Annotated in this window: 84 protein-coding genes, 1 tRNA gene and 1 pseudogene (1 of these 86 only partly in view); 46 read left to right on the forward strand and 40 right to left on the reverse strand. The window is 68.4% G+C overall.

All coding sequences use genetic code 11. The features are described from left to right. Both dxs and CEF10_RS05960 read left to right on the forward strand, forming a co-directional pair. Nucleotides 1–376, forward strand: partial view of a 1-deoxy-D-xylulose-5-phosphate synthase gene (gene dxs / locus CEF10_RS05955; RefSeq protein ID WP_101067215.1) — the 3' end only. Its footprint begins 1,556 nt before the window's first position; 376 of the gene's 1,932 nt are visible here — the last part of the coding sequence; its start codon lies beyond the left edge, outside the window; its stop codon occupies nt 374–376. Nucleotides 377–468: 92 nt separating this feature from the next. Further along, nucleotides 469–1,479: a DUF3137 domain-containing protein gene (locus tag CEF10_RS05960; RefSeq protein WP_101067216.1), complete on the forward strand. Its 1,011-nt coding sequence runs from the start codon at nt 469–471 to the stop codon at nt 1,477–1,479. Between the two features lie 9 nt (nt 1,480–1,488). On the opposite strand, the gene CEF10_RS05965 is transcribed toward CEF10_RS05960, so the two are convergent. After that, on the reverse strand, nt 1,489–2,109 hold the full coding sequence (locus tag CEF10_RS05965) for an exopolysaccharide biosynthesis protein (RefSeq protein WP_232796418.1): 621 nt from the start codon (nt 2,107–2,109) through the stop codon (nt 1,489–1,491). A gap of 143 nt (nt 2,110–2,252) precedes the next feature. Here CEF10_RS05965 and CEF10_RS05970 point away from each other — a divergent pair, with 143 nt between their 5' ends. Both CEF10_RS05970 and CEF10_RS05975 read left to right on the forward strand, forming a co-directional pair. Beyond that, on the forward strand, nt 2,253–3,275 hold the full coding sequence (locus tag CEF10_RS05970) for an aspartate-semialdehyde dehydrogenase (RefSeq protein WP_101067217.1): 1,023 nt from the start codon (nt 2,253–2,255) through the stop codon (nt 3,273–3,275). 328 nt (nt 3,276–3,603) lie between these two features. Beyond that, a complete protein-coding gene (locus CEF10_RS05975) occupies nt 3,604–5,229 on the forward strand; it encodes a DUF4139 domain-containing protein (protein WP_101067218.1) in 1,626 nt (541 codons plus the stop codon). A gap of 114 nt (nt 5,230–5,343) precedes the next feature. Here CEF10_RS05975 and CEF10_RS05980 read toward each other — a convergent pair whose 3' ends face one another. Together CEF10_RS05980 and CEF10_RS05985 are read right to left on the reverse strand one after the other, a co-directional pair. Next, nucleotides 5,344–6,021: an OmpA family protein gene (locus CEF10_RS05980; protein ID WP_101067219.1), complete on the reverse strand. Its 678-nt coding sequence runs from the start codon at nt 6,019–6,021 to the stop codon at nt 5,344–5,346. An 88-nt stretch (nt 6,022–6,109) separates the two neighbouring features. Beyond that, nucleotides 6,110–6,976, reverse strand: a complete 867-nt coding sequence (locus tag CEF10_RS05985; protein WP_101067220.1) for a methylated-DNA--[protein]-cysteine S-methyltransferase — start codon at nt 6,974–6,976, stop codon at nt 6,110–6,112. 105 nt (nt 6,977–7,081) lie between these two features. On the opposite strand from CEF10_RS05985, the gene nth reads away from it, so the two are divergent. Then, the gene (gene nth / locus CEF10_RS05990; protein WP_101067221.1) at nt 7,082–7,726 is read left to right on the forward strand and encodes an endonuclease III; all 645 of its coding nucleotides are present in this window, start codon (nt 7,082–7,084) and stop codon (nt 7,724–7,726) included. Between the two features lie 140 nt (nt 7,727–7,866). Here nth and CEF10_RS05995 read toward each other — a convergent pair whose 3' ends face one another. After that, nucleotides 7,867–8,685 (reverse strand): sulfotransferase family protein, encoded by an 819-nt coding sequence (locus tag CEF10_RS05995; RefSeq protein WP_101067222.1) that lies wholly within the window; start codon nt 8,683–8,685, stop codon nt 7,867–7,869. 145 nt (nt 8,686–8,830) lie between these two features. On the opposite strand from CEF10_RS05995, the gene CEF10_RS06000 reads away from it, so the two are divergent. The 3 genes from CEF10_RS06000 (at nt 8,831) to CEF10_RS06010 (ending at nt 11,659) form a co-directional block, all read left to right on the forward strand. Then, the gene (locus CEF10_RS06000) at nt 8,831–10,408 is read left to right on the forward strand and encodes a DUF5928 domain-containing protein (RefSeq protein ID WP_101067223.1); all 1,578 of its coding nucleotides are present in this window, start codon (nt 8,831–8,833) and stop codon (nt 10,406–10,408) included. 9 nt (nt 10,409–10,417) lie between these two features. Beyond that, a complete protein-coding gene (locus CEF10_RS06005) occupies nt 10,418–10,786 on the forward strand; it encodes a histidine triad nucleotide-binding protein (protein ID WP_101067224.1) in 369 nt (122 codons plus the stop codon). Between the two features lie 84 nt (nt 10,787–10,870). After that, on the forward strand, nt 10,871–11,659 hold the full coding sequence (locus CEF10_RS06010) for an ion transporter (RefSeq protein ID WP_101067225.1): 789 nt from the start codon (nt 10,871–10,873) through the stop codon (nt 11,657–11,659). Nucleotides 11,660–11,719: 60 nt separating this feature from the next. On the opposite strand, the gene CEF10_RS06015 is transcribed toward CEF10_RS06010, so the two are convergent. Beyond that, the gene (locus tag CEF10_RS06015) at nt 11,720–12,649 is read right to left on the reverse strand and encodes an ABC transporter ATP-binding protein (RefSeq protein ID WP_101067226.1); all 930 of its coding nucleotides are present in this window, start codon (nt 12,647–12,649) and stop codon (nt 11,720–11,722) included. 74 nt (nt 12,650–12,723) lie between these two features. Between CEF10_RS06015 and CEF10_RS06020 the strand changes: the two genes are divergently transcribed. Both CEF10_RS06020 and polA read left to right on the forward strand, forming a co-directional pair. Beyond that, nucleotides 12,724–12,903: a zinc-finger domain-containing protein gene (locus CEF10_RS06020; RefSeq protein WP_101067227.1), complete on the forward strand. Its 180-nt coding sequence runs from the start codon at nt 12,724–12,726 to the stop codon at nt 12,901–12,903. A gap of 100 nt (nt 12,904–13,003) precedes the next feature. Continuing rightward, the gene (gene polA, locus CEF10_RS06025) at nt 13,004–15,814 is read left to right on the forward strand and encodes a DNA polymerase I (RefSeq protein WP_101067228.1); all 2,811 of its coding nucleotides are present in this window, start codon (nt 13,004–13,006) and stop codon (nt 15,812–15,814) included. 96 nt (nt 15,815–15,910) lie between these two features. Here polA and CEF10_RS06030 read toward each other — a convergent pair whose 3' ends face one another. Next, entirely contained in the window at nt 15,911–17,539 is a 1,629-nt protein-coding gene (locus tag CEF10_RS06030; RefSeq protein ID WP_101067229.1) for a thiamine pyrophosphate-binding protein, read from the reverse strand. 170 nt (nt 17,540–17,709) lie between these two features. Then, nucleotides 17,710–19,344, reverse strand: coding sequence for a Na/Pi cotransporter family protein (locus CEF10_RS06035; RefSeq protein WP_101067230.1), 1,635 nt, complete (start codon nt 19,342–19,344; stop codon nt 17,710–17,712). 390 nt (nt 19,345–19,734) lie between these two features. Between CEF10_RS06035 and CEF10_RS06040 the strand changes: the two genes are divergently transcribed. Continuing rightward, nucleotides 19,735–20,559: a S1 family peptidase gene (locus CEF10_RS06040; protein ID WP_101067231.1), complete on the forward strand. Its 825-nt coding sequence runs from the start codon at nt 19,735–19,737 to the stop codon at nt 20,557–20,559. A 215-nt stretch (nt 20,560–20,774) separates the two neighbouring features. Here the strand turns inward: CEF10_RS06040 and CEF10_RS06045 are convergent, their stop codons facing one another. From CEF10_RS06045 to CEF10_RS06055, 3 genes are all read right to left on the reverse strand, one after another. Further along, nucleotides 20,775–21,287, reverse strand: coding sequence for a hypothetical protein (locus tag CEF10_RS06045; protein WP_101067232.1), 513 nt, complete (start codon nt 21,285–21,287; stop codon nt 20,775–20,777). Nucleotides 21,288–21,581: 294 nt separating this feature from the next. Continuing rightward, nucleotides 21,582–21,914 (reverse strand): BrnA antitoxin family protein, encoded by a 333-nt coding sequence (locus CEF10_RS06050; protein WP_101067233.1) that lies wholly within the window; start codon nt 21,912–21,914, stop codon nt 21,582–21,584. A 164-nt stretch (nt 21,915–22,078) separates the two neighbouring features. Further along, entirely contained in the window at nt 22,079–23,767 is a 1,689-nt protein-coding gene (locus tag CEF10_RS06055; protein WP_101067234.1) for a BCCT family transporter, read from the reverse strand. Between the two features lie 243 nt (nt 23,768–24,010). Between CEF10_RS06055 and CEF10_RS06060 the strand changes: the two genes are divergently transcribed. Continuing rightward, nucleotides 24,011–24,427, forward strand: a complete 417-nt coding sequence (locus CEF10_RS06060; RefSeq protein ID WP_101067235.1) for a universal stress protein — start codon at nt 24,011–24,013, stop codon at nt 24,425–24,427. Nucleotides 24,428–24,448: 21 nt separating this feature from the next. Here the strand turns inward: CEF10_RS06060 and CEF10_RS06065 are convergent, their stop codons facing one another. Next, on the reverse strand, nt 24,449–24,748 hold the full coding sequence (locus CEF10_RS06065; RefSeq protein WP_332870135.1) for a DUF2798 domain-containing protein: 300 nt from the start codon (nt 24,746–24,748) through the stop codon (nt 24,449–24,451). 52 nt (nt 24,749–24,800) lie between these two features. Here CEF10_RS06065 and CEF10_RS06070 point away from each other — a divergent pair, with 52 nt between their 5' ends. Then, the gene (locus tag CEF10_RS06070) at nt 24,801–25,718 is read left to right on the forward strand and encodes a cation diffusion facilitator family transporter (RefSeq protein ID WP_101067236.1); all 918 of its coding nucleotides are present in this window, start codon (nt 24,801–24,803) and stop codon (nt 25,716–25,718) included. A gap of 27 nt (nt 25,719–25,745) precedes the next feature. Here CEF10_RS06070 and CEF10_RS06075 read toward each other — a convergent pair whose 3' ends face one another. Further along, a complete protein-coding gene (locus CEF10_RS06075) occupies nt 25,746–26,495 on the reverse strand; it encodes a hydroxypyruvate isomerase family protein (protein WP_101067237.1) in 750 nt (249 codons plus the stop codon). 161 nt (nt 26,496–26,656) lie between these two features. Between CEF10_RS06075 and CEF10_RS06080 the strand changes: the two genes are divergently transcribed. Further along, the gene (locus CEF10_RS06080; RefSeq protein WP_101067238.1) at nt 26,657–27,577 is read left to right on the forward strand and encodes a DMT family transporter; all 921 of its coding nucleotides are present in this window, start codon (nt 26,657–26,659) and stop codon (nt 27,575–27,577) included. A 15-nt stretch (nt 27,578–27,592) separates the two neighbouring features. On the opposite strand, the gene CEF10_RS06085 is transcribed toward CEF10_RS06080, so the two are convergent. Both CEF10_RS06085 and CEF10_RS06090 read right to left on the reverse strand, forming a co-directional pair. Then, nucleotides 27,593–28,291, reverse strand: a complete 699-nt coding sequence (locus CEF10_RS06085; RefSeq protein WP_101067300.1) for an SDR family NAD(P)-dependent oxidoreductase — start codon at nt 28,289–28,291, stop codon at nt 27,593–27,595. Nucleotides 28,292–28,299: 8 nt separating this feature from the next. Continuing rightward, nucleotides 28,300–28,881 carry a DUF1285 domain-containing protein gene (locus CEF10_RS06090; RefSeq protein WP_101067239.1) on the reverse strand — a complete coding sequence of 194 codons (582 nt, stop codon included), beginning with the start codon at nt 28,879–28,881 and terminating at the stop codon, nt 28,300–28,302. Between the two features lie 68 nt (nt 28,882–28,949). Between CEF10_RS06090 and CEF10_RS06095 the strand changes: the two genes are divergently transcribed. The 4 genes from CEF10_RS06095 to CEF10_RS06110 are packed head-to-tail and all read left to right on the forward strand — an operon-like array spanning nt 28,950 to nt 35,672. Further along, complete coding sequence (locus CEF10_RS06095) at nt 28,950–29,957, forward strand: AAA family ATPase (protein WP_101067240.1); 1,008 nt, start codon at nt 28,950–28,952, stop codon at nt 29,955–29,957. After that, a complete protein-coding gene (locus CEF10_RS06100; protein WP_101067241.1) occupies nt 29,954–30,832 on the forward strand; it encodes a DUF58 domain-containing protein in 879 nt (292 codons plus the stop codon). The genes CEF10_RS06095 and CEF10_RS06100 overlap by 4 nt, the downstream gene beginning before the upstream one ends. Further along, nucleotides 30,829–33,621 carry a DUF4159 domain-containing protein gene (locus CEF10_RS06105; protein ID WP_101067242.1) on the forward strand — a complete coding sequence of 931 codons (2,793 nt, stop codon included), beginning with the start codon at nt 30,829–30,831 and terminating at the stop codon, nt 33,619–33,621. Before CEF10_RS06100 ends, CEF10_RS06105 begins: the two co-directional genes overlap by 4 nt. Further along, nucleotides 33,618–35,672, forward strand: coding sequence for a glutamine amidotransferase (locus tag CEF10_RS06110; RefSeq protein ID WP_101067243.1), 2,055 nt, complete (start codon nt 33,618–33,620; stop codon nt 35,670–35,672). The genes CEF10_RS06105 and CEF10_RS06110 overlap by 4 nt, the downstream gene beginning before the upstream one ends. A gap of 6 nt (nt 35,673–35,678) precedes the next feature. Here the strand turns inward: CEF10_RS06110 and CEF10_RS06115 are convergent, their stop codons facing one another. Both CEF10_RS06115 and CEF10_RS06120 read right to left on the reverse strand, forming a co-directional pair. Next, entirely contained in the window at nt 35,679–36,038 is a 360-nt protein-coding gene (locus CEF10_RS06115) for a hypothetical protein (protein ID WP_101067244.1), read from the reverse strand. Then, nucleotides 36,035–36,796, reverse strand: a complete 762-nt coding sequence (locus tag CEF10_RS06120; protein WP_101067245.1) for a DUF599 domain-containing protein — start codon at nt 36,794–36,796, stop codon at nt 36,035–36,037. The genes CEF10_RS06115 and CEF10_RS06120 overlap by 4 nt, the downstream gene beginning before the upstream one ends. An 82-nt stretch (nt 36,797–36,878) precedes the next feature. Here CEF10_RS06120 and CEF10_RS06125 point away from each other — a divergent pair, with 82 nt between their 5' ends. From CEF10_RS06125 to CEF10_RS06155, 7 genes are all read left to right on the forward strand, one after another. Further along, entirely contained in the window at nt 36,879–38,318 is a 1,440-nt protein-coding gene (locus CEF10_RS06125; protein WP_101067246.1) for an FAD-linked oxidase C-terminal domain-containing protein, read from the forward strand. 64 nt (nt 38,319–38,382) lie between these two features. Further along, nucleotides 38,383–39,540 (forward strand): glycolate oxidase subunit GlcE, encoded by a 1,158-nt coding sequence (gene glcE, locus CEF10_RS06130; RefSeq protein WP_101067301.1) that lies wholly within the window; start codon nt 38,383–38,385, stop codon nt 39,538–39,540. Continuing rightward, nucleotides 39,537–40,868 carry a glycolate oxidase subunit GlcF gene (glcF, locus tag CEF10_RS06135; RefSeq protein ID WP_101067247.1) on the forward strand — a complete coding sequence of 444 codons (1,332 nt, stop codon included), beginning with the start codon at nt 39,537–39,539 and terminating at the stop codon, nt 40,866–40,868. Before glcE ends, glcF begins: the two co-directional genes overlap by 4 nt. A gap of 64 nt (nt 40,869–40,932) precedes the next feature. After that, nucleotides 40,933–41,724: a trypsin-like serine peptidase gene (locus tag CEF10_RS06140; protein WP_101067248.1), complete on the forward strand. Its 792-nt coding sequence runs from the start codon at nt 40,933–40,935 to the stop codon at nt 41,722–41,724. After that, a complete protein-coding gene (locus CEF10_RS06145) occupies nt 41,721–42,527 on the forward strand; it encodes a trypsin-like serine peptidase (protein ID WP_101067249.1) in 807 nt (268 codons plus the stop codon). The genes CEF10_RS06140 and CEF10_RS06145 overlap by 4 nt, the downstream gene beginning before the upstream one ends. 142 nt (nt 42,528–42,669) lie before the next feature. Then, a complete protein-coding gene (locus CEF10_RS06150; protein ID WP_101067250.1) occupies nt 42,670–43,140 on the forward strand; it encodes an Hsp20 family protein in 471 nt (156 codons plus the stop codon). 146 nt (nt 43,141–43,286) lie between these two features. Further along, on the forward strand, nt 43,287–43,793 hold the full coding sequence (locus tag CEF10_RS06155; RefSeq protein ID WP_101067251.1) for a L,D-transpeptidase family protein: 507 nt from the start codon (nt 43,287–43,289) through the stop codon (nt 43,791–43,793). On the opposite strand, the gene CEF10_RS06160 is transcribed toward CEF10_RS06155, so the two are convergent. Further along, nucleotides 43,790–44,443, reverse strand: a complete 654-nt coding sequence (locus CEF10_RS06160; protein WP_101067252.1) for a YggS family pyridoxal phosphate-dependent enzyme — start codon at nt 44,441–44,443, stop codon at nt 43,790–43,792. The genes CEF10_RS06155 and CEF10_RS06160 overlap by 4 nt on opposite strands. Nucleotides 44,444–44,595: 152 nt before the next feature. Here CEF10_RS06160 and CEF10_RS06165 point away from each other — a divergent pair, with 152 nt between their 5' ends. Continuing rightward, a complete protein-coding gene (locus tag CEF10_RS06165; protein ID WP_101067253.1) occupies nt 44,596–45,069 on the forward strand; it encodes a DUF3576 domain-containing protein in 474 nt (157 codons plus the stop codon). A 19-nt stretch (nt 45,070–45,088) separates the two neighbouring features. Here the strand turns inward: CEF10_RS06165 and CEF10_RS06170 are convergent, their stop codons facing one another. Continuing rightward, entirely contained in the window at nt 45,089–46,324 is a 1,236-nt protein-coding gene (locus tag CEF10_RS06170) for a glycosyltransferase (protein WP_101067254.1), read from the reverse strand. A 177-nt stretch (nt 46,325–46,501) separates the two neighbouring features. Here CEF10_RS06170 and leuS point away from each other — a divergent pair, with 177 nt between their 5' ends. The 4 genes from leuS (at nt 46,502) to CEF10_RS06190 (ending at nt 51,260) form a co-directional block, all read left to right on the forward strand. Further along, on the forward strand, nt 46,502–49,081 hold the full coding sequence (leuS, locus tag CEF10_RS06175) for a leucine--tRNA ligase (protein WP_101067255.1): 2,580 nt from the start codon (nt 46,502–46,504) through the stop codon (nt 49,079–49,081). Next, nucleotides 49,068–49,571: an LPS assembly lipoprotein LptE gene (lptE, locus tag CEF10_RS06180; protein ID WP_101067256.1), complete on the forward strand. Its 504-nt coding sequence runs from the start codon at nt 49,068–49,070 to the stop codon at nt 49,569–49,571. The genes leuS and lptE overlap by 14 nt, the downstream gene beginning before the upstream one ends. Then, a complete protein-coding gene (gene holA / locus CEF10_RS06185) occupies nt 49,568–50,602 on the forward strand; it encodes a DNA polymerase III subunit delta (RefSeq protein ID WP_101067257.1) in 1,035 nt (344 codons plus the stop codon). Before lptE ends, holA begins: the two co-directional genes overlap by 4 nt. 70 nt (nt 50,603–50,672) lie before the next feature. Beyond that, nucleotides 50,673–51,260, forward strand: a complete 588-nt coding sequence (locus CEF10_RS06190) for a glutathione S-transferase family protein (RefSeq protein ID WP_101067258.1) — start codon at nt 50,673–50,675, stop codon at nt 51,258–51,260. A gap of 13 nt (nt 51,261–51,273) precedes the next feature. Here CEF10_RS06190 and CEF10_RS06195 read toward each other — a convergent pair whose 3' ends face one another. Then, nucleotides 51,274–52,437: a TIGR03862 family flavoprotein gene (locus CEF10_RS06195; protein ID WP_101067259.1), complete on the reverse strand. Its 1,164-nt coding sequence runs from the start codon at nt 52,435–52,437 to the stop codon at nt 51,274–51,276. A gap of 65 nt (nt 52,438–52,502) precedes the next feature. Between CEF10_RS06195 and CEF10_RS06200 the strand changes: the two genes are divergently transcribed. Further along, nucleotides 52,503–52,823 carry an HNH endonuclease family protein gene (locus CEF10_RS06200; RefSeq protein WP_101067260.1) on the forward strand — a complete coding sequence of 107 codons (321 nt, stop codon included), beginning with the start codon at nt 52,503–52,505 and terminating at the stop codon, nt 52,821–52,823. Between the two features lie 21 nt (nt 52,824–52,844). Here the strand turns inward: CEF10_RS06200 and CEF10_RS06205 are convergent, their stop codons facing one another. Next, complete coding sequence (locus CEF10_RS06205) at nt 52,845–53,483, reverse strand: enoyl-CoA hydratase/isomerase family protein (RefSeq protein WP_101067261.1); 639 nt, start codon at nt 53,481–53,483, stop codon at nt 52,845–52,847. After that, nucleotides 53,480–54,229, reverse strand: coding sequence for an SDR family oxidoreductase (locus CEF10_RS06210; protein WP_101067262.1), 750 nt, complete (start codon nt 54,227–54,229; stop codon nt 53,480–53,482). Before CEF10_RS06210 ends, CEF10_RS06205 begins: the two co-directional genes overlap by 4 nt. Before the next feature lie 137 nt (nt 54,230–54,366). Between CEF10_RS06210 and CEF10_RS06215 the strand changes: the two genes are divergently transcribed. The 3 genes from CEF10_RS06215 (at nt 54,367) to CEF10_RS06225 (ending at nt 58,141) form a co-directional block, all read left to right on the forward strand. Beyond that, a complete protein-coding gene (locus CEF10_RS06215; RefSeq protein WP_101067263.1) occupies nt 54,367–55,887 on the forward strand; it encodes a DUF2125 domain-containing protein in 1,521 nt (506 codons plus the stop codon). Between the two features lie 135 nt (nt 55,888–56,022). Next, nucleotides 56,023–57,369, forward strand: coding sequence for a TldD/PmbA family protein (locus tag CEF10_RS06220; RefSeq protein ID WP_101067264.1), 1,347 nt, complete (start codon nt 56,023–56,025; stop codon nt 57,367–57,369). Continuing rightward, complete coding sequence (locus CEF10_RS06225; protein WP_101067265.1) at nt 57,356–58,141, forward strand: 3'(2'),5'-bisphosphate nucleotidase CysQ; 786 nt, start codon at nt 57,356–57,358, stop codon at nt 58,139–58,141. The genes CEF10_RS06220 and CEF10_RS06225 overlap by 14 nt, the downstream gene beginning before the upstream one ends. A gap of 70 nt (nt 58,142–58,211) precedes the next feature. On the opposite strand, the gene CEF10_RS06230 is transcribed toward CEF10_RS06225, so the two are convergent. The 3 genes from CEF10_RS06230 to petA are packed head-to-tail and all read right to left on the reverse strand — an operon-like array spanning nt 58,212 to nt 60,938. Further along, nucleotides 58,212–59,009: a cytochrome c1 gene (locus CEF10_RS06230; RefSeq protein ID WP_101067266.1), complete on the reverse strand. Its 798-nt coding sequence runs from the start codon at nt 59,007–59,009 to the stop codon at nt 58,212–58,214. A 16-nt stretch (nt 59,010–59,025) separates the two neighbouring features. Then, nucleotides 59,026–60,348 carry a cytochrome b gene (gene petB, locus CEF10_RS06235; protein WP_101067267.1) on the reverse strand — a complete coding sequence of 441 codons (1,323 nt, stop codon included), beginning with the start codon at nt 60,346–60,348 and terminating at the stop codon, nt 59,026–59,028. Between the two features lie 11 nt (nt 60,349–60,359). Continuing rightward, nucleotides 60,360–60,938, reverse strand: coding sequence for a ubiquinol-cytochrome c reductase iron-sulfur subunit (gene petA / locus CEF10_RS06240; protein WP_101067268.1), 579 nt, complete (start codon nt 60,936–60,938; stop codon nt 60,360–60,362). 239 nt (nt 60,939–61,177) lie between these two features. On the opposite strand from petA, the gene CEF10_RS06245 reads away from it, so the two are divergent. Continuing rightward, nucleotides 61,178–61,870 (forward strand): outer membrane protein, encoded by a 693-nt coding sequence (locus CEF10_RS06245; protein WP_101067269.1) that lies wholly within the window; start codon nt 61,178–61,180, stop codon nt 61,868–61,870. Nucleotides 61,871–61,961: 91 nt separating this feature from the next. On the opposite strand, the gene CEF10_RS06250 is transcribed toward CEF10_RS06245, so the two are convergent. The 3 genes from CEF10_RS06250 to dapF all read right to left on the reverse strand — a co-directional run bounded on the left by CEF10_RS06250 (nt 61,962) and on the right by dapF (nt 64,727). Beyond that, nucleotides 61,962–62,564, reverse strand: a complete 603-nt coding sequence (locus CEF10_RS06250) for a glutathione S-transferase (protein WP_101067302.1) — start codon at nt 62,562–62,564, stop codon at nt 61,962–61,964. 100 nt (nt 62,565–62,664) lie between these two features. After that, complete coding sequence (gene mtaB / locus CEF10_RS06255; RefSeq protein ID WP_101067270.1) at nt 62,665–63,924, reverse strand: tRNA (N(6)-L-threonylcarbamoyladenosine(37)-C(2))-methylthiotransferase MtaB; 1,260 nt, start codon at nt 63,922–63,924, stop codon at nt 62,665–62,667. Next, complete coding sequence (dapF, locus tag CEF10_RS06260) at nt 63,921–64,727, reverse strand: diaminopimelate epimerase (protein ID WP_332870136.1); 807 nt, start codon at nt 64,725–64,727, stop codon at nt 63,921–63,923. Before dapF ends, mtaB begins: the two co-directional genes overlap by 4 nt. Before the next feature lie 147 nt (nt 64,728–64,874). Between dapF and CEF10_RS06265 the strand changes: the two genes are divergently transcribed. Then, nucleotides 64,875–64,950 (forward strand) — tRNA-Lys (locus CEF10_RS06265). 4 nt (nt 64,951–64,954) lie between these two features. Here the strand turns inward: CEF10_RS06265 and CEF10_RS06270 are convergent. The 9 genes from CEF10_RS06270 to CEF10_RS16845 all read right to left on the reverse strand — a co-directional run bounded on the left by CEF10_RS06270 (nt 64,955) and on the right by CEF10_RS16845 (nt 71,122). Then, nucleotides 64,955–66,073 (reverse strand): site-specific integrase, encoded by a 1,119-nt coding sequence (locus CEF10_RS06270; protein ID WP_101067272.1) that lies wholly within the window; start codon nt 66,071–66,073, stop codon nt 64,955–64,957. Next, complete coding sequence (locus tag CEF10_RS16840) at nt 66,070–66,243, reverse strand: hypothetical protein (RefSeq protein WP_157932967.1); 174 nt, start codon at nt 66,241–66,243, stop codon at nt 66,070–66,072. Before CEF10_RS16840 ends, CEF10_RS06270 begins: the two co-directional genes overlap by 4 nt. A 2-nt stretch (nt 66,244–66,245) precedes the next feature. Then, entirely contained in the window at nt 66,246–66,566 is a 321-nt protein-coding gene (locus tag CEF10_RS06275) for a DUF2190 family protein (RefSeq protein ID WP_101067273.1), read from the reverse strand. After that, nucleotides 66,566–66,787 carry a phage head-tail joining protein gene (locus CEF10_RS06280; protein WP_101067274.1) on the reverse strand — a complete coding sequence of 74 codons (222 nt, stop codon included), beginning with the start codon at nt 66,785–66,787 and terminating at the stop codon, nt 66,566–66,568. Before CEF10_RS06280 ends, CEF10_RS06275 begins: the two co-directional genes overlap by 1 nt. Before the next feature lies 1 nt (nt 66,788). Further along, nucleotides 66,789–68,549 (reverse strand): prohead protease/major capsid protein fusion protein, encoded by a 1,761-nt coding sequence (locus CEF10_RS06285; protein WP_198586153.1) that lies wholly within the window; start codon nt 68,547–68,549, stop codon nt 66,789–66,791. Next, nucleotides 68,542–69,906, reverse strand: coding sequence for a phage portal protein (locus CEF10_RS06290; protein WP_101067276.1), 1,365 nt, complete (start codon nt 69,904–69,906; stop codon nt 68,542–68,544). Before CEF10_RS06290 ends, CEF10_RS06285 begins: the two co-directional genes overlap by 8 nt. A 128-nt stretch (nt 69,907–70,034) precedes the next feature. After that, complete coding sequence (locus CEF10_RS06295; RefSeq protein WP_101067277.1) at nt 70,035–70,598, reverse strand: hypothetical protein; 564 nt, start codon at nt 70,596–70,598, stop codon at nt 70,035–70,037. 18 nt (nt 70,599–70,616) lie between these two features. Beyond that, nucleotides 70,617–70,964, reverse strand: coding sequence for a hypothetical protein (locus tag CEF10_RS06300; protein WP_101067278.1), 348 nt, complete (start codon nt 70,962–70,964; stop codon nt 70,617–70,619). Next, nucleotides 70,961–71,122 carry a hypothetical protein gene (locus tag CEF10_RS16845; protein ID WP_198586154.1) on the reverse strand — a complete coding sequence of 54 codons (162 nt, stop codon included), beginning with the start codon at nt 71,120–71,122 and terminating at the stop codon, nt 70,961–70,963. The genes CEF10_RS06300 and CEF10_RS16845 overlap by 4 nt, the downstream gene beginning before the upstream one ends. A gap of 83 nt (nt 71,123–71,205) precedes the next feature. Between CEF10_RS16845 and CEF10_RS06305 the strand changes: the two genes are divergently transcribed. Together CEF10_RS06305 and CEF10_RS06310 are read left to right on the forward strand one after the other, a co-directional pair. Next, nucleotides 71,206–71,463, forward strand: a complete 258-nt coding sequence (locus tag CEF10_RS06305; RefSeq protein WP_198586155.1) for a helix-turn-helix domain-containing protein — start codon at nt 71,206–71,208, stop codon at nt 71,461–71,463. A gap of 2 nt (nt 71,464–71,465) precedes the next feature. After that, nucleotides 71,466–71,711, forward strand: a complete 246-nt coding sequence (locus CEF10_RS06310; RefSeq protein ID WP_101067279.1) for a hypothetical protein — start codon at nt 71,466–71,468, stop codon at nt 71,709–71,711. Between the two features lie 4 nt (nt 71,712–71,715). On the opposite strand, the gene CEF10_RS06315 is transcribed toward CEF10_RS06310, so the two are convergent. The 4 genes from CEF10_RS06315 to CEF10_RS06330 all read right to left on the reverse strand — a co-directional run bounded on the left by CEF10_RS06315 (nt 71,716) and on the right by CEF10_RS06330 (nt 76,433). Further along, complete coding sequence (locus CEF10_RS06315; RefSeq protein ID WP_101067280.1) at nt 71,716–73,500, reverse strand: phage terminase large subunit family protein; 1,785 nt, start codon at nt 73,498–73,500, stop codon at nt 71,716–71,718. Then, entirely contained in the window at nt 73,493–73,951 is a 459-nt protein-coding gene (locus CEF10_RS06320) for a hypothetical protein (protein WP_101067281.1), read from the reverse strand. Before CEF10_RS06320 ends, CEF10_RS06315 begins: the two co-directional genes overlap by 8 nt. A 272-nt stretch (nt 73,952–74,223) precedes the next feature. After that, complete coding sequence (locus tag CEF10_RS06325; RefSeq protein ID WP_101067282.1) at nt 74,224–75,603, reverse strand: AAA family ATPase; 1,380 nt, start codon at nt 75,601–75,603, stop codon at nt 74,224–74,226. Continuing rightward, nucleotides 75,600–76,433 carry a hypothetical protein gene (locus CEF10_RS06330; protein WP_232796419.1) on the reverse strand — a complete coding sequence of 278 codons (834 nt, stop codon included), beginning with the start codon at nt 76,431–76,433 and terminating at the stop codon, nt 75,600–75,602. The genes CEF10_RS06325 and CEF10_RS06330 overlap by 4 nt, the downstream gene beginning before the upstream one ends. Nucleotides 76,434–76,723: 290 nt before the next feature. Between CEF10_RS06330 and CEF10_RS06335 the strand changes: the two genes are divergently transcribed. From CEF10_RS06335 to glyA, 8 genes and pseudogenes are all read left to right on the forward strand, one after another. After that, nucleotides 76,724–78,409, forward strand: a complete 1,686-nt coding sequence (locus CEF10_RS06335; protein ID WP_101067284.1) for a glycine/sarcosine N-methyltransferase — start codon at nt 76,724–76,726, stop codon at nt 78,407–78,409. A gap of 76 nt (nt 78,410–78,485) precedes the next feature. Beyond that, nucleotides 78,486–79,364 carry a methylenetetrahydrofolate reductase [NAD(P)H] gene (metF, locus tag CEF10_RS06340; protein ID WP_101067285.1) on the forward strand — a complete coding sequence of 293 codons (879 nt, stop codon included), beginning with the start codon at nt 78,486–78,488 and terminating at the stop codon, nt 79,362–79,364. Between the two features lie 10 nt (nt 79,365–79,374). Beyond that, a complete protein-coding gene (locus CEF10_RS17505) occupies nt 79,375–80,451 on the forward strand; it encodes a homocysteine S-methyltransferase family protein (protein WP_101067286.1) in 1,077 nt (358 codons plus the stop codon). Further along, nucleotides 80,448–83,117, forward strand: a complete 2,670-nt coding sequence (metH, locus tag CEF10_RS06350; RefSeq protein WP_101067287.1) for a methionine synthase — start codon at nt 80,448–80,450, stop codon at nt 83,115–83,117. Before CEF10_RS17505 ends, metH begins: the two co-directional genes overlap by 4 nt. 37 nt (nt 83,118–83,154) lie before the next feature. Then, nucleotides 83,155–84,339 (forward strand): methionine adenosyltransferase, encoded by a 1,185-nt coding sequence (gene metK, locus CEF10_RS06355; protein ID WP_101067288.1) that lies wholly within the window; start codon nt 83,155–83,157, stop codon nt 84,337–84,339. Between the two features lie 40 nt (nt 84,340–84,379). Next, nucleotides 84,380–85,792 carry an adenosylhomocysteinase gene (ahcY, locus tag CEF10_RS06360; RefSeq protein ID WP_101067289.1) on the forward strand — a complete coding sequence of 471 codons (1,413 nt, stop codon included), beginning with the start codon at nt 84,380–84,382 and terminating at the stop codon, nt 85,790–85,792. Nucleotides 85,793–85,801: 9 nt separating this feature from the next. Beyond that, the gene (locus CEF10_RS06365; RefSeq protein WP_101067290.1) at nt 85,802–86,797 is read left to right on the forward strand and encodes an adenosine kinase; all 996 of its coding nucleotides are present in this window, start codon (nt 85,802–85,804) and stop codon (nt 86,795–86,797) included. 78 nt (nt 86,798–86,875) lie between these two features. Beyond that, a pseudogene (glyA, locus tag CEF10_RS06370) lies at nt 86,876–87,031 on the forward strand (serine hydroxymethyltransferase); the annotation flags it as partial.

Below are 87,031 nucleotides of genomic sequence, written 5' to 3' on the forward strand. Positions count from 1 at the left end.
GACGCGGCTGGAAGAGGTGCGAAAGGCGGCCGAATCGCTGGGCCGCCGCGGTATCACCCCGACCGTGGCCGACGCGCGGTTCGCCAAGCCGCTTGACGCGGCGCTGATCCTTGATCTGGCGGCGAACCACGAGGCGCTGATCACGGTCGAAGAGGGCGCAATCGGCGGCTTCGGCAGCCACGTCGCGCAGCTTCTGGCCGAGAACGCGGTGTTCGACGCGGGGCTGAAATACCGCTCCATGGTGCTGCCCGATGTCTTCATCGACCAGGCCACGCCCGAGCAGATGTACGAAACCGCCGGGCTGGACGCGGCGCACATCGAGGCGAGGGTGCTCGATGTCCTCGGTGTCGCGCGCCTGGACGAGAAACGCGCCTGAACGCCGTTTTCCCGCCGACCGACGCTGCGGGTTGAAGCCGGCACCGCCGCCCCTGTAGCCTGCACCTTGCATGCAGCAGGTGGGAGGGGACGATGGACTTCACGGAAAAGGCACCGATCGAGGACGGTTTTGCCCGGGTCTTCAAGGACCGCATCGCCCCCGAGCTCGACCGGCTGGAGAACGAGCGCCTGACGCTTCTGTCGCGCGCCAAGATGCATGCGGGCATCCCCGTCGGCATCGCTTTGCTGGTGGCGGCCTTCGCGGTCTGGCGCAGCGACGGCATGGAGGGCGCCCTTGTCGGCGCGATCGTGCCCGTCGCCATCGGCGGCGTCGTGGCCTTCCTGCTGTGGCGGCGACAGGCGCACCGTTGGGGCGGCGAGGTGGCCGAGGCCGTCATGCCGGTGGTCTGCGATTTCCTCGGTGATCTGGAATACGACCGCGACGCGCGCATGCGCTTTCCGTTGGACCGGATCCAGGGGCTGGGCCTGATCGGCAGCTTCAACCGGTCGGAGCTGTCCGACCGGCTCGAGGGGCGCTACCGCGACACCGAGTTCGAACTGGTCGAGGCCCATCTCAAGCGCCGCACGCAGGACCACGACGACGACGGCGACAACACCTCCAGGACCACGAACGTCTTCGACGGCATCCTGATTCGCGTCGGTGTGCCCGAACCGGTGCCGACGGACATCCTGATCACGCGCGACCTTGGCGGATTCGGCAACAAGCTCAGCGAGATGCTGTCGTTCGGTTCGGGCCGCAGCATGCCCAAGGTCGCGTTCGACCACGCCGATTTCGAGGCCGCCTTCGAGGTCTATGCCGATGACCCCGATGCCGCGCGGAAGACGATGCCGCCGGCGTTTCTCGACAACCTCCTGGCCATCGGCCGCGACGAGGGCGGCGACAAGGGCCTGCGTGGCATGACGGCCGGTTTCCAGCGCGAGAACTTCTATCTCGCGCTCGACCGGTCGGGCGATTTTCTTGCCATGGGCGGGCTGACCCGGCCGGTAACCGATATCGAGCCGGACCTGCACCGCGCCTTCGAGGACCTCGCGCTGGTGCGGCGGATCATCGACCGCTTGCACGGGGATGCGCCCACCGTCTGACCGCCCGCGTCACAGCGCCCAGACAAGGCCCCCCGCGACCGCCGCGAGAAAGGCCCCGGCGGCGAGCACGAAGATGCCGTCTCGGGTCAGCATCCCCGTGGCCAGCAGCGCGATTGCGGCGGCCGCGAGCGATGGCGCGAAGGGGACGACCTGCAGGAACGGCATGATGAAAGCGATCAGCAGGGTCGCCAGTAGGGGCAGGTGATTGAACGGCGGACGCAGCAACCAGCCCAGGCGCCGCCGGGTGCGCCGGTCGACCCAGGCCGCCGGCCGCCGCAGCCACGCAACCGCCGCACGCAGGCGTTGCCCGGAAACCTGCCGGCGCATCAGCATGTCGGGCAGCCACGGCGTGCGCCGGCCCAGCAGCCGCTGACCGGCGATCAGGATCAGGATCGCCGCGCCGAGCACCGGCACCCCGGGAATGCTCGAAAGCGGTGACACCAGCAGCAGCGCCGGCACCAGCAGCAGCGGCGCGAAGGCGCGTTCGCCGGTCTCGGCCAGGACATCGCGCAGCGACACGGCACCACGCTGCGCCGCACGCTCGAGCGCGTCCAGAACCTCGGACAACCGTTCGGGCGCGCGCCGCGCCGCGCGCCGGGCGCCTTCGCCTGTTTTGGACCGGATCGTCACCTCGCGTGGCTCCCTGAGTCTCGCGTGCAATATTTGCAATCCCGGCCCCCGCGGCAAGGGCGCGCCGGTGCCCCTTTCGTCTTTATCCCCGTGCGCCGGTGCGGTATGAGGCGCGGCAACCGCAGACAAGGAGCTTATCCCCGATGGGTTACAGGATCGCCGTCGTCGGTGCCACGGGCAACGTGGGCCGCGAAATGCTCAACATCCTCGCCGAACGCCACTTCCCGGTGGACGAGATCGCCGCGCTGGCCAGCCGGCGCAGCCTGGGCACCGAGGTGAGTTTCGGCGACGAGACGCTCAAGACGCAGGATCTCGACACCTTCGACTTCACCGGCTGGGACATGGCGCTCTTCGCCATCGGCTCCGACGCGACCAAGAAGTATGCGCCCAAGGCCGCGGGCGCGGGTTGTGTCGTGATCGACAACAGCTCGCTCTACCGCTACGACCCCGACGTTCCGTTGGTGGTGCCCGAGTGCAACGCGCAGGCCGTCGAGGGGTATGCCAAGAAGAACATCATCGCCAACCCCAACTGCTCGACCGCGCAGATGGTGGTGGCATTGAAGCCGCTGCATGATCGCGCCACGATCAAGCGCGTGGTCGTCAGCACCTACCAGTCCGTGTCGGGCTCCGGCAAGGAGGCCATCGACGAGTTGTGGGACCAGACCAAGGCCGTTTACAACCCCACCGACGACTACGAGCCCAAGGTCTACCCCAAGCAGATCGCGTTCAACGTCATTCCCCACATCGACGTTTTCCTCGAGGACGGTTCGACCAAGGAGGAATGGAAGATGGTCGCCGAGACCAAGAAGATCGTGGACCCCGCGATCAAGGTCACGGCCACCTGCGTGCGCGTGCCGGTCTTCGTGGGCCACGCCGAAGCGGTCAACATCGAGTTCGAGGATCACCTCGACGAGGCCGAGGCGCGCGACCTGCTGCGCGAGGCGCCGGGGCTGATGGTCGTCGACAAGCGCGAGGACGGCGGTTACGTCACGCCGGTGGAATGCGTGGGCGATTTTGCCACCTTCATCAGCCGCATCCGGCAGGATTCGACGATCGACAACGGCCTGAACCTGTGGTGCGTCTCCGACAACCTGCGCAAGGGTGCCGCCCTGAACGCCGTCCAGATCGCCGAAACGCTCGGCCAGCGCGTCCTGAAGAAGGGGTGAGGGCCGGTCCGGTGCCGTGGGCACCGGCAAATCGTCCGGGGGACGATTTGAGGCCCGAACGGGCGAAGCCCCGGCAAGGCCGGTCCGGTGCCATGGGCACCGGGAAATCGTCCGGGGGACGATTTGAGGCCCGAACGGGCGGAGCCCCGGCCAGGCCGGTCCGGTGCCGTGGGCACCGGCAAATCGTCCGGGGGACGGTTCGAGGCCCGAACGGGCGGAGCCCCGGGACTGTTCCGCAAGCGGCGTGATTCCGCGGATCGCCCAGGGTGGCCTTGCCAGGCTGCCGGGATGGCGGGATAGTCCGGGTGTCCGCGAAAGGAGGCTGCCCATGCGCGCGCTTTCCCCCGTTCTTGCATTCGTCATGCTGCCCGCGGCGGTCACGGCCGAGGATATTCCCGTTCGAAGCGACGTGGCCGATGTCACGCTCTATCCGCGGGGGGCGACCGTCGAACGCAACGCGCGCTTCGAGGTGCCCGCCGGTCGGCATCAGCTCATCCTGACGGACCTGCCCAAGACCACCCCGTTGTCGGGGGTGCGGGTGAACGTGGAGGGCGCGACGATGGGCGCCGTGACCACGCGCCGCAATTACGTTCCCCCGCGCGACCCCGACACCAGCGAGGAGATCGAGGCCGCGCGCGCGGAGGTCGAGCGCCTCGAGGACGAGCTGCGCGAGGGCGAGGCGGCCGTCGAGGAAATCCGCCTGGAACGCGATGCCGCCCGCGCGCGGGTGGAGTTCCTGCGCAAGCTGGGCGACCGCGACGGGCTGGCCGAGATGGACGTGGCCACCCTGCGCGAACTGACCGGCATGATCGGCGAGGAGACGCTGGCCGCCATGGAAACCGCCCATGATGCCCGCCAGCGCGCCGAAGCCGCCGATCGCGCCCTCGAGGACACGCGGGAAGCGCTGGAAGAGGCGCGCGCGGCGCTGGACGCCATGGTGCCGGAGGACGAGGCCCGCGCGATGCTGGCCGTCGCCGTCGAGGCCGAGGAGACGACGCAGGGCAGCGTGCACGTCAGCTACACCACCGACCGCGCCGGCTGGCAGCCGGTCTACGACCTGCGGCTGGCCCGCGACAGCGGGCGGCTGGAGATCGAACAGGCCGCCTTCGTGTCGCAATCCACCGGCGAGAACTGGGAGGACGTCGGCGTGACGCTGACCACCGTGCGCCCCAGCGAACAGACGGCCCCCAGCGAGATCCACCCGCGGCGCCGTCGCATCGAGGACCCCGAGCCGGAGCCGAAGATGCGCTCGGACACGGTGGAGGGGCTTTCGATGTCCCGCGCGCCGGCCGCCGAACCGGCCGTCGTGCGCGAGGAAGCGGCGGCGCGCTTCGACGGGCTGTCGGTGACCTACGACTACCCGTCGCCCGTCGACGTGGCCTCGAAGGCCGACCGGCTGCGCCTGTCGCTCGGCACGCTCGAGGCGCGGGCCGAGACCGTGGCGCGCGCCGTGCCGTTGCGCGACGACAGCGCCTTCCTCATGGCCCGGTTCGAGAACGACACCGGCACGCTGGTCCTGCCGACGCGGGAGGCCCGCTTCTACCTCGACGGCCGGTTCGTTGGCCAGCGGGCAATGGGGATGATCCCGGCGGGCGCCGAGGCGCGGTTGTCCTTCGGCCCGATCCACGGGTTGCGGCTGACGCGCACCGTGCTGGGCCGGGAGGAAGGCGACCGCGGCGTCATCACGCGCTCCAGCGAGCTGACCGAGGAGGTGCGCATCGAGGTCGAGAACCTGACGGGCGAGGCTTGGCCGGTGCGCGTGCTCGACCGCGTGCCCTATTCCGAGCAGGAAGACCTCGAGATCACCTGGCAGGCGCAGCCTCGCCCGGCCGAGACGGACGTGGACGGCAAGCGCGGTATCCTGGCGTGGTCGTTCGAGCTTCCCGCCGGGGAGAGCCGGACCATCGAGCTCGACAAGCGGCTGGAGTGGCCCGACGGCAAGGTCCTGCGCTGAACCGCGCCGCGGGCGCGGAGGTGAGGGGGCGCCGCCCCCTCTTGGCCTTCGGCCAATTCACCCCCGGAGTATTTCCGGCAAGATGAAGGTCCGGGCGCGCGGCCCGCGGCGCCGTCAGCCGGCGCTGCGCTGTTCCGGCAGGATCACGATCTCGACCCGGCGGTTCCGGGCGCGCCCCTCGGGCGTGAGGTTGGATGCCACCGGCTGATCCTCGCCTCGGCCGAAGGCGTCGATCCGTCCGAACGCGACGCCGCCTTCCATCAGCAGGTCGGCCACGGCGTTGGCGCGGCGTTCCGACAGGCGCTGGTTGTAGGCCGCTTCGCCGGTGTTGTCGGTGTGCCCGATTACCTGCACGGTCGAGTCGGGATAGTCGCGCAGGCTCTGTGCCACGACGCGAAGGTCGTCGCGCAGGTCGGGACGGACGGCGAAGCTGTCTGTCGCGAACAGGATGTCCTGCGGCATCGTCACGATCAGCCGGTCGCCGGTGTTGCGGATCTCGACCCGGTCGTCGCCCAGTTCGCGGCGCAGCTGTGCCTCCTGCTTGTCCAGCGCGTTGCCGATCAGCGCGCCGGCGCCGGCACCCACCACCGCGCCGCCCAAGGCGCCCTTGGCCTTGTCGTCGCTGGCCAGAGCACCGCCGATGGCGCCGAACAGCCCGCCGAGAACGGCGCCGCGCTTGGCCCTGCGGTTCGGGTCGTCGGGGTTGTTCACGGCCGCCGGATCGGTGCAGGCGCCCGCCAGAATGAGCGACGCGCCCGCGAGGACGGTCAGGGATCTTTTCGCGCGTGTCATGGTGAATGCCTCGTTGCCTTGCCTGTCGGATTTGTGCCGCGACTATATTCGAGGCGCCGCGCCGTCCCAACAGGAAATGCGGGGCAGCTCAGCGGGAACCCGCGCAGCCGGTGCCCAAGCCTGCATCGGCCCGGGCGCTTTCGCGGGCAAGCATCGCGCGCTTGACCGGCAGCCCCCAGTGATAGCCGCCCAGCGCGCCGGAGGCGCGCAGTGCCCGGTGACACGGGATCACGTAGGCGACCGGGTTGCGGGCCACCGCGCTGCCGACGGCGCGCGCGGCACGGGGGTGGCCGACGGCGCGCGCGATCTCCGAATAGCTGGTGACGCGCCCCGGGGGGATGGCCAGAAGGGCCTCCCAGACCTTGATCTGGAACGGCCCGCCGATCAGGTGAAGCGCCGCCTCGCCGCGGCCGCCGAAGGCCGCCTCCACCCACGGGGCCAGCGCCGCGCGGTCCTCGACGAACAGCGCCTCGGGCCAGCGCGCGGCCAGGTCGGCGCGTGCCGCCGCCGCGCCGCATTCGGCGGCGAAGGCGAGCCCGCACAGGCCCCGCTGCGTGCCCATGGCCACCGCCGGTCCGAACGGCGTGTCGAAAACCCCTTCGCGGATCGTGAGCCCCTCGCCACGCCGCGCGTAGGCGCCGGGGCTCATCGCTTCCCACCTCAGGAACAGGTCGTGCAGGCGCCCGGTGCCAGACAGCCCCGCCTCCTGTGCGGCGTCGAGCGTCGTGAAGCGTTCGGCCAGAAGCCGTTTGGCGTGGCCCAGCGCAAGGTACTGCTGGTAGCGCTTGGGCGACACGCCGACCCATGACGAGAACAGGCGCTGGAAGTGCGCGGGGCTCATCCCCACCCCGGCGGCAATCTCGCCAAGCGACAGGTCGCGGCCGCCCGCGTCGATCAGCGCGATCGCCCGGCGCATGACCTCGTAGTGATAGCTTTGCCCCGTCTCGGCGGTCATGACGTCCCGTCCTTGTCCCGAGTCACCGGCCGGAGAATAGGCGCTTCGCCCGCCCCGGGCGACCCGGATATTGCGCAATCGCCGGAAACCGGGCATAGCGCGGGCATGGCACGGCAACTGGACTACAATACTTTGCGCGAGGTCTTCGGGCGGTTCCAGGCCGCCGAGCCCGAACCGAAGGGCGAGCTGGCGCATGTCAACGCCTTCACGCTTCTGGTGGCCGTGGTCCTGTCGGCGCAGGCCACCGATGCGGGCGTGAACCGCGCGACGGGCCCCTTGTTCCAGGTGGCCGACACGCCCGAGAAGATGCTCGCCCTCGGCGAGGAGGGGCTGACCGGATACATCAAGACAATCGGCCTTTACCGAAACAAGGCGAAGAACGTCATCAAGCTCAGCCGGATCCTGATCGAGAACTATGGCGGCGAGGTGCCCAATTCGCGCGCGGCGCTCCAGTCGCTGCCGGGCGTGGGGCGCAAGACGGCCAACGTCGTGCTCAACATGTGGTGGGGGATGCCGACACAGGCCGTCGACACCCACATCTTCCGCGTGGCCAACCGCACCGGTATCGCGCCGGGCAAGGATACCCTCGCCGTCGAGCGCGCGATCGAGGACCAGGTGCCGGCCGACTACGCCCGCCACGCCCACCATTGGCTGATCCTGCACGGGCGCTATCACTGCAAGGCGCGCAAGCCGATGTGCCCCACCTGCCTGATCCGCGACCTTTGCGAATACGAGGACAAGACGGTCTGAGCCGCGTTTCGATCCCGGCCCCGCCGCGCGAACGGCCCGTGCCCGGAATCTTCATCTTGCCCGGAAATACTCCGGGGTGAATTGGCGCGAAGCGCCAAGAGGGGCAGCGCCCCTTTTCCGAGTCCCCGGCCGCCGGCGCGTCAGTCGCCCAGCTTCGCGTGCACCTCGTCGAGGTCGATCTCGCCCACCGGCATCTTGTTCGACGGGTCGGCGGCGTCGTACTTGAACAGCTCGAAATCGCGCTTGTAGATCTCGTAGACAAGGTGCATCGACAGGTCGTCGAAGTAGTCCTCGACCGGGTGCGCGCGCTTGGGGCCGTGACCTTCGGATTCGTTGAAGCGCGGGATGTTGCCGAGGTCCACCGCGTGCGGCGTGTCGATGGCGTCGAGGACGGATTGCATGCCGTCGTTGAAACGTTCGGTCCAGAATATGCGGTCGAAGCGTCCACCGTTGACGATGAACGTCGACAGGTGACCGGCCTGCGCCGACCAGTGGATGTCGGGTTCCATCGGGCGGCGCCAGCGGATCGTGTCGCGGGCGAACAGCAGGAACCGGCGGAAGCTCCGGACCTGGTCGAATTCCTGCTTGCCGTCCTCGCCGCCGACCTCGATGCCGTATTTCTGGATCAGCATCGGCACCAGCTTGCCCCGGTAGCGTTTGCCGTTGCGCTGGATGCCGCAGATCTTGTCGAAGAAGGAACTCAGGATCCGGGTGTAGGGGTTGCGCACGCAGGTGAAGGCGGGCGCACGATGGCCGGTGACGGTGTCGCTGATCGGGGCCTGGCTTTCGGCCAGGGCCCATTTGTGAAGCCCCGACTTCGCGTCGTGAATGTCGCCGTCGAAAAATTCGCCGTGATCGGAAAAATACAGGATCTGTCCGATGGTCGAGCACGCGCACTTGGGCACCACGCGGTAGACCACGCTTTCGCTTTCGGTCATCCATGTGCCGGGAAATCCCACGGCTTCCGCCTCCCTTGTTTCCTGGCCCGGCCGGGCAGGCGGTGTTCTACCGTTCCGCGTGCCCGGAAGAAAGCCTGTTTATTCAGGCCGCGTTCACGGCTATCACTGTAAACAGCCGAGAGACCGGGGTTAAACTGTTCGCCGCATGGCAAAAATCGCCTATATCCTGCTCAGCCACAAGAACCCGGATGCGGTCATCCGCCAGGCCGAGACACTGACCGCGGCGGGCGACTGCATGTCGATCCATTTCGACGCCCGCGCCAAGCCCGAGCATTACCAGCGTATCCGCCGGGCGCTCGACGGCAACCCCGGGGTGACCTTCGCGCGGCGGCGGATCAAGTGCGGCTGGGGCGAATGGTCGCTCGTGCAGGCCTCGCTGAATGCACTCGAGGCTGCAGTCGACGCCTTCCCGCGCGCCACCCATTTCTACATGCTCTCGGGGGATTGCGTACCGATCAAGTCGGCCGCCTATGCGCATGCCTTTCTCGATGACAACGACGCCGATTTCATCGAATCCTTCGACTTCTTCGAAAGCGACTGGATCAAGACCGGCATCAAGGCCGAGCGGTTGACGTACCGGCATTTCTTCAACGAACGTCGGCAGAAGCGGCTTTTCTACGCGTCTCTCAACCTCCAACGGCGCCTGGGGCTGGAACGGGCGGTCCCTGCCGACATCGACGTGCAGATCGGCAGCCAGTGGTGGTGCCTGCGCCGCAGGACGGTCGAGTGGATCCTGGATTTCACCCGTCAGCGGCGCGACGTGATGCGCTTTTTCCGCACCACCTGGATCCCGGACGAGACATTCTTCCAGACGCTCGTGCGCCACCTGGTGCCCCAGGAAGAGATCGAGACGCGCACGCTGACCTTCCTGATGTTCACCGACTACGGCGTGCCCGTCACCTTCTACAACGATCACTATGACCTGCTGCTCAACCAGGATTTCCTTTTCGCGCGCAAGATCAGCCCGGAGGCGCATCAGCTCAAGGAACGGCTGGGCGCGCTCTACAACGACGACACGGTCCGTTTCACGCTTTCCAACGAAGGTGCCAACCTGTTCCGGTTCCTCACCGGCCGCGGCCGGGTCGGGCGCCGCTTCGCGCCGCGGTTCTGGGAAAACGACAGCACCATCGGGCGCCACCGCGAACTGATGATCGTGATCGCCAAGAAATGGCACGTGGCCAAGCGGTTCGTCGGGGTCGCGCGATGGTTCCTGAACGCGCCGATGCTGGAATACGTCTTCAACGAGGCCGACGCCGGGCTGCCGGACCTCGGCGGCATCGAGCGGACACTGGAAAAGCGCACGCGCCACCGCCGCGCGCTGGTGCGGATGCTGTTCGATTACCACGAGAGCGACCGGCTGGTCCTGTGCATGGACCCCGCCAACATCGACCTGCTTCACGACTTCTGCGGCGACCGCTCCACCACCCGGCTGCTGGAGATCAAGTGCCAGTTCTCCGACGACTACCTGATCGGCCACGCCAGGCGCGTCGGGCTGGCCGGCGACGACACCTCGCCCGACACGATGAAACGGCTGCTGCCGACGATCCGCGGCGACATCGTGTTCGAAAGCGATCGCATCCGCGATGCTGGCTTCGAGAACCACGAGGTGATCCGCGAAACCGACAGCCCGGCCGACAACGCCGTGCCGATCGCGCGGTTTCTTGATATCCCGGTCGAAAAGGCGCAGGAAATCGCCGAATTCGACCACCTGTTCGCTGATTGAGGAACGCCCATGTCCTATTCCTATGACGACGAGAACATCTTCGCGAAGATCCTGCGCGGAGAGATCCCCAACGACACGGTTCTGGAAACCGAGCACAGCCTGGCGTTCAACGACATCCAGCCGCAGGCCCCGGTGCACGTGCTGGTGATCCCCAAGGGGCCCTACGTCAGCTATGACCATTTCGCGCAGGAGGCCAGCGAGGCCGAGATCACCGACTTCACCCGCGCCATCGGCGAGGTGTGCCGCATGAAAGGGGTGCAAGAGGGCGGTTTCCGGCTGATCTCCAACGCGGGCGAACACGGCGTGCAGGAGGTGCCGCACATGCATGTGCACGTCCTGGCCGGCCGGCCGCTCGGGCGGATGCTGCAGAAGGCCTGAACGCGCGGCCGCACGGCTTGCAGGCGCTTGTGCGCCGCCGCCCGCGCCCCCATATCACGCCGGAAGTTTCAACGGGGGACATCCATGTCATTGCGCAGCCGTGTCGGCGCCTTCTTCGACCGCGCCGGCGTGAGGAATTTCATACTCGGCGTCATCCTGTTCAACGCCGCCATTCTCGGGCTGGAGACCTCCGAGGCGACCATGCGCCGCGCGGGGCCCCTCATCACCCTGCTCGACAAGGTGTGCCTTTCGATCTTCGTGGCCGAGATCGCCGGGAAACTGTTCGCGCGCCGCGCGGCCTTCTTCCGCGACGGGTGGAACGTTTTCGACTTCCTGATCGTCGGCATCTCGCTGGTGCCGGCGGCGCAGGGGCTGTCGGTGCTGCGCGCGCTGCGGATCCTGCGCCTGCTGCGCGTGCTGTCGGTCACGCCGTCCCTGCGCCGGGTGGTCGAGGGGCTGATGAGCGCGCTGCCCGGCATGGGCTCGGTCTTCCTGCTGATGGGGCTGATCTTCTACATCGGCGCCGTCATGTCGACGAAGCTTTTCGGCGCGGCCTTCCCCGAGTGGTTCGGAACACTGGGGCGGTCGGCCTACACGCTGTTCCAGATCATGACGCTGGAATCGTGGTCGATGGGGATCGTGCGCCCGGTGATGGAGGCCTATCCCCACGCCTGGGCCTTTTTCGTGCCCTTCATCCTGGTCACGACCTTCGCGGTCGTGAACCTCGTGGTCGGTCTGATCGTCAACTCGATGCAGGACGCCCACGGCGCCGAGGCCGAGGAAAAGACCGACACCTACCGCGACGAGGTGCTCAGCCGGCTGGCCGCGATCGAGGCGCGCCTCGACGATCGCCGGGGTCCGCGCGACGGCTGAGCCGGCGCCGGACCGGATCGTCGCGCCACGGGATCTGCCGAGGGCGTCCCGGCCCGGGCGTCACGTGTCGCGCGTGAGTTCAAGGAACACGTCCTCGAGGTCGGCCTGTTCCGTCTTGACGTCGCGGATGCGGATCCCGGCATCGCGGACGGCCTCCAGCACCTTCTCGGCCGGCGTCTGCCCGGACTGGTAGGTGATCGCGATCGTGCCGTCGGCCCGCGTGACCACGTCGAGGCCCGCACCCTGCGGCAGGCGCGCCGCGCCGTCGTCGGGATGGATCACCATGGTGCGCGCGTCCAGCCGGTCGAGCAGGTTGGCCGTGCTGTCGCGGGCGACCAGCTGCCCGTGGTTGATGATCCCGATCTCGTCGCACATCTCCTCGGCCTCCTGGAGGTAGTGCGTGGTCAGGATGATTGTCATGCCCTCGGCATTCAGGCGGCGCACGTTCTCCCACAGCATCTGGCGCAGCTCGATGTCCACGCCGGCGGTGGGTTCGTCCAGCACCAGCACATGCGGGTCGTGCACCAGCGCCTTGCCCAGCAGCAGCCGCCGGCGCATGCCGCCCGACAGCGTGCGGGCATAGGCCTCGGCCTTGTCCTCCAGCCCCACCAGCCGCAGGATCTCGTTGCTGCGCCGCTGCGACCTGGGCACGCCGTAGAGGCCCGCCTGCACTTCGAGCAGGCCGCGCGGGCTGAAGAACGGGTCGAGGTTGAGTTCCTGCGGCATCACCCCGATGGAAGCGCGCGACTGGCGCGGGTTCACGTCCTGGTCGAAGCCCCAGATCGTGACCTGCCCGGCCGTCTTGATCACCAGCCCGGCAAGTATGTTGATAAGCGTCGACTTGCCCGCGCCGTTGGGCCCGAGAAGCCCGAAGACCGACCCGGCGGGAATGTCGAGGTCGACGCCCGCGAGCGCGCGCTTGGGCGGCTCGCCCTTGACGGCGCGGTAGGTCTTTTCCAGTCCCCGGATCTCGATTGCGTTTGCGCCCATGGTCCCCTTGCCCCGGCCTTGCGGATCGCTCATAAACGCACCTAGTGGATTTGCTGGCGAAAGGAAACGCCCCCATGACGACACAGGCGCCCGAGACCCGGATCGTGGACAGCTACCGCGTGGCCTGCGACGGCGGCGAAGGGGCGCTGGGCCACCCGCGGGTCTGGTTGCAGATCCCGCCCGAGCAGGGCTGGATCGAGTGCCCCTACTGCGATGCCAAGCTGATTCACCGCGATTTCGAGGGCAAGGTCTGAGCGCCGATCCGCCGGCGGCGCGGGTGGAGCCGGCGGATGCCTCCGGCGGGAGTATTTCCGGCAAGATGAAACCCCGGGGCCGTGATCGGGAGGATCGTGCATGACATTCGGCAAGGGGTGCCACCTGCACCTGATCGACGGGTCGTCCTTCGTGTTCCGGGCCTACCACGCGTTGCCGCCGCTGACCCGCAAGTCGGACGGCGCGCCCATCGGCGCCGTGCACGGCTTCTGCAACATGCTGCAGCGATACATCGACGGCAACTCGGGCCGCGATGCGCCCACGCATATCGCGGTGATCTTCGACAAGGGCAGCCACACCTTCCGCAACGATCTTTACGACGCCTACAAGGCCAACCGCGAGGAAATGCCCGAGGACCTGTCGCCACAGATCCCCCTCACGCGCGAGGCCACCCGCGCCTTCAACATCGCCTGCGAGGAGATGGAAGGCTTCGAGGCGGACGACATCATCGCGACCTTGTGCCGGCAGGCGCGCGAGGCGGGCGGGCAGGTGACCATCGTGAGTTCCGACAAGGACCTGATGCAGCTCGTCGGCGGCGGGGTCGAGATGCTCGACGCCATGAAGGACCGCCGCATCGACGCCGAGGGCGTGGAGGAGAAGTTCGGCGTGCGCCCCGAGCGGGTGGTGGACGTGCAGGCGCTGGCCGGCGACAGCGTTGACAACGTGCCCGGCGCGCCGGGGATCGGCGTCAAGACGGCGGCGCTGCTGATCAACGAATACGGCGACATCGACACGCTGCTGGCGCAGGCCGGGTCGATCAAGCAGCCCAAGCGGCGCCAGACGCTGATCGAGCATGCCGACCAGATCCGGCTTTCGCGCGACCTGGTGAAGCTGGACGAGGACGTGCCGCTGGATTTCACGCTGGACGACCTCGAGCTGCAGGAGCCCGACCCGGACAAGCTTCTGGCGTTCCTCGCGAAGATGGAGTTCCGCACCCTGTCGCGGCGCGTGGCAGAGGCCTTCGGCGTGGAGCCGCCGGTGATCCCCGACACCGACCCGTCCGGCGCCGGACCGGCAGCGGAGGAGGACGCCGCCCCCGAATGGCCCGCGATCGACCCGGAGGCCTATGAGCGGGTCGGCGACATGGCGGCGCTGAACGCCTGGGCCGACGCCATTCGCGCGCAGGGTTACGTGGCGGTCGACACCGAGACGACGGGGCTTGACGAGATGTGCGCGGATCTCGTGGGCATATCCCTGTGCTTGGCACCGGGCACCGCGTGCTACATCCCGCTGGCCCACCGCACCGGGCAGGCGGACGACCTGTTCGGCGCCGACGCGCTGGCCGGGGGGCAACTCGACATGCAGGCGGTGCTGGAGGTTCTCAAGCCCCTGCTCGAGGATGACGCCATTCTCAAGATCGGCCAGAACATGAAGTACGACGCCAAGATCCTTGCCCGGCACGGGATCACGGTGGCGCCCGTGGACGACACGATGCTGTTGTCCTACGCGCTCAATGCCGGGCTGCACGGGCACGGGATGGACGTGCTCTCGGAACGCTACCTGTCGCACCAGCCGATCCCGATCAAGGAGTTGCTGGGCAGCGGCAAGCAGGCCATCACGTTCGACCGGGTGGAGATAGACAAGGCGGTCGGCTACGCCGCCGAGGACGCCGACATCACGCTGCGGCTGTGGCACCTGTTCAAGCCGCAGCTGCACCGCCGGCGGGTCACCACCGTCTACGAGACGCTGGAACGCCCCCTCGTGCCGGTTCTGGCCGACATGGAACGCGCGGGCATCACCGTGGACCGCGACACGCTCAACGCCATGTCCACGGCCTTCGCCCGGAAGATGGCCGGGCTCGAGGCGGAGATCCACGAACTGGCCGGGCGCGCGTTCAACGTCGGCAGCCCCAAGCAGTTGGGCGAGGTGTTGTTCGACGAACTGGGCTACGAGGGCGGCAAGAAGGGCAAGACCGGCGCCTATGCCACCGGCGCGGACGTGCTCGAGGATCTGGCAATGACGCACGAGCTGCCCGCGCGGGTGCTGGACTGGCGCGCGCTGTCCAAGCTCAAGAGCACCTACACCGACGCCCTGCAGGAACACATCAACCCCGAGACGGGGCGCGTGCACACCTCCTATGTGCAGACAGGCGCCACCACCGGGCGGCTGGCCTCGGCCGACCCGAACCTGCAGAACATCCCCGTGCGCACGGAAGAAGGCCGGCGCATCCGCGAGGCCTTCGTCGCGGGGCCGGGCAAGCAGCTGGTCAGCCTCGACTATTCCCAGATCGAGCTGCGCATCCTCGCCCACATGGCCGGGATCGACGCGCTCAGGACAGCCTTCCGCGAGGGCCAGGACATCCACGCCATGACCGCGAGCGAGATGTTCGACGTCGACCTGGAGGACATGACGCCGGAAATCCGCCGGCAGGCCAAGGCGATCAACTTCGGGGTGATCTACGGCATCTCCGGCTTCGGGCTGGCGCGCAACCTGCGCATCCCCCGGTCGGAGGCGCAGGGTTTCATCGACCGCTATTTCGAACGCTTCCCCGGCATCAAGGTCTACATGGACGAGACCGTGGCCTTCGCCAGGGAACACGGGCACGTGCAGACGCTGTTCGGCCGGCGCATCCACACGCCCGAGATCTCGGCCAAGGGGCCGCGGGCAGGCTTCGCCCGGCGCGCGGCGATCAACGCGCCGATCCAGGGCACGGCCGCCGACGTGATCCGCCGCGCCATGATCCGCATGCCCGCCGCGATCGAGGGAATCCCTGCCCGGATGCTGTTGCAAGTCCACGACGAACTGATCTTCGAGGTCGACGAGGCGGCGGCCGATGCGCTGATCGGCACCGCGACCGAGGTGATGGAAAGCGCCGCGCGCCCCGCCGTGCACCTCGACGTCCCGCTGACGGTGGACGCGGGCCGGGGGCGGAACTGGGCCGAGGCGCACTGAGAGAGGCGTCTCCGGGCCTGCTTCAGTGCACGGCCGCCGCCGGCGCTGCCGCGCGCGTGGCACGCGTTCCGTCGCCGCCGGCACATGCAGCGGGGGTCAGATCCGCATCCGCGGCACGTCGTTCGGATCGAGGCGCAACTCGATCAGCAGCGGGCGGTCGCGCGTGCCGATGCCTTCAAGGGCGCGGTCGAGATCCGCCGCGGAAGTGACGCAGATGCCGTGCCCGCCAAGGGCGGTGGCCACCGCGGCGAAGGAGGGCCAGTCGAACTGGGACAGGCCGGGATCCATGCTGCGGTCGAGGAACTGGATGTGCTCGGCGCCGTAGGCGGAGTCGTTCGCGACGATCACGATCATGTCCTGGCCCAGACGCACTGCCGTGTTGAACTCGTTCACGCCGCCCATCATGAAACCGCCATCGCCGGTGAAATGCACCACCGGCCTGTCGGGCGCGGCGAGGCCGGCCCCGATTGCCTCCTGCAGGCCAAGCCCGATGGAACCGAAGTTCGCGGTGACGATGAAACTCTTCGGGTCCGGTGCGGAAATGCGGCACCACACCTCGGTCATGAACCGGCCGCCGTCCGTGGTGAGGATCCGGTCCTTCGGCAGGGCCTCTTCCAGCCGGTCGAGCGCCCAGACATAATTGACGGTGTCCGGCTTGGCCTTGTCCGGGTCCCCTGCCGGATGCCGGGTCAGCGCCGCGGTGTCGAGTTCCGGCGTGAACCCGGACGGCGGGATTTCCGCCTCGTCGAGCCACCAGGCGATGTTGTCGGCCGTCAATCCGGCATCGGCCACGAGCGCCGCGTCGGGATGGTAATTGCGCCCGATGGCATAGCTGTCATCGTTCACCTGGACCACGCGCTTGCCCTGCATGAGCTTGCCGCGGTCGGTGGTGAAGGTGTGCAGGCTGGCCCCGAAGGCGACCACGCAATCGGCCTTGGCGATCACGTCATAGGCCGCCTCCGTGCTGAGCGTGCCGAAGATGTCCATGTTGTAGGGGTGATCGTTGAACAGCCCCTTGGCCTTCAGGGTGGTGGCCAGCGGCGCCTCCAGCCGGTCGGCGAGGCGAATGATCCGGTCGCGTGCGCCAACGGCCCCACCCCCGGCGAGGATCACGGGGCGCCGGGCGGACGCGATCATGCCCACCGCCTCGTCGAGGCCCTCGCCCTCGGGGACATAGGCCGGCGTGTCGAAGACGGGAAAGACCGTCTTGCGGTGCGTTGCGTCCTGCCACATGAAATCGGCCGGCATGTTCAGCACGATCGGGCGCCGCTCGACGCGGGCGCGGTAAAACGCGTTGGCCACGTCGTGCGAGGCCGTCTCGGGCGCGCGCAGCTGCTCGAACCCCGCGCCGGTGACGTTCACCGTCCCGCGCTGGTCGATGCCCTGAAGGTGCTGGGGGTTCATGACCGGCGTGTCGCCGGCAAGCAGCACCATGGGGACGTTGCCCCGCGCCCCTTCGGCGAGGGCCGTGACGCAGTTCGTCAGCGCGGGGCCATGGGTGACGGTCGCCACGCCGACCTGCCCCGAGACATGCGACCAGGCCAGCGCCATGAGAACGGAACTGCCCTCGTAGGCGGCAGGCACGAAGGTCCCGCCGCACCCGCGCACGTAATGGTCCACCATGAAAAGATTCGCGTCGCCCATGAGGCCGAACATGGTCTCGATCCCGTTGTCGAGCACGGCCTGCGCGATGGATTGGTAGGTGTAGATCGTCTGGTCCGCCATGGTCGGTCCTCTTGGTCGCCGTGTCGTCGAAGGGGTGAATGCGCCGGCGCGACAAGCTTTCCCGACGCCGGAGCCACCAGCATGGCCCTGCGCGCAGCGAGGTCAATGGGCCCCGTTGAATGCGGGCCGTGCGTGGCCCGGCATCGCCATCAGGCCGGCCGACACGGTCGTCAGGAATACCCGCCGGACGATGCGCCGCCGGCTTGCGACGGCCATGCGTCCGGGGCGGGGAGAGCCCCGTGGCCCAGAGTGTTCTGCACTTCCCGGTCGTATTCGCCGACGCGCTGGACATTGTGCATGATCCGCGTGAGCCATCGCATCGCGTCGGTTGCCTGGAAGGTGTCCTGCACCGAGTAGATCCCCGCATGCTCGCCCAGAAGAAGGCCGCGCCGGTGCCGCATGAACCGGTGCGCGAGCGGATCGGTCATGCGTGCCATGCGCCTGCCGATCTCGGGAAGCTCAAGCCCGCGATCGGACGACAGGCAGGCGGCGAACCACCGCGCCGGACGCCGGGTGACCGCGACGCGATCGAGCACCGGGATGAAGTCGCGATGCTCCGCCTGGTCCAGCAGGCGCACGAGGTGGTCGGCCTGGTGCATCAGCGCGGCAAAGGCGGCGGCCTCGTCCGGCTTGTCGCGCGGCACCGAGATCCGGGCCATGTAGTCCTTCAGGTCCTCCAGCATCACGGTCACCCGCGGGTCCAGCGCCGCCAGCCGCCGCACGTCGCCGCCCGGCCCCAGCGCCAGCGAATAGGCCGAAAAGATCTCGCGCGCGGCCCAGGTCACCGCCCCGTGCGCGGCCTGCATCGCGGCGCCCTCGTCGCTGAGCAGGCGGTGGTCCAGTTCCGGGGCCAGGCGTTTGCTCAGGTCGGGCCGCAGCCGGGCCACCAGCGCGGCGAAGCGATGGGTGACCGGCAGGAAGGCCAGCGTGCCCAGCAGGTTGAACCCGGTGTGAAACAGCACGAGCGCGGTATCCGCCCCCGTCCGCGCGGCCAGCCCTTCCAGCGGGCCCGCGATCACCAGCAGCGCGGGGAAGGCGATCACCATCGTCCCGAGATTGAACAGAAGGTTCGCGATCGAGGTCTGCTGCATCGGCCTTGACCCCCCAATCGCGGCGATCAGCGCGGTGAAGGTGGTGCCCAGGTTCATCCCGATCACCGCCGCCGCCGCCTGGATCAGCGGCAGGGCGCCGCTGCTCAGCAGGACCAGGACCACCGCGAGGGCCGCCGACGAGGATTGCATCACCACCGTGATCGCCAGCCCCAGCGCCGCCATCGCCAGCATCCCGGTCAGCCCGGTTCCGGGGGTCCGCTCCGGCGTGATCCAGCCCGCCGCGCCCGACATGCCCTCCTGCATCATGTCCAGCCCGATGAACAGCAGGCAGAACCCCGCGGCGATCCGCCCGATCCGCGCCGCGCGCCCCTGCGACAGGAGCAGCGCGAGGCTCGCCACGAACAGCAGGCCCATCGCCACGGTGCCCAGCTTCAGCTTGAACCCCACCAGCGACACGATCCAGCCGGTGACCGTCGTGCCGATGTTGGCGCCGTAGATCACGCCGAGCGCCTGCGGGAAACCGAGCAGCCCCGCGCCCACGAAGCCCACGGTCATCACCGTGGTCGCCGAGGACGACTGGACGACCGCCGTCGTCACCGCGCCGCTCGCCACGCCCCGCAGCGGCGTGGTGGTGAACCGCGCGAGCATATGGCGCAGGTTCGCCCCCGCCGCCTCGCGCAGCGCCTCGGTCATGATCTTCATGCCCAGCAGGAACAGGCCGATCCCGCCAAGGGCCGTCAGCGTCTCCGACATGGTCAGCCACCCCCCGGCGCCCGATCATGCGGGCGCCACCGGCGGCATACAACCGCCCGCCCGCGGCCTTTGCAAGGCCCGCGATTCGCGGGCAAACCCCGGTCGCGCCGCCCCGGCGCCATCGAGATCGAGGGGTGGGGCGGTTGGCCGGTCACGGCCCCGGAGACACGGCGCAGCATGGGTCGGAACATCGACAAGGAGGGCGGGCAGCGGTCCTTCGCTGCAACTGCGGACCAGACCCGTCGCAACGAAGGAAGCCGACCTTGCCTGAGGGCGTAATCGTCCGTTTCTCCGCATTGCAACAGTGTTACGATAATCTGTTAGAGCTATTCAATATTGAAACAACGAAGGGCGTCTGATAATCAGCTTAGGCTTCAGCTGGGAGGCTTCATGGCAGTTTCTGACTCACTTGTGCGAACTACCGTTCGCTTGGAGTGTACCGACGGCCAGCGGTCGGGTGTTGGAACCAGCTTTCTGTATCGCATAGATGCCGAGGGAGATAATTGGACGCCAATTTTGGTGACAAATCGGCACGTAGTAGAAGGATACACTAATGCACGCCTCGTTCTTTCACAAGCGCCGGATTTTCGAACTGCGACTCCGGCGGATGCGAAGACGCTAACTATTACAGATCTTCAGAGATTGGTCGTATATCACCCAAGTGACGCAGTAGACTTGGCTGCGATAGTTATTGGACCCGTACTAAATCAAACAACATTAGGCCCGAACCCAATAAACTTAGCTGCTATTCGAGAGGCGGACATAATTGATGATGCTTCCGCCAGTCAGCTTCGGTATGTCGAGGATATTCTCACCGTCGGCTATCCGCAGGGTCTTTGGGATAGTTATAGAAACCTTCCGCTTTTCAGGGGAGGCCTTACGGCGACTTCCCCAATGCTCGACTATGACAATGAGCCAAAGTTCTTAATTGACTGTGCTATATATCCTGGCTCAAGCGGATCTCCAGTGTTTCTTTATAACAGCGGTGTGGTATTTGATGCGTTGAATAATTCTGCTTCGTTAGGGGAAAGAACAAAGCTTCTGGGTGTAGTTTTCGCAGTTCAGTTGTATCAGGCCGATGGAAAAGTCACAGAAGTGACTCCAACGGCTGCACAAGCGATGGCGCGGGTAGGCGTACCAAGTAGTCTTGGTGTCGTTGTGAGAGCGAAAGAAATACTTGTACTGATTGATCGTGTGCGCGCACTTACTCGCTGAGGATCATCCGGCTTGAGTCGCTTTGATCTCGCGCTATCCAGCTTGTGATTTCGAACAAGTAGTGCGATGCGCGGGGCGATGTCTGCTGAGGGCACGCTGCCGTGCAGCAATGATCCTCGTTGCGGATTACAGCTATGGGTCGTCAGCGTGGCTGCCGGCATCGCCAGCGAAGGGTCAAATACCGCAGCACCGCACGGTAGCTTCAAGCCCAATGGTCAACCTGTGTTCGGGAGGAAGCCAATACGTGAACGCCCCTGCGCTCGATCCAGCTCGATTGAAAAGGCCTGATGAACATCTTGGAAAATTGCTTCGCAAATTCCGTCCATAACCGTTTCCAAAACATTGCTAATATGGAATTGCTTCGATTGAACTCCCACGTGGATTAGCAATCCGGCATCCAAGGGGTGGAATTCAATGACGGTGCGAACAAAAGCTTCACCATCGTCCGACTGGTTCCCGATTTTGGTGCAGACACCCATGCAGATCGGCTCCAAGTAGATTACGCTGCGTCCATAGAAATCAAAAGCCGCATCACGGTAGAGCTCCTGCGGCTCAAACTCACCGTGCGGTGGGACCGCGCCTACAGCAGTGTTCGGCCCGCCTAAGTAGGCAGCGTAGGCTCCCACGATTTTGCTGCCGCTGGCCTTGACGTCCTTCAGGAACCTTCTCGTCTTTTCCCCGTAGTCTCTCGTCAGTGATTGAAGCTCTTCGTATTTTCTGGTTGTCATGCTCTACTCTTCCACAATTTAGCAAACTTGCCGCCGGCTTGATCTCGCCCAGTTTACGGGAGTCAATTCGCGTCGAGGGAGGCCAACGGCTGCGATGTCTCGCACGGCCGAGCTTGGGCCGGGCCTCAATGCTGCACAAGACCCGAATGGCTGGTTCGGTGAAGCCGCCGCACGGCATCGAGAAGTGTCGCGAGCGGCAGCTCTGGGCCGGTCACGTCTCGATGGGCGGCCAAGGTTCCCAACTTTGCAGCCCCCGCCCCATGCGCATCCCGGCCGGCGCGGCGCGTGCGCGGCCTATTCCTCCCTTTCCGCCATCCGCTTGGCCAGCATCTCGTCCATCCGCACCTCGTGGGCGATCTTCATCCGGGCGTAGGTGCCCAGCAGGCGGTTGATCCGCGCCTGGTAGCCGCGGCCCATCGCGCGGTAGAACTTCGCGACCGAGGCATCGAGGTAGAGCGTGACCTTCACCTTCGGTTCCGCCACGTCGAGGTCGTGTTCCAGCGTGTGCCAGGCGTCGGGGATCTCTTCCGCCACGGTGCGCGGGATCCAGTCCTCGCGCATCAGGTAGATCAGGTCGTGCATCAGCCGCTCCCGGGCGATGCGTTGGCTCTTGGACATGGCGGCCATGGCGGGTCTCCTGTTTTCCGGGGCAGGATCGCGCGGGCCGGTGGCCGGACGGTAAGCGCGGCGCACTGTCGGCGCGCCGACGCGATACCGACGTTGCACCGACGTGGAAAACCAAGGAAAACCAACGGGTTGGCGCGTTTCCGGGCGGGTGCGCCGGGGCCGGCTCAGCGCGGGGGATCGTCGGTGTCGCCGGTGCCGTTCGGGTCGAGGGGCTCGTCATGGGCTTCCGGCGCGGTGGGGTGCGATTCCTCCTCGAACTTCTGGGCCTCCTCGCGCTCGGCCGCGCGCATCAGCAGCCGTTCGATCCGCTCGTCCAGCAGCCTGGCCCTCTCCTCGCGCAGGGCGACCTCCCGGGCCACGTCGCGGTATAGCGACACCGCGATCAGCACCATCAGCAGCATGAAGGGAAAGGCCGCGATGATCGACACCGTCCGCAGGCTTTCCAGCCCGCCGGTCAGCAGCAGCACGACCACCACCAGAAGCTGCAGGCACCCCCACAGGATGCGCACGGCCCGGCCGGGGTTGAGCACGCCCTTCGAGGTGAACATGCCCAGCACGAAGGTCGCCGAGTCCGCCGAGGTGACGAGGAACATGCACACCAGAAGGATCGCCGCGACCGTCAGCAGCCCGCCCAGCGGCAGCTGGTCGAGCAGCACGTAGAGCCCGGCGGGCACCTCCTGCGCGACCGCCTCGGCGATGCCGGCGTTCTCGAAGATCTCGAAGTGGATCGCGGCGCCGCCGAAGGCGGAAAACCACAGCATCGACAGCGCCACCGGCACGACCATCACGCCCAGGACGAATTCGCGGATCGTCCGCCCGCGCGAGATCCGGGCTATGAAGCTGCCCACGAAGGGCGCCCAGCTCAGCCCCCAGGCCCAGTAGAACAGCGTCCACTGTTCGACCCACCGCCCGCCGGAATAGGGCGAGGTGACCAGGCTCATCTGCAGCAGGTTGCCCAGGTATTCGCCCAGCGTCTGGGTCATCACGCCGAAGATGAAGGAGGTCGGCCCGAACAGCAGGACGACCGCCAGAAGGAATGCCGCCAGCCCCATGTTGGCGTTGCTCAGAAGGCGCACGCCGCGGTCCAGCGGGGTCATCGCCGACAGCATGAACAGCCCGCCGATCACCGCGACGATCACGAGCTGCGCGCCGAAGCCGTAGGGCAGCCCCGTCAGCCGCGCCAGGCCGCTGTTGATCTGCAGCGCCCCCAGCCCCAGCGTGGTCGCCACGCCGAAAACGGTGGAGACCACGGTGAGGATGTCGATCGCCTTGCCCCAGCCGGCATCGACGCGGTCGCCCAGCAGGGGGCGGAAGGCTTCGCTGATCAGCCCGTGGCTCTGGTGGCGGAAGCGGACATAGGCGATCGCCAGCCCGACCAGCGCGAAGTTGGCCCACTGGTGCAGCCCCCAGTGAAAGAAGGCGTAGCGCATCCCCGTCTGCGCCGCCATGGCCGTGCGCGGCAGGCCGGTGCCCAGGGGGGGCTCGTTGAAATGCATCATCGGTTCGGCGACGCCCCAGAACACGAGGCCCACCCCCATGCCGCCGGAAAAGATCATCGCCAGCCAGCTGGAATAGGAAAATTCCGGCGCCTCGTCCTCCGGCCCGAGGCGGATCCGGCCGGTCTTGGACAGCCCCAGGAACAGCACGAAGCCAACGAACCCGGTGGTGACCAGAAGATACATCCAGCCCACGTTGGTCGCGGTGGCGTGCAGCACGGCCTGCGCCGCGGTCTGGACCCATCCGGGCGCGATGGCCGCCGCCAGCACGAAGACGCCCACGATGGCGAAGGAGACGCGGAAGACCGTTCCGACGTCGCCCAGCCGGTCCGTCACGCTGTCCGGAAGCTTTCGCATTCGGTCTCCCAACGCGGATCGCCCGCCGGCGCACCGGCGCGACACACGCGACGTGTATGCGCCGCCGCGGGCAAGATCAAACCGCGTTTTCTTTCCGGGCCGGGGTGTGCCGGGCGGCAGAGAATCGCGCGTGCGCGGAGACATGTCGTTTGCACGCGCGCGGGTGGCGCTTGTGCGCCGTGTCCGTTACGCGAATCGGATACAAGATGCGTCTTCGCCCCTCAGCCCGGAAGGCCCTTCAGAATGCCCCGCGACACCAAGCTCATCCTCTGTCCCGTGAACCTCCGCCACGTGCGGGTCGAATACAACGCCTACCAGGAGGCCGTCGAGATGGCGCAGCGGCGCGACGCGAAGCTGATCGTCGCCACCGTCGTGCCCGAATTCGAACGCAACATGAATATCTACGACAGCGAAGCCTACTGGAGCGAGGAGCTGCGCAAGTTCCTCGCCGCCCACCCCGCGCCGGAGGGGGTGGAGATCACGCCGATCGTGCGCAAGGGCGCGGTGCATCGCCAGATCGTCAAGCTGGCCGACGAGAAGAACGTTGATCTCATCGTGATGGAGGCCGCCAACCCCCGCGTGCAGGATTACCTTCTTGGCACGACGGCCAGCCATGTCGTCACCCACGCGGAATGTTCCGTCTACGTCGTGCGCAACTGACAGGCCGGTCGCGCCGCCCCGTCACTCCGAGTCGCGCACCAGCAGCGCGACCAGCCGGCGTGCCAGCGGTGCGACCACCATCACCGTGGGGAAGGCGACCGCCCAGCCCGACAGCCAGGAGGTCAGCCAGAGGCCGAGGAACCCTTGGGCGGGCCCCGATGACATCAGCGTCGCGATCGCGGACACGATGCAGGACATCAGCCCCGACAGGATGAAGCTGAACAGTATGTTGGCGTAACGCGCCGGGATCATCGCGCGGCCCACGCCCTTGCGGGGCACGCTTTCGCAGCGGCCGGACCCATTCACGTTCCCCTTGACCATCCCGTCGACGTGCACGCTAGTTGCCTGCGCCGGCCGGGAAAAGGGGGGCACCATGCCGCACGACCACACCCACCACAGCCATCATGCCGCCGAGGCGGGCGACCGCCGCGTCGGCGTGGCGGTCGCCGTGAATCTCGGCCTGACGGTCGTGCAGATCGTGGCCGGTGTGATCGCCGGCAGCCTCGCGCTGATCGCGGACGCGATTCACAACCTCTCGGACGCGCTGTCACTGGTGATCGCGCTGGTCGCGCGCCGCATCGGGCGGCGCCCGGCGGATGCGGCGATGACCTTCGGGTACGGGCGGGCCGAGGTCGTGGCCGCGCTCATCAACTACACCACGCTGGTCGTGATCGCGCTCTACCTCGTGGCCGAGGCGGTGCAGCGCCTGATCGACCCTGCGGGCGTGGACGGCTGGCTGGTGGTCGTCGTGGCGGGTGTGGCGCTGGTCATCGACACGGTGACGGCCCTGCTGATCCATTCGATGTCGAAAAGCAGCATGAACATCCGCGCGGCGTTCCTGCACAACGTGGCCGACGCGCTGGGCTCGGTCGCGGTGATCGTGGGCGGCACGCTGATCCTGTTGTACGACTGGCGGCTGGTGGATCCTCTGGTGACGCTTTTGATCGCGGGCTACATCCTGTGGCACGCGGGTAACGGCATTCGCCCTGCCATCGCCGTTCTCATGCTGGGCAGCCCCGGCGACCCCTCGCTTGACCGCGTTGTCGCGAGGCTGCGCAGCCTGCCCGGCGTGGCCGACGTGCATGCCCTTCACCTCTGGCGCATGCAGGAGGACACGGTCGCCTTCCAGGGCCACGTGGTGATGGAGGAGGGCGCCGACGCGCTCGCGCTGCGCGCCGGGATCAAGCGCTGCCTGTCCGAGGAGTTCGGCATCGATCACGCCACCATCGAGATGGAACCCGAAGGCGCCCACTGCGAAACGCCCGCGCTGATCGGCGGAACGGGACAGTGACGCGGCACTTGCCGTGGCGCGGGGCGCCTAGGTGATCCAGCCCAGCCCGGCCTCCGTCCGTCCCGACGGGTGGTATTCGCCGCTGACGTAGCCTGCGTAACCCCAATCGTCGAGCGCGGCGAAGAAGGCGGGATAGTCGATCGCGCCCTTTACCGGCTCGTGCCGGCCCTCGGCCCCCGCCACCTGGACGTGGCGGGCGCGGTGGCCATGGCGCGCCCAGGTGCCCATGACGTCGCCGGTGATCCTATGGGCGTGGTAGGCGTCGAACTGCAGCCCGAGGTTGGTCGCCCCGACCGTGTCGAGCACGTCCGCGGCCAGTTCGAAATCATCGAGGAAATAGCCGGGGATGTCGTGGCGGTTGATCGGCTCGATCGTGAGCGCGCGGTGCGGCGCGGTCGCCGCGGCCCAGGCGAGGTTATCGATGAAGGTGCGCCGCGCCTGCGGCCCCTCGGCCACGCCGGCCATGACGTGGATCTTCTCGGCGCCCAGCACCTCGGCGTAGCGCAGGGCGCGCATGAAGTCATGCCGGAACCGTTCTGCCCCGCCGGGGATCGCGGCGAACCCGCGGTCACCGCCCGTCCAGTTGGGCGGCGGGGTGTTGATCAGCACGAGCGTCTGCGCGGCGGCCGTCAGGGCGCGGCGGATCGCGCTGCCGGCCTCGTCGTAGGGGAACAGGATCTCGACCGCCTCGAAGCCGGCATCGCGCGCGGCGGCGAACCGTTCGAGCAGCGGCACCTCGGTGAACAGCATCGACAGGTTGGCGGCGAAACGCGGCATGGCCGGACGATACAACCCTGGCGGATGCCGGTCACCGTCCGTTTCCGACACCTGGTCGGAAACGGCATAGATCGGCCGAGCGACTCACGCTAGACGATGCCCGTGGCCGTCTGGTCCACGCTTCTTGCGACAGTACCGCGACGACGACGGGAGGTGACGGGATGACCCGAAGCCCCGATCCCGCCCGGCTGGCCGCGCCGGCCGCCGGGCGGCAGCAGGCCCTGTCGGGCAACGCCGTGTGCGTGGGGTCCATGATGCTCTGGGCCGCGGGCTTTCCGGCGGCCGAGATGCTGCTCCGGACATGGTCGACGCTCGCGCTGATCTCGGCGCGCCTGCTGGTCGCGGTGCTGTTTCTTGTCGCGGTGTGGGCGGTGCTGGACGGACCGCGCGTGCTGGCCCGCGCCCGGTGGGGGCGCGGCCTGATGGTCGGCAGCCTCGGCTTCGGGCTGGGCACATGGCTCTTGCTGGTGGGCCAGAAGCTGACCGACCCTGTGACCGTGGCGATCATCGCGTCCTCCAGCCCCATCGCCGCGGCGCTGATCGAGGTATGGCGCGACGGCCGGCGCCTGACCACGCATTTCGCCGTGGGCGTGGCCGCTGCCGTCGCCGGCGGCGTGGTGGCCACCGGCGGCGGCGTGCCGGCCGAGTTCGGTCTCGGCGCGCTGGCGGCGGTCGCCTCGTGCTTCCTGTTCGCCTGGGGCAGCCACGCGGCGGCCCGCGATTTCCCCGAGCTTTCGGTCACGGGCCGGGCCACCGTCACGCTGGCGGGCGGGCTTGTCTTTGCCGGCGCGCTCTACCTCGGGGCCGTGCAGCTGGGGTTCGACAGCGCGCCCGCCGCACCGGTGGACGCGGGGCAACTCGGGCTTCTGGGCATTTACGCCGTCTGCGCCATGGGGCTGTCACAGCTTCTCTGGATCGCCTCCGTCGGGCGGCTGGGCATCGGGTTGGCGTCCTTCCACATCAACGTGGCGCCCTTCTACGTGATGGTGATCATGCTGGTTCTCGGCGCGGCGTGGAGTTGGCCGCAGGCCATCGGCGCGGCGATCGTCGGCGCGGGCGTGGTGCTGGCGCAGCGCGGTTGAGGCGCCGCTTGCCGGCTAGAAGCGTTCCACCCAGGGGCGCAGCGTCAGTTCGTCGGACCACGCCGACCGGTCCTGCCGGATGAGTTGAAGGTAGCTTTCGGCGATGGCGTCCGGGTTGAGCATGCTGTCGGGATTTCCGGGCGGCTCGGTCCGGCCGGGGTTTCGGATCGCGCCGTCTATGTTGATCCAGGCGACGTGAATGCCCTGCGGGTGCAGTTCGCGCGCCATGCTCTGCGCGAGACCGCGTTGCGCGAACTTGCCCATCGCGAAGCTGGCCGAGTTCGGGAACCCCTTCACGCCCGCCGAGGCGCCGGTGAACAGGATCGTGCCGCGCACGCCATCGCGGGGGTCGGCCGCCAGCATGCGCCGTGCCGCCGCCTGGCCCATCAGGAAAGCACCGTGCGCGGTGACGTCAAGCGCGGCGCGCACCGCGTCGGGGTCGAGATCGGTGATCGGGCCGCGCACCCGGGCCGACGGGTTGTAGACGGCCACACGCGGTGCCTCGGGCAGCGAATCGAACAGCGCAGCCACCGCGGCGGGGTCGGTGGCGTCCAGCGGCACGACGCGCGCCCCGGTCTCATCCGCCAGATCGCCCAGCTTGTCGGCATCGCGCGCGCCGAGCACGAGCCTGTGTCCCGCGCGCGCCAGCCGCCGCGCCAGCGCCGCCGAAAGCCCGTGCCCGGCCCCGACAATCACGGCGGTGTCTTGTGGCATGCCGTCGGTCATTCGCGCGGCATCTCCTCGGAGGGGATCATGCGGAAGAACATGCCGCCCGCCCAGAGGCCGAACCATCCGTCCTCGTGGCAGCCGAGATCGACCAGCCGGTAGAAACTCTTGCGGTCGATCAGCGCTTCGAGGCCGTCGCGCACAAGCACATATGGGGCCGGTTCGCCCGTCTCGGCGTCGCGCTCGACGCGAATCGGGTGTTCGGGGCCGGCGGCGACCCGGTCGCCGACGTTGGTTTCGAACACCAGCTCCTGCGTGCGCCCTTCGCCCTCGGCCTCGACATCCACCGCGACGAAGGGCGCGTCGTCGACGGTGATGCGGTACTTCTCGACCGGCGTGACCAGGAAGTAGTCATCACCCTCGCGCCGCAGGATCGTGGAAAACAGGCGCACCAGTCCGGGCCGCTCGATCCGCTGGCCCTCGTGGAGCCAGCGTCCGTCGCGGGCGATGCGCATGTCCATGTCGCCGGTAAATTCCGGGTCCCAGTCATGCACCGGCGGCAGGCCCTCGCCCTGTGCCGCGCGCACCCTGTCGGCAAGGCTTTCTGCTGACGGGGTCGTGAGGGATTCCTTGCTCATTGCTTTTGCCATTTCTGCGCTGCGCGATACATTCACCCCGAGGATATAGAGCGCAGGGGAGATTTGCCATGACCGACGACACCGACCTGGTGGCCGAGATCGAGGCACTGGAAGGCCGGCTCGCGACGGCGCGCGAATCGGTCACGAGGCGCTTCATCGGCCAGGAGCGGGTCGTGGACCTCGCGCTCTCGGCTCTGCTTTGCGGCGGGCACGGGTTGCTGGTCGGCTTGCCCGGGCTGGGCAAGACCCGGCTGGTCGAGACGCTGTCGACGGTGATGGGGCTGTCGGCCAATCGCATCCAGTTCACGCCCGACCTGATGCCGGCCGATATCCTCGGCTCGGAGGTTCTGGAAACCGGCGCAGACGGCAGCCGGGCGTTCAAGTTCATTCCCGGGCCGATCTTCTGCCAGCTTCTAATGGCCGACGAGATCAACCGCGCCAGCCCGCGCACGCAGTCCGCGCTTCTGCAGGCGATGCAGGAACGCCAGGTCACCGTGGCCGGCGAGGACCGCGCGCTCGACGCGCCGTTCCATGTGCTCGCCACGCAGAACCCGATCGAGCAGGAGGGGACATACCCGCTGCCCGAGGCGCAACTCGACCGCTTCCTGGTGCAGATCGACGTGCCCTACCCGGATCGCGGCACCGAGCGTGACATCCTGCTGGCCACCACCGGGGCCGAGGAAGAGGAGGCGCATGGCGTCTTCACCGCCGACGAACTGATCGCCGCGCAACGCCTGCTGCGCCGCATGCCCGTGGGCGAGGCCATCGTCGAGCTGATCCTGGATCTCGTGCGCGCGTTCAGGCCCGAGGACGGATCGGCCAGCGAGGCGGTGCGCGATGCGGTGGCCTGGGGGCCGGGGCCTCGGGCCGCGCAGGCGCTGATGCTGACGGTGCGCGCGCGCGCCATGCTTCAGGGGAGGCTGGCGCCCAATGTCGATGACGTGGCCGTGATGGCGCAGCCGGTGCTGGTGCACCGCATGGCCCTGAACTTCGCCGCGCGGGCCCGCGGCGAGAACCTCGATTCGCTTATCGCCGAGACCGTGTCGCAGATCACCCGCAGCGAGGCCGCCGCTTGACCGGCGCCGCGTCCCTCCGCGCCCGAGCGGAGGCGGATTCGGCCCGCCTGCCGCCGTTGCTGGCCCGCGCCGAGCACCTGGCCGGCACGGTGCTGTTGGGCGAGCACGGTCGGCGCCGGGCCGGCACGGGCGACGATTTCTGGCAGTACCGCCCGGTGCAGCCGGGGGACGCCTATCGAGACATCGACTGGCGCCGCTCGGCGCGCAGTGACACCGAGTTCGTGCGCCAGCGCGAGTGGCAGGTCGCGCAGAGCGTGATGATGTGGGTGGATGATTCGGCCTCGATGCGGTTCACGTCCGGGGACGCGATCCCGGAAAAGGCCGACCGCGCAAGGCTGCTGGCGATGGCCGCCGCGGTGCTGCTGCTGCGCGCCGGCGAACGCGTCGGGCTGTCGGGCGGCCGGTTGCCGCCGCGCCGCGGCGAGGCGCAGAAGCACCGGCTGGCCGCGGCGCTGTCGCAGACGGGCGCGGCCGAGTACGGCAGCCCGGACATCCGCGGGCTTCTGCCCCACGGCAAGGCGCTGTTCGTGTCCGATTTCCTGGGCGACCTCGACCGGGTGCGCGACGGCCTGACCGCCGCGGCGGATCGTGGCGTGCGCGGCATCGTTCTTCAGGTGCTGGACCCGGCCGAGGAGGCCTTCCCCTACCGCGGGCGCACGATCTTCGAATCCATGGGCGGGTCGCTTGCGCACGAGACGCTGAAGGCCGACGAACTGCGCGCGCGTTACCTTGAACGGCTGGCGGCGCGCAAGGACGAGCTGCGCCGCCTCTGCGACGCCACCGGCTGGCAGTACGGGATCCACCACACCGGCACCAGCGCGCAGGCGGAACTGCTCTGGCTCTACAGCGCGTTCGAGGCGGAGGGGCGGGCATGACGCTGGGCCCTATCGGATTCGCCGCGCCGTGGCTTCTGGTGGCGCTGGTGGCCCTGCCGCTGCTGTGGCTGATCCTGCGCGCCGTGCCGCCGGCGCCGATCCGGCGGCGGTTTCCGGGCGTGGCGCTGCTGCTGGGCCTGCGCGACGAGGACAGCGTGTCCGACCGCACGCCTTGGTGGCTTCTTCTCCTGCGGATGCTGGCCGTGGCCGCTCTGATCGTGGGGCTGGCCGGCCCCGTGCTGAACCCCGAGCCGGAGAACGCCGCGGCGGATCGCGACATGCCGTTGCTGTTCGTTCTCGACGGCAGCTGGGCCAGCGCGCGCGACTGGCCCGCGCGCCGCGCGTTGCTCGACGGGATGATGGCCGAGGCCGGGCGGCAGGGCCGCCGCGTGGCGGTGCTTCGGCTTACCGAGCCGGAAGCGCCCGTTTTCCGCGCCGCCGCGGACTGGCGCAGCCGTCTTTCGGGCCTCGCGCCCCACGCCTGGGCCCCGACCCGGCAGATGATCGAGACGGCGACCGGCATGCTCGGGGCCGGCCCGTTCGAGACGCGCTGGCTGTCGGACGGGCTGGACCATGCCGGCCGCACCGGGCTGCTGGCGGCGCTGCGCGATCGCGGTCCGGTCACCGTGCGCGAAAGCCCGCGGTCCGTGCTGGCGCTGGCCCCGCCGCAGACGAACGAGGGCGTGCTGACCCTGTCGGTGCAGCGCCCCCGCGCCGGCGCGGCGCGCGAGGTGACGGTGGAGGCGCACGGGCGTGATCCTGCCGGCGCGCCACGCGTTCTGGCGCGGCTGCCCGTTCGAATGCCGGCGGGCGAGACCCGGGCCACGGGCGAGCTGGCCCTGCCGTCCGAATTGCGCGCGCGCATCGACCGGTTCGAGATCGCCGCGCAGCGGCACGCCGGCGCCGTGAGCCTGGGCGACGACAGCCTGCGCCGGCGCGAGGTCGCGCTGATCGCCGGGCGCGAGGACCGTGAGGGGCTCGAGCTGCTGTCGCCGCTGCATTACCTGGAAAAGGCACTGGCGCCCACGGCGGACCTGCTTGACGGCGCGCTGATGGAGGTGCTGCCCGCCAACCCCGACGCGGTCGTGCTGGCCGACGTGGCGCGGCTGTCGGGGGCCGAGCAGGAGGCGCTGCTCGACTGGGCCGAAGACGGCGGCCTGCTGGTGCGCTTCGCCGGGCCGCAACTGGCCGCCAGCGACGTGTCGCGCGACGAGGAGGCACCTTTGATGCCCGTACGGCTGCGCGCGGGCGGGCGCACCGTGGGCGGCGCCATGAGCTGGGGGGAGCCCAAGGCGCTGGCGCCCTTCGGCGAGGACAGCCCGTTCCACGGCCTCGACATTCCCGGCGACGTGACGGTGAACGCGCAGGTCGTCGCGCAACCCGATCCCACGCTGTCGGACCGTGTCATCGCGCGGCTGTCGGACGGCACGCCGCTGGTGACGCGCAAGGCGATCGGCGCGGGACAGGTGGTGCTGTTCCATGTCACCGCCAACGCCGAATGGTCCAGCCTGCCGCTGTCGGGGCTGTTCGTGCAGATGCTCGAACGTCTGGCCGTGTCCTCGGCCGTCGCGCAGCCGGAGGCCGGGCAGCTCGAGGGCACGACGTGGCAGCCCGTGCAGGTGCTCGACGCCTTCGGGCAGCTCGACGACGGCGGCACTCTGCCCGGCGTGCCCGGCGAGACGCTTGTCGCGGCGCCGCTGGGGCCGGACCTGCGGCCCGGCGTCTACGAGGGCGCGGACCGGCAACTGGCGCGCAACGTGATCGGCGCCGACACGCGGCTCGCGCCCGTCGAATGGCCCGCCGACGTGCCCGTCACGGGGCTGGCCCGGCCCGACGAGACCCCGCTGGGCGGCTGGCTTCTGGCGCTGGCGCTGCTGCTGCTGACGGCAGACATCCTGGCCGCGCTGGCGCTTTCGGGGCGGCTTCGCCCGGCCCGTGCAACCGCTGCCCTGCTGGCCGCCGCGCTGCTCGTGCCCGCGGGCGATGCCGCCGTCGCGCAGGGACAAGGCGGCGGGCGGGCCGAGGGCAGCGCCGAGGCCCGCGCGATCAAGGCGACCTCGGAGGTCGTGCTGGCGCATGTGCTGACGGGCAACCGGAAGGTGGACAACACCGCCCGCGCCGGCCTGCGCGGGTTGAGCGAGACCTTGTTCTTCCGCACCTCGGTCGAACCGGCCGACCCGATGGGCGTGGACCTCGAGACCGACGAGCTGGCGTTCTTCCCGCTGCTTTACTGGCCGGTCACCCCCGACCAGCCGCGCCCCTCGGACGCGGCCTATGCCAAGCTCAACGCCTACCTGCGGACGGGGGGCATGATCCTGTTCGACACCCGCGACGCCGACGTCGCCGGGTTCGGTGCCTCCTCGCCCAACGGGAAGAAGCTGCAAAGCCTGGCCCGGCCGCTCGACATTCCCCCGCTGGAGCCGGTGCCGGACGACCACGTGCTCACGCGCACCTTCTACCTGCTGCAGAATTTTCCCGGCCGGTACAGTGGCCGCGATGTCTGGGTCGAGGCCGCGCCGCCGGACGCCGAGAAGATCGAGGGCATGCCGTTCCGTGACTTAAACGACGGGGTGACGCCGGTGGTGATCGGCGGCAATGACTGGGCCGCGGCCTGGGCGATGGACGAGGACGGCAACGCGCTGTTCCCGGTGGGCCGCGGCTATGCCGGGGAACGCCAGCGCGAACTGTCCTACCGGTTCGGTGTGAACCTCGTGATGCATGTGCTCACGGGCAACTACAAGTCCGACCAGGTGCACGTGCCCGCGCTTCTCGACAGGTTGGGACAATGACGGCGAGCGTGATCTTCGACCCCCTGCTGCCCTGGTGGCTGATCGCCGCGCTGGCGGGGATGACGGCCTGCGGCATCGCGCTGGCGCTCTGGCGCGGGCTGACGGGCTGGGCGCTGCGGGGGCTGGCGGCCCTGGTGGTGCTGGGCGCGCTGGCCGGCCCCGTCTACCAGCAGGAGGACCGCGAGGCGCTGTCCGACATCGTCCTTCTGGTCGAGGACGAAACCGCCAGCCAGCGGCTGGCCGACCGGGCGGCCATGACGGGGCAGGCCGCCGAGACCCTGACCGCCCGTCTGGAGGCGCGCGAGAACACCGAGGTGCGCCGCATCACGGTGCCCGACGCCCCCGACAACGGCGGCACGCAACTGATGACCGCCCTGTCCGAGGCGATGGCCGAGGAACCCCGTGGCCGCGTCGCCGGGGCGTTCCTGCTGTCGGACGGGCGGTTGCACGACATCGACCGCGCGCCCGACATGCCCGCGCCGGTTCACCTGCTGCACACCGGGCGCGACGGCGACTGGGACCGGCGGCTGATCGTGGAAAACGCCCCGGCCTACGCGATCCTGGGCGAGGAGATCACGCTGTCCCTGCGGATCACCGACGAGGGCGCGGCGCCCGACGGCGTGGAACAGGTGCCGCTGGAGATCGCCGTGGACGGTGAAGAGCCGCAGACCTTCCAGGTGCCCGTCGGGCGCGAGATCGAGCTGCCCGTGACCCTGCCGCACGGCGGGCGCAACGTGTTGCAGTTCACGACGCCCGAGGCCGAGGGCGAGCTGACCGACCGCAACAACACCGCGCTGGTCCAGATCAACGGTGTGCGTGACCGGCTGCGCGTTCTGCTGGTATCGGGCGAGCCGCACGCCGGCGGGCGCACCTGGCGCAACCTGCTGAAATCCGACAGTTCCGTGGACCTCGTGCATTTCACGATCCTGCGCCCGCCGAACAAGCAGGACGGCGTGCCGGTGCGCGAGCTGTCGCTGATCGCCTTCCCCACGCGCGAGCTGTTCCTCGAGAAGATCGACGATTTCGACCTGATCATCTTCGACCGCTACAAGCGGCGCGGCATCCTGCCCGGCATCTACCTGGACAACGTGCGCGATTACGTCGAGAAAGGCGGCGCCGTGCTGGTGGCGGCCGGCCCCGATTTCGCCAGCGCCGACAGCATCTACCGATCCGCGCTTGAGCAGGTCGTGCCGGCGCGTCCCACCGCGCGGGTGATCGAGGAGGGCTACCGCCCCGACATCACGGAACTGGGCCGCCGGCACCCGGTGACCTCCGGGCTGAAGGAACTGCACGACGGCGACTGGGGCCGCTGGCTGCGCCAGATCGAGGTGACGGACACCGGCGCGGGCGACGTCGTGATGACCGGCAAGGACGCGAAACCCCTGCTGGTGCTTGATCGCGTGGGCGAGGGGCGCGTGTCGTTGCTGGCCTCGGACCATGCGTGGCTTTGGAACCGGGGCTACCAGGGTGGCGGCCCGCAGCTGGAACTGCTGCGGCGCCTCGCGCACTGGATGATGAAGGAACCCGAACTGGAGGAGGAGGCGCTGCGCGCCGAGGCCGCCGGGCAGGAAATGCGCATCATCCGCCGCACGCTCGACGAGGAGGTGCCGCCGGTGACCATCACCACGCCCTCGGGCGAGACGGTCACGCGCGACCTCGAACAGGTGGCGCCGGGGCGGTTCGAGACGGGCTATGCCGGCCCCGAGATCGGGCTGTACCGGCTGGAGAACGGCGACAAGACGGCCGTGATCGGCCTCGGCCCCGCGGCGCCGGTCGAATTCGAACGCACCATCGCCAGCGGCGTCCCCCTGCAGCCGGTGATCGAGCCGACGCAGGGCGGCGTGACGGCGCTGGCCGACGGGCTGCCGCGCATCCGCGAGGTGCGCCCGGGCCGGCCCGCCGCCGGGCGCGGCTGGATCGGGATCACCCCGCGGGATGCCTACCGCACGCAAAGCGTCACGCAGGTGCCGCTGCTGCCGGAATGGGCGGTCCTGGCGCTGGCCGCCGGGTTGCTTCTGGCCGGGTGGCTGCGCGAGGGGCGGCGCAGCTGACGCCGTTCACTCCGCCAGCTCGACCCGCGTTTTGCTTTCCGACCAGCCGTCGACCGAACAGCGTGCGCGCACGAAGACGGCCTTCGTGCCCTCTGGCACCGTCACGCCGCCCAGGCTGCGCGTGAAGGGTTGTTCGTTCATATGGGGGTGGTGCAGCTTGCGCAGTCCAAGGCGGTCGCCGTTGGCGTCCAGCACCTCCCATCCATCGGCGTAATGGTCCCAGCCCGTGTCGGGGTGGGCGAGGGTCACGGAGATCCGCCAGCTTCCCGCCGTCGATTCGGCGGTGACGCCGCGGATCTCGGGCGGATCGGCCAGCGCGGGCGCCGCGGGGATGGCAAGGGCGACGAAAAGGGCGATGTGTTTCATGACCCCAGGTTACGCGATTCGCCATGCGCCGCGGTGTCACCTCCGCGTGAGTGGCTCGTACCGTCTTCGGGCTGCATCAGGACGCGCCGGGAATGCGAGGCGAATTCGCGGCGCAAGAGAACGAGGCAGGCCAGCACCACGGCACCGGCGAGGACGGCAGCCCCCAGCATCCAGGCGGCTGCCGCCAGCGCGAAGTAGAGCGACCGAAGCCCGCGGTTGAACCCGCGCGCCGCGGTGATGTTGATCTCGCCCGCCTTGCCGGCCCGCGGCAGGGCCAGAGGATCCTCGGGGTCATTGGGCACCGCGGCCATCAGAACCGCGCAATAGCCGAACAGCCTGTGCGACCAGACGAACTTGAGAAAGGCGTTGGACAGGAAAACGAGAACGACGAGGATCTTGATTTCCCACACGATCTCGGGGTCGCTTTCCAGCGTCAGGTCGCGCGCGATGCCGATGAAGCGTTCCATGTTGCCCAGAAGCGCGAGGCAGCCACCGATGGCGATCATCGTGGCCGAGGCGAAGAACGCCGTGCCCTGCCGCAGGGTCGACAGCGTCTGCGCGTCGAAGATGCGCGGCTGGCGGGTGATCATCTGCACCATCCAGTCGCGCCGGTAGCGGGCCATCAGCCCCGAGACGGAGGGCCGCCGGCGCGGCGGGTGCTCGACGGCATAGCCGATCGCGATCCAGCTTGCGAAAAGCAGGGCGAGCGCCGCGTAATCCGCCGTGGTAAATTGGGCAAGGCGCGTCATCCAGTCCATGCCGGCGACGATACTGCCGTCAGGTTTGACTTGCCACAGTGCAAAATTGGTTATATTTTTTTACCAATACAGGAGGCGCGCCATGGAATTGCCCAGCCCGAACCCGGAAATCCTGACCCGCAAGGCCGAGCTCGTGGCGCGGCTGGGCGAGGTGCTGCCGCCCGCGGCGGTGATTTCCGACCCCGCCGAGACGCGCGCCTACGAATGCGACGCGCTTACCGCCTACAAGTGCCCACCGCTCGCGGTGATCCTGCCCGGATCAACGCGGGAAGTCTCCGACGCCCTGGCGATCTGTCACGACATGGGCGTGCCGGTGGTCCCGCGCGGTGCGGGCACCTCGCTGGCCGGGGGCGCGCTGCCCACCGAGGACAGCGTGATCCTGGGCGTGGCGCGGCTGACCGAGGTGCTGGAAACCGATTATGACAACCGGTTCATCCGGGTGCAATCGGGGCGCACGAACCTTTCGGTGACCGGCGCGGTCGAGGACGACGGTTTTTTCTATGCCCCCGACCCCTCGAGCCAACTGGCCTGCGCCATCGCGGGCAACATCGCGATGAACTCGGGCGGGGCGCACTGCCTGAAATACGGGGTGACCACCAACAACCTGCTGGGCGTCACGCTGGTGCAGATGGATGGCACCGTGAGCGAGATCGGCGGTGCGCATCTCGACGCCGCCGGCTATGACCTGCTTGGGCTGATCTGCGGCTCGGAAGGCCAGCTCGGCGTGGTGACCGAGGCCACGCTGCGCATCCTGCACGCGCCCGAGGGCGCGCGCCCGGTGCTCATGGGATTCAACAGCAACGAGGTGGCGGGCGCCTGCGTTTCCGACATCATCAAGGCCGGCGTGCTGCCGGTGGCGATCGAGTTCATGGACCGCCCCTGCATCCGCGCGACCGAGGATTTCGCGCACGCGGGCTATCCCGATTGCGAGGCCCTGCTGATCGTCGAGGTCGAGGGCAGCGATGCCGAGATCGATGCCCAGCTCGAGGTCATCACCGGGATCGCCCGCGCCCATGATCCCGTGGAGTTGCGCCAGAGCACCTCTGACGAGGAAAGCGCGCGCATCTGGCTCGGCCGCAAGTCGGCCTTCGGCGCAATGGGACAGATCAACGATTACATGTGCCTCGACGGCACGATCCCGGTCAGCGCGCTGCCGCACGTCCTGGGCCGCATCCGCCAGATGAGCGCGGAATACGGCCTTGACGTCGCCAACGTCTTTCACGCCGGGGACGGCAACATGCACCCGCTGATCCTTTTCGACGCCAACAGGCCGGGCGACCTGGAAACCTGCGAGGCGCTGGGGGCCGAGATCCTGAAGCTCTGCGTGGAAGTGGGCGGCTGCCTGACCGGAGAACACGGTGTGGGCGTCGAAAAGCGCGACCTGATGACCCACCAGTACGGGCCGGATGACCTCGACGCGCAGATGGCCGTGAAGGACGTGTTCGACCCCCGGTGGCTGCTCAATCCGGCGAAGGTGTTTCCCCTCGCTGCCAGTGACGCGCGCCGGATCGCCGCCGAGTGAGTGGGCTCTGCCCCCGTCGCCCCAAGGGCGACTCCCCGGGATATTTCAAGGCAGGAAGAAGATGCTGACACCCGAGACCGAGCCCGAGCTTGCAGAAACCGTTGCGGGCGCCCAGAGGCCGCTGCGCATCCTCGGCGGTGGCACGCGGCCCGTCGGTGGCGTGCCCGGGGGCGCGCCGCTGAGCACGCGGGCGCTGTCGGGGGTGGAGTTGTACGAACCCGGCGCGCTGACGCTTGTTGTCCGGGCGGGCACCCCGCTCGCGGAAGTCGAGGCCGTGCTTGCCGGCGAAGGGCAGCGCCTGCCGTTCGAACCGATGGACCATCGCGGCCTGCTGGACACGCAAGGCGAGCCCACGATCGGCGGCGTGGTGGCCGCGAATGTCTCCGGTCCGCGGCGGATCCAGGCGGGCGCCTGCCGCGATTTCCTGCTGGGCGTGCGCTTCGTGGACGGGCAGGGCCGGGTGATCCGCAACGGCGGGCGGGTGATGAAGAATGTCACCGGCTACGATCTCGTTCGCCTCATGGCGGGAAGCCATGGCACGCTTGGCGTGATCACCGAGGTGGCGCTCAAGGTGTTGCCGGTGCCGAAGGCGACGGGGCTGCTGACGATTCCGGGGTTGTCTGACGACAGGGGCGTACAGGCGCTGTGCCGTGCGCTGGGCTCGCCCTACGAGGTCACCGGCGCGGCCCACCTGCAACACGGCCCCGAGGGAACGCCGATGACCATGATACGGCTTGAAGGCTTCGAGGCGTCGGTCGCCTATCGGGCCGGGGAACTCAAGGCGCGGCTGGCGGAGTACGGCCCGGCGCGGCTTGAAACCGACCCCGAGGCGGTCCATGCCGCATGGGCGGCGGTGCGCGATGTCGCGCCTTTCCATGGCCGGCCCGGCGACGTCTGGCGGCTTTCGGTCAAGCCAACGGACGCGCCCGGCATCGTTGCCGGGCTGGAGGGCGTCGAGGCGATCTATGACTGGGGTGGCGGCCTGGTCTGGCTTCTTCTGCCAGAGGCCGCGGGCGCCGATGCCACCGCGATCCGGCAGGCGGTCGCCGAGGCCGGCGGGCACGCCACGCGGGTCCGCGGTGCGGGCGCCGCGCCGGCGTTCCAGCCGCTGCCCGCGCCCGTCGCCGCGCTGCAAGCCGGGCTCAAGCAGCGTTTCGACCCGAAGGGGCTGTTCAACCCGGGCCTGATGGAGCAGCAAGCAAGGGACACGTCGGCGGCATGAAGACCGAATTCACCCAAGACCAGCTTGCGGACCCGGATTTCGCGCGCAGCAACCAGATCCTGCGCGCCTGTGTGCACTGCGGTTTCTGCACGGCGACCTGCCCGACGTACCAGGTGCTGGGCGACGAGCTCGATTCCCCGCGCGGGCGCATCTACCTCATGAAGGACATGCTGGAGAACGAGCGGGTTCCGGACGACAAGACGGTCACCCACATCGACCGCTGCCTTTCGTGCCTCGCCTGCATGACGACCTGCCCATCGGGCGTGCATTACATGCATCTCGTCGATCACGCCCGCACCTACATCGAGGAGAACTACCGCCGCCCGCTGCGCGACCGCGCGCTGCGCTGGGTGCTGGCCAGGATCCTGCCCTATCCGGGGCGGTTCCGCCTGGCGCTGCTGGGGGCCAAGATCGGGCGGCCCTTCGCGCGGCTGATGCCGGACCCGCGGCTGCGCGCCATGCTCGAGATGGCGCCCAAGCGTATCCCGCCCGTCAGCCGCAACGACGACCCCCAGGTCTTCCCGGCGCAGGGCGAGCGGGTCAGGCGCGTGGCGCTTATGACCGGCTGCGCCCAACGCGCGCTGAACACCGACATCAACGATGCCACCATCCGGCTGCTCACCCGGCTGGGCTGCGAGGTGGTCGTCGCGCGCGGCGCCGGCTGCTGCGGGGCGCTCACGCACCACATGGGCAAGACGGATGAAAGCCACGCCACGGCCGCGAAGAACATCCGCGCCTGGACGGCCGAGATGGACGGCGAAGGGCTGGACGCGATCGTCGTCAACACGTCGGGCTGCGGCACGACGGTGAAGGATTACGGCCACATGTTCCGCACCGACGCGCTGGCAGAGGACGCCGCGCGCGTGTCCGGGATCGCGGTGGATGTCTCGGAGCTTCTGGCGCGGCTCGACCTGCCCGAAGGTCCGGACAAGGGGCTCAGGGTGGCCTACCACGCGGCCTGCTCGCTCCAGCACGGCCAGCAGATCAAGAAACATCCCAAGGACCTGCTCAAGCGCGCCGGCTTCTCGGTGGTGGAGCCCGCCGACAGCCACCTGTGCTGCGGTTCTGCCGGAACCTACAACCTGATGCAGCCCGCGATCTCCAAGCAGCTCAAGGACCGCAAGATTCGCACCATCGAGGCAAGGCAACCGGACGTGATCGCCGCCGGCAACATCGGTTGCATGATGCAGATCGGGCAGGGCACCGACGTGCCAATGGTGCATACCGTCGAACTGCTGGACTGGGCGACCGGCGGGCCTGTGCCGCCCGCGCTGCAGGACCCCGACAAGCGCACCCCGCCGATCCCCGCGCTGCACGATCACGCGTGACCCGCGCCGCAATTTCGCCCACAATGGCTGATAGTGGACGCGAAAGGCCATTCGAGGAGGGGTCATGCGGCGCAGGTTTGTCCTTGCCTTCGCGGTTCTGGCGGCAATGGCGGTGCCGGCGAGCGGTGACAGCCGGTTGCAGCGCCTTGACACCGGGGACGACAGCCGCGGCTGGGAAGCCGTGGGCCGGCTCGATATCGACGGGCGCGGTTTCTGCACCGGCGCGCTGATCGCGCCGAAGCTCGTGCTGACGGCCGCGCATTGCCTGTACGACCGCGCCACGGGCCAGCGGATCGAGGGCGGGCGAATCGAGTTCCTGGCCGGCTGGCGCAACGGGCGCGCCGCGGCCTATCGCGTGGTGCGACGGGCGGTGGTGCACCCCGGCTACGCGTTCGACACCGAGGCGTCGGCCGACCGCGTGCGCAACGACGTCGCCCTGCTTGAACTTCACCACCCCATTCGAAACACCCGCGTGACACCCTTCGCCACGGACACGCGGCCGCGCCGCGGCCAGCGGATCGGCGTCGTCAGCTATGCCCATGACCGGGCCGAGGCGCCGTCGCTGCAACAGGTCTGCGACGTGATGGCCCGCCAGGAGGGCGTGCTGGTCACCTCATGCGACGTGGATTTCGGGGCCTCGGGCGCGCCGATCTTCAGTTTCGAGAACGGCCGCCCGCGCGTGATTTCGGTGGTGTCGGCCAAGGCCCGGATGGACGGTCGGCGGGTGTCGCTTGGCACGCAGCTCGAAGCGCCGCTCGCCGTGCTGAGGCGGAAACTGGCGGACGAGGCGGACGGATTCGCGAAACCGGGCGAACCTGGCCGCCGCGACACCGGTGCGAAGTTCGAACGACCATGATCCGCGCGGTGCTGCTGACCGCGGCCCTGATCGCTGGGGTCGGCCCGGCGACGGCGGGCAGCGAACTCATGCGTCTGACGCAGCGCGACGACCTGTTCGGGTGGGAGGCCGTTGGCCGCCTCGACATCGCCGGCGCCGGGTATTGCACCGGTGTCCTCATTGCCCCCGACGAGGTGCTCACGGCGGCACATTGCGTCCACGGTGACCCGTCCGGGCCGGTGGAGGCGGGTGACGTGACCTTCAAGGCGGGGCTGCGCGACGGCGAAAGCATCGCCCGCCGCGGCATTGCCAGAGTCGCGGTGCACCCGGCCCACGATCCGTCCCGGCCGGCGAGCCTCGAGACCATCCGCCATGACGTGGCGCTGCTCAAGCTCGACAACGCGATCCCGGCCGCCACGGCCGCGCCGTTCGCCCTGCATGATGGTGCCACCGGCGCCGGCCGCGTCAGCGTCGTCTCATACGGGCGAGGGCGGGACGCGGCCCTGTCGTGGCAACGCGATTGCGGTATCGTGGCGCGCGGCGAGGGGGTGATCGCCTTCGATTGCGACGTCACCTTCGGGTCGTCGGGTGCGCCGGTCTTCGTGCGCACCCGGACCCGGGCCCGCATCCTGTCGCTGGTCAGCGGCGGTGTCGACTCCGAGGGGCGGCCGCTGGCCTATGGCATGGAATTGCCGGGGGCGGTGGCCGCGCTTCGGCACGCCCTGCGGACGACGCCGGGCCCGGCCGCGCAATCCGGCGGCTTCAGGCGCGAACGCGTGGGCAGCGGCGCGCGGGCCTCCGGGGCGAAATTCGCCAAGCCCTGAGGGCACCCGCCCGGATCTTGAAACGGGAATCGGTCCTTCCCAAATTGCAGAGGCCCCGGCGCCGCCCGCGCGGGCCGGGGACTTGGCCTGTCCCGACCGGGAAGGCACATGAACCGTTATCGCTCATGAAGGAGGATGACTCATGCGTAACTTCGATCTTGCCCCGCTGTACCGGGCAACCGTGGGCTTTGACCAGATCGCCGACATGATGGACCGTGTCCTGGCAAACGATGTCGGCCAGCCCGGCTATCCCCCCTACAACATCGAGAAGACCGCCGATGATGCCTACCGCATCTCGATCGCGGTGGCCGGGTTCGCCGCGTCCGACCTGTCGGTCGAGGTGAAGGAGGGGCAACTCGTCGTCTCGGCACGCAAGGCCGGCGAGGACGAAAACAAGACCTACCTGCATCGCGGCATCGCCACGCGCGCCTTCGAGCGCAAGTTCCAGTTGGCCGACTACGTGCGCGTGACCGGCGCGACGCACGCCGACGGCATGCTGCACATCGACCTGGTGCGCGAGGTGCCCGAGGCGCTCAAGCCTCGCCGGATCGAGATCGCCAAGGGCGACGAGGCGAGCGAGACCGACGTGGTCGACGCCAAGGCGGTGAACTGATCCCGCCAAGCGCGCGGCCGGGCCGCCCGGGCGCTCCGGCCGCATGACACACTGGAAAGCGATCGGCGGCCGGCCCGCGCGGGCCGGCCTTTTACGTTGCCTTTCGGGCTTTCGGCCGGCGCCCGGATGGGGCAATCTGCCCGGGCATGACCCCGCGCGATCTTGTCCTCACGCCCAGTGGCCTGCGGTTTCGCGGGCGGACCTATCCCTGTGCGATCGGCAGGGGCGGTATCTCGCGGGCCAAACGCGAAGGGGACGGGGCCACGCCGGCGGGTGTCCACCGCATCGTGGGCCTGCTCTACCGGCCCGACCGCATGGCGCGGCCCACCAACTGGGCCGTGCCGCTGCGGCCGGGCGATCTGTGGTCGGACGACCCGCGCGACCCGGACTACAACCTGATGGTGCGCGCGCCGCACGGGTTCGGGCACGAGCGGATGCGCCGGGCCGACCCGCTTTACGACCTCGTGCTGGTGACCGACTGGAACTGGCCCCGCGCCGTGGCCGGGCGCGGTTCATGCATCTTCATCCACCAGTGGCGGCGTCCGGGATGCCCCACAGAAGGCTGCATCGCCCTGCGCCGCGACCACCTGGGCGCCATCGCGCGCGGGCTGGACCATGAAAGCCGGCTGATCGTGCCGTGCCTCGGGCGCTAGCCCTCGTCGCGTTCGCCGAAGATCGCGCTGCCCACGCGCACATGGGTGGCACCCTGCGCGATGGCGCGTTCGAAATCGCCGCTCATGCCCATCGACAGCCCCTCCAGCCCGTTGCGCGCGGCCAGCTTGGCCAGCAGCGCGAAGTGCAGCGCGGGTTCCTCGTCCACCGGCGGGATGCACATCAAGCCGCGCACCGGCAGATCGAGCTGCCGGCACTCCGCGACGAAGGCATCGGTATCCGTCGGCGCGATACCGGCCTTCTGCGGTTCCTCGCCGGTGTTCACCTGGATGAACAGGTCGGGGCAGTGCCCTTCCTCCTGTGCCAGCCGCGCGAGCGTGCGCGCCAGCTTGGGCCGGTCGAGCGAATGGATGGCCTGGAAAAGCCCCAGCGCCGTGCGGGCCTTGTTCGTCTGCAAGGGGCCGACGAGGTGCAGCTCGATGCCGCCGAACCGGTCGCGAAAGCCCGGCCACTTGGCTTCGGCCTCCTGCACGCGGTTTTCGCCGAAGCAGCGGTGGCCTTGCTCCAGAACGGCCTCGACGCGGGCATCGGGCTGCTTCTTCGAGACGGCGATCAGCGTCACGCTGCCCGCCGCACGGCCGGCTTCCGCCTCGGCCGCGGCGATGCGTTGCGTGATCTCGGCAAGCCCCATTTTCGTCTCCTCTCACGGGTTTCCGCGGGCGCGGCACGTTTTGGCAGGATTCCACGCATGCCGCAACGCGACGGGGCGCGGCCCGCAAATTCCTTGCTCCACCCAGCCGCGTTGGATAGTAGGAAGGAAAGCCAACGTCCCAAGGTATCAAGATGCACCTTTCCGCGAAGAAGGCAATTTCCACCATCGCACTTCTGGGGGTGCTCGCGGCCTGCGGCGGCCAGCGCGACAATCTCGAACCCAGCGACGGTGGCCAGAACGATCCCAGCCAGGCCGGCCGGCCCGAGGGCAGCCTGCTCGATGCGCTGGGGTTCGGTGACAAGAATCCCGGCGTGAAGGTCAACCGGTTCCTGTGGCAGGCGTCGCTGGACGTTCTCGATTTCCTGCCGGTCGAGGCGGCCGATCCCTTCACCGGCGTCATCTCTACCGGATACGGCACGCCGCCGGGCGGCGGCCGGGCCTATCGCGCGACGGTGTTGATCAAGGATCCGGCGCTGGACGCCCGGTCGTTGAACGTGGCGCTTCAGACGCGCCGTGGCCCGGTGGCCGAAAGCACGCGTCGCGAGATCGAGGACGCGATCCTTGGCCGCGCGCGGCAGTTGCGTATCGAGGCCGGCCGTTTCTGACCCTCGGGCGCGGCCCGTCCTAGTCCATGACGTCGCTTACCCAATCCAGTTGACGCGGCAGGCAGACGGTGCGCAGGTCGTAGTCGCGGATCATCAGGTCGCGCGCGGCCGCGCCAAGGGCCGCGCGTGCCCCGGCGTCGTCGAGCAGGGCGCAGACCTCGCCCACCAGCGCGTCGCCGTCGAAGAAACCCACCAGCCGGCCCGTGTGGTCGTGGTCGATGACCTCGCGCACCGGGGCGGTGTCGCTGGCCACGACGGCCGCGCCGCAGCTCATCGCCTCCAGCAGGCTCCAGCTCAGGACGAAGGGGTAGGTCAGGTAGACGTGCACCCGGGCGACCTGAAGCAGCGACAGGAAATCGTCATAGGCGATACGGCCGACGAAATGCACGCGCGCCCAGTCGTCATCGGGAATCCGGTCGCGCACCTCGTCGATGAAGATCTGCTTCCACGTCCGGCCCTTCGGCGGGCGTGCGCCGTAGCTGACCTCGTCGCCACCGACGATCACGATCTGCGCGCCCGGACGGTCCTGCAGAAGCCTGGGCAGGGCGCGCATGAACACGTGGTACCCGCGGTAGGGCTCAAGGTTGCGGTTGACGAAGGTGATGACCTCGTCGTCGCGTGTCAGCACGGTATCCTCCGACAGGGCGAAGCGCGCCTGCCGCTCGGGTCTTGCCCGTCGCGTGTCGATGCCATCGTGGATGACCGTGATCTTGTCGCGAATCTCGGGCGGGAAGGTGTCGGCCTGGAACCGGGTCGGGCTGAGCCCGGCGTGCGCGTGCGGGAAATGCAGGTGGTTGTTGAGGTTCTTCATGCGGATGCGCAGCGCCTCGGCCAGCCCGGGCGGGTCGTCGAACTCCGGATCGAAACCCAGGTGCGGGTAATCGGCGTGGTGGTAGAGTTCGCAGTAGAGCGCCATGCGCGCCTGCGGCCAGAGATCGCGCAGGAACATCGCCTCGCCCCAGCCCGGGTGCGCCACGATCAGGTCGGGGGCATAGCCATCATCCTTGAGCCGCTGCGCGGCGCGGAAACAGGCCTCGGCCCGCGTGACCTTGGTGTCGAGGTCGATGAGCCACGGGTGCACGTTCTGCCCCGACCGCTCCGGCAGGCGATAGGGAAAAACCTGCACCCCCTTCCATGTCGCGGGCTTGTCGACGCGCAGCGTGAGCGACCGGCAATCGTGCCCGGCCTGCGCCAGCGCCGGCGCGAGGTGCTTGAACTGCCCCGGGAAGTTCTGGTGGATGAAAAGGATCTTCATGCGCCGTTCCGCCGTTCCGCGCCGCTGTCCGCCAGCTGATATGGCGTGTCGCGTTTATAGGCGCTTACCCGCGTCCCGCAACAGATGGCATTTTTGCCCGCCGCCTCTGGATTCCGCGCGGCACCCGGCCTATCACCGGCGCTGAGACGAGAAACCACCACGAAGGGGTTGCCGCCCATGTCGCGCTATTCCGCCGCCGCGATCGAAACGAAATGGCAGGAGGCCTGGACCGACGCCGGGATCTTCCGCGCCAGTCGCAGCGAGGACCGGCCCAAGTACTACGTGCTGGAAATGTTCCCCTATCCCTCGGGGCGCATCCACATGGGGCACGTGCGCAACTACACGATGGGCGACCTGATCGCGCGCTACAAGCTGGCCACCGGCCACAACGTGCTGCACCCGATGGGCTGGGACGCCTTCGGCATGCCCGCCGAGAACGCGGCGATGGAAAAGGGCGGCCATCCCAGGGAATGGACCTATTCCAACATCGCGGACATGCGCGAGCAGATGAAGCCGTTGGGCCTGTCCATCGACTGGAGCCGCGAATTCGCGACCTGCGACCCGGAGTATTACGGCCAGCAGCAGGCGCTGTTCATCGACTTCCTGGAAAAGGGCCTCGTCTATCGCAAGAACGCGGTGGTCAACTGGGACCCGGTCGACATGACCGTGCTGGCCAACGAGCAGGTCGAGAACGGCCGCGGCTGGCGGTCCGGCGCGCTGGTGGAGCGGCGCGAGCTGACACAGTGGTTCTTCCGCATCTCCGATTTCGCCGAGGACCTGCTCGACGCGCTTGAGGGCCTCGACGACTGGCCGGCGAAGGTCAAGACGATGCAGGCCAACTGGATCGGCCGGTCGCGCGGGCTGCAGTTCGCCTTCGACGTGATCGACGGCCCCGAGGGCCACGGCGAGATCGAGGTCTACACCACCCGGCCCGACACGCTGATGGGCGCGAGCTTCATCGGCGTCTCGCCCGATCACCCGCTGGCGCGGCAGCTCGAGCAGGACGACGCCGGGCTGGCCGCCTTCAACGCCGAATGCCGCCGGATGGGCACCAGCGAGGAGGAGCTGGAGAAGGCCGAGAAGAAGGGCCATGACACCGGACTGCGGGTGCGTCACCCCTTCGACGACAGCTGGGAGCTGCCGGTCTACGTCGCCAACTTCATCCTGATGGACTATGGCACCGGGGCGATTTTCGGCTGCCCCGCGCACGACCAGCGCGACCTCGATTTCGCGCGCAAGTATGGCCTGCCGGTGATGGACACCTTCGTGCCCGCCGACCCGCCGGAGGGCTTCACCCGCCCCGAGGCCGGCGGCCCCGCCTACGTGCCGCCCAAGTCCGAAACGGTGCGCTACGTCCGCCCCGTCACGGGCGGGGAGATGCAGACCGGCGACGACGCGGTCGACGCCGCGATCGCGCACTGCGAATCCCGCGGCGTGGGCCGCGGCGTGACGAACTACCGCCTGCGCGACTGGGGGCTCTCGCGCCAGCGCTACTGGGGTTGCCCGATCCCCGTGGTGCACTGCGACAGCTGCGGCGTGGTGCCCGAGCGCAAGGAGAACCTGCCCATCACCCTGCCTGACGACGTGGCCTTCGACCAGCCGGGCAACCCGCTCGACCGTCACCCGACGTGGCGCGACGTGCCCTGCCCGAACTGCGGGGCGCCCGCGCGGCGCGAAACCGACACGATGGATACCTTCGTGGACAGCTCGTGGTATTTCGTGCGCTTCACCGCGCCGCGCGCCGTGACGCCCACCGATCTGGATGACGCGACATACTGGATGAACGTCGACCAGTACATCGGCGGGATCGAGCACGCGATCCTGCACCTCTTGTATTCCCGCTTCTTCGCCCGGGCGATGCAGATCTGCGGCCACCTGCCCGAGAAATGCCGCGAGCCCTTCGACGCGCTGTTCACGCAGGGGATGGTGACGCACGCGATCTACGTCAGCCGCGACGAGAACGACCGGCCTGTCTATCATTTCCCCGACGACGTGGAGGTGCACGAAAGCGGGGCGCGGCTGGGCGCGACGGGAGAGCCGGTGGAAATCGTCCCGTCCGCCAAGATGTCGAAATCAAAGAAGAACGTCGTCGACCCGGTCAGCATCATCGAACGCTTCGGCGCCGACACCGCGCGCTGGTTCGTGCTGTCCGACAGCCCGCCGGAGCGCGACGTGGAGTGGACCGACGCCGGCGCCGAGGCCGCGCACAAGCACCTGAGCCGCGTCTACCGCCTTGTTTCCGAGATCGCGCGGATGCCCGCCGGCGCGGGCACGGCTGAGGCAGACGACACCCTGCTGCGCGAGATGCACCGCGCCATCCACGACGTCACCGGCGGGGTCGACTCCTTCGGGTTCAACGCCGCGATCGCGCGGCTCTATGCCTTCACCAACGCGCTGGCCAAGTCCGAGGCGGGCGGCGACGCCAAGCGGCAGGCCGCGCGCACGCTGGCGCAGCTGATGGCGCCGATGACGCCGCACCTGTCCGAGGAGCTTTGGACGATGCTGGGCGGCGAGGGTCTCGTCGCCACCGCCGCCTGGCCGCGGGCTGACGAGGCGATGCTGGTCGACGAAAGCGTCACCCTTCCGGTGCAGATCAACGGCAAGCGGCGCACCGAGATCCGCGTGCCGCGCGACATGGACAAGGCGGAGGTTGAAAAATCGGCGCTGGCCACCGATGCTGTGACCAAGGCGCTGGACGGGGCCCAGCCCAGGAAGGTCATCGTCGTCCCCGGTCGGATCGTCAATGTCGTCATTTGATCGCCGCAGGTTCCTTCTTGCCGCCGTGCCGGCCGGGGCGCTGGCGCTGGCGGGCTGCGGCTTCACCCCGGTCTATGGCCCGCAGGGCGGCGGCCGGGCCATCCAGGGCGCGGTACGCGTCGACGCCCCCGAGGGGCGCGAGGGCTATCTTCTGACCCGCACGCTCGAGGAGCGCCTGGGCCGCGGCGGCAAGTCCCGCTATGGCCTGTCGCACGCGGTCGAGACGCGCGAACGGGGCGCGGCGATCGCGACCGGCAACGTAACCACCCGCTACACCCTTCTGGGCGAGGCGACCTACGCGCTGCGCGATCTGGACGACGGGCGCGTTCTTTTGTCGGGCAAGGTGGACAGCTTCACCAGCTACTCGGCCTCGGGCTCCACCGTGGCCACGACCGCGGCGCGCGAGGACGCGCGCGAACGCCTGATGACCATCCTGGCCGACCAGATCGTCGACCGTCTTCTGCTCGCGGCGCCGGACCTGCCGGAATGAAGCTGTCGGGCCGCGACGCGGCCGGCTATTTCGCCCGGCCGGATCCCGGCCGCGCCGGGCTGCTGATCTTCGGCAACGACCCGATGCGCGTCGCCCTGCGCCGGCAGGAGGTCATCGCCGCGCTGATCGGGCCGCAGGGCGAGGACGAGATGCGTCTCGCCCGCATCGCCGCCGCCGACTTGCGCAAGGATCCCGCGCAGCTGCTGGACGCGGTCAAGGCGCAGGGGTTCTTCCCCGGCCAGCGCGCGGCCTTCGTCGAGGAGGCGACCGACGGGCTGGCACCCACCATCGCGGCGGCGCTGGAGGAATGGCGCGACGGCGACGCGCAGATCGTCGTCACCGCCGGCCCCTTGGCCAAGGGATCGAAGCTGCGCAAGCTGTTCGAGGATCACCCCAACGCCTATGCCGTGGCGATCTACGATGATCCGCCGTCGTCCGAGGAGGTGCGCGGCATCATCGAGGGCGCCGGGCTGCGCGACCTGTCGGGTGACGCGCGGGGCGCGCTCACGGCACTGTCGCGCACGCTGCCCCCGGGCGACTTCCGGCAGACGGTCGAGAAACTGGCGCTCTACAAGCTGGACGATGACACGCCCGTCACGGTCGAGGACATCACTGCGTGCGCGCCGACCTCGACCGAGGCCGAGGTCGACGAGGTGCTCGACATCGTGGCAGAGGGACGCCCCGCCGAGATCGGCCCCGTTATCCGTCGGCTTCAGGCACAGGGCGTGCAACCGGTGCGGCTGTGCATCGGGGCGACGGGACATTTCCGAAGGCTCTACGCGGTGGCGGTCGACCCCGGCGGGCCGGCCAAGGGCGTGGCGGCGCTGCGCCCGCCGGTGTTCGGGCCGCGGCGCGACCGGGTGTTGCGGCAGGCACGGAACTGGCCCGCGGCGAACACGGAAAAGGCCCTGTCGCTGCTCACCGACACCGATCTGAAGCTGCGGTCGGCCGGACAGCACGCCCCCGAGATGGCCCTGGTGGAGCGCACGCTGATCCGCCTCGCGATGATGGCCGCGCGCGCCCGCGGGTGACGGATCCGGCTTGCCGCCACCGCGCCGCCCCGCGTATTGTCCTTCCCGGGCGGTGAACAGGAGGCACGGCATGTATCAGGTCATCGGCACGCGGGGCAGCCGCGCGTTCCGCGTTCTATGGATGCTCGAGGAACTCGGCCAGCCCTACGAACACAGCCCGGCGAAACCGCAAAGCGAGGCGGTGCGCACCGTCAGCCCCGCCGGCAAGGTGCCGGTCCTGGTGGCCGACGGCACGGTGCTGACCGACTCGGTGGCGATCATGACCTATCTCGGCGACAAGCACGGCGCGCTGAGTTACACCGCCGGAACACTGGACCGGGCGCGTCAGGACGCGCTGACCCAACAGGTCACGGCCGACATCGACGCCCTGCTGTGGATGGCCGCGCGGCACAGCTTCGTCCTGCCCGAGGAACGGCGCGTGCCCGCGATCAAGGACTCGTTGAAATGGGAATACACCCGAAACCTCGACAGGCTGGCCGAGGCGCTGCAGGGGCCCTTCCTGATGGGCGAGATGATGACGGTGCCCGACATCGTGCTGGCCCATTGCCTGACCTGGGCCGAGGCGGCGAAATTTCCCGCCCCCGGCGACGCACTGGCCGGCTTCCGCGCCCGCATGCAGGCGCGGAAGGCGTTCGAAACGGTTGCCGCGCTGCCTTGAGGCGCGCGGGCGCTCAGCGGGCGCGCGTCGCCGCGGCACGGCCCGCCCAGCGGCCCGTCGCGAGACATGCGGTCAGCAGGTAGCCACCCGTCGGCGCGTCCCAGTCCAGCATTTCGCCGGCGGCGAACACGCCGGGGCGCGCGCGCAGCATCAGCGCCGAATCGACGGCATCGAATCGCAAACCGCCGGCGGTCGAGATCGCCTCGTCCAGGGGGCGGGGGCCCTGGTGGGCCACCGGCAGCGCCTTGAGCAGCGGCGCAAGGTCGTCGGGCAGGGGCCGGCCGAATTCCATGAGAAGGGCACGCTTCTCGGGTGACAGCCGCAGGACCTTGCGCAGGTGGTTGGACAGGCTGGCCTTGCCACGCGGGCGTGCCAGCCGCCGGCGCAGCTCGTCGGGCGCAAGATCCGGCAGCAGATCAAGCGTGAGCGGCGCGCCACTGCGCAGGGCCCGGCCGATTGCGTAGATTCCGCCGCCCTCGAGCCCGCCGGCCGAGATCACGAACTCGCCGCGTGCCCGCGTCCCGCCCGCGTGCAGCGCCACGCCCTTGACGGCGTGGCCGAACAGCGGCGCCATGTGCGGCGACCACGCGACCGACAGCCCGACGTTCGAGGGGACGAAAGGGGTGACCTCCGCGGCCGGCAGGTGCGCCGTCCACGCGCCGTCCGAGCCCAGCCGCCCCCAGCTCGCCCCGCCGCAGGCCAGCACCGTGACCGCAGGTGCAACCGTCTGCTGCCCGTCCGGGGTGTCGAACACCGCGTCGCCGTCGGCGGACCAGCCCAGCCAGCGCCAGCGCGTGCGCAGCGTGACACCCAGGTCGGCCAGGCGCCCGAGCCAGGCGCGCAACAGCGGCGAGGCCTTCATCCCGGTGGGAAACACGCGTCCCGAGCTGCCGGTGAACAGCGGCTGGCCGAGCCCCTCGGCCCAGCGGCGCACCTGCGTGGGGCCGAATGCCTCCAGCATGGGCCGCAGGTCGCGCGCCGATGGCCCGTAAGCCGCGAGGAAGGCCGCGAACGCTTCGTCCTTCGTCAGGTTCAGCCCGGACTTTCCCGCCATCAGGAACTTGCGCGCGGCCGATGGCTTGGCCTCGGCCACGGTCACGCGCAGGCCGGCGCGCGCCATCTCCTCGGCGGCCATCAGGCCCGCCGGCCCGGCCCCGATGACCAGCGCATCGCTCATGCCAACCGCCTTTCGCGCATCCCTTCCCCCTTGCCTTCCGTGTCGGCCGCGGCATCCTCTTGCCCATGACCGCGCGCAAGGATCAAGAGCGAACGGAGGCCCCCCTTTGCCCGCTGTGCGGCCGGCCCATCCCCGAAGGCGTCAAGGCCAGCGCGCATCACCTCGTGCCGAAACTGATAGGCGGCAAGGGCGGCCCGACCGTCCTGCTGCACCAGATCTGCCACGACCAGATCCACGCCACGCTCACCGAGGCGGAACTGGCGCGCGACTACAATACCGTCGCCGCGTTGCGCGCGCATCCACGCCTGGCGAAATTCATCCGCTGGGTGTCGCGGCGCCCGCCGGAATTCAATTCGAAAACGCCGGGGCCGCGGCGCAGGCGGTGAGGTCTGCGCCCACGGGCGCCATCACGGGGTCGAGGGTGTCGGCGGAGAGGCCGGCCGGCACATGGCCTTGATTCCCGCCGCGATCCCGGGGTCGGCGCCCAGGGTGTCGGCGGCCAGCGCCCGCGCCTCCGCCGCGAGGGTGTCGGCAGGGACGATCCTGTCGAACAACCCCCATGAAAGCGCCGTCTCCGCATCGATCTTCTGCCCGGCCATCAGGATCATCTTGGCCCGCGCCGGCCCCACGAGGGCCGCGAGACGACCGGGATCGGAGGGTTGCGGCAGGAAACCCAGTTTCATCACGGGGTAGAACGCCTTGGCCGACGGCACGGCGAGGCGCAGGTCGCAGGCCAGCACCATGCCCATCGCGCCCCCGGCCACCGTGCCGTTGAGCGCGGCGATCGTCAGGCCCGGCAATTGCGCGATCGCGCTCGAAAGCCGTTCCCACGACGGGCTGGTCGCAAGGCCGGCGCGCGCGGCCTCGAGGTCGGCGCCGGCCGAGAACACCTTGCCGGCGCCGGTCAGGATCAACGCGCGCGCGTCCTGCGCGGTCTCGGCGATATCGCACAGGCGGGCGAGCATGTCCTCGGTCAGCGCGTTGGCCTTGTCCGCCCGGTCGAGCGTGACGGTCCAGAGCCCGCCGTCCTTTTCCAGCCCGATCATGCGATGCCCGCGCGGCGGCGGATCTCGGGGTCGCGCAGCGAGATCTCCCGGCCCAGGAACGCGTCCGCGTCCTCGCTGCACATCCACAACAGCGCCCTGGCTGGCCACTCGGGCGGGATGTGGTCGGACCAGTCGAGCCGGGCCACCGGGTTCATGCCGCTGGCCTTGATCTCGCGCTGCATCTCCGTGGCGACGGTGCCCGGCGACAGGCCCATCACCCGAACGCCGTGGTCGCGGCCTTCGGTATCGGCACACATCGTCAGCATGGCGGCCCCGGCCTTCGAGGCACAGTAGTGGCTCCAACCTTCCAGAGGGTTGTGCGCCGCCCCGGAACTGACGGTGAGGATCGTTCCGCCGCCGCGCTCCTGCATCACCGGCATGGCGGCGCGCATTCCGTGGAAGACGCCCTTCAGGTTCACGTCGATGGCATGGCCCCAGGCCTCCGGGTCGGCCTCGGCCAGATGCGAAATGGGCGAGATCACCCCGGCGTTGCCGATCAGCACGTCGAGGCCACCGAACGCCTTGACACAGGCGTCGACCGCGGCCTGGACCTCCCAGTAGCGGCTGATGTCGCAGGGCACGGCCACCGCCCGGGGGCCGATCTCTCCGGCCAGTTCGGCGATCGCGTCCTTCCTGCGCGCCACCAGCGCCACGTTGGCCCCCGCCTCGGCGAACACGCGCGCCGCGGCGGCGCCGATGCCGCGGCTGGCCCCCGTCACCAGCACCGTCTTGCCACTCATGTCCATTTCTCGGTCCTTTCGCTCCGGTCCATCACCCGTTCATTGCCGGGCGTGCCCGGGGCCTGCGCCGGCTGCGCCCACTTGACCCGGACGCGTGTTGCGCAGAAGCTGGCAGAAGATTTCATGCAAGGGAAGGGTCGATCATGAAAGCCTGGAATTCACTCCGGTGCGGTGTCACCGGCGCCCTGGTCCTGGCGGCCCCGGCCGCGTGGGCCGATGTAACCCCGGAACAGGTTTGGGCCAACTGGCGCGCCTACCTGGAAGGGTTCGGCTACGAGGTCAGCGCCGAGGAACGCATGGCGGGCGACACGCTGACCGTTTCGGACCTTCGGATGACCTTCGATATTCCCGAGGAGGACGGCACGCTCGAGATGTCGATGGGCGATCTCATGCTCGAACAGAAGGGCGATGGCACGGTGGCCGTCTCGATCCCGCCCAAGATGCCCGTGACGCTGGATTTCGTGGAGCCCGACGGCGAAGCGGGGACGGTCGTCCTCGACGCCACCTCGAAAGGGTTCTCGATGACGGTTTCGGGAAACCCCGGGGCGATGACCTACAATTACTCCGCGGCCGCGATGGGGCTTGCGCTGGCCGATATCGACGCGCCGGACGTGCCCGAGGATTTCGGCACGGCCTCCATGAGCATCGCCAACATGACCGGAACGACCGAGATGCAGGCCGGTGACCCGGCGGTGTCCAGCCAGACGCTGAACACCGGTGCCGTGACCTACGACCTGGACCTCAAGGACCCCGAAAGCGGCGACCGCATGGTCATGCAGGGCGGCTTCGGCGCGCTGTCGGTCAAGGGCGACGGCACCCTGCCGAAGGACGTCGACACCTCGAACCTTGCCCGGATGATCGACGCCGGTTTCGCAATCTCGTTCCGCTACGCGTACGAGGCGGGGCACTCGAAGTTCAACTTCAAGGACGGCGAAGATGTCGTTCAGGGCGAAACCAGCAGCGACGAGGGCGCGCTGACCGTCGACATGAGCGCCGACGGAATTTCCTACGGCGGCTCGGCGCAGAATTACGCGATGAACGCGGCGGTGCCCGATCTGCCTTTCCCGATCGAGCTGGGCATGGAGGAGATGTCGTTCGACATGGCGATGCCCGTCAAGAAATCCGAGGAATTGCAGGATTTCGGCTTTGCCCTGACCCTGGCGGGTTTCGAGATGTCCGAGATGATCTGGGGCATGTTCGACCCGGCCGGGCAGTTGCCGCACGAGCCGGCCACCGTCGCGATCGACGTTGACGGGAAGGCGCGGCTGACCGCCGACATCGTCGACCCCGAGCAGATGGCCGAGATAGAGGACAGCGGCACGCCGCCGGGCGAACTGGATTCGCTCAACATCAACGCCATCGAGGTCGATGCCGTCGGTGCGCGGCTGACCGGCGAAGGCGCCTTCACCTTCGACAATTCGGACCTCGAGAGCTTTGACGGGATGCCCGCGCCCAAGGGCGAGGCCAACCTCAAGCTTGTCGGCGGCAACGGCCTGCTCGACAAGTTGACGGAGATGGGCCTGCTGCCCGAGGAACAAGCCAACGGGGCGCGGATGATGATGGGCCTGTTCGCCGTTCCGGGCGAGGGCGAGGACACGCTGACCTCCAAGATCGAAGTGACCGAGGAGGGGCAGGTGCTGGCCAACGGGCAGCGGTTGAAGTGACCTCCGGCTGACGACGAAACGGCTGCCGCCGGGCGGTGTGCGTCGCGACGCGTCGCCCGGCGGCATGGGCGGCCCTTGCAGGGGGGCGGCCCGCAAGCTACCTGAAACGGGTAGCCAAATCACCGGACCTGCCCCATGACAAAGACGCTGGAAACCCTGACCGAGGCCCTGCTCGACGCTGCACGGAAGGCCGGCGCGGAATCCGCCGACGCGATGGCTCTTCGGGGCAGTTCACTGTCGATCGACGTGCGTGCTGGCGCGCTCGAACAGGCGGAGCGTGCCGAGGGCACCGACCTCGGCCTGCGCGTCCTGGTCGGGCGGCGCCAGGCCTGCGTCTCGGCCTCGGACACCCGGCCGGAGACACTGACCGCGCTGGCCGAACGCGCCGTGGCGATGGCGCGCGAGGCGCCGGAGGACCCGCACGCCGGCCTTGCCGACTCCGGGCAGCTTGCCCGCGACTGGGATCTGGCCGCCCTCGAACTCGAGGATCCGGCGCCCGAACCGGCGCCGCAGGCGCTGGAGGACAAGGCGCGGGCCGCGGAGGCCGCGGCGCTGGCAGTGGACGGCGTGGAACAGGTGCAGCAGGCGGGCGCGACCTACGCGCGGCGGCAGGTGCACCTGGCCGCCACGAACGGGTTCTCGGGCGGCTACGCGCAGACCGACAGTGCGCTCGCCTGTGTCGCCATCGCGGGTGAAGGTACGGGCATGGAGCGCGACCACGATCACGACAGCCGGATATTCCGTGCGGACCTGCGCGAGGCCGGCGAGATCGGCACCACCGCCGGGCGCCGCGCGGCTGAACGGCTGGGCCCGCGGCGCCCGCGCACCGGGGCCTACCCCGTCCTTTTCGACGAACGCGTCGCCGACTCGCTCATCGGGCACCTGCTGGTGGCGGCCAACGGCGCGTCGCTGGCACGGGGCACCTCGTGGTTGCGCGACCGGATGGACGCCCCGCTTCTGCCCGAGGACATGACGCTGTTCGAGGATCCGCACAGGCCCCGCGCGACCGGTTCGCGCCCCTTCGATGCCGAGGGGTTGCCCACGCGGCGCCGCGCGTTGGTGGAGAACGGGGTTCTGCGCGGCTGGGTGCTCGATCTGGCCACGGCGCGCAAGCTCGGGCTCGGGTCGACCGGCAACGCCAAGCGCGGCACCAACGCGCCGCCCAGCCCGGGCAGCTGGAACGTGGCGCTCACGCAGGGCGAACGGACGCGCGACGCCCTCATCGCCGAGATGGGCACCGGCCTTGTCGTGACCTCGCTGATCGGCGCCACGATAAACCCGAACACCGGGGACTACTCCCGTGGGGCGAGCGGTTTCTGGGTGGAAAACGGCGAGATCGCCTATCCGGTCAACGAATGCACCATCGCCGGCAGCCTGCCCGAGATGCTTGGCCGGATGACGCCGGCCAACGACGCGCGCCCGTGGCTGTCCCGCGTGGTCCCGTCGCTCCTGGTCGAGGGGCTGACCCTTGCCGGAGACTGACCTGGAGCTGCTCATTGACGCGGCCCGGCGCGCAGGGCAGATCGCGACACGATATACCGGCGCCGAGGCACGTCGCTGGGACAAGCCGGCCGGCGCCGGGCCGGTGACCGAGGCCGACATGGCGGTCAACGAGGATCTGCGCGCGCGACTGCGCGCGGCCCGGCCCGACTATGGCTGGCTGTCGGAGGAATGCCCCGACGATGCCGCGCGGCTCGACCGTGACCGCGTTTTCATCGTCGACCCGATCGACGGAACCCGCAGCTTCATAGGCGGGTCTCGCACCTGGGCGCATGCGCTGGCCGTGGCCGATGGTGGCCGCGTGACCGCCGCGGTGATCTACCTGCCGCGCCGCGACAAGCTCTATGCCGCGGCCGCGGGGTGCGGCGCCACGCTGAACGCCGCCCCCATCCGGGTATCGGGGCAAGCGGAGCTTGTCGGCGCGTCGCTTCTGGCCGCCAAGCCGATCTATGCCCCCGAGAACTGGCGCGGAACGGTGCCGCAGGTCACGCGAGTCTACCGACCGTCGCTGGCCTACCGGCTGTGCCTCGTGGCGGAGGGCCGGTTCGACGCGATGCTGACGCTGCGGCGCAGTTGGGAGTGGGACATCGCCGCAGGCGACCTGATCCTGCGCGAGGCCGGGGCGCGCACGTCGGACCGGCAGGGCCGTTCGCTCCTGTTCAACAACCCCGATCCGCGCCTGGACGGCGTGATCGCGGCGAACGCGCGGCTTCACGCGGCCCTCACCGCATCGCTGGCCCGCGACCCGGCGTGAAACCGGGGCAATGAAAAGCGCCCGCCGATTGTCCGGCGGGCGCTCGGGTGTTGCAGTGTCGGCGCGGTGATCAGCCCTGCGGCGGCTTCTTGCCCTTGATCGGCGCCCACAGCCGCTTGTTGGTCAGGTACAGCAGCACCGACAGCACGGTCAGGAAGATGACCCCGGTCAGCCCGGCCTGCTTGCGCGCCATCATCTTCGGCTCGGCGGCCCACATCAGGAAGGCCGACACGTCCTCGGCCTCGCTTTCCAGGTCGTTGGCATGGCCATCGTTGAACTCCACGTCCTCGCCGTAAAGCGGGGGCGCCATGGCGATCCAGCCGCCCGGGAAGGCCGTGTTCTCGTAGAACAGCGTGCCGGCCTCCATCTTGTCCTTGCCGGTGTAGCCGGTGAGCAGGGAATAGATGTATTCCGGGCCGCCCATGCCCTTGAAGAGCTGGTTGATGCCCGTGCCGTAGGGGCCGTGGAAACCGGCGCGCTTCTTCGCGATGAGGCTCAGGTCGGGCGCGTTGGGGTCCATCGACTCGGGGAAGTGGTCCACCGGCTTGGCCTCGCGCAGTTCGCCGGTCTCTTCGTCCTCGACCATGACGTTCTGCTCGGCATAGGCGCGGACCTGGTCCATCGGCATGCCGGGCCCGTCCTCGTCATGAAGCGTGCGGATGGGCACGTACTTCATGCCGTGACAGGCCGCGCAGACCCGGGTGTAGATCTTGAGCCCGCGTTGCAGCTGCGCCTGGTCGTAGGTGCCGAACGGCCCTTCGAAGGAGAAGTCGATGTCCTCGACGTGCGCCTCGCCGCCGGCGGCGGTGGCGCCCCCGGCCGAAAGGGACAGGGCGACGATGGCAGAGATGCCAATTTTCTTCAGCATGATCCTGTTTCCTTTCTTACTCGGCAGGGGCCTGGGCCTTGCCGACATGCGCGTCGAAATCTTCCTCGATCGTTTGCGGCTGCGGCTGCGGCTTCTCGATGACGCCCAGAAGCGGCAGGATGACGAGGAAATAGGCGAACCAGTAGCTGGCCCCGATCAGCGAGATCGTCGAATACGGCGGTTCCGCCGGCATCGCGCCCGCCCACATCAGCACGACGAAGTCGATCACCAGAAGCCAGAACCACCACTTGAACATCGGCCGGTAGCGGCCCGAGCGCACCTCGGAGGTGTCGAGCCACGGTGCCAGGAGCATCACGATGATCGACCCGAACATCGCGAGCACCCCGAAGAACTTGGCGTTGATGATGCCGCCGGTGATCCAGCTGGCCGCCATCACGACCCAGACATCCGCGGTGAAGGCGCGCAGGATCGCGTAGAACGGCAGGAAGTACCATTCGGGCACGATGTGCGACGGCGTGACCAGTGGGTTGGCCTCGATGTAGTTGTCGGGATGGCCGAGGTAGTTCGGCATGAAGCCCACGATCGCGAAGAAGATCACCATGATCACGGCCAGCGCGAACAGGTCCTTGATCACGAAATAGGGCCAGAACGGCACGGTGTCCTTCTCGGCCTCGGCTTTCGAGGTGCGGCGCACCTCCACCCCGGTGGGGTTGTTGTTGCCGGTGGTGTGGAAGGCCCAGATGTGGATGGCCACCAGCGCCGCGATGATGAAGGGCAGCAGGTAGTGCAGCGAGAAGAAGCGGTTCAGCGTCGCGTTGTCCACCGCCGGGCCACCCAGGAGCCAGGTCTGGAGGGCCTCGCCGATGAACGGGATGGCGCCGAACAGCCCGGTGATCACCGTGGCGCCCCAGAACGACATCTGACCCCAGGGCAGGACGTAGCCCATGAAGGCGGTGCCCATCATCAGCAGGTAGATCAGCATGCCGATGATCCAGGTGATCTCGCGCGGGGCCTTGTAGGACCCGTAGTAGAGGCCGCGGAAGATGTGGATGTAGACGGCGAGGAAGAAAAGCGAGGCCCCGTTCATGTGCAGGTAGCGGATCATGTGCCCGCCGTTCACGTTGCGCATGATGTGCTCGACCGATGCAAAGGCCTCGTCGACATGCGGGGTGTAGTGCATCGCCAGCACGATGCCGGTGACGATTTGCAGCACCAGGCAGAAGGTCAGGACGATCCCCCAGATCCACATCCAGTTGAGGTTCTTGGGCGTGGGGATCATGATCGTGTCATAGAGCAGCCCCGCGATGGGCAGGCGGCGGTGCAGCCACTTCTGGCCCTTCGTCGTCGGCTCGTAATGATCGTGCGGAATTCCGGACATTGCGCGTTTCCTTATCCCAGTTTGATCGTCGACTCGTCGACGAAGGCGGCCACCGGCACCGGCAGGTTCTCGGGGGCGGGACCCTTGCGGATGCGGCCCGCGAGGTCGTAGTGCGAGCCGTGGCAGGGGCAGAACCAGCCGCCGACGTTGCCGTCGAGCGTGTAGTCGCCCGCATTGCCGATCGGCACGCAGCCGAGGTGCGTGCACACGCCCATCTGGACCAGCCACTCCCCGCCCTCGTCGAGGGTGCGGTTCTCGTCGGTGGCGGGCACCTGGCCATCGATGTTATCGTTACGCGCGATCCCGTCGGGCAGGGCTGACACCTCGACGCCGCGCGAGGCCTCGATCTCCTCGTCGGTGCGGCGGCGGATGAACACCGGCTTGCCCAGCCATTTCACCGTGATCTGCGTGCCCGGCTCCACGCCCGCGACATCGACGCGGATCGACGACAGCGCCTGCACGTCGGCGGAGGGGTTCATCTGGTCGATCAGGGGCCAGATGGCGGCCCCGGCGGTTACGGCACCGGCGCCGGCCGTGGCGTAGTAGAGGAAATCCCTCCGGGTGCCTTCGTGATCTTCTGCGTGGGACACGAGGTTTTCTCCATTCTGCAAGGCCGTCTCCGGCCTCCTGCGGGTCATGCGCCATGCGCGGCGCGCGAAGGTTCCGGCCTGCTATTTAGCTGGGCTTGCAGGGCCAGTCCAGCATACAATGCCACGCGGACCTGCAGGGCGCCCATCTGTCGCGCTTGTGCGGATCGCCCGCGCCATGTATTCAGCCGGAGCGGTCCGCGACCGCCCATCCGACCGACACTTCCCTGGAGTCCCCGACAATGCTGTCACGCAAATCGATCGCCGCCGCCACCGCCAGCCTGCTGACAAGCACCGCACCGGTGGCCGCGGAAATGGAGCTCAGCCTGTACCTGGGCTGGCAGGGCGTCGACGACAGCACGTTGTCGGGCACGCTGCCCGGCGCCGTGCCCGTCAGCCGGGGCATGAACTGGGATGGCGACCCGTTCAACACCCCCCTGTACTACGGGGGGCGGGCCATGTGGTGGATGCCTGCCGACCTCGGGATCGGGGTCGAGGGCACGCACACGAAGGCCTATGCCTCGGCCGCGGACATGGCCGCGCTGGGCGTGAACCGGCTGGAGCTTTCGGATGGCCACAACATCCTGACCGCCAACGTCATGAAGCGCTGGCCGGAGGCCTTCACGGGCTCGCCGCTGGTGCCCTACGCCGGCGCCGGCGTCGGCGTGGCGGTGCCGCACGTCGATGTCCGGGTGATCGGCGCGACGGGCCGCACCCACGGGTTCGAGACGACCGGCCCGGCGCTGCGCGGGCTGGCCGGGCTGAAGTATGATCTCACCGAGAACTGGGCGCTGTTCGGCGAATACCAGATCACGTGGTCCGACAACGACATCACCGTCGATCCCGACCCAGCGGTGCCCGGACAGGTGGCGGGCAAGCTGCAGACCGAGATCGTGACCCATGCCCTGAACTTCGGCGTCAGCTACAGTTTCTGACCGTGGCGGGAGGGGCGCTGCCCCTCTTGGCGCTGCGCGCCAATTCACCCCGGAGTATTTTGGGGCAAGATGAAGCGACGGGCGCGACGGTTCACTCCGGCGCCGTCGCCGTCATGCTGTCGCGTTCGGCGAAGACGGCGAACCAGTCGTCCAGCGCGTCCCGGCCCTTGCGCCAGTTGCGGTCGCCGTGGCGGAAATCGAGGTAGGCCAGAGCGCAGCCGACGGCGATCTGGCCCATGTCGAGCGGGCCGGCGAGGTGGCTCATCCAGCGGGCATCGATCGCCGCCACGGCGCGGTCTATCTTGTCCCACTGTGCCTCGAGCCAGCCCTCGAACACCTTCTCGTGCGGCCGGACCCGGTGCTCGTAGACCATCAGGACCGCCGCCTCCATGATGCCCTCGGCCGTGGCTTCCAGCGTCAGCGTGTCCCACAGGCGGCTTTCCGGGTAGAGCCCCGCGCCGACGCGGTCGTCGAGGTACCGCGTGATGACCCGGCTGTCGTAGAGCGTGGGGCCCGTGTCGCGGATCAGGGCCGGTATCTTTCCCAGGGGGTTGGCGGCCGCGACCTCGGCCGGCGTGTCCATCGGCGACGTCATCAGGTCGCCGATCTCCACCGCGTCCTGCTGGCCGGTTTCCAGGATCAGAACGCGCACCTTCCGGGCGAAGGGCGACGGCCGGGCCGAGACGAGCTTCATCATGTCGTGGCTCTCCTGCGAGGGGTTGGGGTAGCCTAGGGCGCACCGGGCGTCCTGTCCACAGCGCCACGCGGCCCGTCCGGGCCGCGCTGCGGACCGGTCAGGCTGCGAGAAGTTGCGTTTCTCCTGCCGCCGCGATCCGGGCCGTCACGATTCGGCCCTCGGGGTGGTCGCTGTCAAAGGCCACCTCGGTGAATTGTTCGGTCCGGCCCATGCGCGGGTTTTCCATCAGAACCGCGTGCGTGCGCCCCACCTGTGCAGAAAGATGCGCGTGCACCCGTTCCGCCCCGGCGGCGCGCAGACGGGCCGCGCGGTCGCGGATGGTGCGCCCGTCGAGCTGCGGCATGCGCGCCGCCGGCGTGCAGGGGCGCGGGCTGAAGGGGAAGACGTGCAGCCAGGTCAGCCCGCACTCGTCGACCAGCTTCATGGAATTGGCAAAGGCGTCTTCGGTTTCGGTCGGGAAGCCCGCGATGATGTCGGCGCCGAAGGTGATGTCGGGGCGCAGGCGGCGGGCCTCCTCGCAGAAGCGAATCGCGTCGTCGCGCAGGTGACGGCGCTTCATGCGCTTGAGAATCAGGTCGTCGCCGTGCTGCAGGCTCAGGTGCAGGTGCGGCATCAGCCGCGGCTCCGTGGCGATGGCCTGCATCAGGTTCTCGTCGGCCTCGATGGAGTCGATGCTGCTCAGCCGCAGCCGCGGCAGGTCCGGCACCAGCTTGAGGATCCGCATGACCAGATCGCCCAGCCGCGGCGTGGCGGGCAGGTCGGCGCCCCAGCTGGTCAGGTCGACGCCGGTCAGAACCACCTCGTTGAAGCCGCGGTCGACCAGCCGCCGGATCTGGTCCACGACGACACCTGCGGGCACGCTGCGCGAGTTCCCGCGACCGTAAGGGATGATGCAGAAGGTGCAGCGGTGGTCGCAACCGTTCTGGATCTGGACATAGGCACGAGAGCGGGTGCCGAAGCCGTCGATCAGGTGGCCGGCGGTCTCGCGCACGCTCATGATGTCGTCGACGCGGGCCGTTTCCGTCGCGCCGATGAAATCGGCTGCGAGGTCGTTCCAGGTCTCGGGGCGCATCTTCTCGGCGTTGCCGATGACGGCATCGACCTCGGGCATCGCGGAAAACCCCTCGGGTTCGACCTGCGCCGCGCAGCCGGTGACGATCACGCGCGCCTCCGGGTTCTCACGACGCAGCCGGCGGATTTCCTGCCGGGCCTTGCGCACGGCCTCCTGCGTGACGGCGCAGGTGTTGACGACGACGGCATTGTCCAGGCCCGCCTCGGTCGAAAGGCGCTTCATCGCCTCGGTCTCGTAGGCGTTGAGCCGGCAGCCCAGCGTCGTGAAGCGGGGTGCGTCGTTCATTCCAGCCCCTCCAGGAACGCGGGGGTGAGACGGCCGTCGAAGACATGCGCGGTGGTGCCGGTGATCCAGACACCGTCGTCGCGCCAGTCCACCTCCAGCGTGCCGCCGTCGAGGTCGACGGTCACGCGCGGCCCGGTGAGCCCGCGGCGGGCGGCGGCCACCGCCGTCGCGCAGGCCGACGAGCCCGACGCCAGCGTGACGCCGACGCCGCGTTCCCACACGCGCATGCGCAGCCGGTCGGGGCCGGTGACACTGGCCACCTGGACATTCGTGCGCTCGGGGAAAAGCGGGTGGTGCTCGTATCGCGGGCCGAACCGGTCGAGCGGGACCGTCCCGGCATCCTCCACGAAGAAGGTGCAGTGCGGGTTGCCCATGCCCGTGGCGACGGGCGCGCCCTCGATCGGCAGTTCCAGCGTTTCGGTCTTCTCGGCCAGCGGGACGTCGTTCCACGCAAGCTGCGGCGCGCCCATGTTGACGGACGTCAGCCCGCCGCCGGCGTTCCGGGCGGCAAGCTGGCCGCGCGCGGTGGACAGCGTCACGGCGTCACCGCCCGATTCGTCGAGAAGGAAGCGCGCGATGCACCGGGTGGCGTTGCCGCAGGCCCCCGCGGTGGAACCGTCGGCGTTGTAGAACACGAGGTGTGCGTCCGCCCCGTTGCCGGCCGGCCCGATGACAGCCAGCTGGTCGAAGCCCACCCCGCGCCGCCGGTCGCCCAGCGCGGACGCGAACGCCGGCGAGATGTCCACCGGGCGCGTGCGCGCATCGACAACGACGAAATCGTTGCCCAGGCCGTGCATCTTCATGAAGGGCCAGCCGGTATCTTGGTCCGCGCGCGATGTCATGGCCGCGCGTATAACGCCGTGCCGGGAACAAATCCAGCGCCCAGGGTCGGGCCGGGCCAATTTCAGGGTTGACCGCCCGCACCCGCGTTTCTAATTAGGCCGCCACGTGGGCCGTTAGCTCAGTTGGTAGAGCAACTGACTTTTAATCAGTGGGTCGCAGGTTCGAATCCTGCACGGCTCACCACTGTTCAAGATTTATCTCCTTTTTTCAGAGGGTTGACTTGAGGGTTGGCGAACCTTTCGGGAAGGTTCACCACGTTTTGTTCGCCATTCGGTCTTGCGATCAGCTTGCCGAAGGCGGAATCGGCCATGCCTTCGCGCTGCGCCTCGGCGGTGTATCGCTGCACCTCGGAGAGCGTCTTGTGCCCGGTCACGGCCCCGATCTCGTGCGCCGTCGCCCCGGCCTCGGCCAAGCGCCGGGCGCAGGCTTTGCGCAGCCCGTGCGCGCTGCACGCGGCCAGTCCCGCCTTGTCGCACCATTGGCGCACCAGGTTGCCCAGCCCCTCGGCTGAGCGCGCCTTGCCGCGCCTCGTGGCCAGAAACGGGCGATCATCGGGAAGGCCCGCCAGCACGTCGCACAGGTCCGCGTGCATGGGGATGCTGACCAGCACGCCGCCCGTGCGCGCCGTTTTCTGGCGGCGGTATTCGATCCGGTCGCCCTTCACGTTCCACGGCCCCAGCTTCACCACGTCCACGCGGGCCGCGCCCGTGTAGAGCATCAATGTCACCGCTCGGTGCGCCAGCGTGCCCGGCTCGTGAACCTCGAAGAACCGGGCGATCTCGCCTTCATCCCAAGTGTGAAAGCCGGTGCTGTCCACGCGGTAAGGTTTCGTCGCGCGGGCCGGGTTGTCCTGCCGCCAGTCCAGGCTCACCGCATGGTCCAGCAGGGTTATGAGCCGCTTGCGCAGGTTGTTCGCGGCGGTCGGTGTCTCGGCCTTTTCCGCAAGGATATTCTGGACGTGCCGCCGCTGCATGAGCTTCACGGGCTTGTCGCCGTGCGCCTCGCGGAATTTCTCGATCACACCGCGATAGACCCGCTTCGTGCTGTCCGACAGGCTGAGGAATTCGGGGGACCGATAGTAGGACGCCACCAGCGCGGAGACAGAGCCCGGCTTGGTGCGCTCGACCCCGATCAGCCCCCGGACCCGGTGGCCCTCCAGCGCCGCTTCATAGCGCCGCACAAAGTCGTCTGAGCCGTATTCCGTGCCCAGCTCGGCAGAGAAGCCGCCCTTGCGAAAGCGCCACCGGCGCTTGCCGTGGCGGTCGGTGTAGGGCGATGCGTGCGGGAACTGGCGCTTGTGTTTCATACTGCATCCCACGGGTTCTTTGCGTCATCCGTCGCGGTGTCGGTCGTGTAGATCACGACTTTGCCGTCGCGCCCGATCTCGGTCCGCGCCACGGGTATTCCGGCGTCTCGATACGCCTTGAGATACCTGGTCAGCTCGGCCTGAGTGATGGGGGCGCGACGTTGGGACATTTTCAGCCGACCTTCACCGCAACCGTGGCCTTGGTCGCGCCGGCGCTTTCAACGGCCACGCCGATCTGCACGCCAGTGTCCAGCGCGGCCACGCGGTCGTTGCCGGCGTCCCACTCGACAGCATCGCCCACCGCGAAGGTGTCGGTGGTGTTTTCCTTCGGCAGATCGAAGACGCCGCGGGTGGCGATCGCAACGGCCGCGCCGCTGTCCGCGTCGGTCGCGGCCACACCGAAGAGGGTGCCGATTTGCACCCCGTCGCCGCTCGAAACGGCCGCCGGCGCGGCCACGGTAATGTTGTCGCCCTTCTGGATGAAGTTTCGCATCAGTTAAGTCCTTTCGATGTTCGGGGATAGATCACGCGGGGCGCCCGGCCCCGTTCAAGCTCAGCGATCTGCGCGTCGAGCGAGGCAAGGGCGGCGGCCATTTCAGCGTCGGACTTGTATTGCACTTCATCTTCCCCGAAGCGCACATACTTGATACCGGCCGCGCGGGCTTTCACCAGCTCCGCGCGCGCCGCCCTCAACTCGTCAAGCGCCGTCGCCATGTCAGGCCACCGGCAGCTTGTGGACGCCGCGCCAGTCCACCCAGCCCGCGCCGAAGTCCAGCCAGGCCCGGAATTTCAGGCCCAGCGTGTCCCAGCTTTCCGCCCGCTGGATTTGCACGCCCGGCGCGCTGGCCAAATAGGCGTATTGCAGTGACGGCAGCCGGGCCGGGTCAGCGAAGACATACCAGGCACCGGAGGGCAGGCGCGGCTCGACCAGCAGCTCCAGCCGCCCACCGAAGGGGTTCACGTCATCCGCGGTCGTGGGCTGGATTTGGGCCAGAACCTGTTCCGCCTGCGTTTCCAGGTCGGGCGCGACCAGGACATAGCGCGGCACCGCGGCAATCGGGGTCGCGCCGTCCAGCGCCGTGCGCCCGCGCATCGCCTGCCGGGCGGTGGTCAAGCCCGCCACTTCCAGCGCGGTGTTGGAGCCTTCGACGTTGCCGCGGCCGGAGTCGAACACCGGCGTTCCGTCCGCCATGTTAAGGTTGTCGGTGATCTGCGCGGCCAGCAGCGCCGCCTCGGTCTGCGCGGCGGCCCGTCCGAACTCGGCCGTCATGTCGCCCATGAGCCCGAGATCGTCATTGACCATTAGCGCGCGGGACACGGTGATCTGGCGCGCGTAGGTGCGCAGGCTCATCGCCTCGGCCGCCTCGGCCCGCGACGTGTGCGTGATCTCGCCGTCCTCGGAAAGCTCTTGAAGCTGGCCAGCGTTGCCCAGCCGCACCGTCTTGGCTTCCTTGAAGTCCGACAGGTTCCGCTGGCGGGCAACTTGTTTCAGCGGCGACTGCGCGATCTCGTAGGCTTGGGCCGCGACCTTGTTCATCGCGTTGCTGACCACCTCGGGAAAGTCGGACGTGGTGAGTGCCGCTCGGATGCGTTCATCGTCCCCCATCATGCGGGTGGACGTGCCGGCCCGCTCGACGCATTCACGGGCCAGATCGCGCAGGCCCAGCGCCGTGAACTCTTTCGCATCGTCCGGCGGCGCGGTGCCCGCCATGCGCGCCGACAGCGCGTCGGCCTGCCGCCGGCGGATCACCGTGGGGTCTTCGCCGGACTCGCCGTGAACGCGGATCGTCGGCCGCGACCGGCTGCGCATTTCGTCGTATACTGCCGCCTTCGCCTCGGTCAGATCGGCCCCGCGGTCGATCATGTCATCCGCGGTTTCGCCGGGCAGGCCGGCAGACCGGACAAGCGCCCGGATGTCCTGCCGGCGCTGGCGCTCGGCTTCGTCCGGCGCGGGGGTGGTGGTGGTGGTGTCGTTCATGGTTTTCTCCTTACTGCTCGAACGGATCGTGGCGGCCGGATCGGCCGGGGTGGTCGTCAGCGTCACCTCGCGGAGCACCCAGGCAACGGCCGTCTTGATGCGCTGATCGCCCTCGGTGCGCTCGGCCCAGCGCCGAACGGTGAAGCCCGCGGAAACGCCGCGCAGCGTGCCGTCCTCGATGCGCGTCAGGATCGGCCCAACGTCATCGGCGGCGCTCAGGCGCAGCAAGCCCACCAGCTCGGTGCCGTCCCAGCGCGCGGACGCGACCGTTCCGATGGTATCGCGAACGGACACTTTGCGGTGATTGTCGAGCACGGGCAGGCCCGCCGCGTCGGCCGCGTCGAAGCCGGCCGGGTCCAGGACCTCCAGCACCGGCCCGCGCCGGTCGCGTGACGGAACCGGGTTGGTCGTGGCGATGACGGCTTCAACCGTGCGCGCCTCGCGGTCCAGTGTTTCAGGGCGCGGGGTCGCGCGGCGGATATGCAGCGTCTCAGTCATCGGCACCTCCATTCGCCGGCGCGGCGGCGTCGTCGGCGGCGATCTCGTCGCGCAGATCGTCGGGGTTTCGGCCGCGGGCCGAAATCGCTTCCGACCGGCTCATAAGGCGCAGCTCCAGGGCGGTGCGCGTGGCCTCCAAGTCCTTCTGAGGATCGACTTGGTAGTGCGCCGGCATGATCCACTCGGCCCGCGTGTCGGGCGATGCGTCGAGGCGCCCGGCGGCGATCTCGGCGGCCAGCCAGCGGCGCCACACCGGCCGCAGGAATTGCGGCACCAGGGTCGCGTGCTGCACCTGCTCGACGCGCTGGCGGAAGGGCAGCAGCCCGGCGCGCAGGCTGCTATAGTTGGCCTCGGACAGATCGCCGCTCAGCAGGTGCTCAGGCAAGCCCATGCCGGCGGCGAAGGTTCGCAACTGGTGTTTCAGGAACTCGCCCACCTGCGCGGCTTGCTCGGGGCTGTTGAACTTGACGTCCGTGCCGCCCGGCAGAACGCGCATTGCGCCGGGCTCAAGGCTCATGTTTTCGCTGAAATCTTCGGCGTCGGGCGACTCGTTCACCCGCGTGATGAAGCCGGCGTGCATCGCAGCGACCTTGGCGCCGGTCAGTAGCGCGTCCGTCAACTGGTCCAGCTCGTTCGCCGTCACCACCACCGGCGCCAGCCATGACAATCCCCGGACCTGCCCCGCCCCCATCGGGTGGAAGACGTGCAGCACGTCCCGCGCGTCCACGCGGACCGACGCGCCGGCGTTGAAACTGGTCTGGGGTGCCTCGGGAAGAATCCAGTAAGCAAGGCGCCGGCCGTCCGCGTCCAGCTCTACCCCGTTGCGGATCACGCGGCTGTCCGACAGCTCGGCCGTCTTCGACCAGTCCAGCAGCTCCGGCGGGATCACTTGCAGCCGCAGCCCATCGCCAGTGTCGTGCAGGATCGCCAGCGCCTCACCATCGACCACCAGGTGCTGCGCGATCTGGCGTTGTAGCCCGGCAAGGTCCGTCACGGCGGTGATGTCGGCCTGTTCGGTCCAAGACTCGAAGGCATCCGCCACGCGTCTGCGATAGTCCGCCCGCGCGTCCTGAACGGCCGGCCGGATACCGCGGCCCACCAGCGCGCCCGTCCAATTTCCGACCCCGTGCGCGGCGTGCGCGTTGTTGCGATGCAGGTGCCGGGCGCGGCGCATTACCATCGGCCCGCCGGCGGCGATGTCCTCGGTAAGCGGACCAGCGCCGCCCCAGCCCGTGCCGCGGCGTCCGCCGGCGGCCGCTTCAAGGTGCCGCCTCCGCGCCGCCTTGTCGGTGTCCCGTTCGGCTGCGCGGCGGGTCTGGCGCGACGGCAACAGGCGGTCGAGGGCTTCACCGATCATGCGTCACCCCCGTCAAGGTTGGCCCGCCCCGCCGACAAGACAAGACGGGACGGGCCGGTGCCGCCCACGTCGAAACGCGGCACCATCCGCCGGCAAGAAGGAGCAAAACCCGGCGGTATTTCGGAAAGTCAGCCATTGCGCGCGTCCAGCACGTGCTCAATGCTGATCGCCCACATCGTCACCAACTGGCCAACCGGAATGATCACGGTCGTGCTGTTGGGCACCGGCTGCTTGGCCATGTCCTGTGCCGTGGTCTCGCGCATGGGGAAGCCGGAAACCTGTTCCCAACTATCCTCGCACTGATCGGGGAACCGCGGCTTGTCAGTGATGCCGAGACTGCGCCCGGAAGGCTTGCGGAAGTAGACCAGAGTGTCGCGCAGAGCGTCGATGTCCACGCCCGCGCGATCACCTGCGAAGAGCCGGCGCCAGATCGCGGCCGCGGCGGCGCTGGCGTTCTCCGGCCCGATCATCCAGGCAAGCTCATTCATCAGGCCTAGGGTGATGACGCCATCGGGCGTGGTAAAATACCGCGCACCAATCTTTTCCGGCGGGAAGGGCAGAAGGCCCCGGTCCCGCCAATTCGTTGCATCCTTGTTATCGGTAAGCGTTTCGCGCGCGGCCCAGCTCATCTGGATGCTGCAATCTCGGCGGGCGAGGAAGCGCTTCACGATCTCTTCGGCGTCAGGTGTCATTACGATCTCCAATGCGTTTCACGCACAAATATACTCACATGAGCAATATTTGCAAGACCTTTCTTGAAGCCTCGCCCCTCCGTAAACCACATTGACTCCGCGCGCCGCCGCGGTTTCTTGCTCAGTCAACCGGGTAGACGATCCGCCCAGCCCGACCCATGCGGCGGTGCGGGCGTGCTCGACCTGCCGCAGCTTCTGGTGCGTAAGCTCAAGCAACACCATCAGCGCATCGCTGGCGGGATCGGCTGAGTGCACAGTTGCGGCTTCCGCCAGATGATCGCAGGCCAGCAGCAGCCCGCGCAGCTCGTTCAATCCCTTGTCGGTGGCTTCGTAGTTGCGCCTAACGTGCGATGGAATCTCGGTCATTGCGTCATCCCCTTTTCGATCTCGGCGGCGCGGCGCTGGGCGAACCGCAGGTGGGCGCGCGCCTCGTTGACGTGCTGGCGGCTCAGGCGTTCCCCGGCCAGCGCGTCGGCGGCCAGGTCCAGCCCGTCGCGCAGCTCGGCCAGCGTTTCGGCAGGCATGACGGGATGGTTCGCCCGAAGGCGTTCCTTAGGCATTGTGTCGGTTTCCCGGTGTGGTATTGTCCGCTAAAGGACATACCACAATGTCCGAAAGCGGACAACAGATAATGACGCCACCAGAACAACTGCGCGCTGCAAGGGCGATTCTTGGTCTCTCGCAGACCCAAGTCGCGGCACTTACGGGCAGGACCAGCAAAACGATCCGCCGGGCCGAAACGGAAGCCGGCTCAGTTGCGCAAGATACCATCGCGGCGATCCGCGCCGCGCTCGAACAGGCTGGCGTCGAGTTTATCGAAGAGAACGGCGGCGGGCCGGGTGTGAGGTTGCGAAAGGGGCAATGACAATGGACGCGAAAACCATCCTTGAAGGAATTGAGGCGGCACTGCTCGACAAAACAGAAGAAATCGACGGGGTGGTCGCGTCCTTGCAGGAAGCCGCAAAGCTCGCAACGTCTCCCGCTGCTCGCAATAAGATTCAGGAAGCCATTGACATTACCGATGCCGCCGGACAGCACTCCGTAGAAGATATGCGGCAGTTCCTGCTCAATTATGTTATGACCGCGAAAGACTTGGTATCGCGTGGTCGGTGATTGATCACCCCCCCAGCCAATTCGACCGGATCACCTTGGGCCGCCGGTCGGGCTGGCCACTGTCCACGCCGCGCCGCAGATCGGCCTCGCGCTGCGCCCAGGGCGGGTTGATGACCTGCCGGGCGGCAAAGGCGTAGACGGTGCAGTCCAGAGCTTCGGCCCGCTTCCCGGCGATGCGCTCAAACCGGCGCCGGGGCTGGCCCCGTGAGTAGCGCACCACCGCGCGTTCGCTGGCCAGTTGCTCGAACCACACGGCCGGCAGATCGGCCGAGAAGCGCACCAGCCCCTCGCGCGCCAGCCGCGACGTCAGCGCAGCCTTGATCGAATCCACGCCGACGATCCACAGCGGCGCCCCACGCTGCTTCTGGTGCGACTTGGCGATGAACGGCCGGCTTCCTTCGGCCCCCTTGCCCGCCAGCAGCTTGCGCCGCGCACGCGGCCCACAGAAGGACAAAACGATCTCCATCGCCGCGCCGTCGCCGGCGTCGATCACCGCCGCGTCCAGCCCCAGCTTCCCGCCCAGGGGATGCGCCCAGCGCGTGCTCAGCATTTCGTCCAGCTCGGTCCAGGTCAGATCGTCGTCATAGGCCCCCCAGACCACCGAGTGCCCCAGCACCCAGGCGGTTTCGTCCTGCGACCAGCCGACCAGCGTCACCTCCAGCCGGTCGTGCTGGACGTCCACCCCGGCGGTGATCGCCAGCACCGATTCGGGCAGCGCATCCAGCCCGAACGCCTCGGCCCGCGCCGCCAGCTCGTTTTCGTCAAGCTCTTCACCGTCGATGCGCCAGCCTTCGGCCAATATGGTGTTGGTGAACACCTGCAATTCCGCCGGGTCGCGCTTGGCGGCCAGAAATTCCGTGGCCAGCTTCGACCAGCTCGCATTCGGCAAGAGGCTCACTAGCGCGTTCATGCGGAAGCCCGCGTGACCCTGCACCTCGGGCGCCGTCGCCCGCCACGCGCCCGCCTCGATCATCGCAGGCTTGTGGCGTTCCGCGATCAGCTCTTCGCAGGCAGGGCAGCGCCACGCCGCTTCCTCGGGCCGGTCGGGCGGCCACACGATCTGCGCCCAGGTGATCTCCGAGAACACGCCGCAGCTCGGGCATGGCACCTCGAAAACGCGCTTGTCCGACTGCGCGTAGGCGGCCAGAACGTGACTGGTTTCCTCGAAAATCGGGGTCGAGCCCAGCACGATCTTTCTGTCAGCGAAGCTCAGCGTGCGCCGCTCGGCCAACCGGATCGGGGAGCCCTCGGCGCCGCCCTCCATCGCGTCGGCCTCGTCAATAAGGAGCACGCGGACGTTGTGACGGCGCAGGTTGCGGGGCGCCTTGGCCGCGACCACCTTCAGCGACCCGCCCGCGAAGCGCCGGCTCAGAAGCGTGTTGTGCGCCGCGTCATCGGTGCCCTTGCCCAGTGCGCCCGCCAGCGCGGGCGAGGCGGCGAATATCGGCTCGATGTCGGAGACAACGTAGTCCCGCGCATCGGCCTCGGTGGGCAGCAGGGCAAGTATCGGGGCCGGGTCGTTTGCGACGTATCCCGCCAGAGCGCCCGTGAGAAGCGTTGTGAAGCCGACGCGCACCGGCTTGACCAATGTCACCCGCTCGACCATCGGATCGCCCACAGCGTCCGCTATGTCGCGCTGAAACGGCCACAGCTGCACCGGCCCCGGCTCGGCCGAGACACCGGCGGGCAGGTTCACGTTTTCCTCTATCCAGTCCGACAGGCGGCGGCGCGGCGGCGGCACCAGCGCGGCAAGGCCATGCGACCGGATGCGGGCCAGCCCCTCAGTCATCGCGCGACGCCTCTTCCAAGGCGCGGCGCAGCTCGCCGTCCAGCGCCTCGACGTCATGGGCGGTCAGGTGGGGCAGCCGCTGGCGCAGCCGCGACGGCACCGCCAGGATCGCCGCCCGGACCTTGCGCAGCGCGTCGGCCCACTCCCGCGCCACGTCCTCGACCCTCACCAGCTCACGCCGGGCAACCGCGTTGCGATAGGCGCGGTCGTCGGCCTGCTCTTTGGCCAGCCGCGCGCGTTCGGCGGTCAGCTCGTAGACCTCGGCCTCTCCGCCCCGTCCGCTCGCCACGCCGCGCAGGTGCTCGCAGTAGGCGCCCACACTCGCCTTGAGAGGATACCGGCCGCGCCGCGCCTTCTGCACGATCCCCCGCTCGGTCAGGTCGCGGACCGCGCGCGGCTGGATGCCCAGAAGCTCGGCCAGCTCGGCCGTCCTGATCTCTACGTCATCCATCGGGTCGGAACCCCTTCATGTATATACAAAACGAGGCAAGCGTCGGGCGCAACGGCCCCCGCCTCAGCCGTGGGCGGGAAGGACCCGCTGCCCCCGTTGGCAGCCGGTTTCGGCCACGCACTGACTCCGAGGGCATTGGGGCCAGTCCTGTCCCCGCCGACGCCCCGGACAACGGCCCCGGGACAGGGGACACCCTTATAGGGGGGTGTCCCTGTCCGTCCCCGCTGGGGACAGTCGGGACATGTCCCCGGTTTGTCCCTGTCTGTCCCCGCCTATTCATCGGCTTCCACCTTCCACACGTTGTTGTCGAATTGCTTCACCAGGCCCTTGTCGATCAAGGCAGCCTTGGCACGCTGGAAAGATTTCTTGAGGGTCTCGGGGTTGTCGCTATCGGTCAGCCCGTGACGGGCGCACATCGCCTTCCAGTCTTCAAGGCTGACCACCGGGCAGGATGGATAGTTCGGCCCGGCGATGGTCCTGCCCTTGTCGATCAGGGCTTCCGACAGAGCTTGCAGCGCGACAGCAGGCTTACCCGACACGCGGCGCTTCTGCTTCGTCTCCACCTCGTCACACAGGACCGGATAGAGCGTGGTCCTGCCGTCCGACAGGGTCACATCGTCCATGCGGAAGCCCCATTCTCCGGCGCTGTCCGCGTCCTTGTGTCGGTCGATCTTGAGAACGCTGGTGCGGGCGTCCTTGTCGCCCTCGGCCTTCATGCGGCTGTCAAACGATCCCCAGAAGTGCGTGTGCATTCGGGCGCGGGTTTCATCGGCCCAGCCCGTATGCGCCACGGTCAGGACGGCCGCACTGGTCTCGCGCATGATCCGATTGATACTGCGAGTCCAGGCCCGTGCGGTCTCGTCGCTGGTTTCCGGCCCCATCATGGTCGCGCCGAATATGTCGAGAACGATCAGCGAAAAGCCGATGCACGAATCCTTCAGCGTCTCGATCAGGTCATCGACGGCCTTGTCGTCGTCTAGGGCGATTTCCTGTGGATACAGGTGAAGGCCCTCCGCATCCTCGGGCGGAATGCCGTGTGCCTCCATCCATCCGGGGATACGCTGCCGCGCCACGCCGATTGCGCCCTCCGTTGCGACATAGAGCACATCGAAAAGAAGATGATCGCCTTCATCCTGCCGTGCTGGCGAGACGCGCTGCCCGTGCCATGCCCGGTTAGTCGCCACGGAACACGCCATGTCGATTGCCAGGAACGACTTGAAGGAATTGGACTTGCCGAACAGCAGCGCAGACGTTTGTTCCGCAATCACGCCCTCGATAAGCCATTCCGGCTCGCGAAGCTCCTGCATCTCCGCGAATGTCAGGAATTTGAGCGGAGCCTTGGGCGCGCTAGGGTCAACCTGATGCGCGAAACGCTCGTTGATCGTGATCGTCGATCCATCCGCGCGCTTGACCAGTAATTCCTTGTAGAAGGTCGGGCGGTCGTCGTCGTCTTCGTCGATCCAGTCGCCATAGACCCGGATCAATTCACCGCGCACCCTCGGATCGCGGCTGTCATAGTAGGTTTCGCCCACGGTCGCGATCCACGGCCCCTCGGGATCACCACGAGAATACATCTCGTATTGCGGCCCCTTGGCGCTGTAGGACTGGTGCACCGCCGTCATCTTCTTGTCGATCTGAGCGAAGGCGTTCATGCCGCTGCCCTCCCCGCGTAGCTGAGGAAGTCGCGGCGATCCGCGCGGCTCATCGCCCGGAAGATCGCCACCGCATACGCGGCCAGCTCATCAGGCGCGGCACGCTCCGCCCAGAAGGCCGCTTGATCCATCTCGGAGAACAGCGGCGCATCCGGCGCACCAGCGCGACCCAGCGCCGTTTCGGCCACCGTCACCGCGTCGTCGTGGTCGAGGCTGCGCAGAGCGGCCCATGCCAGCGCCGCGCGTTCGGTCTCAGTCAGGCGGGCTTGCCAGATCGCAGAGGCTGTTTCCCACGCCTCGTAGGTTCCCAGCACCAGCGCGTAGCCCAGCAGCTTCGCCGCCTTCTTGTGGGCCCGCTTGGCGAATTTCGAGATTGCAGACCGGCGTCGTTTTGGGGTATCATCATCGCACGTTTGATATTCCAGATCAGTGATCGCCCCGTGTCGGCCTGCCAGCCGCGCGGGGCTTTCTTTTGGCTTGTCCGGCTTCAACAGGTTCGCCAGACCGGCAATTTCTTGAGCGTTTTCAACGCCCGGATTTTCGCGGTTCACCACCGCAAGTGTCTGATTTCCTTTGTGCAGGTCAGTCCTGCACGGCTCACCACTGTTTCCGGAAAATGATGAACCATTTGCCCGCGCCGGCACGGCCGCGGGCGCGGCGCATGTGCGTGTGGCGGGTTTCGCCGCGCGTATTGCGCGATTGACGGCCCGATTGCGTTCAACCGCCTGCCGCCCGCTTTGCTCTTTCAAGGCGCGCGCAATCGCGTGCGCGAAAGAACGCGGCATGATGCCTGGAAATATATCGTTTGTAAAACAAATCCAAATTTTCACGGAAACGTCGCACACAGGGCTTGAAACGTCGCAAATTTGGCCTCATGCTACAGCCATTCCGCGTCCGGGCGCCTTTTTGCTTCGATAAGACTAAGCAAAACTGGCGCGAGGGACACGACGGGTCCCGCGGAGGACGTGATCGAATCGGCCCGAACGCGCCGTCGTACGCGCGGGTTCATACAACGACGTATTCTGGAGCATGGCGCGCCTTCCGGGCGGCTTTGCCGACTTGTGCCGCATGCGCGGGCTGCCGCCGCATGCGTGCGCCGAAACATGGAGCGGAGAGGACGATGACAAACAACCACGCCGGCAACGCGGAACTTACGATGACCGACCAGGCCTACAGCGAGGATCCGCTGGCCGACCGCGAAACGGACCACTACCGCAAGGAATACGTCACGACCTTCGTGGACAAGTGGGACGAGCTGATCGACTGGCAGGGCCGCGCCCAGAGCGAGGGCCAGTTCTTCATCGACATCCTGCGCGCCCGCGGCAAGGAGCGGGTGCTCGACGTGGCTTGCGGCACCGGGTTCCATTCCGTGCGCCTGACCGAGGCGGGCTTCGACGTCACCGCCTCGGACGGTTCCGCCGCGATGGTGGCCAAGGCCTTCGAGAATGGCCAGAAGCGCGGCCTGATCCTGAAAACCGCACAGGCCGACTGGCGCTGGCTCAACCGTGACATCAACGGCAAGTACGATGCCATCATCTGCCTGGGCAATTCCTTCACCCACCTTTACGAGGAATCGGACCGCCGCCGCGCGCTGGCGGAATTCTATGCCGCGCTCAAGCATGACGGCATCCTGATCCTGGACCAGCGCAACTACGACACGATGCTCGACCAGGGGTTCTCGTCGAAGCACAAGTATTACTACTGCGGCGACCAGGTCTCGGCCGAGCCCGAGCACATCGACGACGGCCTGTGCCGGATGCGCTATTCCTTCCCCGACGGGGCCGAGTACACTCTGAACCTGTGCCCGATCCGCAAGAACTACATGCGCCGCCTGCTGGGCGAGGCCGGGTTCGAGCGCGTCCGCACCTACGGCGACTTCCAGGAAACCTATGCCGAGGACGACCCGGATTTCTTCATCCACATTGCCGAGAAGTCCGCGCTGCACCTGGTGCGCTGGGGCACGACCAGCGAGGACGGCAAGGAAGACATCCGCGACATCACCGAGGACTACTACGACAGCGATGACGCGGACACCTTCTATTCCACGATCTGGGGTGGCGAGGACCTGCACATCGGCCGCTATGGCGACACCGTCGACATCCGCGCGGCCAGCGACACCGCGATCGACGCGATGCTCGACAGGCTGCCGGCGCTGGACGAAACCGCGCGTGTGCTCGACATGGGCGCCGGATATGGCGGCGCGATGCGCCGGCTGGTCAAGAAGACCGGGGCGCAGGCGGTCTGCCTGAACATCTCGGAGACGCAGAACGAGTACAACCTCGGCAAGATCCGCGCGGCCAAGCTGGGCGAGAAGATCGGCGTGCGCCACGGTGTTTTCGAGAACGTTCCGGCGGCCGACGAAAGCTTCGACGTGGTCTGGAGCCAGGACAGCTTCCTGCACTCGGATCAGCGTGACAAGGTGCTGGCCGAGGCATGGCGCGTGCTCAAGCCCGGCGGTCACCTGATCTTCACCGACCCCTGCCAGACCGACGACGCGGATCCCGCGGCGCTGCAGCCGGTCTACGACCGCCTGCAACTCAACAGCCTGGGCTCGCCGCGGTTCTACCGCGAGGCCGCGGAGGCGCTGGGCTTCGAGACGCTGGCGCAGGAAGACGCCGTGGATGACCTGCGCACGCATTACGCCCGGGTCCGCGAGGAGTTGCTGGCCAACTACAACAAGCTGCGCGAGGCCGGGGCCTCGGCCGCGTACCTCGACAAGATGGCCGTGGGGCTGGAAAACTGGGTCAAGGCGGCCGATGCCGGTCACCTGGCCTGGGGCGTCCAGCACTTCCGCAAGCCGAGCTGAGCCGGAGGCGGGGGCGGCCTGCGCCGCCCCCCGTTCCTGCCACCCCGACAATCCTGACCAACACGGAGAACGCCGCATGACCGGGTCTGTCCCCGATCGTCCCCTGGAGATTTCGTTCGAGCTTTTCCCGCCGAAGACCGATACGGGCCTTGCCCGGCTCGAGGACACGGTCGACCGGCTGAGCGCGGCGGCACCGCGGTATTTCTCGGTCACCTACGGCGCGGGCGGCTCGACGCGCGACCGCACCGCGAAGGTGGTCGACCTCGTGGGCCGGCGCTCGGGCGCACCGGTGGCCCATCACCTGACCTGCGTGGGTGCCACCCGGGCCGAGATCGACCGGCAGGCCGAGGCGCTGTGGAACAGGGGAATCCGGCGCGTCGTCGCGCTTCGCGGTGATCTGCCGGAGGGCGAGACGCTGCCCGACGACGGTTACGCCGATGCCGCGGAACTGGTGGGCGCGCTGCGCCGGGCGGGCGATTTCGACATCTCGGTCGCGGCCTATCCCGAGGTGCACCCCGAGGCGCGCAGCGCGCAGGCCGACCTCGACCATCTCAAGCGCAAGATCGACGCGGGCGCGGCGCGCGCGATCACGCAGTATGCGTTCGACACCGACGAGATCCTGCGCTTCATCGACCGGGCCCGCGCCGCGGGCATCGACGCGCCGATCGTTCCCGGCATCATGCCGGTGGCCAACTTCGCGAGCCTCAAGCGGTTTTCCGCTGCCTGTGGCGCGACGATCCCCGGCTGGCTGGAACAGATGTTCGACGGGCTCGACGATGCGCCGGAGACGCGCGCGATGGTCGCCACCAGCGTGGCGACGGAACAGTGCCGCCGGCTTGTCGACGCGGGTGTCACGCAGTTCCATATCTACACGCTCAACCGCCCCGAGGTCAGCCTTGCGATCTGCCGCGCGCTCGGGCTGACACCGGACATCCCGGCAGAGAACGCCGCTTGAGGACGAAATCATGAGTAATACCGAAGACATCAAGGACCACGCGGCCCGCCGCATCCTCGTGCTGGATGGCGCGATGGGCACGATGATCCAGCAGGAAAAGCCGGACGAGGCCGCCTATCGCGGGGAGCGGTTCAAGGATCACCCCGCTGACGTTGGCGGCAACAACGAGTTGCTCAGCCTGACGCAGCCCGACATGATCCGCCGCATCCATGCCGATTTCCTCGACGCGGGCGCCGATATCCTGTGCACGAACACATTCGGCGCCAACGCGATCAGCCAGGCCGATTACGGCATGGAGGATCTGGTCGTCGAGATGAACACTGAAAGCGTGCGGCTGGCGCGCGAGGCCGCCGAGGCGGCCTCGACGCCCCAGCGGCCGCGGTGGGTCGCCGGCGGCATCGGCCCGACGAACCAGACGGCCAGCATCAGCCCGGACGTGAACGACCCGGGCTACCGCGCGGTGACCTTCGACGACCTGGCAAATGCCTACGGCGCGGCCGCGCGCGCCCTGATCGAGGCGGGCTGCGACCTGCTGCTGATCGAGACGATCTTCGACACGCTCAATGCCAAGGCGGCATTGTTCGCCATCGACAGCCTGCGCGACGAAGGGGTCGATGTGCCGCCGCTTATGATCTCGGGCACGATCACCGACCGGTCGGGGCGCACGCTGACCGGCCAGACGCCCGAGGCGTTCTGGGTGTCGATGAGCCACGCGCGCCCCTTCTCGATCGGGCTGAACTGCGCGCTGGGCGCGGGCGAGATGCGCCAGCACGTGCGCACCCTTTCCGAGGTCGCCGACACGCGCGTCAGCGCCTATCCCAACGCGGGCCTGCCCAACGAGATGGGCGGCTACGACGAAACGCCCGAGGAAACGGCCAGCCATCTGGGCGAATGGGCCGACGCGGGGCTGGTGAACATCGTTGGCGGCTGTTGCGGCACCACGCCGGAGCACATTCGCGCCATCGCGAAGGCGGTGGAAGGAAAGACACCGCGCGCCATCCCGCAGAAGGTGCGCCGCATGCGCCTGAGCGGGCTGGAGATGTTCGAGGCGCCCGGCGCCGGGCAGACACAAGAGGGGGCCGCATGACCGGCGTATCCAGTTTCATCAACATCGGTGAGCGCACGAACGTCACCGGCTCGGCGCGTTTCAAGAAGCTGATCATGGAGGGCGATTATGCCACGGCTCTCGACGTGGCCCGCAGCCAGGTGGAAAACGGCGCCCAGATCATCGACGTGAACATGGACGAGGGGCTGCTCGACTCCGAGGCCGCGATGACGACCTTCCTCAACCTGATCGCGTCGGAGCCCGACATCAGCCGCGTCCCGGTGATGCTCGACAGTTCCAAGTTCGAGGTGATCGAGGCGGGGCTGAAATGCGTCCAGGGCCGCGCGGTGGTCAACTCGATCTCGCTCAAGGAAGGCGAGACGGCGTTCCTCGAACAGGCGCGGACCATCCGCCGCTACGGCGCCGCCGTGGTCGTCATGGCGTTCGACGAGGACGGCCAGGCCGAGACGGCGCAGCACAAGTACGAGATCTGCCGCCGCTCCTACGACCTTCTGACGCAGAAGGCCGGGTTCGAGCCGTGGGACATCATCTTCGATCCGAACATCTTCGCGGTGGCCACCGGCATCGAGGAACACAACGATTACGCCAACGCCTTCTTCGAGGCGATCAAGCTGATAAAGGCGGACATGCCCGACACCCACATCTCGGGCGGGCTGTCCAACGTGTCCTTCAGCTTCCGCGGCAACAACGCCGTGCGCGAGGCGATGCACTCGGCGTTTCTCTATCACGCGATCCCGCTGGGCATGGACATGGCCATCGTCAACGCGGGCCAGATCACCGTCTACGACGACATCCCCGACGAGTTGCGCGAGCGGGTGGAGGACGTGCTTCTCAACCGTCGCGACGACGCCACCGAGCGCCTTCTGGAGATCGCGGACGCCTACAAGGGCTCGGGCGAGGCGTCGAAGAAGGAAGACCCCGAGTGGCGCGAGCAGCCGGTCGAGAAACGGCTCGAGCACGCGCTGGTCCACGGCATCACCGATTACGTGATCGACGACACAGAGGAATGCCGCCAGCGCGCCGAGAAGCCGCTGGACGTGATCGAGGGGCCGCTCATGGACGGCATGAACGTCGTGGGCGACCTGTTCGGCGACGGCAAGATGTTCCTGCCGCAGGTCGTGAAGTCGGCGCGCGTCATGAAGACGGCCGTGGCGCACCTGCTGCCCTACATGGAAGAGGAAAAGCGCCTTGCCGGCGACACCTCGGCCAAGGGCAAGGTCCTGATGGCCACGGTGAAGGGCGACGTGCACGACATCGGCAAGAACATCGTCGGCGTCGTTCTGCAGTGCAACAACTACGATGTTGTCGACATGGGCGTGATGGTGCCCACCGAGGACATCCTCGCCAAGGCGAAGGAGGAAAAGGCCGACATCATCGGGCTGTCCGGGCTTATCACCCCGTCGCTCGACCGCATGGTCGAGGTCGCCGGCGAGATGACGCGGCAGGGCTTCGAGATCCCGCTGCTGATCGGCGGCGCGACCACCTCGAAGAAGCACACCGCGCTGAAGATCGCGCCGGAATACGAACACGGCGTGATTCACGTCGACGATGCGTCGAAGGCCGTGGGCGTGGTGTCGAAGCTGCTGTCGACGACCGCCTCGGATTACCTGGGAGAGATCGACGCCGAGCACGAAACGCTCCAGGCGGGGGATTCGCGCACGACCGAGCGGCCCACGGTCCCGATCGAGCAGGCGCGCGCCAACGCGTTCGACGCGGGCTGGGACGACTACACGCCGCCCGCGCCGCAGACGCCCGGCCTGACGGAGATCGACGACATGCCCGTCAGCGTCCTGCGCGAGTATATCGACTGGACGCCGTTCTTCGCCACCTGGGAGATGAAGGGGCGGTTCCCGCAGATCCTTGACGATCCCGACAAGGGCGAGACGGCGCGCGAACTTTATGACCAGGCGCAGGCGATGCTCGACCGGATAGAGAAGGAGAACTGGTTCGAGCCGCGCGGCGTCGTCGGCCTCTGGCCGGCCAATCGTGAGGGCGACGACGTGATCGTCTGGACCGGCGAGGACCGCAAGACCGAGGTGACCCGCTTCCCGCAGTTGCGACAGCAGGGCAAGAAATCCGGCGGCAAGCCGCACATGAGCCTTGCCGACTTCGTCGCCCCGAAAGGCACGCCGGACTGGATCGGCGGGTTCGCCGTCACGGCCGGTCCGCAGGTGCACGACCGCGCCGAGGCCTACAAGGCCGAGGGCAACGATTACGATTCGATCCTCGTGCAGGCGCTGGGCGACCGGATCGCCGAGGCCTTCGCGGAGGCCCTGCATGCCCGTGTGCGCCGCAGCCTGTGGGGATACGCCCCCGACGAGGCCCTCGATAACGCGGCGCTGGTCGCTGAGAAATACCGCGGCATCCGCCCCGCGGCAGGCTACCCGGCCTGCCCCGACCACACCGAGAAACGGCGGCTTTTCGAGCTGCTGCAAGCGCCCGCGCACACCGGGCTGACCCTGACCGAATCCTGCGCCATGTGGCCGGCGGCCGCGGTGTCGGGGCTGTATTTCGCGCACCCCGAGGCACGGTATTTCGGCATCGGGCGCATCGGCGCGGATCAGGTCGCCGACTATGCCGAGCGCAAGGGCATGGAGATCGCCGAGGTCGAGGCATGGCTGGCGCCGAGCCTCGGCTACAAACCGCAACCGGGCGCGGCCCAGGCGCCGGCCCGCAAGATCGCCTGACCCAGGTCGGGTACAACTTCGAAAGGAGAGGAACGAGATGAGCGACAGAACCTGGCTTTTCACCAGTGAATCGGTGTCGGAGGGGCACCCGGACAAGGTCTGCGACCGGATTTCCGACGCCGTGCTCGATGCGTACCTGGCGGCCGACCCGCAGTCGCGCGTGGCCTGCGAGACGCTGGCGACCACCGACCGCGTCGTCATCGCCGGCGAGGTGCGCGGCCCCGAGGACGTCCGCCAGCACGTCGAGGAGATCGCCCGCGGCGCGATCAAGGACATCGGCTACGAGCAGAAGGGCTTTTCCTGGAAAACCTGCGCGGTCGAGAACCTGCTGCACGAGCAGTCCTCCGACATCGCCATGGGCGTCGATGAAGGCGACAAGGGCGAGGAAGGCGCCGGCGACCAGGGCATCATGTTCGGCTACGCTTGCAACGAGACCGACGAGCTGATGCCGGCACCGATCCAGTTCTCGCACCGGATCCTGCGCCACATGGCAGAGGACCGGAAATCGGGCGCCCAGCCCAGGTTCGGCCCGGACGCGAAAAGCCAGGTGACCCTGGAATACCGCAACGGCCAGCCGGTGGGCCTGGACACGGTCGTGGTCTCGACCCAGCACATCGAGGGCGTCAGCCAGGACGAGGTGCGCCAGATGGTCAAGCCCTACATCGAGAAGGCCTTCCCGTCCGACTGGAAGCTGCCCGACGACAAGCTGATCGTGAATCCCACCGGCAACTTCGTGATCGGCGGCCCCGACGGCGACGCCGGGCTGACGGGACGCAAGATCATCGTGGACACCTACGGCGGCGCGGCCCCGCACGGCGGCGGCGCGTTCTCGGGCAAGGACCCGACGAAGGTCGACCGCTCGGCGGCCTATGTGGCGCGCTACCTTGCCAAGAACGTCGTGGCCGCCGGCCTGGCCGACAAGTGCCAGATCCAGCTGGCCTATGCCATCGGCGTTCCCGAGCCGGTCGCGCTCTATGTCGAGACGCTGGGCACCGGGCGCGTGGACGAGGACAAGCTGGCCCGGACCCTGCGCGAGATGGTGCGCTTGACTCCGCGCGGCATCCGCGAGCATCTGGACCTGCTCAAGCCGATCTATGCCCGCACCGCGGCCTACGGCCACTTCGGGCGCGCCCCCGCGGACGACGGCGGCTTCTCCTGGGAGAAGACGGACCTCGCCGACGAACTGGCCCGCGCCTTCGGCGCCACCGCCGCGGCCGAGTGAGCCGGACCACGACACGGAATTTCGAAAGGAAAGACACGAGATGAACAAACCCGAGACACCCACACCCGAGGACTGCGCGATCCGCGACATTTCCCTTTCGGCGTTTGGCCGTCGCGAGATTGCGATTGCGGAGACGGAGATGCCGGGTCTTATGGCGCTTCGCGCGGAGTACGGCGCGGCGCAGCCGCTGAAGGGCGCGCGGATTGCGGGCTCCTTGCACATGACGATCCAGACGGCGGTTCTGATCGAGACGCTTGTCGCGCTCGGGGCCGAGGTGCGCTGGGCGTCGTGCAACATCTTCTCGACGCAGGACCACGCGGCGGCGGCGATCGCGGAGGGCGGCACGCCGGTTTTCGCGGTCAAGGGCGAGAGCCTGGAGGAGTACTGGGACTACTGCGACCGGATCTTCCAGTTCGAGGGCGGCGCGAACATGATCCTCGACGACGGCGGTGACGCGACGATGTACGTTCTTCTCGGCGCGCGCGTCGAGGAGGGCGAGGATGCGCTGATCGCGGCGCCGACCTCCGAGGAGGAGGAGGCGCTGTTCGCGCAGATCCGCAAGCGGATGGCCGAAAGCCCCGGCTGGTTCGTGAAGCAGCGCCACGCGATCCGGGGCGTGAGCGAGGAGACGACGACGGGCGTGCACCGGCTTTACCAGATGATGGAGAAGGGTCACCTTCCGTTCCCGGCGTTCAACGTGAACGACAGCGTGACCAAGTCGAAGTTCGACAACAAGTACGGCTGCAAGGAGAGCCTGGTGGACGGCATCCGGCGGGCGACGGACACGATGATGGCCGGCAAGACGGCCGTTGTCTGCGGCTACGGCGACGTCGGCAAGGGCTCGGCGGCGAGCCTCGCGGGCGCGGGCGCGCGGGTGAAGGTGACCGAGGTCGACCCGATCTGCGCGCTGCAGGCGGCGATGGACGGCTTCGAGGTCGTGCGGCTCGAGGATGTGGTCGAGAGCGCGGACATCTTCATCACCACGACGGGCAACCGCGACGTGATCCGCATCGAGCACATGCGCGCGATGAAGGACATGGCGATCGTGGGCAACATCGGCCACTTCGACAACGAGATCCAGGTGGCGAACCTGAAGAACCACAAGTGGACGAACATCAAGGACCAGGTGGACATGATCGAGATGCCCACGGGCAACCGGATCATCCTTCTGTCGGAGGGCCGCCTGCTGAACCTCGGCAACGCCACGGGCCACCCCAGCTTCGTGATGTCGGCGAGCTTCACCAACCAGGTGCTGGCGCAGATCGAGCTGTGGACGAAGGGCGAGAGCTACGGCAACGAGGTCTACATCCTGCCCAAGCACCTCGACGAGAAGGTCGCCAAGCTCCACCTGGAAAAGATCGGCGTGCGCCTCACCGAGATGAGCCCCGATCAGGCCGATTACATCGGCGTCAAGCCAGAAGGCCCCTACAAACCCGAACACTACAGGTATTGAGGTCACGTCATGAGTGAACGCAAACCGCATATCGTGGGCGTGGGCAACGCGCTGGTGGACGTGGTCGTCTCGGTCGAGCCCGAGGTGATCGCGCGCCACGGGCTGACCCACGGCGGCATGCACCTCGTCGAGGCCGATGCCGCCCACGCCCTGTTCGAGGAGGTCGGCCCCGGCGTGCGCCAGTCCGGCGGGTCGGTGGCGAACTCCATCGCCCACCTTGCCGATCTCGGCCTGCCGGGCACCTACCTTGGCAAGACGGCCGGGGACGACCTCGGCCGCACCTTCGCCGAGGAGATGGGTGCGATGGGCATCACCGCCCCGGTTCCGGCCGCGGACGCGGCCGACGGCCCGGGTACGGGCCGTTGCGTGGTGCTGGTCACCCCCGACGGGGAACGCACCATGAGCACGCACCTGGGCGCCGCCCAGGCGCTCGCGCCGTCGGACATCCAGGCGGCCATGCCCGAAGCCTGCGACATCCTGTTCGTCGAGGGCTACGTCTGGGACGCGCCGCAAGGCGCGGCGGTGATCGAGACGGCGGCGCAGCAGGCCAGGGCGGCGGGTGCGCGCATCGCGCTCACGCCGTCGGACGCCGGCTGCGTGGAGCGCAACCGCGACGTGATGCTCAACTTCATCTCGCAGCACGCCGACATCCTGATCGGCAACCACGTCGAGATCGGGGCGCTGGCCGGCCAGACGGAAACCTCCGCCGCGCTCGACTGGGCGTTGTGCCAGGTGGGCATCGCCGCGGTGACCGAGCACGACAAGGGCTCGCTGGTGGCCGACGAAAGCGGCCGGCAGCACGTCGAGGCCGTGCCCATCGCCAAGGTGGTGGACACCACCGGCGCCGGCGACGCCTATGCCAGCGGCTTCCTCGGCGGCCTCGCACAGGGCAAGACGGTCGCCGAGGCCGGCCGCATGGGTGCCGAACTGGCGGCCCGCGTGCTGGGCCACTATGGCGCACGTGACGGCGCGGCGGCGCGGGCTATCTCGCTGCCCGCGGCCTGACGACCGTCGCACGCGCAACCGATTTCCCCGGGGCGGCCTTCGCCCCGGGCATCCCCAAATTTTCCGGAGAGTTTGCACATGAACGCCCCGCATCGACAGGAAGGTTTTTTCACCGAGTCTTTGTCGTCGCGCGACCCCGAGGTTTTCGGCGCGGTGTCGTCGGAGCTTGGTCGCCAGCGCGACGAGATCGAGCTGATCGCGAGCGAGAACATCGTTTCCGCGGCGGTTATGGAG

This window comes from Roseovarius salinarum (assembly GCF_002834145.1).
Taxonomy (GTDB): Bacteria; Pseudomonadota; Alphaproteobacteria; order Rhodobacterales; family Rhodobacteraceae; genus Roseovarius; species Roseovarius salinarum.

What these genes read in the sequence shown, in the direction of transcription:
- CEF10_RS06210 (WP_101067262.1), bottom strand. Translation starts at nt 54,229, where the DNA reads ATGGACATGAGTGGCAAGACGGTGCTGGTGACGGGGGCCAGCCGCGGC.
- CEF10_RS06020 (WP_101067227.1), top strand. Translation starts at nt 12,724, where the DNA reads ATGACGACACAGGCGCCCGAGACCCGGATCGTGGACAGCTACCGCGTG.
- CEF10_RS17505 (WP_101067286.1), top strand. Translation starts at nt 79,375, where the DNA reads ATGAGTAATACCGAAGACATCAAGGACCACGCGGCCCGCCGCATCCTC.
- CEF10_RS06055 (WP_101067234.1), bottom strand. Translation starts at nt 23,767, where the DNA reads ATGCGAAAGCTTCCGGACAGCGTGACGGACCGGCTGGGCGACGTCGGA.
- mtaB (WP_101067270.1), bottom strand. Translation starts at nt 63,924, where the DNA reads ATGAACGACGCACCCCGCTTCACGACGCTGGGCTGCCGGCTCAACGCC.
- CEF10_RS06285 (WP_198586153.1), bottom strand. Translation starts at nt 68,549, where the DNA reads ATGACTGAGACGCTGCATATCCGCCGCGCGACCCCGCGCCCTGAAACA.
- CEF10_RS06305 (WP_198586155.1), top strand. Translation starts at nt 71,206, where the DNA reads ATGTCCGAAAGCGGACAACAGATAATGACGCCACCAGAACAACTGCGC.
- CEF10_RS06200 (WP_101067260.1), top strand. Translation starts at nt 52,503, where the DNA reads ATGACCGCGCGCAAGGATCAAGAGCGAACGGAGGCCCCCCTTTGCCCG.
- CEF10_RS06320 (WP_101067281.1), bottom strand. Translation starts at nt 73,951, where the DNA reads ATGGATGACGTAGAGATCAGGACGGCCGAGCTGGCCGAGCTTCTGGGC.
- CEF10_RS06170 (WP_101067254.1), bottom strand. Translation starts at nt 46,324, where the DNA reads ATGAAGATCCTTTTCATCCACCAGAACTTCCCGGGGCAGTTCAAGCAC.
- CEF10_RS05975 (WP_101067218.1), top strand. Translation starts at nt 3,604, where the DNA reads ATGCGCGCGCTTTCCCCCGTTCTTGCATTCGTCATGCTGCCCGCGGCG.
- CEF10_RS06050 (WP_101067233.1), bottom strand. Translation starts at nt 21,914, where the DNA reads ATGGCCGCCATGTCCAAGAGCCAACGCATCGCCCGGGAGCGGCTGATG.
- CEF10_RS06140 (WP_101067248.1), top strand. Translation starts at nt 40,933, where the DNA reads ATGCGGCGCAGGTTTGTCCTTGCCTTCGCGGTTCTGGCGGCAATGGCG.
- metK (WP_101067288.1), top strand. Translation starts at nt 83,155, where the DNA reads ATGAGCGACAGAACCTGGCTTTTCACCAGTGAATCGGTGTCGGAGGGG.
- CEF10_RS06040 (WP_101067231.1), top strand. Translation starts at nt 19,735, where the DNA reads ATGGCAGTTTCTGACTCACTTGTGCGAACTACCGTTCGCTTGGAGTGT.
- CEF10_RS06365 (WP_101067290.1), top strand. Translation starts at nt 85,802, where the DNA reads ATGAGTGAACGCAAACCGCATATCGTGGGCGTGGGCAACGCGCTGGTG.
- CEF10_RS06005 (WP_101067224.1), top strand. Translation starts at nt 10,418, where the DNA reads ATGTCCTATTCCTATGACGACGAGAACATCTTCGCGAAGATCCTGCGC.
- ahcY (WP_101067289.1), top strand. Translation starts at nt 84,380, where the DNA reads ATGAACAAACCCGAGACACCCACACCCGAGGACTGCGCGATCCGCGAC.
- CEF10_RS06075 (WP_101067237.1), bottom strand. Translation starts at nt 26,495, where the DNA reads ATGCCGCGTTTCGCCGCCAACCTGTCGATGCTGTTCACCGAGGTGCCG.
- CEF10_RS06270 (WP_101067272.1), bottom strand. Translation starts at nt 66,073, where the DNA reads ATGAAACACAAGCGCCAGTTCCCGCACGCATCGCCCTACACCGACCGC.
- holA (WP_101067257.1), top strand. Translation starts at nt 49,568, where the DNA reads ATGAAGCTGTCGGGCCGCGACGCGGCCGGCTATTTCGCCCGGCCGGAT.
- CEF10_RS06300 (WP_101067278.1), bottom strand. Translation starts at nt 70,964, where the DNA reads ATGACCGAGATTCCATCGCACGTTAGGCGCAACTACGAAGCCACCGAC.
- CEF10_RS06110 (WP_101067243.1), top strand. Translation starts at nt 33,618, where the DNA reads ATGACGGCGAGCGTGATCTTCGACCCCCTGCTGCCCTGGTGGCTGATC.
- CEF10_RS06335 (WP_101067284.1), top strand. Translation starts at nt 76,724, where the DNA reads ATGACAAACAACCACGCCGGCAACGCGGAACTTACGATGACCGACCAG.
- CEF10_RS06310 (WP_101067279.1), top strand. Translation starts at nt 71,466, where the DNA reads ATGGACGCGAAAACCATCCTTGAAGGAATTGAGGCGGCACTGCTCGAC.
- CEF10_RS06245 (WP_101067269.1), top strand. Translation starts at nt 61,178, where the DNA reads ATGCTGTCACGCAAATCGATCGCCGCCGCCACCGCCAGCCTGCTGACA.
- petB (WP_101067267.1), bottom strand. Translation starts at nt 60,348, where the DNA reads ATGTCCGGAATTCCGCACGATCATTACGAGCCGACGACGAAGGGCCAG.
- CEF10_RS06070 (WP_101067236.1), top strand. Translation starts at nt 24,801, where the DNA reads ATGCCGCACGACCACACCCACCACAGCCATCATGCCGCCGAGGCGGGC.
- CEF10_RS06215 (WP_101067263.1), top strand. Translation starts at nt 54,367, where the DNA reads ATGAAAGCCTGGAATTCACTCCGGTGCGGTGTCACCGGCGCCCTGGTC.
- CEF10_RS05960 (WP_101067216.1), top strand. Translation starts at nt 469, where the DNA reads ATGGACTTCACGGAAAAGGCACCGATCGAGGACGGTTTTGCCCGGGTC.
- glcF (WP_101067247.1), top strand. Translation starts at nt 39,537, where the DNA reads ATGAAGACCGAATTCACCCAAGACCAGCTTGCGGACCCGGATTTCGCG.
- CEF10_RS06280 (WP_101067274.1), bottom strand. Translation starts at nt 66,787, where the DNA reads ATGGCGACGGCGCTTGACGAGTTGAGGGCGGCGCGCGCGGAGCTGGTG.
- CEF10_RS06295 (WP_101067277.1), bottom strand. Translation starts at nt 70,598, where the DNA reads ATGACACCTGACGCCGAAGAGATCGTGAAGCGCTTCCTCGCCCGCCGA.
- CEF10_RS06165 (WP_101067253.1), top strand. Translation starts at nt 44,596, where the DNA reads ATGCACCTTTCCGCGAAGAAGGCAATTTCCACCATCGCACTTCTGGGG.
- CEF10_RS06000 (WP_101067223.1), top strand. Translation starts at nt 8,831, where the DNA reads ATGGCAAAAATCGCCTATATCCTGCTCAGCCACAAGAACCCGGATGCG.
- CEF10_RS05980 (WP_101067219.1), bottom strand. Translation starts at nt 6,021, where the DNA reads ATGACACGCGCGAAAAGATCCCTGACCGTCCTCGCGGGCGCGTCGCTC.
- metH (WP_101067287.1), top strand. Translation starts at nt 80,448, where the DNA reads ATGACCGGCGTATCCAGTTTCATCAACATCGGTGAGCGCACGAACGTC.
- CEF10_RS06095 (WP_101067240.1), top strand. Translation starts at nt 28,950, where the DNA reads ATGACCGACGACACCGACCTGGTGGCCGAGATCGAGGCACTGGAAGGC.
- CEF10_RS06190 (WP_101067258.1), top strand. Translation starts at nt 50,673, where the DNA reads ATGTATCAGGTCATCGGCACGCGGGGCAGCCGCGCGTTCCGCGTTCTA.
- metF (WP_101067285.1), top strand. Translation starts at nt 78,486, where the DNA reads ATGACCGGGTCTGTCCCCGATCGTCCCCTGGAGATTTCGTTCGAGCTT.
- polA (WP_101067228.1), top strand. Translation starts at nt 13,004, where the DNA reads ATGACATTCGGCAAGGGGTGCCACCTGCACCTGATCGACGGGTCGTCC.
- CEF10_RS16845 (WP_198586154.1), bottom strand. Translation starts at nt 71,122, where the DNA reads ATGCCTGCCGAAACGCTGGCCGAGCTGCGCGACGGGCTGGACCTGGCC.
- CEF10_RS05970 (WP_101067217.1), top strand. Translation starts at nt 2,253, where the DNA reads ATGGGTTACAGGATCGCCGTCGTCGGTGCCACGGGCAACGTGGGCCGC.
- CEF10_RS06035 (WP_101067230.1), bottom strand. Translation starts at nt 19,344, where the DNA reads ATGTCGGAGACGCTGACGGCCCTTGGCGGGATCGGCCTGTTCCTGCTG.
- CEF10_RS06155 (WP_101067251.1), top strand. Translation starts at nt 43,287, where the DNA reads ATGACCCCGCGCGATCTTGTCCTCACGCCCAGTGGCCTGCGGTTTCGC.
- CEF10_RS06060 (WP_101067235.1), top strand. Translation starts at nt 24,011, where the DNA reads ATGCCCCGCGACACCAAGCTCATCCTCTGTCCCGTGAACCTCCGCCAC.
- CEF10_RS06205 (WP_101067261.1), bottom strand. Translation starts at nt 53,483, where the DNA reads ATGATCGGGCTGGAAAAGGACGGCGGGCTCTGGACCGTCACGCTCGAC.
- CEF10_RS06085 (WP_101067300.1), bottom strand. Translation starts at nt 28,291, where the DNA reads ATGCCACAAGACACCGCCGTGATTGTCGGGGCCGGGCACGGGCTTTCG.
- CEF10_RS06160 (WP_101067252.1), bottom strand. Translation starts at nt 44,443, where the DNA reads ATGGGGCTTGCCGAGATCACGCAACGCATCGCCGCGGCCGAGGCGGAA.
- CEF10_RS06115 (WP_101067244.1), bottom strand. Translation starts at nt 36,038, where the DNA reads ATGAAACACATCGCCCTTTTCGTCGCCCTTGCCATCCCCGCGGCGCCC.
- CEF10_RS06105 (WP_101067242.1), top strand. Translation starts at nt 30,829, where the DNA reads ATGACGCTGGGCCCTATCGGATTCGCCGCGCCGTGGCTTCTGGTGGCG.
- CEF10_RS06325 (WP_101067282.1), bottom strand. Translation starts at nt 75,603, where the DNA reads ATGAACGCCTTCGCTCAGATCGACAAGAAGATGACGGCGGTGCACCAG.
- CEF10_RS06290 (WP_101067276.1), bottom strand. Translation starts at nt 69,906, where the DNA reads ATGATCGGTGAAGCCCTCGACCGCCTGTTGCCGTCGCGCCAGACCCGC.
- leuS (WP_101067255.1), top strand. Translation starts at nt 46,502, where the DNA reads ATGTCGCGCTATTCCGCCGCCGCGATCGAAACGAAATGGCAGGAGGCC.
- CEF10_RS05985 (WP_101067220.1), bottom strand. Translation starts at nt 6,976, where the DNA reads ATGACCGCCGAGACGGGGCAAAGCTATCACTACGAGGTCATGCGCCGG.
- CEF10_RS06150 (WP_101067250.1), top strand. Translation starts at nt 42,670, where the DNA reads ATGCGTAACTTCGATCTTGCCCCGCTGTACCGGGCAACCGTGGGCTTT.
- CEF10_RS06250 (WP_101067302.1), bottom strand. Translation starts at nt 62,564, where the DNA reads ATGAAGCTCGTCTCGGCCCGGCCGTCGCCCTTCGCCCGGAAGGTGCGC.
- CEF10_RS06120 (WP_101067245.1), bottom strand. Translation starts at nt 36,796, where the DNA reads ATGGACTGGATGACGCGCCTTGCCCAATTTACCACGGCGGATTACGCG.
- CEF10_RS06065 (WP_332870135.1), bottom strand. Translation starts at nt 24,748, where the DNA reads ATGGTCAAGGGGAACGTGAATGGGTCCGGCCGCTGCGAAAGCGTGCCC.
- CEF10_RS06125 (WP_101067246.1), top strand. Translation starts at nt 36,879, where the DNA reads ATGGAATTGCCCAGCCCGAACCCGGAAATCCTGACCCGCAAGGCCGAG.
- CEF10_RS06145 (WP_101067249.1), top strand. Translation starts at nt 41,721, where the DNA reads ATGATCCGCGCGGTGCTGCTGACCGCGGCCCTGATCGCTGGGGTCGGC.
- CEF10_RS06045 (WP_101067232.1), bottom strand. Translation starts at nt 21,287, where the DNA reads ATGACAACCAGAAAATACGAAGAGCTTCAATCACTGACGAGAGACTAC.
- lptE (WP_101067256.1), top strand. Translation starts at nt 49,068, where the DNA reads ATGTCGTCATTTGATCGCCGCAGGTTCCTTCTTGCCGCCGTGCCGGCC.
- nth (WP_101067221.1), top strand. Translation starts at nt 7,082, where the DNA reads ATGGCACGGCAACTGGACTACAATACTTTGCGCGAGGTCTTCGGGCGG.
- CEF10_RS06220 (WP_101067264.1), top strand. Translation starts at nt 56,023, where the DNA reads ATGACAAAGACGCTGGAAACCCTGACCGAGGCCCTGCTCGACGCTGCA.
- CEF10_RS06010 (WP_101067225.1), top strand. Translation starts at nt 10,871, where the DNA reads ATGTCATTGCGCAGCCGTGTCGGCGCCTTCTTCGACCGCGCCGGCGTG.
- CEF10_RS06030 (WP_101067229.1), bottom strand. Translation starts at nt 17,539, where the DNA reads ATGGCGGACCAGACGATCTACACCTACCAATCCATCGCGCAGGCCGTG.
- dapF (WP_332870136.1), bottom strand. Translation starts at nt 64,727, where the DNA reads ATGAAGATGCACGGCCTGGGCAACGATTTCGTCGTTGTCGATGCGCGC.
- CEF10_RS06090 (WP_101067239.1), bottom strand. Translation starts at nt 28,881, where the DNA reads ATGAGCAAGGAATCCCTCACGACCCCGTCAGCAGAAAGCCTTGCCGAC.
- CEF10_RS06315 (WP_101067280.1), bottom strand. Translation starts at nt 73,500, where the DNA reads ATGACTGAGGGGCTGGCCCGCATCCGGTCGCATGGCCTTGCCGCGCTG.
- CEF10_RS06080 (WP_101067238.1), top strand. Translation starts at nt 26,657, where the DNA reads ATGACCCGAAGCCCCGATCCCGCCCGGCTGGCCGCGCCGGCCGCCGGG.
- CEF10_RS16840 (WP_157932967.1), bottom strand. Translation starts at nt 66,243, where the DNA reads ATGTCCCAACGTCGCGCCCCCATCACTCAGGCCGAGCTGACCAGGTAT.
- CEF10_RS06230 (WP_101067266.1), bottom strand. Translation starts at nt 59,009, where the DNA reads ATGCTGAAGAAAATTGGCATCTCTGCCATCGTCGCCCTGTCCCTTTCG.
- CEF10_RS06275 (WP_101067273.1), bottom strand. Translation starts at nt 66,566, where the DNA reads ATGCGAAACTTCATCCAGAAGGGCGACAACATTACCGTGGCCGCGCCG.
- CEF10_RS06015 (WP_101067226.1), bottom strand. Translation starts at nt 12,649, where the DNA reads ATGGGCGCAAACGCAATCGAGATCCGGGGACTGGAAAAGACCTACCGC.
- CEF10_RS06195 (WP_101067259.1), bottom strand. Translation starts at nt 52,437, where the DNA reads ATGAGCGATGCGCTGGTCATCGGGGCCGGGCCGGCGGGCCTGATGGCC.